Raw genomic sequence first — 115343 nt, 5'->3', positions numbered from 1 at the left:
ATTGTTACTCCTGGTCTATTGATCTGTTTGGCTTTAGGTGTTTCTAAAGAAGATACAAACATGATCCTCTCCATGTCATTGGTGATTTCAGGTATTGCGACATTCTTACAAAGTAAAAAGGTTGGTCCTTTCGGTGCAGGCTTACTGATTGTTCAAGGTACAAGTTTTAACTTTATCGGTCCTATTATTGGGATTGGCTCAGCAATGGTTGCCGCAGGAACTCCAGTTGAAACTGTTATGGGTTCAATTTTTGGTGTCGTGATTGCAGGCTCATTCATTGAAATGGGCGTTTCACGCATATTACCATGGGTGAAAAAACTCATTACTCCACTTGTGACTGGTATTGTTGTACTTCTCATTGGCTTAACCTTGATTAAAGAAGGTTTAATCTCAATGGGTGGTGGTTACCAAGCGATGGGGAATAATACTTTTGCCAATACAGACAATCTCATTATGTCTTGTACTGTTTTGGCATTAATCATTCTCTTAAACCGCTTAAATGTTACATGGGTCAAGAGTAGTGCGATATTAATTGCACTGATCGTAGGTTATGCGTTAGCAGGCTTCATGGGCCATTTAGATTTTTCTGGCTTAGAAAATGCACCTTTGGTTCAAATCCCTACACCAATGCACTTTGGCTTAGACTTCTCTTGGAGTTTATTTATACCAATGGCATTTATTTATCTGGTTACTTCATTAGAGGCGATTGGTGATATCACCGCGACCTCTAAGTTGTCTAATCAGCCTGTTGATGGTCCGAAATGGATGGAGCGCATTAAAGGTGGTGTACTCGTCAACGGTGCAAACTCCTTACTCGCAGGCTTATTTAATACTTTCCCGAGTTCTGTTTTTGCTCAAAACAACGGAGTAATCCAATTAACTGGTGTCGCTAGTCGCCACGTGGGTATATGGATCGCTGCTCTATTAGTTATTTTGGGTTTACTACCAGCAGTGGCTGCCATCATCCAAGCTGTTCCTCAAGCTGTACTGGGGGGCGCTGTCATGGTGATGTTTGGGGCTGTTGCAGCATCAGGGATTAATATCCTTTCTGGTATTCAGCTTGACCGCCGTGCATTGCTTATTATTGCAATTTCACTTGCTCTTGGTTTAGGTGTTGCTCAAGTTCCACAGATTCTTGAACATATGCCTGAACTCATTCGTAATATATTTAGCTCTGGTGTAGCAACTGGCGGCATTGCAGCCTTGATCTTGAACTTCGTTCTACCTGAAGCAAAGAAATAATTTAGATTGAATCAAAGACTGCCCAGCATTGTCTGGGCTCTTTTATTCTGTGGAGAAATATATGGTTCCTCAAAGTGAAGTTGTTATTCGTCAACATAACTTTCTGAAAGGTCGAATATTATTAGTCAATGCACCAACTGATGACTTAAGCACTCAGCTCGATAAAAATATTCAGGCTTCAGTATGGACATGGAATTATAACGACTTTCTATTTTTCCAAAATCAAAATATTCCTGTTCATTTTGGGACGGATATGCCTGAAGCAGAATATGATCAAGTTATTGTTTTTGTGCCTAAAGCCAAAGAGCTTTTGAATTACTTACTACACAGTGTGGTATTAAAACTCGGTCTTGGTGCATCAATTTTTCTTGTCGGTGAAAAGAAAGGTGGCGTTGAACGAGCAGCAAAACAACTCGTTCCATTTGGCAAATGTGTCAAACTTGATAGCGCTCGTCATTGTCAAATGTGGCAATTAATTATCGATCAGACTCCTACGCCTCGAACTTTAGAAAATTGGGCTCAACAATATACAATTCCAACACCGAATGGCGAATTACAGATTTATGCTTTACCTGGTGTATTTAGTCAAAATAAACTTGATATTGGTACAGCTGTATTTCTCCCCTACCTCAATCGAGTGAGTTCAGGTAAAATCGCTGACTTCGGTTGTGGTGCTGGCATTATCAGTGCATATTTAGCCAAATTGAATCCCAAAAATCGTATTTTTGCGCTTGATGTGGATGCTTTTGCGCTCGCCTCCACCCGCCTAACATTTGAAAAAAATAATTTGTCACCAGAACAGCTCGAAATCAAAGCTGTGACTGGCATTGAAGATGCGCCACTATTTTTACATGCCATCGTCAGTAACCCTCCTTTCCATCAGGGTATATACACTGATTACAATGCGAGTGAGAATCTTTGTAAGACATCACGTCGCCATCTAAAATCTGGTGGTGAACTTTGGATCGTGGCAAATCGTTTTTTAAACTACCCAACTCTCATTGAGCAAAATTTTGGTCAATGTGAAACTTTGACTGATCAACAAGGCTTTAAAGTACTGTTTGCAAGTACTCAAAAGAAATCATAAGGAACTTTCGATGAGCGAAACCGGTCAACTTAAGCGAAAGCTTGGAGCACGCCATCTTAATATGATCGCCATTGGTGGTTCTATCGGTACAGGACTATTCCTAGCTTCGGGTGCAACAATTGCCAATGCTGGCCCTGGTGGTGCATTACTTGCCTATTGTTTAATTGGCGTAATGATTTACTTCCTCATGACCAGCTTAGGCGAACTCGCAACACATAATCCAACATCAGGTGCTTTCTTCACCTATGGCACCAAATATGTCGAAGGTGGATTTGGATTCGCACTAGGCTGGAACTATTGGTACAACTGGGCGATAACCGTCGCATTTGAACTTGTTGCAGTTCAATTCATCATGAAATTTTGGTTTCCTGATATCCCAGGTTTCTATTGGAGTGCCATTTTCCTTGCTATCGTTTTTGGTATTAATGCCTTAACAGTCAAAGGTTTTGGTGAGTCTGAGTTCTTTTTCTCACTCATTAAAGTTCTTGCCATCATTGCATTTATCATCATTGGAATTTTCATGATTGCCAAAATCATGATGACACCCAATGTTACAACTTTCGCAAATTGGTCAAAGGGAGAAGCGCCATTTGTAGGTGGTTTGTCGGCATTAATTGGTGTTGCGATGATCGCAGGATTCTCATTTCAAGGTACTGAAATGGTTGGTGTTGCCGCTGGTGAGTCGAAAGATCCGAAGAAAACCATTCCTATTGCGATTAAACAGATCTTCTGGCGTATTCTCTTATTCTATATCGTATGTATTTTTATTATCGGTACATTGATTGCGTATGATGATCCTCGTCTAATGCAAGCTGCTTCAGATGAGAATATTGCATTATCACCTTTTACTTTACTCTATGAACAAGCAGGCTTTGCTTTCGCTGCAAGTGTCATGAATGCGGTCATTCTTACGGCTATCCTTTCTGCCGGAAATTCAGGAATGTACTCTTCCACACGAATGCTGTTTGATATGGCAAAAAATGGAAGTGCACCCAAAGTTTTCTCCAAACTTGATGGTCGCGGTGTACCAATGAATGCACTTTATGCTACGACAGCAATCGCAGCACTATGCTTCTTGACGACATTTATTGGTGAAGAGGAAGTATTTAATTGGCTTCTGAATATGTCTGGTATGTGTGGCTTTATCGTATGGCTCGGTATCGCAATCTCTCATTACCGATTCAGGAAAGGCTATTTGGCTCAAGGATATAAGTTAGAAGATTTAGCATATCGTGCAAAATTTTTCCCTTTTGCACCGTGGTTCGCTTTTATTTTGTGTGCAATCGTTGTGTTAGGTCAAAATTATCAAGCCGTACTTGATGGGGAGTGGATCGCAGTAGTCTCCACATATATTGGGATCTTCTTATTCTTAGCAATATGGCTAGTTTATAAGTTCAAGTACAAAACCAAGTTGATTCAATATCAAGATATGGATGTAAAACCAATTCAAGTCGATCAAGACTAATAAAATAAAAAAACAGCTCAAATTGAGCTGTTTTTTTATTGTTAGATTATGATCTTATTGTATTTTTAAGGTTAAATTCACTCGACGATTCAATGCTCGACCCTCTTCTGTCGTGTTATCCGCAATTGGCTGATTTGGGCCATAGCCTTGTGTCGAAATCTGTTTAGGATCAACATTATATTGCATCACCAATTCATTACGCACAGCATTTGCTCGCTCAAGAGATACTTTTTGATTCGCTGATACTGACCCTCGATTATCTGTATGTCCATCCACTTGAAGTATAAAACTTTTATTCTGCGCCAATACTTTTGAAGCTACTGTTAAATAAGGTTGATATCGAACATCAATTTGACGGGAATTGTGATTAAAGTAGAGCGGTAAACCTTGTTTTAATTCATTTAATATCTTTTGATCCAAGTCTTGTACACCAGTAGTTGATTGCATCTTTGTCGTTGTGCAAGCCGTCAAAGTTAAAGCAATGCATAAGCTTGCTATTAAACTATATTTCATCTTTATTCTCATTGTGTTGTTCATTATATTTTGTGAAATATATCACATTATTTAAAAAAGAGTTAAAAAAAACAGCTCCGAAGAGCTGTTCTTAATAATCAATTAAAGATTATTGTGCTGCTTGAGGTTGAGCAACTACTGTACGGCTACCAGAAATCGTAGCGAATACACGACGGTTCATCGCACGACCTTCTTTAGTTGCGTTGTCAGCAATTGGTTGATCCCAAGCGAAACCTTGAGTCGCTAAACGAGAAGCGTCAATGTTGTATTCGCTTACAAGAGCAGATTTCACAGAGTTAGCACGAGCTAAAGATAAACGTTCGTTCAACGCACGTGGACCAGTATTATCAGTGTGACCTTCAATACGAGCAGTTGCATTTGGATATTCGTTTAATTTTTCAGCTACTTTAGCAATTTCAGGCTTGTACTGATCTTTGATGTTAGACTTGTTCGTATCGAAGAATACGCGAAGTTCCATGTTAAGATCTTCAGTCAACTCTTGTGGAGCTGGTTGAACTGGAGCTGGAGCTGGTTGAACTGGAGCAACTTCTACTACTTCAGCAGCAGGCTTCAAGTGACCGCCTAAAACTACGTTAAGACCAGCAAGTGCTGTGTAGTTCCAGAAATCTTCGTCGATGTTATAAGTTGCACGAGCTTCTGTACGAAGAGATAGAGCATCATTTAAGCGCCAGAAAGCACCTACACCTGCATTACCTAAAGTACCTTCGTCATCTTTAAGATTTACACCATCGTATTCATATTTGTAGTGACCAGCACCCAAAAGAACGTATGGCTTAATTTTGCTGTCATAGTTCTTAGTGATTAAATCAGAAGTAACATAGAAGTTACCATTGATTTGAGTTTGCTTGTACTCGCCAACATCATTACCAGTAATTGTGCCTTCGATATCACCTTTTACTTGGTTATATTCAGCTTCAAAACCCAACCATGGAGTAAGTTCAATACCTAACGCAGCACCAACGAATAAATCGTCTTGTAATTCGATAATGCTGTCAGATAAGTGATCAGCAGCACCGTTGTTGTGTTGAGTGTCTTGGAATGTGTAACCCACTAATAGTGGAGTAACAGTTACACCAGCATTAGCAGCAGCGAATGGAGCAGCAACAAGCATAGCAAGTGCGATACGACTCAATTTCATGGATATCCTCCAGAGATAACAATTGTTTTTCAAGCTCAGCCTAAAATAATTATGGCTTCCTGAGATAGGCTTTTTTATACCCCAGTATTTTTTTTAAGCTACTCATGTTGAATCATACAAACACTTAAAGTGAATTCCAAGTGTTTGATTACTTTAATCAAGTAAATTATTGACAAAATTACTTACAATTTCCGTTGTAATTCGGTAATTTTTTACTCAATTTATCCGCATGAATAACTTATCTTTTCATTTTTGGTATATTAACAGCATTCAAAGGTGATAGTAATCATTTTTTAGCACTTCAGCTTATAATATAACTTCACCAAGATTATCTATAAATTCAAATAATTAACAAATACTAGAAGCTTTAAAATGTATTCCTATTGTAAATCTCTTGCTTTTACCCTTTTAGAACTCATTTTCACGATCGTCATTATTAGTATTCTTGTGATGATAGCACTCCCTCATTATCATGAATTTCGTGAAAATCAAGAAAGGGCGCAAATTCTTAGCACGGTACGGCAAGCCATCAGCCAAGCTAAAGCCAATGCTGTAAGTTACCGAAGCCCTGTGATTATCTGTGCTTCTCAAGATTTAAAATCGTGTAAGAACAGTCAATGGCATAAAGGGTTTATCATCTTTCTAGATCAGAATCACAATCAACAATTCGATCCTCACGAAAAGCTTATTCAAGCAACTTCGACAGATTACCAATATGGTGATTTCAGTTGGAAAGGTGGTGTTACCAGCAAGAATACGATCACCTTCCAACCAGACTCTGGTTTACCACGTGGATCAATGGGACATTTTAAATACTGTGCACATTCAAATAAATCAAATCTAATCGTTAGACTTTCAATGATGGGACAGACTCGTCTTGAAGAAACTAAGACATGTGAATGACAACTTATCAGTCACATTTTACACACTATAGCCAATATTAATTGGCCTGATATTACATATACTCAAGCTGTAAAACAAAGCTAAATAAATTGGAGAGAATAATGACTGATATCGTCATCCTTAATGGTGCACGTACGGCAATGGGCGGCTTTCAGGGAAGTTTATCAAGTGTGACTGCACCAGAACTGGGTGCAGTGACCATTAAAGAGGCTATCTCACGCTCGGGTTTGCAGCCAGCAGACATTGAAGAAGTCATTATGGGTTGTGTTTTGCCTGCAGGTTTAAAACAAGGCCCTGCTCGCCAAGCCATGCGCAAAGCTGGACTACCTGACTCGACAGGTGCAGTGACAATCAATAAATTATGTGGGTCAGGCATGAAAGCTGTGATGCAAGCAGCTGATATGATTAAAGCTGGTTCAGCAAATTTTGTGGTTGCAGGCGGTATGGAGTCTATGACCAACGCTCCTTACGTCTTACCTAAAGCACGTGGTGGTTACCGCATGGGTCATGGTGAAATCAAAGATCATATGTTCTTCGATGGTTTAGAAGATGCTGAAACTGGTCGTTTGATGGGCTCATTTGCTCAAGATATGGCCAACACTAAAGGCTATACCCGTGAGCAAATGGATGACTTTGCAATACGTTCATTAAAGCGTGCTCAAACTGCGATTACTGAAGGCTACTTCAACGATGAAATCGTCCCTGTTACTGTGTCAACTCGTAAAGGAGATGTCGTTGTAGATAAAGATGAGCAACCTTTTAACGCAAACATCGATAAAATACCAACACTTCGCCCAGCTTTTGCTAAAGATGGTACGATCACTGCTGCCAATGCCAGCTCGATCTCTGATGGTGCTTCAGCCTTGGTTATCAGTTCATCTGAACAAGCACATACAAAGGGTTTAAATCCTTTAGCCAAAATTGTGGCATATGCCTCTAATTCACAACATCCCTCTGAGTTTACGATTGCACCAGTCGGTGCAATCCAAAAGGTTCTCGATAAAACAGGTTGGAATGTCGCAGAAGTCGACCTTTGGGAAATCAACGAAGCTTTTGCAATGGTCACAATGTGTCCTATTGATGAGTTCAAACTCGACCCTGAAAAAGTAAATATCAACGGCGGAGCATGTGCTTTAGGACATCCAGTAGGATCTACAGGTTCACGGATTATTTTAACGTTAATCCATGCACTTAAACGCACAGGTGGTCAACGTGGTATTGCTGCGCTTTGTATCGGTGGTGGCGAAGCAACTGCAGTGGCGATTGAGTTAATCTAAAGCATCTAAAGCCCCTATTTTTCAAAGAGGGGCTTGAGGGAGATTTAAATGATCAATCCTCCCCTAAACCCTTCTTGACTAAAGGAGGGGAAATAAAAAAGCCTCTACTTAGCTAGAGGCTTTTTTATAATCTCAATTCAAAGCATAGCTTTGAATTATTAGACTTAAAGAATTTCTTTACGTAGTTGCTCTGGAGATTTCATTGACAATAAGCCTGGTGCAACGTCAAATGCAGTTTTCGCGCCATATTGACCCATTTGATTCATGCGGTAGCATGCACGTGCATAAGCCACAAGTACACTTGCAGTAAACTCAGGATTGCTATCTAATTTCAACGAAAACTCCATTACTTGAGTCTGCTCTGCACTACTATTACCACTGCGAATGACAAATCCACCGTGGGGCATACGATTATGCTCGTTACGAAGCGTTTCTTCATCAATGAAGTTCACAGTCGTGTTGTACTCTGCAAAATAGTCTGGCATGGTCACAATCGCCTGCTTTACAGCTTCAGCGTCAGCACCATTTTCAAGCACAACATAACATTCACGAGTATGTTTTTCTTTAGTGGTTAATATAGGACGTGAACCACTACGAACTTTATCAATCGCATCTTGTGATGGAATAGTATATTGAATACCTGCTTTAACACCCGCCACACGGCGAATCGCATCTGAGTGACCTTGACTCAAACCCTTACCCCAGAAAGTATAGGTTTCACCATCTGGTAATAATGCCTCACCAAATAAACGATTAATTGAGAACATGCCTGGATCCCATCCAATCGAAATCATTGCCGTTTTTTTGTTAGCAAGTGCAGGCTCATTCACTGCTTCAAAAAACTCAGGAATACGTGCATGCGTATCAAAACTATCTACTGTGTTGAATTTACTTGCCAATTCTGGTGTTTGTTTTGGAAGATCATCTTTAGATCCACCACATAAGATCAACACATCAATTTTGTCTTGAAGGTCATTTAAGTCATCCATATGAAAAACTTTCGTGTCACTAAAGCAAGGAGACACTGATTCAGGTGCACGGCGTGTAAAAATTCCCACAAGCTCTAAATCTGGGTTCTTTTGAATTGACGTTTCAACGCCACGACCGAGGTTGCCATAACCGACAATACCAATACGAATCAAATTTTGCATAACAACTGCTTCACTATTTAAATGATGGCAAGATCACTAGACTGAGTACTAAACATATACCGCAAAACAGTCTGATTGAATGGAGAAAAACCCGCACCAAAAATGATCAAATGAATACTAACATACTACAATAAACTGCACTTTTTTGGAGCAAATTTATCATTTAAATCAGTGTTAATCGATCAATTGAATCATATAAAAAACCGCTGCACTAAAGGCTTTGTCGCTATATATTTCTGAATGAATTAAAAAAATCTGCTCTAAATAGACATATGATTAAACTTTGACCTTCTATGTGTCATTTTGAATAGCGCTTAGGCTGAACTATGAATACCTAAATCTTGTTTCCATTAAATAAAAAAGCTGAACCTAAGTTCAGCTTTTTTATCACTTAATAAAATTAAGCACCCGTTTGATAATTTGGTTTTGGTACAGCAGTCGACGCTTGATAAGGTTGAGTAAAGTCGTTTAAACCTGCCGCTGCTTCTGCAATGTCTTTACCTTCTTTAATCACGAAAGTATCGAAACCAGCACGCTTCATGTAGTTCAACACGTCTTTGAATACATCACCTGTTGCACGAAGTTCGCCTTGGAAGCCTTGGCGACGTAACAATGCGGCAAATGAATACCCACGACCATCATTAAAACCTGCAAACTCAATAAAAATTGCATCAAGCTGATCAAGTGGGAATTCATTGTTTTCAGGTGAGGCATCTACGGTTAGGTAAAGTGCTTTTTTACCTGAAACATTGGCAAGCTGGTCTAACTGCTCCACCGTTAAAACCACATCACCTTGTGGCAATACGCCATCTTCACCAATCAGTTGATAAGTATTGTCTGCAATCGTGCCATCCTTAGAGAGCACTTGTAGTGCGGTATTAAGCATATGCACGCTCCTTAAATGGTTGAATTCCTACACGACGGTAAGTATCAATGAACTCTTCACCTTCTTGACGTAAATCAAGATAAGTGTTCAAAATTTCTTCCACCACATCTGGTACTTTTTCAGCAGCAAATGATGGTCCTAAGATGTCACCGATTGAGGCATCATGGTCTGCATTACCACCCAATGTAATTTGGTAGAATTCTGCGCCTTTCTTGTCGACACCTAAAATACCAATATTACCCACATGGTGATGACCACAGGCATTCATACAACCTGAGATGTTCAAGTCCAATTTACCTAAGTTGTAAATTGTATCTAGATCATCAAAACGGCGTGAAATAGCTTCAGAAATCGGAATAGATTTCGCATTTGCCAACGAACAGAAATCACCACCTGGACAGCAGATAATGTCAGTTAAGAAACCAATGTGCGCGCGAGCCAAGTTATTCTTTTCAAGAATCGTCCAAAGCTCAAATAAGTCTTTTTGCGGTACATCAACAAGGGCAATATTTTGCTCATGCGTGGTACGCAATTCACCAAAAGTGTACTTATCTGCAAGATCAGCAATCAAGTTCATTTCTTCAGTGGTCACGTCACCCGGTGCAACGCCTGCACGTTTCAATGAAATTGTTACGATGCGGTAACCTTTCACTTTGTGTGCATTGGTATTGATGTTAAACCATTGTTTGAATTTCGGATGTGTAGCAAACAGTTCTGAGAAGTCTTCATCTGCATAATCTTGGTACGCAAATGGTGTAAAGTTCTGGTCCATTTTCGCCAGAGTATCTACATCAACTTTTAAAGTTTTAATTGTATGCGCAAATTCAGCTTCAACTTTTTCAGCAAAAACTTCAGGTGTTAAAGCTTTTACCAAGATTTTGATACGAGCTTTATATTTGTTATCACGACGACCATGTAAGTTATACACACGAAGTACTGCTTCTAAGTAAGCAATAAGGTCTTCACGTGGTAACCACTCTTTGATCACAGCACCAATGATCGGTGTACGACCTAAACCACCGCCAACCATGATTTTATAGCCCATTTCACCCGCTTCATTGCGAACGATATACACTCCGATATCATGAAATGCTGTTGCAGCACGGTCGATTTCAGCAAGTGCAGAAACTGCGATCTTGAACTTACGTGGCAAGAATGCAAATTCTGGATGGAAAGTTGACCACTGACGAATCAATTCGCATGTCGGTCTTGGATCTTCAATTTCACCAGCAACGACACCTGCATATTGGTCTGTTGTTGTATTACGAATACAGTTACCAGATGTTTGAATCGCATGCATTTGAACTGATGCCAACTCTTGCAACATGTCTGGCACATTTTCTAATGCTGGCCAGTTAAATTGAAAGTTTTGACGAGTAGAAACGTGTGCATAACCACGGTCATACGCTTTAGCGAGTTCAGCAATTTTACGAAGCTGTTTAGAGTTCATCAAACCATAAGGTACAGCGACGCGAAGCATCGGCGCATAACGCTGAACATATAATCCATTTTGTAAACGTAATGGACGATATTCATCTTCAGTAAGCTTTCCAGCTAAATAACGTTCCGTTTGATCACGGAATTGTGCAACACGTTCATTGATCAGTTGCTGATCGAAATCAGTATATAAATACATGGCGTACAGCTAGTAGTTTAATTTTAACGAAGCACAGCATAGCTTTTATTCATCTATCAATAAAATGCGTTTTTTACATATTTAATAGCGGTTTTATTGATATGTAATCACTCGAATCACTGATATATAGACAAACTCTGGATTCCAGTACTTATTCCACATAAAGATTTTATTTAACTATTCTTAGCACATAAATTCATATAGATTGTAAATTTGTTCTTTATTAAAAATTATCCGATCGTGATGTATGTATTTTCCCAGTACCCTTCTTTAAATTGACCATCAATCAATTGCACATAACGACCATGAACTTGATCAATGGCAATACAATCATCTACATCCAAAACCCGATCTGTATGCTGTTTTTGCCAATCTTTTCCAAAGAATAATTTACCACGTTCTTTAGCCGATGCACTATTTAAAGCGGGTACTAATACATAACGATGTAGCTCTCCGAACTCTTTAACGTGGTACCCACCTAAATTAATCAGCCAGAGTTTCATTTCGTTTTCATTCGGAGCTGCATCTGTAAAATGGATTTGGAATTGCTGCTCATTATATTCCACTCCATTCACCTTCGCCCAAGCATCAATATGTAAGCCTTTCTGCTCACCAAACCAAGCATTTTTGAGTTGAGGATAGACTTCTTCTAGTGAATCCCCAACAGCCAAAACCACATCATGCACTTCAGTATTGGCACGTGCATGACGACCACCGAGCATTACAAGAAATAGGCTTGGCATGGTTGATTTCCTTTGGCTTTGACAAGACCATTAATCATACCTGAATTTGGATTTGCCACTACTGAAAAGAATGGATTGGCTGTGTTACTGATTTTTATACAGGGTTTAAAGATTAACCTGACCAATTCAACGATAATAGATACGTGGTGGCGACATGGATGTCCCCCGTTGAGCAGTATTACAAGAATGTAATATCTGCTCAACAGAAAGCCTTCGGTTACTTTGGGCTTTTCCAAAGTAACGTAAAAGTAAGTCCATGAAATAGCTCTTCAAATCTGAATCTCAAATAGATTCACACTCCAAACTGCCTTACTTTTTTTCGGTAAAAGTAACAAAATCATTTTGTATTTCTGATGATACTTGCCTGTATCACAGAAATACAGACGACATCCATGTCGCCGATCCAAAAATCAAATTTTAGGAAAATATTTTAGCTTTTCTAGAGCGCATAAAAAAATCGCATCCAATGGCTTAAATGCGATTTTCTAAATAGCACCTCTCCCCTTACGAAGCAGTGCTTCCCATTCCAAAGGGAGAGGCTTAAAGGGTGAATTACATCTCTACCATTTCCACGCCATCAATGCGTGCAACTGTCATTAAGTCTTTATCACCACGACCTGAAACCGTCGCAATAATAATTTGATCTTTAGACATCGTTGGAGCCAACTTAGTCACATATGCCATCGCATGCGAACTTTCAAGTGCAGGAATAATACCTTCAATCTTAGTTAAGTCACGGAAGCCTTGTAATGCTTCATTGTCATTAATTGGAACATACTCAACACGCTTCATATCTTTTAAGAAGCTATGCTCTGGGCCTACACCAGGATAATCCAAACCTGCTGAAATTGAGTGTGTTTCAATAATCTGACCTTGCGCATCTGACATCAGATAAGTACGGTTACCATGCAGCACACCAACATGACCAGCATTTAATGGAGCAGAGTGTTTGCCAGTTTCAATACCGTAACCAGCAGCTTCAACACCGTACATTTTCACCTCTTGATCATTCAGGAATGGATAGAACAAGCCCATCGCATTTGAACCACCGCCGACACAAGCAACCAATGCATCTGGTAGACGACCTGCTTGCTCTTGAATTTGACGGCGTGCTTCACGACCAATGATCGATTGGAAATCACGTACCAATTGAGGATATGGATGTGGACCTGCAACTGTACCAATCACGTAATAGGTAGAATCGACATTTGTTACCCAATCACGCATGGCTTCATTCATGGCATCTTTTAATGTTTTAGAACCACTTTCGACAGGAACAACAGTCGCGCCCAATAAACGCATACGATATACATTCATCGCTTGGCGTTTCACATCATCTGCACCCATGTATACAACACATTCAAGCCCTAAACGCGCTGCGATGGTCGCTGTTGCCACACCATGTTGACCTGCACCAGTCTCAGCAATAATACGTTTTTTGCCTGATAACTTTGCCAGCAAAGCCTGACCAATCGTGTTATTTACTTTATGGGAGCCAGTATGGTTCAAGTCTTCTCGTTTTAGATAGATTTGTGCACCACCCAACTCCTTTGACCATCGCTCAGCATAATAAAGCGGACTTGGACGACCTACATAAAAAGCGAGGTCACGGTCGAATTCTGCCAAAAACTGTTCGTCATTTTTCATTCGGAAATACAGTTGCTCTAGATCTTCTAGTGCAGCCATTAGAGTTTCTGACACAAAACGTCCGCCATGGATACCGAAATGCCCTTTTGCATCAGGGTATTGGGTATAGTCAATCACTTGATCTTGTTGATTAACGGTTTGCTGATCCACGATGGACTCCTTGCATAAAGCGTTCTACGAGTTGTTGGTCTTTTATACCTTTTGCGGACTCTACACCGCCGCTCACATCCACAGCATATGCTTGTGTTGTAAGAATTGCTTGCTCGATATTGTCAGGGTTTAGTCCTCCTGCCAAGATCAATGGAATATTTAATTTTGGAAATGTTGTCCAATCAAAGCTGTGGCCTGTTCCGCCCTTTAAATCTGGATGCCATGCATCCAACAACACAGCACTCGCACCAAACTTTTGATATTTATTGATTTCTTCAACGATATCTAGTTCTGGTTTTACTTGAATTGCTTTATACCAGCGGCGACCCACTGCCTGAGCAATTTGTTTGCACTGTTCTGGACTTTCATCGCCATGAAACTGCAAAATATCTAAAGGGACTTTTTTAAGTATGTTTTGGATCTCTTCGGCTGAACTATTAACAAATAACCCAACTGATTGCACATAAGCAGGAATCGCTTGAACCAACAGTGATGCTTGCTCAACATCTACGTGTCTTGGACTTGGTGGAAAAAACACAAATCCTATGGCATCCGCACCAGCTTGCACAACAGCTTGGACATCTTCTAATCGGGTAATCCCACATATTTTTGCACGAGTTCGCATCTATTCTAGCTCTAATCCACCCTCATCATAGCCGATCTATCATTTTTGGGCGCTTCATTGTAAAGCAATTTTTTCATCTTGCGTAAAGTTCACTCAGAATATTCGGTGTGAAGATTGTTTAAATGAGAAGCGCTCTTTATACTGCGCTCAAATTGCAACAAGTCAAAGCAATCGCTTTAGGGAAGTTGGTGAAAATCCAACACTGCCCCCGCAACGGTAAAAAATGAAAAGCATTTCTCAATAGATTTCTGATTTTTAGAGATTTACACCACTGCATGTCATATGTGGGAAGGTGGAAATGTAAGTAATCCAGTTACTACATTTGAGTCCGGATACCTGCTTGTTGTGTTCTTCCACTCAATCATTCACGGGGAAGTGAATGTATGGAGCACGTTATGTCTATTCAATGTCAACCAACAGCTTTGGTTGGTGCAATCGCTATTGCGATGGGTTTTTCAACGTCTGTAACAGCAACGACTGAAGCTCAAACTTCTGCAAAATCTTCTTTAAGCACGATTGTGGTTACAGCTTCTCGTAGTGAACAAAATATTGAAAATGTGCCTGCGCGGATTTCAATTATTGAGCCTAAAGTTTTAGATCAATCCCCTATTGTATCTTTACCTCACTTATTAATTAATGATGCATCAATCAATATGGTTCAGACTGGCGGATATGGACAGCAAGCTTCTATTTTTTTACGTGGAACTGAGTCTGACCATACTTTAGTCATGCGTGATGGTGTTCGTTTAAATACACCCTCTCAGGGTTCAGCATCAATTCAATTTATTGACACAACAGACCTGAAGCAAATTGAAGTTCTTAAAGGACCGGCATCTGTACTTTATGGTACTGATGCTATTGGTGGTGTCATACAACTTGTATCTAAAACACCGGTAAAAACAGGTGCATTTGTTACAGGCGAAATTGGTGAAAACAAAACTTATAAATCAATTGTAGGTGCCGACTTTGCTGAAAATGGTTTGTATGCACAAATTCGCGGTCAACGTTTAGAATCTGATGGCACTGAAGTATTAAGCAACAGTAATCAAAAATATGCATATGATCAAAAAGGATACAGCGCAAAATTTGGTGTCGACAAAGAAGCTTTTTCTGCATCTTTAGATTACACCCAAAATGAAGGAAATGGTGCTTACAACTTAAACGGCAATTTAGTTTCCCAAGATTTTCAAAATGAAATTGTGAACTTAAAGGGTAAGGTTAAAATCACATCAGATCTTGAATTAAATGCCCGTTTATCACAGTTTAAAGATGATTTAGACCAAATGGACAAGCCTGACTTTGTTCACAATACCTCTAAAGAAGCTGAAGTTTATGGAAAATGGCAATTCACACCTTCTCAAAATATTCTAATGGGGGTAACTCATAAAAATATTGAAGCAGATATTTTATCTAAAAGTGATTGGGATCCTATGTACGATGTTGAATATAGTCGTAAAAACAACAGCACAGGCTATTTTGCTCAACATCAATACCAAGCAAATAATATCGATGCGCAATTTGGCATTCGCTTAGAAGATGATGAACGTTTCGGCTCACATACCGTTGGTCAAGGGGCTGTAAGATATCACTTTAGCCCATCTATAAGTATCTATACCAATATTGGTAGCTCATTTAGAGCACCAAGTATGAATGATTTATATGCAAAAAATTGGGGTGGCAACCCAAACCTAAAACCTGAAGAAGGCTTTTCATATGAAGTTGGTTTAGATCATAAAGTTACAGAAAACTCCTTAATTTCTTTATCTGTATATCGTAATGAAGTAGACAATCTGATTACTTCAAAAAATAGCACCCTCATAAATGTAAATAAGTCTAAATTTACAGGTGGTGAAGTTTCTTATAAATGGAATACAGATGATTTATTCTTAAATGCTTCATACGCTTATGTGCAAGCAAAAAATGTAGAAACAGATGAAGATTTGCAAAAGCGCCCTCGTAAAAAAGCAACACTATCAGCAGGCTTACAAAATGAGGTTTACGGAATTAGCACTTCTATAGTTGGTAGCTCTAAGTCTAAAAGTTACAGCACTCAATACAATAATCCTGGTTATGCAACCATCGATGTAAATGCTTACTGGAATATAAACCCCAATATTAAACTATTCACTAATATTGAAAACATTGGTGATGTTCAATATGAAACTGAATACTCTAGTGGGAATGGTATTTATTACATCAATGGTGGTCGCCAAGCTTCCGTTGGTGTTACGTTCAAGTACTAATTTCATCAACCTATAGCTAAATACTTTTTGAGGATAATGTCACAGCTGTGGCATTATCCTTTTTAAATTGCGATATCTGAATATTAAGGAAATAACATGGGTCACCGTTTAAGTAAAATTTATACCCGCACGGGAGATACGGGCACTACCGGACTAGGCGATGGTTCACGTGTACCTAAAGATGATTTACGTATTGATGCTTTGGGAGATGTCGATGAGCTCAATGCAGTGATCGGCGTCCTTCGCTCGCATATAGCGATCAGTACCATTACAGATAAATCCGTTTGGGACAATACGCTTGGCCTGATACAACACTGGTTATTCGATTTAGGCGGTGAAGTATGTATCCCGGGCTTTAACTTGGTTCAACCAGTATCAATTGAGTTCTTAGAAAAAGATATTGATCGCATGAATGAAGTATTACCTATGCTCAAGGATTTTATCCTTCCTGCAGGAACTTTGGTCTGTAGCTTTGCACATCAAGCACGTGCTGTCTGCCGTAGAGCTGAACGTAGCGTGATGTCTGTCCATCAACGTGATCAAAATATCCAAGCCACATCATTACAACTTTTGAACCGCTTATCTGATTGGTTATTCGTCGCATCTCGTACCTTACAACGTGCTGAAGGTGGCTCAGAAGTGCTTTGGCAAAAGAATATCAATGAGACAATTGAGCCCTGACCTTAAAAGTGTAAAAAAGGTCTTCATGTTGATTGACCCATCCACTTAAAATGCTTTTTTGATCAAAATTTTAATTTAAAATCGTCATATTTCATTCATGATTTAGCACTAAAATCACCCTGAAATTTCAGGGTGTTTTATGAAAATAATTGGTCATCGTGGTGCGCGTGGGGAAGCACCTGAAAACACCCTCGGTGGATTTCAATATATTCAAGATATTGGTATCCGCGCTGTAGAATTTGACGTTCGTCAACTCAAAGATAATGCTCTGATCGTGATGCATGATGATGACTTTATTCGTACTACGGGCCAAGCTAAACATTTATACGAATGTGATGAGCAAGATTTAGCGCAGTATAATCATGCCGTAACGTGGTCTGAATGGAATAAAGTCGAAACTACACCGCTACTCGACCAAACCCTCAAAATTATTCATAATTTTAATCATATTGAAGTTGAGGTCAAAGCTGTTGAATCGATAAAGGCCGCAGAAAAAATTGTCGATGCCTTAGATCAACAATTAATTGGCTTTGAAGATTCAGCCATTATCACCAGTTTCGATCCTAAAATTCATCAAGCCCTTCAAAAGCAAAAATCAAGGTTTAAGCGTGGATTACTGGTTGAAACCGATATAAAGCATGCAGCCATTGATCAAGCTTTGAAATTTGAATGTTGTCAAATTGGTTGGATGAACGAACTTGCTACAAATGAGATCATTGCATCCACACTTTCCGCAAATTTAAATATTAGTATTTGGACAGTCAATCATATAGATCGTGCGAAACAGCTTAAGGATTTAGGAGTCCAAGGCTTAATTACTGATTATCCCAAGTTAATGATGTCTCACCTATAATATATTTAAATTCATAGCTTTAAGTGATTATTTTTCTCTAATTTATTTTTTGAAATTCGTCCAAAGTCGAATTTATACAATTATGTATTCTGTTACGGTTTAAACAATACAACTGTACAATAATGCTAGTGAACACATGTTCGCCCATGTTAGTATTAACGAGTCTAACCTCACAAATTTGTGAGTGGATTTAGTTTTAACCTATTAAAGGTTCTAGGAGTGCTGTTGGAGATGAATGCTCCCCTACCCAAAGCCCCAATCAACTGGATTGCAGTATTTGCATTGGTGTTTTTACCTATTGTCGCCGTTATTGCGATTCCACTTTATGCTTATCATCATGATTTCTCGCTTGCTGCGTGGATCAGCATGTTTGCGCTGTTGGGTCTGAGCAGTCTTGGCATTACCGCAGGTTATCACCGCTTATGGGCACATCGTGCTTATGAAGCGACTGTACCACTCAAAATCATTTTAATGATTATGGGAACCTTTGCTGTACAAAACAGCATTTTGTATTGGGCCTCAGGTCACCGTACCCATCATCGTCATGTTGATGATGTAGAAAAAGATCCCTACTCAATTAACAATGGCTTCTGGTACGCGCACATCGGTTGGATGCTACGCAACTATCCAGCAGCTGAAGCAAATTACAAAAACGCCCCTGATTTATTGGCTGACAAAATTGTCATGTTCCAAGATAAATATTACATCCCTCTCGTGATTGTCGTTCATGCCGCTATTCTTCTTCCTATTGGATGGGCAGTTGGTGATGTCTGGGGAGTGTTATTGTTGGGTGGTTTAATGCGCTTAATTTTAAGCCATCATGTGACTTTCTTTATCAACTCGCTATGCCATATGTGGGGCAAACGTCCGTACACAGATGAAAATACTGCACGTGACAACTTTGTTCTTGCTATTGCGACTTGGGGTGAGGGTTATCATAACTACCATCATATCTTCCAATACGACTATCGCAATGGCGTAAAATGGTGGCAATACGACCCAACTAAATGGTTGATCTGGACGTGTTCAAAACTAGGGCTAGCAAAAAACTTACGACGTATTCCAAGCTTTAATATTAAAAAAGCTGAGCTTGCAATGAAGTTTAAATATGCGCAACAAGATCTCGCTGTTTACGGCCATAACGTGAATGATGATATCGTGACAGTTAAAACAAAAATTGCTCAAGAATATGAAGCATTTACGCAAACTTTAAATGATTGGGCGAAGCTTAAAGAGCAAGAAATTAATGCCAAAAAAGCAGCTGTTGCTGAAAAAATTCACTTAATGGATAGCAAACTGAAAGTTGAATTCCAATTGGTTGAACAACGTTTATCTCATCATAGAGAGACATTGAACTTATTGGTTCGTAATTTAAAGAAATCACCAGTATCTGAATAACTCATTCAAGAGACTCTTCAGTTACTCCAAAGCTCCGTTGATCGGGGCTTTTTTTATTTTTTCGATACCATTTGCAATGTAGCAGTCACAGTTTTATGTATCGAATTTTGCTATAGTCAAAGTTGTTCATCACATTTTGAAAAATTATATGCAGTTCAATTCTCGCTATAACACACTACCTGCTCGACTGTATCATCATCAACAACCTCTTCCTCTAAAAGGGGCTAAACCTGGTCATTTTAATGAAGCACTTGCAGATGAGTTACTGTGGACTCAAGAAGATAAGATGAACTGGGTAGAAATCTGTAGCGGGCAAAAAACTTTTGCTGAGTTTGAACCTTTGGCGATGGTATACGCGGGTCACCAATTTGGACAATGGGCTGGACAGCTTGGTGACGGTCGCGGTTTACTCATTGCTCAAATCCTGGATCAAAATAACAACACGGTCGATTTACATCTTAAAGGTGCTGGCTCTACCCCCTATTCTCGGAGAGGCGATGGTCGTGCAGTGTTACGTTCCGTTATTCGTGAATATTTGGCTGGACACGCCCTCAATGCCCTAGGTGTTCAATCCAGTAATGCGATTGGTTTTGTATCATCAGATCAAGGTGTACAACGAGAAAAACTTGAACGTGGCGCGATGATGTTGCGTACGTGTGATACACATATTCGCTTAGGTCACTTTGAGTGGATTAATCAATTTCAGCCAGATCTACTGCAAGAATTTACACAAAAGTGCATTGAATGGCACTACCCTGAATGTTTGGAGACAGAACAACCTGTTCTTTCTTTTGCAACTCAAGTCATTCAACGTACTGCGATCATGATCGCCAAGTGGCAACTGATTGGTTTTGCGCACGGGGTCATGAATACTGACAACCTGAATATTACCGGCTCAACTTTAGATTTCGGACCTTATGGTTTTATGGAGCGTTTCCGTCCTAATTGGATCAACAATCATTCTGATTACCAAGGACGCTATACGTATCAGAACCAACCGAGTATCGGGCACTGGAATTTATGGACTTGGTTAAATAGTCTCATTCATCTTTGTCCAGAAAATTATGATCGAGAGCAATGGAAACAAGACTTGTCTTACTGTTTAGAGCACTATGAACCAACGTTCCTGGAACACTATAAACTTGGTTTAAGTCAAAAAATGGGATTACCAAGTTTTCATAAAGATAGCTTTGATTGTGGTATGGCTTTTCTACATATTTTACAAACAGAACAACTTGATTACACCCAAAGTTTTATTCGTTTACAGAATAAAGCGTATGAACAAATCAAAGATGATTGCCTTGATCGTATCGCATTTGAGCGGTTTCTTCACCAATATCTCTCAATACGGGAAAATCAAGACACTGACGATCTCGATCAAGCGATGTTAACAGCCAATCCACACTACGTTCTACGAAACCATATGGCACAGAAAGCAATTGAACTTGCTGAACGTGATGATTTCTCTGAAGTTGATCGCTTGTTCAAACTTCTTCAAACACCATACACCAAACAAGAACATCTTGAACAACCAGAAGACTTAGGCCCTTTAGCTAGCGACGTCCCTGAAATTCAAGTCAGTTGTTCATCATAAGTTATTCACAAACCTCTCTCATTCTGTGGATAATTTAATCATTATCCACAATACCCATTCGTTTTTACTATGCATTTACATCAATTGGCAGCATCACAAGCTTTAAAACTTCCTGAAGTCACTGTCAGTCAACCGTTTGGTGAGGGATGTGATGTTTATAAAATTATGGATAAAGTCTTTTTGCTCGCATTTCATTTACAAGGCAAAGCTGCGATTAATTTAAAAGTCGAACCAGATCGTGGACATATGTTAAAAGATATTTATCCTTATATTCGATCTGGATGGCACATGAATAAACGACACTGGGTTTCAATCTATGATGAATCTGAATTGGATGAAGAGCTTATCAAAGATTTGATCTCCAACTCCTATAATCTTGTGGTATCGAACCTTAAAAAAGCCGAACAAAAGCATATCGCTTTACTCAGAGTCATTTGAATAAAGTTAAAAATTGCTTTTCTATAACAATAATTACGCTAAATTAATAAATAGTAGTAATACGAAAAACTTATTCTATATTTGGGTTATATCATTACAACTCTATGAGTACGATATTCATTATGGATATAGAACAACTTTTTGGATTATCAACTCAGATGATCTTAGAGCTAAAACAAGAAATTATTAATAGTGACATTATCGATTGTGGGCCGCGTTTGGACTTAGTTAAACAATGTATTTACATCTCATTTGAGCATGGGCTTGGAGTAAGTGGTTTATTATCTTCAAATCTACCAACACAAGCTATGATTCTACTTAGATCACAATTTGAAGCTGTAGTCAGAGCATATTGGTTATTATTTCTTGCAAGTAATCATCAAATATCAATATTGCAATTTAGTTACACATTTGAAGAGCAATTTGAATTCGACACATGTCCAATGATTTCTGAAATGCTTGATAAGCTTGGTGCTGCAAACTTACCTGCTCAGCCAATAATTCAGACCCTTTGTGATTTCAAAAAATATCATTTGAAGCAACTTAACTCCATAGTACATACTGGAAAACAGTCATTTACTAGAGATGTTATGGGATATGAAGATGAGATGCTGATCACCTTGATGCGCCAATCAAATAACTTAATAACCGTAGCTGCACAGATAATGTTAAAGCACACAGTTCCTGATAAACAAAAATATATTAGTGTTTTGATCGAAAAATATAGATATTGCTTTTATATGGTTGATGATGTTGATCCTATAGTAAAAGCTAGAGTCGAAGCTTACTTTCAATAAAAATACGATAGCCACCTCTAATAAGCTCATATCCTAACAAAGTTACATGAAAGTTGCATATGAAATGGCCAATTGTAGAGACCCTAACCAAAACCAACGCACCAAAAAAAAGCGAACTTCTAGATTCGCTTTTTTTTATCACAAAGAATCAATCTTCAGGATATTCGAAACGATATCCCACCCCATAAACAGCTTGAACCCATTCATGGCGATTACCTGTTTCCGCGGCATCCGAGATTTTACGGCGCAAGTTTTTGATATGGCTATCAATCACACGATCTGCCACTTCAAAACTGTCTGGGTTGATATGATCCAATAATTGCGCACGAGAGTACACCTGACCTACGTGTTCTAAAAATAATTCAAGAAGTCGAAATTCTGTAGGTGTCAAATTTAAAGATTTGTTTTGATACCAAATTCGTTGTTGACCTTTGTCCATACGGAATAAATTATTTTCTTCAGGTTCTGCTTTACGATCTAAACGTCGCAACACTGCTTGAACACGAGCAACTAACTCTTTAGGGCTAAATGGTTTACAAACATAATCATCCGCCCCCATATTCAAACCAAGTACACGATCAATCTCTTCCGTTCGTGCTGTCACCATGATAATAGGCAAATCAGACTGCTCACGGACTTTACGGGTGATCGTGAGACCATCCATACGAGGTACCATCAAATCTAAAACCATTAGACTTGGTTTACGTTGTAAAAAGCTATCATAAGCCTCTTGACCATCGTGAAACATACTGACTTCAAAGCCAGCTGCTTCAAGATAATCTCGCACCAATTGAGCAAGTTCTACTTCATCTTCAACCAGCATCACATGTTTCATATGTCACCCTTCTTCAATTTAAAACGATTTCTTTGGAAATGTGAGGATGCAGCGCAATCCACCCAATGGTGAGTGGTCAAACTTCAAGGAGCCCTTCATGCCTTGTGCAATTTTGCACGATAATGCTAGACCTAATCCAGTTCCGCCAGTACTACGTGTTCTAGAATCATCCGCTCGATAGAAACGCTCACCTAAATGAGCCAATTGCTCATCAGTAAGACCTAATGGGCTATCGTCAACAATCACCGACCAAGTCTTATCGTTTTCGATCGTATGCACATGAATTCTTCCACCGGCTTCCGTATAGCGAATAGTATTACCGAGTAAGTTGACCATAATTTGTTTAAAACGATCTACATCTAATTGTAATTTCGTTCCATGTCCCTCTGCGCTAATCGTGAGATCGGCTTGTTCAAATTTAGGTTTGAAATTTTCAATCTCATTTAACACGACACTCCAAGGGTCAATTTCATTGAAATCAAAATTGAGTTGTTGTGCTTCAGCTTGTGCTAACGCAGCCAAATCTTGTGTTAATTTTTTCAGACTCGAAACTTGTGCCAACATTGAAGCAAAATGTTCAGGCGTTGGTTTACGTATTCCATCTTGCATTGCTTCAATTTGTGCTTGCAAAACAGCCAGCGGCGTTTTTAACTCATGCGAAGTGTCTGCAACCCACTGCTTTCTAGAGTTTTCATGCTGATCTAGAATCACAGCTAACTGATTAATTTCAGTCGAAAGATCGCCAAGCTCATCGTTACGATTTACTTTCACCTGATGCTGAAAATTTCCTTTGGTTAATTCTCGTGTTGCATTTAATAAGCGTTGAATTGGCTTTCTAAAATAAGTTGCTAATAATAAGGCAGCAACCAAACTCGAAATAAATGTCAGAATATATATTAAAAATAAATAACGCTTTTGATTGCTAAAGAAATTAATACTTAAAGCATCATCTTGATCTAAAACAGGTCTTAGCCCGAGATACCCCACAATATTGCCATCAACTGTGATCGGTCGATACGACACCATATTCTCTGATGGTTCCCCCAAGATAAACTGTTGTTTTGCATCATATAAGGAAAGTCTAGAACTTAAACCCAAGTGATCAGACATAGATATAAATAGTTTCTTGCCCTGCTGGTATTCAGAAGTTCTCAAACTAGAAAGCTTATTTTCATGTGATTTATCAGAACTGTTCGTGGTTCTTGTCTGATTCTGATTTGAACTTAATGGGAAACGCAATCCTTCAAATGGCTGAAATGCAGAAGGTAAATTTTCTTCTAAGACTTTCAGCTCTTCAGGGCTAATAGTTTGCGTTCTTTGTGACTCAATTTCACTAATTAATGTATGCTCTTTGAAATAACGCTGTTGCAATGCAATATCATATTGGCGACGTAACCACCAACGTGATAGTCGATCATAATCATCGGGTGCAGCTTCACCTTCAATTTGTAAAATCTGAGCTTGAACGGCATTTCCCCAATCCTGATAAACAGAGAATACGCCCGCTAAATTATCGATCAGATGATCAAGCTTTTGCATTTCTACATCAGCTACATATTTGGTGAAGTTTTTTTGCATCGTCCAATGCAGCACACTTAAGCTAACCGTCGTAATGAGCAATGTCGTTAACAGTACTGTAAAAAATAAGCGTAGTGCGATTGGTACGCGACGTATATTCAAATTTAACTCACATTATTTCTTCGTTTTTCAGTATTGTATCTAACACTGATTCAAAAAACTCTCCATTGTTTCTTCATCTTTATTATTTAATCTTTACCTATACCGAATCCAAACAACTTTGGGGATAAACATAATGAAAGCGATGAACAAAATTGTATTGGTGACCACTGGTTTAATCAGTATGGGCGCACTTACTGCATGTCAAACAACAACTCAAGCACCTCAAGAAGTTAAAAAGGGTCACTTTGATAAAAAACATCATCATAAAGAACGTTTAACACCTGAACAACGCGAGCAATTCAAACAAGCGCGTGCTGACCGTAAAGCGATGATGCAGCAAATTCGTCAAGCATGCGACGGCAAAGTTGTAGGTCAAACTGTTCAAATCAAAACTGATAAACAAAATATTGATGGTACTTGTCATATCCGTTTCATAGCGGATCGTGCTGATATGAAAAAAATGCATGAGCAAGCACGTGCCCAATTTAAAGCTGAAAAGCCAACTTCGGCCCAAGCTAACCGTTCACAAAAAGGTGAACCGCTCACAGATGCCAAACGTGCTGAGCTTGTTCAAAAATTTGATCAACGTTTGATGCAACAGCAAGTTAGTCAAAATGCAAAACTTCAAGCATGCAATGGACAAACTGACGGTAAAAAAGTTCAAATCAAAGTGGGTAAACAGACTATCAACGGTGTATGTAAAGTTTATTTCAAACCAAATCAACCACTCGTTAAACCAGACTTAAAAAAATCCGCATAATTCAATTCAACTCACTACTAAGTGATTGAATATTAAAAAGGCGCATGTTGCGCCTTTTTTTATGTCATAACTTATTACGTTTTTGACTATTCTGTTCACATATAATTCACGAAAAAACTTTATACTCTAAACACTTAGCCAAAATTAATATTTTTTCTTTGACTTTACAGTCACACAGAATATGGCTATAAAACTTGTACCAAGCAATAACTTATTGCACGATGTAATAGAACAAAATAGGTGTCGTAGATGACACGACATTTTTTATTAGGATTATAAATCTGGTTTAACCAGTATTGAGGAACCCGATATGCCACAATACAAAGCGCCCTTACGTGATATGCAATTCGTTTTGCATGAATTATTAAATGCTGAAGAACACTTTTCAAAACTCCCTGCATTCCAAGAAAACGTAAGCCGTGAGTTGGTTGATCAATATTTAGAAGCTGCTGCAGATTTCTGTGAAAACGAATTATCTCCACTCAACCAAGTAGGTGACCGCGAAGGTTGTACTTGGAATGATGGTGTAGTTACTACTCCAACAGGCTTCAAAGAAGCATATAAAAAATATGTAGAATTAGGATTCCCATCTTTAGCTGCTGAAGAACAATATGGTGGTCAAGGTTTACCAAACTCTTTAGGCATTATCATTTCTGAAATGATCGGCTCTTCGAACTGGGCATGGGGTATGTACCCAGGTCTATCTCATGGTGCAGTTCGTACAATTGAGCACCATGGTACGGAAGAGCAAAAAAATACTTACTTACCAAAACTGATTTCAGGTGAGTGGACAGGTACCATGTGTTTAACAGAATCTCATGCGGGTTCTGACCTTGGTATTATCCGCACAAAAGCTGAACCTAATGCAGATGGTAGTTTTGCGATTTCAGGTGAGAAAATCTTTATTTCCGCTGGTGAGCATGACATGGCGGACAACATTGTTCACATCGTTCTTGCGCGTTTACCAGGTGCTCCTAAGGGAACAAAAGGGATCTCATTATTCATCGTACCTAAGTTTAACTTAACTGCTGATGGTGAAGTTGGCGAGCGCAACGCTGTTCGTTGTGGTTCGATTGAACATAAAATGGGTATCCATGGTAACGCAACATGTGTGATCAATTTTGATCGTGCAACAGGTTACTTGATTGGCCCTGAAAACCGCGGTCTGAATGCAATGTTCACCTTCATGAACACTGCACGTATTGGTACAGCTGTACAAGGTTTGTCTGCTGCTGAATCATCTTTCCAAGGTGCTTTGGCATATGCGAAAGATCGTTTAGCAATGCGTTCACTTTCTGGTCCTAAAGCACCTGAAAAAGAAGCAGATCCAATTATTGTGCATCCAGCAGTTCGCAACTTAATCTTAACGCAAAAAGCATTTGCTGAAGGTGGTCGAGCTCTAGTGTACTACCTTGCTCACTATGCTGATATCGTTGAGAAAGGCGCGACTGAAGAAGAACGTAAATTTGCAGATAATATTCTGTCATTATTAACGCCAATTGCTAAAGCATTCTTAACTGAAGTTGGTTATGAAGCTGCAAACAAAGGCGTACAAGTATTTGGTGGTCACGGCTTCATTTCAGAGCATGGTATGGAGCAAATTGTTCGTGATACACGTATTGCTTGCTTATATGAAGGTACCACTGAAATTCAGGCACTTGATTTGTTAGGTCGTAAAGTACTGCAAACTCAAGGTGCGATGTTGAAAGATTTCACCAAAATCATTCACAAATTCGCTGAAGCAAACAAAGATAATGCAGACTTGAAAGAGTTTGTTGAACCTTTGGCTGCACTCAACAAAGAATGGGGCGATTTAACTATGCAGATCGGTATGCGCGCGATGCAAAACCCTGATGAAGTCGGTGCTGCTGCAGTAGATTACCTATACTTCTCTGGTTATGTAACGCTAGCATTCTTATGGGCTCGCATGGCTCAAGTTGCTCAACAACAACTTGCAGCAGGTTCAACTGAAGTTGACTTCTACAATGCGAAAATCACAACAGCTCGCTTCTACTTCAAGAAGATCCTTCCACGCGTTCGCTCACATGTTGACGTAATTGCAGGTGGATTAGAACCATTAATGACTTTAGATGCTGAACATTTTGCATTCTAATGATCCATATTAAATATGTGTAAAAGAAAAAGGACAGTCATAGATTTGGCCGTCCTTTTTCTTTATAAATAAATTCGAGATATTAACCTTTAGTCGTCTAACAAGTCCTAATATGCTTCGATAGACTGCTAAGAACTAAAGATATTTAAACAAAAAAAAGGTGAACGAAAATGCCAATCTATAATGCGCCTCTTACAGATATGAAGTTCATTTTGAATGATGTATTTCAAGCTGAACAATTTTGGCAATCAAATGAGAATTTAGCTCATATTGATGCTGCGACAGCTGAAGCTATTTTAGAAGAGATGGCTAAATTCGCTCAAAACGTAACCCTTCCCCTAAATCGCACAGGTGATGAAGAAGGCGCAACTTATAATAATGGATCTGTTACCACACCAGCGGGCTTTAAAGAAGCGTTCCAACAATATGCAGAAGGTGGTTGGATTGGCTTAGGTGCTGACGAAGAATGGGGCGGTCAAGGCATGCCAAAAATGCTGACTGTGCTTGCAGATGAAATGCTTTTTGCAACCAACCCATCATTTATGCTTTACCCACTTCTTTCTGTGGGTGCGGGTATGGCATTAAATAGCTATGCTTCTCAAGAACAAAAAGAAACCTATCTTCCTAAAATCTATTCAGGTGAATGGTCAGGTACGATGTGTCTCACAGAGCCTCACGCAGGTACTGATTTAGGCATTATTAAAACTAAGGCTGAACGTAATGAAGATGGTACTTACAACATCACGGGTACGAAAATCTTTATTACTGGTGGTGACCATGACTTAGCTGAAAATATTATTCACCTTGTATTAGCAAAAACGCCTGATGCTCCTGCTGGTTCACGCGGTATTTCTCTGTTCATTGTACCTAAATTCTTAGTGAATGAAGATGGTACCTTGGGTGATCGTAACCCTGTAGGCCCTGGTTCTATTGAACACAAAATGGGGATCAAAGCCTCTGCAACATGTGTGATGAACTTTGACGGTGCAAAAGGCTATTTAGTCGGTAAAGAAAACGAAGGTCTTGCTGCAATGTTCGTGATGATGAACTATGAACGTTTGTCCATGGGTATCCAAGGTTTAGGCGCTTCTGAATTTGCTTATCAAAATGCTGCTCAATATGCCACTGATCGTTTACAAGGTCGTAGTGCAACAGGTGTGAAATCTCCGAATAAACCTGCTGATAGTATTCTTGTACACGGTGATGTACGTCGTATGCTCTTAAATGCTCGTGCGAACAATGAAGCTTCACGTGCATTTGCAGTATATGTAGGTCAACAACTTGACATTACAAAGTTCTCGACAGATCCAGAAGCAGTTGCAAAAGCAAATAATCGTGTTGCTTTGCTCACACCAATCGCAAAAGCATATTTAACAGACACTGCTTTCAATGCGACACTAGATGCCCAAATGGTCTTTGGTGGTCACGGCTATATTCGTGAATGGGGTATGGAACAATGTATCCGTGATCTTCGTATCTCACAAATTTATGAAGGAACGAACGGCGTTCAATCACAAGATCTAATTGGACGTAAAACGATTAAATGTAATGGACAATTCATCGCAGAATATATCGAAGAAATTCGTGACTTTGCAAATGCATTAGATGCGGACTTAAATTACATCAAAGATGCCACTCTTGATGCTGCAACTGAACTTGAATCGATTACTCAAGTTGTTCTTGAACGTGCTGCGGAAAATCCTGATTATGCGAATGCTGCTGCGGTTGATTATTTACATGCGGTAGGCTTACTCAGCTTTACCTATATGTTTGCTAAAATTGCTAAAGCTGCGAGTGAAAAATCAGGTGAGTTCTATGAGAACAAATTATCTTTGGTGAACTACTACACCCAACGCGTTTTACCTGAATTAAATACACGTTTAGCTCGCATCAAAGCTAGCTCTGAAATCGTGATGGGATTTAGCGAAGATTACTTCACAAATCAATCATAAGTTTTATCTTAAAAAAGCCTGATTCTTCAGGCTTTTTTTTACCTGAAATTTGCTTATTTTCAAAGCAACTCATAATAGTCTTCCCTGCTTAGACATAAGATGAGCATGAATTTTGCATCACTCCAATGAAACCATCAGGTTTTTTCAAAGGAGGAGATGTCATGATTAAAAAAGATATTAGCGTAGAAAAAATCGAATCCTTATTAGATCGTTTTGGAAATCTAGCAGTTGAGAGCTTCCACTATATTGCGCTCTTTATTATTGGCTGCATGGTAATTTGGTCTGCAGGACATACCGTGATTGATATTCTTACGGTAAAACAATATGCAACGATTGATGACATTCTGTTGTTATTTATCTATTTAGAGCTAGGTGCGATGGTAGGTATTTATTTTAAAACCAATCATATGCCCGTCAGATTTCTGATCTATATCGCCATCACTGCCCTGACACGTCTGTTAATTTCAGATATTCAACATGACCATAAAGCTGATATTGATTTAGTCATTATTACAGGATCAATTTTAATCCTAGCATTCGCTATATTGGTCGTGCGTTTTGCTTCTTGGAATTTTCCATCAGTGATCCGAGATAAACACCAAGATAAACCTTTACCACTTGGAAAAACACCACGCCCTGAAGATGATGAGTTGGCTTAGATAAAGATGGCTTAGACAAATTGGATTAAGCATCTAACGATCATTTGGCATCTGGATATATCGACCATTTTGGTATATCCAATGCATTCCAACTTGTGGTGCAGGAAGACCATAACGACGCCAATCTGAAATCAGCATATACTGACTCATTTCAATAGTACCACCCTGCCCATTTACGAAACTTGACTGCTTGCTAGAATATGTCGTCGTGGTCGGTAAAGACTGTTGATAGATCACTGTAATCCCATTCTGCTGCGGATACGCTGGATAAGGAGGATATGGTCGCTGTAATTGAGGTCTATTCTGAGCAAAACGTGGTTGTTGCAATGGGACTGGCTTACTTAGACGATCTGCATTACCAGTATATATTGGAGTCTGTGTTGGTTTTACAGGTCGAACCTTAGAACCTTGGTAATTAGCCCAACTATCTGCAAAAGTATGACTCGTTATTAAAAGAATCACTGAACCGAATAGAGTCTTAACCAATAATGTATTGTTCATCTCTATTACCTCATTCCAAATGTAAGATTACTTTTGTTTTCAACACTCATTCTAAAACTTAAATATAGATCAATCATGTAGAAATCTTGAACATTATTTAAAATTTTAAATTTAATACTTTAGACCTTTTATTTATCTGCATGAGTCTGTTTGTAAATCTGCTAGACTAACCATTTTTAACTTTGCGAGATTATCCACCGTGCCTGAAATGAGTTTTGATCGCCTGCACCAATTTTTTTGTAAAGTTCCGAGTGTCCAAGAAAACTATATCGATTCTTATGGCACTGATGGTGAACATGCATGGTGGTTTAAATTTCAAATCAATATCGACCATGCCTTAGCTTGGCAAACGGTTCAAGAACTTGGTCATGTATTAAATTACATTTCTAAAAATGAACGCCTACCCACTCAGTTTTTACCAGTGTCTCCTCCACCCTATATGAATGGTGAGGCGAAACAATTCTTATCTTGGGTGATTCAGTGCAATCATCCTGATTTTACGCCAGATGTGGTTTGTGATTGGTTAGAAGCACGTTTACCTCAACCTGTTGAGGATGAGTCTAAGTGGAAAATCAAAACCGATATTAAAGAACTCGATCAAATTGATGATAAGGAACTCGATAAATTAGTTCCGCCGAATCCATAAATGAAAAAATCCCTCTTCTGAGGGATTTTTTTTAGAAGGTTGAAAGACCACTCCATTCCATAAATCGATAAATGGCATATTTCATTTTTGAATCTTCTGCATATTCTGAGTAATCAACACTCATTTGCTTACCCTCTAAATTCATCCAAGCAGTATCAAAATACTGTACTGCATCTTTAAAAACTTGCTGATTTGAAGAGCCAATAACACGTAAATCGGTTTCTAAATTATAATTTTTCAAATTACGAGCAGTAAAATTAGCCGACCCCAAAATCAGTTCAACCTGATTTGAACTACGCTTAATAATCATTTTTGAATGGCACTGCTCACCTTGTGTATTACACCAGCGTACGTCTATTCCAGCTTTATAGAGCTCTGTCGCGACAGGACGATTTGGAATACCATTTTTAGTACGTCCAAATGCATCTTTGTTCGGGTCTAGTAAAACACGAACTTCAACACCGCGTTGGTGAGCTTCAATTAAGGCTTCAATAATTTTTCGCTCTGATAAATAGAACATTGCCAAATCTATTTTTGCATCAGCACCTTGAGCAGATTCAATCAGTTTCAGCAGTTCATCATATATTGCCTTTTCTGTCAGTACTTGCACTTGGGGCAACAGTTTATCTTCTGGTACATCTCCCACAATAACCATTGGAATATTTGCTTTAGAAAATAAAGCCACTGATTGTTCAGTTTTTAAAATATCGACAGCTGTATGCCCTTCGACCACAAGTGCTACATTGGAATGGCGTGAGCTTCCATCATGTGGGTTCATCGAAGTCACTAGTGTTTTCCATCCCTCGGATGTATCCACTACGATGGTTTTACGATGGTTCGCTTTAAAATTAAAAAGATTTAAATAACTTCGGATAGTAATTTTTTCTTCCCCGAAAGGATTATTTAACCAACCTTTCTCAGCATTATTTCCTAAACTCTGACAACAAAAATACCAAATGCCCGACCACAGTGGATTTGATGCGCGTAATGGTGATAAATCTGTTTCTATGACATCAATTCCTGCTTGCCTGAGTTGTCGATAGTGCTCTGGGATTATTCCACCATAAACTGAATTTATAGGATCAGTGATTAATTTAATTTCAATATTCGGTGTTAGACGCTTTTTTTGAATGAGTGCTTGGGTCAGTTCTTGTGTTAAGGCGCGATGTCGATTTTGAGACTGACCAGTTTCAGGATTGAACAGAAACATATCTAACACAATTGTAGTTTGCGCTTGCTCAATAAGATTGAGAATTTCATCAAAAATCTGATGCTGCTGTCGCTGACCCTCCGTATCTATATAAGTTTGGTCTGCTAGGAATTTCACATTTGCATGCCGTAATTTACCGGAATAATTAAGCCCTTCTGGTAATGGTTTATAAATATGATATAGCGCTGAGGCTAAATAGCCGATGGTCAGCATACCGAGAATCAGACCAACATAACGTCGGTTTGACCAATTTAATTTTTGGTGAATTCGTTTAAATAGACGCATAACAAAAAACCTAGTCCGATACTTTCAGACTAGGTTTTAATTTACGTTTTTTCAAGCATTAAACTGTTTTTAACACGTTGAATTAAATTAGAACCCGTATTCAACGCCGACGGTAAAATTACGTCCAATTTGTGGAATATTCGATAAAAATGAATTGTGCGAATAAACCTGATCATCCAACAAGTTATTTGCTTTTAAATAAACCCGATAATCGTTGCGATTGTTTAACTGCCCAGCATAAGACACACCAACATTGACCATGTTATAACCTTGGGTTTCTTTTTCAAAGTCAGCAAATTTATCTTGCGTGAATACATGATAATACTCAGCTAAACCAGACCAACCATCAGCAAAATTGGTTTCCACCTTTGTACCAAGTCGTCCAGCAGGAACACGTGGAGCATTTTCCCCCTCTATCTTGCCTCTTACATAATCACCAAACACACTCACCTTGTAAGTATCATTAATTTGATAGCCTAGCTGAGCCTCAGTTCCATAAAAACGTGCCTTATCCTGCGTATATTTAAGTCCACGTAAATTGCCTTGTTGAGCTACAGTTGCACCATAAATATAGTCTTCAAACCAATTGTGATAAACATGAACATGATAATCGAGCTGATCACCTTCATAATGGAGACCCAACTCTAGATTATTTGATGTTTCCTTATCAATATCTGGATTACCTAGCTCATATGTGTTTGTTGCAAAATGAAGACCATCTGCATATAACTCTTGAGCTAGCGGTAAACGTTGTTGATGAGACCCCACTAGAGACAACTTATAATTTGGCGCGAACTCCCAATTAGCTGCAGCTGATCCTGAAACAGCAGTCCCTGAGTAGTTCTTTTGATTGGAATCGACATCAATTTTTTGATGGTCTACACGAGCGCCCAATTCGACATGCACAGGACCAATCTGTTTATGTTCTAGTGCAAATAAACTGTACTTATTGGTTTTTGTATCCGCCATCAGAACATCATGACTATGACCATGATGTTCATGATCGTGATCACTATGATCATGGTCACCATGATCAACTTCATCATGGTCATGTCCCTCAGGCGCATTAAGTTTTATTTTTTGCTGAGATGCTTGTACACCTACAACACCCTCCCAACCTAACAACGGTATATGAACCAACTCTAAACGACCATCATAACCCTTACTTTTAAAGTTACTAATAACTTCATTTTCTTCTAGTTCATCATGCTCGTAATCGGTAAAACTTAAATGAGCTCGCAGCTTTTCAAATCCTTTTAATGGATCATTTAATTCAGTTCGCAAATCATAGCGTTCAGATTTTAAGTCAACCCATGGACCTGCAGCATTTTCGTGTTCATGGTCGTGCGCTGAATTAGGTGGTGGACAATGGAAATGATCTCCATGCAATTCACATCCATGATATTCATGACTATGACCAGGTAATCCATATTTATCTTGTCGATTACTATATGACAGCCCCACAAAACCTCGATCATGGATCCATGAGCCGCCGACATTAACTGTTTGACCTTCTGAGAAGGTATTTTCTACACGTTTAGCACTTTCACGATGAGGCTCTGTCTCACCCTCATGATGATGTTCAGTGAAGTAACCTTTGAAAGGGATATAATCATTGGCTTTATGCTTCGTGCCTTCAACACGAAGTGCAAAATTTTCACCTATAGCGGCCGTTACACCTGCACTTGCAAGTTTTTCATCACTCCCAGAGTTATAGCGGACGCCTACTTGCCCCTCTAGACCATTAGCTGGCATTTGTGTCGGTATTTTTTGATCAGTCACATTGACTAAACCACCCACAGTACCAGCTGAGTAAAGCAATGTTGAAGGTCCTCGGATAACTTCCACTTGCTTCGCCAAAATAGGATCAACCGTTACGGCATGGTCAGGAGAAAGTGTTGATACATCTGCAGTTTCAGAAGCATGCTGTAAAACTTTTACACGCGGTCCATCTTGGCCACGAATCACAGGACGACTTGCACCTGTTCCATACTGATTAGAATAAACACCCAACTCATCGGCTAACGCATCACCTATGGTTGTTGGTCTTTCAGATAATTTTTTTTGATCAATCACATGATCTGCTACAGCGAAGTCAGCAGCTGTTTGAACCAATGGATGTGCGGTAGAAGAAATTGTATCTAATTGAACATTTTTTTGTTTTTGATCAGCATGTGCTGCGGATGCTATCACTGCCAAGACGGAGGCAGTAATGATATTTTTATGAAAGTTCATACGACAAGCTCAAAATTCGAGAATTTACAATTGTTGTTATAATATAACATTTCAACCAAACTTCAATCATATTTCATTCATTTACTCCAAATTAATTACCTTCATATAATTAAACCAATGGGTTACATATCAATGTTAATCTATAAAATTCGGATAGCATTTTTTTGATATATTTCTACAATGCCCTTTACAATTTCACATGCTGTACTCGCACCAATTTTGCATAAAGCATCGAAAGGAACACTTCCTATTTCTGCTCTAGCAATTGGTTGCATGGTCCCTGACTTATTTCGTCTTTTTACAGACGAACATATCCAAATCTCACATCAATGGAGCGCATTGCTATATCCCAATTTATTGGTGGGAATGGCATTCTGTCTATTGTGGTATGCACTATTACGACCTACTTTTTTTAGATGGATTGGTATTTACAATCCCTTAAAACTCTCGAACTTTAGATCTGTCTTTCAATTCTTGGTGCTGATCAATATTTCATTAATCTTGGGTATCAGCAGTCATATCCTTTGGGATGGTTTAACTCATGTTGATTACAGAACCTTTGCTTTTCATGATCTATTAGCTAAGCAAATCAATCTTTTCGGACAACACTACCCCCTCCATCGAATTTTACAGGTCGGTACCTCTATTATTGTTTTGCCCTTTATTTTATGGTTTGCAAAACAGTATTTTTGTACTTACCGTCAACCATTCAGAGTAACTCGTTCTATCACTATTTTTGCTGTGGTATCCGTGCTAATTTCAATATTAGGTGGATTATTTGGATTTATTCATTTCAACTCTAATTACAATACAGCCATTTTAAATGACCTATATGGTTACATTGGCTTCTCAATTAATTATTTCTTTAGAGGCTTTCTATTGACGTTTGCGATTTGTGCGCTTGTTTTTCAAATCCTAGATCAATTGGAATTATTCGAAGGATCGTCTTAATTTTAAATTTGCATTAAATAATTGGGCTTTCATAATCTTCTCCTTGTGACTGTAGTCTCAAAGAGGCATAATTCACCCTTTGTATAAAGGCGTTACGCTGTTTACGTATACGCTTTCATTAACCCATATAGTTGGATTTTTAACGCTATGATGCGAACTCATTACTGCGGTTCATTAACCGAAGCTCAAATTGATCAAACCGTTACACTTTGCGGATGGGTACACCGTCGCCGTGACCACGGTGGTGTAATTTTCCTTGATATGCGTGACCGTGATGGTCTAGTTCAAGTGGTTATTGATCCTGATACACCAGAAGCTTTCGAAACAGCTGATAAAGCTCGTTCTGAATTTGTTTTAAAAATTACTGGTCGCGTTCGCCGTCGTTATGCTGGTACTGAAAATGCCAACATGGTGAGTGGTCAAATCGAAGTATTAGGTAAAGAAATTGAAGTTCTAGCAGCGTCTGAAACTCCACCATTTCCATTAAATGATGATAATACTAATATTTCAGAAGAAATTCGTTTGAAGTATCGTTTCTTGGACATTCGTCGTCCAGAAATGTTAGAGCGTTTACGTTTCCGCTCTAAATTAACAAACCTTATTCGTAACTATTTCGAAGAAAATGGATTTTTAGACGTTGAAACACCTATTTTGACACGTGCGACTCCTGAGGGTGCGCGTGACTATTTAGTTCCAAGCCGTGTATCAAATGGTAGTTTCTACGCTCTTCCGCAATCACCACAGTTGTTTAAACAATTGTTAATGGTGGGTGGTATTGATCGTTATTACCAAATTGCTAAATGTTTCCGTGACGAAGACTTACGTGCTGACCGTCAGCCTGAATTCACACAAATCGACGTTGAAACATCGTTCATGAGTGACGATGACATTATGGATTTAATGGAACGTTTAACAGTTAAGATGTTTAAAGAACTTCTTAATGTTCAATTTGATAGGTTCCCACGTATGACCTATGCAGATGCAATGCGTGACTATGCATCTGACAAGCCTGACTTACGTATTCCACTTAAACTCGTTGACGTTGCAGATTTAATGCAAGATGTAGAGTTCAAAGTATTCGCAGGTCCTGCTAAAGATCCTAAAGGTCGTATTGTTGCGCTTCGCGTACCGGGTGCAGGCTCTCTTCCACGTAGCCAAATCGACGAGTACACTAAGTTTGTAGGTATCTACGGTGCAAAAGGTTTAGCTTATATTAAAGTCAATGAGCTGGAAAAAGGCATTGAAGGCTTACAATCTCCTATCGTGAAATTCATCGAGCCAATCGTTCTTGATCTATTAAAACGTGTGGGTGCTGAAAATGGCGATATCGTATTCTTCGGTGCAGATAAAGCGAAAGTTGTAAACGATGCAATGGGTGCTTTACGTATCAAAGTCGGTCATGACATGAAGATGGCAACTTGCGAGTGGGCACCACTTTGGGTTGTTGATTTCCCAATGTTTGAAGAAACTGATGATGGCAAATGGACCTCTGTTCACCACCCATTCACGCTGCCTAAATCTAGCGTAGAAGAAGTGAAGAACAACCCAGGTGCAGCATTATCTGTAGCTTACGATATGGTGCTTAACGGTACTGAAATCGGTGGTGGTTCACTTCGTATTCACAACCTAGAAATGCAAAAAGCAATTTTTGAAGCTTTAGGTATTGGTGAAGAAGAAGCAGAAGAAAAATTCAGCTTCTTATTGAACGCTTTACGTTATGGTGCACCTCCACACGGTGGTTTAGCATTCGGTTTAGACCGTCTTGTGATGTTAATGACAGGTGGTTCTTCTATTCGTGATGTGATTGCATTCCCGAAAACGAAAACCGCGGAATGTCCTTTAACACAAGCTCCTGCACCAGTTGAATCAACTCAACTTCGTGATCTTGGTATTCGCTTACGTGAAAAACCAAAAGCTGAATCACAAGAATAACGTTTTGTTGATCTAAATAAAAACCCTGCAAGTGCAGGGTTTTTATTTCATTGAGATAAACGCTCAAAAATGGCATAATCTCAGAAAATATTTAAGAGTTCATTCATATGGCTATGCGTCCTGATGTTCGTCGTCATACAATCATTATTATTGTATTTTGCATCGTGCAATGGGCATTTATGCGTTATATCTTGAATGAACAATTATTTAACCTCACCACTTATCAGCGTATCGTGTTCTTTAGTACGAGTAGTTTTATTGCCGCATTTGGTTCAATCGCCGCACTTATTTATATGGTGATTAAAGGAAATGCAGATAAGTAATTAAACTTTCTGGCTAGTTAATCGACAAACTTAAATCACAGCATACTCACCTATCTATGTTTTTGAAATCATCTAATTCCAAAATTTGCTGAGCGAATGTTTGCCAAGATGTTGGTTTATAATTTTGTTTTATTAGTTCTTCTTTTTGCATTATGTACTCTGGCGTTTCAATTAAAAAATTAAATTTGCTGACCCACTCATTTAATTCATAGGGACTCAAATAATCAATATAATCTCCTCCAGCTTCTGGCAACGAACCTGCGCTTGAACAAAGACAATATTTTCCAAATGAAAGGCTTTCCGCTACAGGTAAACCATAACCTTCTATGAATGAAGGATATAGTGTAAACCAACAGTTTTTATATAAATTTATTAAATCACTATCAGAAATACCTTCAAGAATTATTATTTTATTTTTCACTCTCGAGTCTAGATCAAATTTATTTAAAAAGCTTTCAACTTTCCACCCCCGACGACCTACGAAGTAGACTTTTGGTAGATTTTTAACACCATTATTAATCAATTCTAAATACATATTATAAATTAGTTCATGATTTTTTCTTACTTCAATTGTTGAAACAAATAATAAATATTTTTCACTAAAAATATTATTAACTAATGAGCCAGGTTCAAGAAAATTTTCTTTACTAAATAAATCACAACCCAGTGTTACAGTTTTCATTGGTCTAATATCATAATTATTTTTTTTATAAAAACTAATAAGTTCATTCTTCGTATATTCTGAATTACAATAAAATTTATCAACCGAATTTGTAACTTGCTTCATATATTTAGTAAATAATTTTACGTTTTGATCTGGAAAAAATTGAGGGAAATTAATGGGAATCAGGTCATGGCAAAGCAACTTTAATTCTAATTTTATTTTTGATTTTATATGAGAAAAAGCTAGCATTTCACCAGAAATCATATCCTGACCGACAATAATTACAATATCATTGTTACTATATGGATAAGTGACCGATTTAAAAAAAAGTTTACATTGAATTAATCTTTTTAAAAAACTTCTTTTTAGCTTAGGATAGAAAGAAAGTTTTGAATTTAAATTAACATGATTATTTTTCAAATCATATATAATTTTTTCGATAACAATATCATTTACTTCAACAAATCCAATTGTTGGATCGTATGTACTAAATCTAATTTCCAATCCTAATTTTTTTAATTTATATGCATAGACTGTTAGTTCATACTCAGTACGTGCAATTCCACTAAATTTAGAAACCTTTAAAATATTCGACAAGTTAATCCAAATCATTTAATGCTCACTCAACAACTGTATACCAAAATTTAAAATATAATTTATATTTTGAAATTTTTGAGAATTCTCAACACTGATATATAAAAAGAAAATATAAAGTTCAATATAACACCTTTCCTAACAATTGGTTCTTTAAAATTAGCGTAATGTTTAGATAGAACTTTTGTATGAGATTTATTATTTAGAGCATTGTAAATAAAACCTAAATTTTTATCATATCGTTCAAATCTATGTGGAAAATCTTCAATTACCTCTTGAATAGCTTTAGTGTATGCTACAGGACCTGTTACAAACAAAACTCCTTTTTTACCATAACTATTTAACTTATAGTTCCAAGGTTTATAATTATCAATATTATTTACAACATGACTTATTACTTGTTTCAAAAAAGGAGACTTAGGCTCAGAAATAATAAACCACTGCTGATATTCACCATTATCCACACCTAAGTCATTTATTAAATAATCAAATAAACCAGCACCTTCATTAATCTGACCTTTTTCATTTTGCCATTGAGTAATAATGAATTGATCATCATCATGAATAACTGTATTTAAAGGATATATGCAAGTGCTCTTAATATCTAGATACACTCCACCTTCCCTATATAGGAGTAGATATCTAAAAAAATCTGCTTTAGCCGCACCATATATAGGATTAATTGCCAAGTAAGAATTTAGTATTCTTGGTTCATAATTCAACTTAATATAATTTAAAATATCATCATCTGTATAAAAGCGATACTCCCAGTCTGGATTCAATTGTTTTAAATCTGAAATGATCTTTTCAATATCAGAAGGTAGTACTTTTGTACGATAAGTTTGATGAATAATTTTAGGAATAGCCACTATCTAATTTCGTCCATATAGATCATCAAAACGCACAATATCATCTTCCCCCAAATAACTTCCTGATTGTACTTCTATCAATTCCAATGGTACTTTACCTGGATTTTCTAAAGAATGCTTTTCACCTAATGGAACATATATAGATTGATTTTCACTTAGCAGGAATGTTTCACCATTTTTATATACTTTAGCTGTACCTTTCACGACAATCCAGTGCTCTGAACGATGATAGTGTAACTGCATAGATAGTTTGTGGCCTGGCTCTACAGTAATACGCTTTACTTTATATCTATCTGATTGATCTATACAGTCATATACTCCCCAAGGTCTATGCACCACTCTATGATTTTCAACCTCATTTCTATTATTTTCCTTCAAGTAACCTACAATTTTCTTTATTTCTTGAACATTATTTTTATTTGCTATCAATAAAGCATCCTTAGTATTTACGACAATTAAATTATCTACGCCTAATAGTGAAACTAATTGAGTTTCACTATAACAATAATTATTATTACTACTGTCTATTAAAATATCTCCAACACATACATTATTATTTTTATCTTTCGGAGATATTTCCCATAATGCTGACCAAGAGCCCACATCACTCCAGCCTACATCTAAAGAGACAACAACAGCATTGTTCGTATTTTCCATAACTGCATAATCAATAGATTCAGATCGGCACTTTTCAAATATTTTTTTGTCAATCCGAATAAAATCGTCACCAAATTTAATAGCTTTAATAGATTCTAAACAAACATTATATATGTCAGACGAAAATTCGTGCAATTCCTTTAAAAATTGATCATTTGAAAAAACAAACATGCCACTATTCCATAGGTGTTTCTTATTTTTAAAGAAACCTTTAGCAACTTCTAATGTTGGTTTTTCAATAAAATTATCTACATTGTATCCACTTAGGTATTTATGACCTATTTCTATATATCCATAACCTGTTTCTGGATGTGTTGGCACAATACCAAAGGTTACTAGTTTATTTTGTACTGCTAAATCAATAGCATTGTTAATTTTGATGTGGAACTCAGCCACTTTTTCAATGATATGATCTGCCGCCAAAACCAACATAACACTTTTTTCTTTTATTTTATTTAGATACATTGCTGCAAGTGTAATTGCTGGTGCAGTATTTCTAGCTGCAGGCTCCAATATTATAATGGGCTTAATCCCAATTTCTCTCATTTGTTCAGCGACTAAAAAACGGTGCTCTTCATTACAAACGATGATTGGTTCTTCGAAATTGAGCCCCTCTAATCTTAGTATTGTACTTTGCAATAATGAAAATTTATTCTGACCAAGTTTTAAAAACTGCTTAGGAAATTGATTTCTTGAAAGTGGCCACAATCTAGTTCCACTCCCTCCAGCCATAATAATTGGTCTAACTTTACTCATTTATAATCCTCTCAAGCCCGTAATAAAAAAAACTTTTAGAAATCAATTAGTGTATTTTTTAAATATTTTTTTCTAATCAGATAATCATTTAAAATAACACGCTCTTTACCTGCCAGTTTTATCACTTTAGGCTTCTCATTAGGTGCAAAATTAATTGCTAGGTCAATTAAAATTTTTTCTTTAATCCATTGATTTGTTACTTGGTATATAAGAGCATTTTTATCACAATTAATCAGTACCATACTTACAGGATATAATCTCATTATTCTTTGGCATGCCACATATGCTACGAGATATTCTAAACGCCCAATTTCTTGAAAAATATCCCGACTATTTTCCATTTTACGAATTTGCTGGATATAATTTTTTGGCCCAATTTCAATAGCAAAATACAATTCATTAAACCAGTGTTGAAAAAATTCATTTTTAGCAGTACTAGCTATTAACCAATTTTCAAGTACTGGAAATTCAATTTGTATAGTATTTTTAGCACGATAATAAGAAAATCCTTCGACTCTCTGTTGTTGAACTAATTCATTAATCCAATCTAATTTTTCGTATGTAATAATACTTGCATCCAACCAAATACCGCCGTACTGATAAATTAAGTTAAAGCGAATTAAATCTGCACGTTGTTGAGCAGTTGCCTTTTTTACAACATCATTATTTAAATCGAATGAACAATATTCTCCGATATTATCAGGACCTAGAATATTTACTTCATAATCTAAGTGCAATTTTTGTATTTGTGCAATACACTTCTCTACTAAAGGTGGTGTTACACCTTCCCAATACAACCAAATAATCTTAGGTATTGTTTTATTAATTAGCTGAGGATTAGGGTTTAAAACTATAAGATCTGCATAATTTTCAATGTCAGATTGATAATTTTGTTTTTTTTGATGAAATTTTAATAAAAACAAATATTTATAAAATAGTTTTTTGAATATTTTCATATCAATTCCAGCAAAAATTTCCGTTAAATCTATTTTTAGTTTAAGTATTTGTGTTTTAAGGCATAATAACGATCACGCCACATGCGTTTTTGTTTTTTAAACCCATATGATGCAGATCTATTTTCTTTTTCTTTACGTAAAATTCCTTGGCTCTGGACAGTTCCTAGAATATCACTATCGATGCCAGCTGGTTTAACTAGGGGTGGCCAAACACCTAATCCCTTTCCATTTTTACTCAACCATGTCTGAAAGAAAATATCCACAGGCATATTAATAATTTGACCTGCTTGCAAAAATGCTTTTGCTCCTTCACGTGACCAAATTAAACCCAAACCACGAATTGGAAAATAATAGGCATGCCATAAACTCACTGAGTTCAAACTGATAATATCTTTTGCGAACTTTTTCTTTTTTGCAGCAATATTTACTAAATACCAATCTAAATTTTCGTGCGTATCTAAATAATGCAATATAGCTTGTAATTGCTGATGAAAATTAGCATTTATTTTCATGTCATCTTCGAGTACAACCAAGTAGTCAGCATCGGTTGTTAAGAATTTTTGTGCACAGCCATAATGACTTAAATAGCACCCTAACTCTGAACTCATCAAGCGACGCCCTAAAAGATCTTGTGCACCAAGGTCATCATATTGACTGAATTCTGTCAAAGCTTTACCACGTCCATCAAATGCAGAAAATTTTTCAAATGGCCAATTCACTGAATTTAACTGTTTTGATGCCTGTTCTAGACGTTGATCACTACCATCTAGATTAATTAAATAAGTTACAACTTTCATAATTTACTCTTGGTCTAGAAGAGACTGTGGTAAGTAGTTCTTAAATTTGGCATTTAGGGCATCAATTACTTGCTGTCTTTGATCAGCTGTAAATTGATCTAAACTCTGAACGCACCCATAAGGAATATCTGTTTGCTGTAGTGCTTGATTAAAATTATCAATACCATCTGCATTTTTCAGATACGCAATATCAACATCTGGTAATAAAATTGCTTTATGATTTTGAATACATAGATGATTACTGAGTCCTACTGGCAGTAACTGATAAAAACTTCGGAATCTTGGCGAAATCTGTTCAATTAAAAGTTGTGGATGTGCTTTAAAAAATGCAGCAAGTCGTGATTGTACTAATACATGTGGGCGATGGTGAATCTCAAAATAACGATTGAGACCTACTACATCAGCACTCAGCATTTGTGCCATTGTATATTTAGCTTTAGGTGTTTTATTTAACATCTTATTGAGCCAATCGCGCCATTTAAACTTTATTTTTAAAGCTGTGCTTGAACTCCAATGACCATATATTTTTATTTGATCATTTACAATGAAATCTTCTAAAGCAGAAGGTGAGTTAAAGAAAAAATCATCATTCAAATACAAAAAATACGGTGAAATATCAGGAATATTCCATAGCATCATTTCAATGGATAGGGAGTTAAATGTTGGTAAATAATCCTGATAACCTGCAAACAAAACTTGATGATCAATGATTCTAATCTGATCTTTTATAACTAAACCTTGTTGCTCAAACTCATCTATCCACTGAGGTTTCTGCTGATCTGTAACAATGTAAATATGCCTAGCATAAGGTACATACTTTAAAATCGAGGCAATATTATAATAAATTTCATTATTACTAGCATAGCGAGTATTCTCAATTTTAACATCGGTATCCCGAAGATAAGATTGACGTTTTTGCTGAAGCTTAACATCCTGACCATCAACCCATGCAATGACAATATCTAAGCTTTGCTGCATATTTAAATCAGTACTCATCAACAATGTTACTGCCAAGCATCCTTAATCCATTGACTTGGCAACACATAGCGGTACCATTTACCACCGCCACCATTCACAGCATCAGGTGGATTAATCTCACCATGGAAAATAATAATTTTAGCACCTTCAGGTTTTACTGGTGGCTTAAAAAACGCCATTGGGATTTTTTGTAAACAGTGATATTTATAACTTTTACACCAGCTATCTGGCCAATAGGTTTGCTTCGCATGTTTATCTACATACCATGACAAATAGGCTTGTTCATTACGGAATTTTTTTCGGATCTCATCAAAGTTCTCACGAAAATATGGTAATAATCCAGGGAAAGCGCCCAATTTAAAACGATATACTGAGCTATTACCTGTGATTCGCCATGGTCGTTTCCAGTCGTGAATAATTAAAAAATCACCTGGATAAGTGAAAAAATCATCCATGTTATCAACGATAACAACATCCAAATCTAAAAATAGCGCGTTTCCCTTTAAGCCATATAAGTCAGGCTCAAAAGTTGAAAGTTTGTTCCAACCACGCTCAGGCGCGCCTTCAGGCAATGCTAACGGTGGAATAGGAAAGCATTTAACATTTGGATCAATTCCTTCTGTACGGTCAGTGAGACAAACCATCTGGAAATCAACAGTCGTGTGTCGTTTCACCATATTGTAAAGACGATTCACATACTCAGAACCATATTTGGTTCCCCACTTCATACACAAAACAATGTTCTGTTCTTGTGCAATCTCTTCTTCTAATAAGACATTATTTTCATGTATTGACATGCCGTTTTATTCCACCTAATCAATAGCTGCATCATACCACAGAGTTAAAATATTCTTGAACGATAAGAATTCAAACTCGTCAAAATTGAAATCAAATCTTCATTAAATTGTCACGTCTTAGAAACCCTATTTTGTCAAATTAAATTTAATCTGGCTTGAACTAAAATAATGAAAATTACTATTGTCGGCACTGGGTACGTCGGTCTCTCAAATGCGATGATTTTAGCGCAACATCATGAAGTCACCGCCTTAGACATTGATCAAAATAAAGTAAATTTATTGAACAAGAAAATCTCACCTATACAAGACACAGAAATCTCTGATTTTATAAGTAATAAACTATTAAACTTTAAAGCAACAACTAATGCTGTGGATGCATATTTTCAGGCAGACTATATTCTTATTGCGACACCAACTGATTATGACCCTACAACCAATTATTTTGACACTTCAAGTGTTGAATCTGTGATCACTGAGATTTTAAGTATCAACCCATTAGCGACGATCATTATCAAATCGACAGTTCCTGTAGGTTACACCCAACAACTAAAAAGTAAATTTGAAACACAGAATATTATATTTTCACCTGAGTTTCTCAGAGAAGGAAAAGCATTGCTGGATAACTTATATCCTTCAAGAATTATAATGGGTGAAAATTCTGAACGAGCACATCAATTTGCAAACATGCTCATAGAGGGTGCTTATAAAAAAGATTGTCCAGTCTTGTTCACTGACTCCACCGAGGCAGAAGCAATCAAACTTTTTGCAAACACCTATTTAGCTATGCGTGTTGCATTCTTCAATGAACTAGATACTTACGCTCAAATATACCGATTGGACACTCGCCAAATGATCGAGGGTGTTTGTTTAGATCCTCGAATTGGTAAATTTTATAACAATCCATCATTCGGTTACGGCGGATATTGTCTTCCTAAAGATACTAAACAATTACTCGCCAACTACGACCAAGTTCCAAGCAATTTAATTCAAGCCATTGTAGATGCGAATAGTACTCGCAAAGATTTTATTGCACAGTCTATTTTGGAAAGATGCCCTAGCGTTGTTGGGATATATCGTTTGGTCATGAAAAGTGGTTCAGACAATTTTCGATCGTCAGCAATACAAGGTGTTATGCGTCGTCTCAAAGCGCAAGGAATCAAGATCATTATTTACGAACCAACGCTTTCAGAGAAAAAATTTCAAAACTCAAAAATCATCAAAACACTGGAAGAATTTAAAAAAAGAGCAGATTTAATTATTAGTAATCGTCATTGCGATGAACTGAATGATGTTGCAGATAAAGTGTATACCAGAGATATTTTTGGTAAAGATGATTAAAAAAGGACTCAATTGAGTCCTTTTTCAAAACCTTAATTATTTCACATATGTTAACCAGTGAGCATATTTAGGGTCTTTACCTTGTACGGCATCGAAGTATGCTTTTTGGATTTGTGTTGTGATTGGACCACGAACACCTTCACCGATTTGACGATCATCATATTCACGGATTGGCGTTACTTCTGCCGCTGTACCTGTAAAAAATGCCTCATCAGCGATATAGAATTCATCACGTGTGATACGGCGCTCTACAACGTCATATCCAAGGTCTTTCGCAATCGTAATAATGGTTTGACGAGTAATACCATCAAGAGCACCACCAGCGATATCAGGGGTATGAATCACACCATCACGCACTAAGAATACATTTTCACCAGAGCCTTGGCATACATAACCTTGTGGATCAAGTAACATTGCTTCGTCATAACCTGAGTGCGCAACTTCTTGGTGTGCCAAAATAGACAGCGTATAGTTTCCTGATGCTTTCGCCTTACACATCGTCACGTTAGGGTGATGATGTGTAAAAGAAGAAGTTTTTACACGAATACCCTTCGCCATTGCTTCTTCACCAAGGTAAGCACCCCAGCTCCACGCAGCAACCACTGCATGAATTGTATTATCCGTCGCTGCAATACCTAGCTTTTCCGAACCAATAAAGATAATTGGACGTAAATAGCAAGAAGCCAATTTATTTTCACGCACCACATCAATTTGAGCTTGTTCTAACGCCGCCTGATCAAACGGAACTTTCATCTGATAAATTTTGGCAGAGTTTAAAAGACGTTTGGTGTGTTCTTTTAAACGGAAAATTGCCGTTCCATTCGGAGTTTCGTAGGCACGGACACCCTCAAACACACCCATACTGTAGTGTAAAGTGTGTGTTAAGACGTGAGTTTTTGCTTCACGCCAATCAACTAATTGTCCATCTTGCCAAATAAAACCATCACGATCAGCCAAATTCATGACCTAAACTCCAAATTTTTATACACAGTCATTTCTATCCAACTACTGATGCAGTTGGATCTATTAATCTTTGCCATAGCTTGCAAACGACCTTACGGGTATCGAGCCAATTCGCAGCACTCACTTGCATGGATTGATTTGCAAGGGCTAAACGATGACTCTCGGCACGTTCACGGAGATAAGCTTGAATCAATGCTGTCGCATCGGCGCTGGATAAGCAGCCAGTTTTTGCGGCATCCTCAAGGATTCGTACATTGTCGGAGTAATGGGCGAGATCAGGATTCGTCCCACTCCATGCTAATACTGCATACTGTGCCATAAATTCGATATCAACGATACCACCTGCATCCTGTTTTAAATGAAAAATTCCATCTTTTTTTTGCTCATTTGATGAGCCTAAATGGTCTTTCATTTTTTGACGCATTTTTAGCACTTCTGCTCTTACCGTTTCTTCATTTCGAGGCAAAGTTAAAATACGACAGCGTAATTCCTCAAACTTTTCTCTTAAGCTTTGCTCACCCGCTATACTACGCGCACGAACAATCGCTTGATGCTCCCAAAGCCATGCATTTTTAAGTTGGTATTGCTCAAAAGCCTTAAGGCTTGTAACGAGAAGCCCTGCTTCTCCTGAAGGACGCAATCGTGTATCAATCTCATACACTCGACCATCTAAAGTTTGGGTTGTCATCAGCGACATAAGCTTTTGCCCAACACGCATCGCAAATTCAAAACCACTAATTGGTTTCAAGCCATCTGTATCTGCCTGCTCATCCATATAGTGGATAAAGACTAAATCAAGGTCTGAACCATACCCAAGTTCAATACCGCCTAATTTCCCATACCCAATGACACTGAATGCCATATGATTTTTTGAACAACGTTGACCATCTGCATCTACTGGGTAACCATGTTTATTGGCTGTAATTTGATATGCTAAATTCAAAGTTGCTTGAACCGAAACCTCCGCAATATCGGTGAGCGCATCAGACACACGCATCAATGGACTTTCAGCCAATACATCACTTGCTGCTACAGTCAAAACATTCGATTTTTTGAATAAGCGCAATACGCGCATTTGATCTTCCACTTGATCAATTTCAATACGCAGCAGCTGCTGTCTGAGTGAATCCTCCAAATCTTGGCGTTTAGGTAACTCAAAATCCATCGATAAAAACTCATCGAGTAAAACTGGATAATGAGTTAACTCTTCACAAATCCATGGGCTTACAGTCGCCATTTTAACGAGTCGCTGTAATGCTCCTTTGCTTTCAATTAACATCACTAGATAGACTGTTCGCCGCATCACAGATTCAACCAGTGGCATCAGCCTTACCAAAGCGACTTGTGGATTATCCGATTCAAGAACAGCTTGAATCAGATGAGGCCAAAACTCTTTTAAACGATTAACTGCTTTAGCGGGTAATTTTTTGATGGCATGTCCATACCAAAATTCACGAACCAAATTTTTAGCAGACTCATCTAAAACTTCATTCAATTGCTGCTCTATTTGGCTAAAGCTTTCAACCAATGGATCTACTTCTTTTTCTTTAATTAAATGCTCAAACTGATAAGTTACTATAGCGCGCTTATCATTGAGAACATTTAAGAACGTATCCCAACTCTCAAATCCAAGTGTCTCTACGATGCGATTTCTTTGGTCAGGTTCTGTAGGCAGTGATTGAGTTTGTTGGTCGTTCAACGCTTGAATGGCATGTTCCACACGACGCAAGAATAAATAAGCATTTTCAAGCTCATCCACCACTTCAGGTTCAAGTAATCCAACAACCCCCAAATGATGTAGACTCACTAAACATTGACGGTCTTGTAGCTCAAGTTTTGAACCACCATAAATCAACTGGAAAACTTGAACGATAAACTCGACTTCACGAATACCACCTGCACCAAGTTTAATATCATCTTCAATATTTCTACGTTGAACTTCACGCTCAATCATCGCTTTCATTTCACGCATCGCTGCAAAAGCAGTGTAGTCCACATAACGGCGGAATACAAAAGGTCGAGTCATTTCCAGAAGCTCATCCCCTTCCTTTCCTCCTGTAACAATACGCGCCTTTATCCATGCATAACGCTCCCACTCACGCCCATGTTGACTGAGATACTTTTCGAGTGCCGCATGACTGATTGCAAGTGCTGAACCATCACCCCATGGTCGTAATCGCATATCCACTCGGAATACAAATCCATCTGCGGTGATATGTTCCAACAAATAAATAATTTTTTGCCCCCAAAGGATGCAAAATTGCTGAACATCAATACATTTACGACCATTGGTTTCACCTTGCTCATCGAAGGCAAATATAAGATCAATATCACTGGATAAATTAAGTTCCTGAGCCCCCAATTTACCCATTGCAATCACGATAAGGTCTTGAAGCTTACCGTTATAGCCGATCGGCTCTCCATGTTTGGCTTGCAATGGACGATAAGCGAAGCTTTTGGCTGCATCAATACTGGCATCGGCAAAGTCTGAAAGCTCACGAGTCAATGTAATAACTGAAATGAGGCGGTTCGCATCCTGCCAAATCCACCGAAACATTAAACGTGCTCGCAAAATTCGAATTTTTTGCATCCATTCTTTTTCATCCTGAATGTCAGCAAGTTCTTTTTGTACAATGTGATAGATTTGTTCAGTACTTAAAAATTTATTAAATTGATCAGATGAATAATCTTGTTCTAATAATGTTTGATGTAAATTATAAACTTGTTCCGCGTATTGACTGGCTCTAAGAGTTTTTTGCAACTGATCAGCATTCATTTGAAAAAAGCCTGAATAAATCTAAAACTCTTTTATATCAGTCCTTACGCATTTTGTGGACTATTTAGTTCACTTTTTCCAAAGATGTTTGATTACTCGTATTTGGGGTGGCAGGTAACGCTGCATGAGTGTCTGCTTCAGGTAATATGACTTTAAAAGTCGTACCTTGACCTTGTTGAGAACTGACACAAATTTCACCATGATTCAAATCAACAAATCTTTTACATAACACCAAACCTAAACCAGCACCTTTTTCACCAGATGTACCACGAATAGATACCTTCAAATCCGGTTGAAAAAGCTTCTCAATTTGCTGTGATGTCATACCTAAACCTGTATCGCGAATGGCAATTTCGACACCTTGATCGCATTTTGATGCTTCGATATAAACTTTTCCAGTTCCATCCACATGAGTAAACTTCAAAGCATTGGATACCAAGTTTTGAATCACTGATGTGATCATATTAATGTCGGCAAAGACTTTTAACTCTTGCGGCACACTTTCAATTAATTGAATATTTTTTTTCACAGCCAACGTGTTTAAAACATCAAAAACGATTTTTGTCACCTGTTTAAGCTCAAACTGAATAGGGTGATAGACAAATCTCCCGCCTTCAGCCATTGCCCAATTTAATAGGCTTTCCAATAAGTTATAAGTCGATTGAGCGGTATCATGTAGATACTCAGCGATATTCTGTACACTGTCCTCATCCAAACTTTCACGTTCATTGGCCAATACATCAGAAAAACCTAATAAGCCATGAAATGGTGCGCGTAAATCGTGTGCAATGATTTGAAAGAATTTTGTTTTACTGAAATTAAGCGCCGATTGTTGTTCATATAATTCTTTGAGTTCCGCATAATCCGAATGAAGCTCTAATATACGAATTAAGCTCATTGAAAAATCATAAACCAGTTCTAAATTTTGATCATCAAAAGGTTGGTGCTGATTATCAAATAAAATCACTTGACCAATTGAAAAATCATCATTCACTTTTAAATCAATGGCTATAATTCGCTCGTGATCAACTCCGAGTTGATGAATATGTGCTGAAAAAGATGAATAATTAGGATGATCACGACTGATCGAAGTTTGACCCGCGAAATATGGTAATAATTTTGCTTTTTTATTGGCATTAAAAGCTTTAAATCCATTTGGAGAAGAATGCCACACATATGGTTCATCATGAAAAGCTAAGATTGCTGACTCCGCATTTAAAATGCCACGCGCAAATCTTAAAAAACTCTCAAGTTGATTTTTTGGCGTTGATACACCGAGTAAAAGAGACATTTTGCAGGCACTGAGCTGATCAGCTTGATCGACATCTATAAATTCTATTTTCATGTCTACATCCTGCCATGGAGTAAAGGGGAATAATGATCGATTACATTTTATTTTTTCATTTCACAGTAAAGAAATGAAACCTTATTTCATCAAGACTAATACATTCTCAAATATTAAGAAAGTGCATTTTTGAGGACTGAATATCTAGCTAAAGCATGAGTCGTACTTTATAAAACGTAAGCGTCTAGTGAAGATCGATTGAATAAACCATAACTATTTATTATTAAAATAAAATTTATTCAATCCTTATCTTATATTATTCATCAAATCTTCATTTGAAATTTTAAAATTCCTTTATTTATTTAAAACAAATAAAAAGGCCCTCAAGTCTGAATATGCTTGAAGGCCTTTAAGTATTTGGTCCCGAGGGTCGGACTCGAACCGACACGTCATCTCTTTGATTTCATTAGCACTTTTTTATAATAACACATTCCAGGTACTCATTCAGGTACTTATTCGCCGAAATGAACTACATAAAATCAAGTGCTTACCCCCCAATTTTCTAGGCCCCATTTGCCAGCTCTTCTGCCAATTGCTCTGCCTGCTCCAAGACAGTCTCAGTCGCAAGTAAAGCCATATCAGGTGGATAGCCATACTTCTTGAGTAATCTTTTCACAATAACTCTCAGTTTCGCTCTTGCAGATTCCTTAACAGTCCAATCCAAAGTCACGTTTTTACGAATCGAATCTGTAAGCACAACTGCGAGTTCTCTTAGAATTTCCTTTTCCATTAACTCACGAGCACTATCGTTCATTGCGACTGCTGAGTAGAAAGCATATTCGTATTCAGTAAGATTGAGTTCTTCTGCAAGTTTGTCGGACTCTTGAATCGCCTTAGCTAGCTTGATGAGTTCATCAATCACTTGTGCTGCAGTGAGCACCTTATTCTGGTAACCCTTGATTGCAGAACTCAGCATGTCCATGAGCTTCTTGCCTTGGGTCACACTGCGCTGCTCTCTCACCTTGATTTCATCTCCTAGGAGCTTCTTCAATGTCTCAAGTGCAATGTTTTTATGCTTATAGCCCTTCATCTCTTGCATGAACTCATCAGAGAGAATGGAGATGTCTGGCTTCTGGATTCCTGCTGCATCAAAGATGTCTACAACTTGTTCTGTGACAAGTGCTTGGTCAATGGTTTGTTTCACCTTGGCTTCAAGCTCAGCATTACTCATACCTGAGATTTTGCCTGAACCATCGCTAAACTTGGCAAGACGTGCTTTCACTGCTTGGAAGAATGCAACCACAGGTGCTGCTTCCATCGCATGTGGGTGAGGCACAGCAAGTGCAAATGCTTGGGACATTGCTGCTACTGCTGTAAGGAATCGAGTTTTACCTTCCCCTTGGTCTACACCAAGGATATGTTCTTCTGCTTCGAGGATAATGTTGAGCTTACGAGATGTATTCGCTGTGAAGTATTCTTGATAAGTGAAGCCATGCATGATGCCATCAATGACTTCGAGCTTTTCTTGAAGAATGGTTGCAGCTTCGTCCTGTAACAATGCAGGATCACCCTTCCCACCTGCCTCAGAATAGAACGACAGAGCTTCTTTAAGGTCAGACGCAATACCAAGATAATCAACAACCAAGCCACCTATCTTGTCTTTATAGACACGGTTCACTCGTGCAATTGCTTGCATGAGGTTATGACCTTTCATTGGTTTGTCGATGTAAAGCGTGTGCATACTTGGTGCATCGAAACCAGTCAGCCACATATCACGAACAATAACGAGCTTGAGCTTATCATCATTGTCCTTCATACGATTGGCTAGAATTTGGCGTTGTTGCTTCGTTGTATGATGATCTGCAATTTTTCCACCCTCAGAGGCACTAGCAGTCATCACTACCTTAATGACTCCATCATTTAAGTCTTTGCTATGCCATTCAGGTTTAATTGCTATGATTTCATCGTAAAGATCAACAGCAATACGACGAGACATCGCTACGATCATGCCTTTACCTTGGTTAGCGTTAGCTACTAGACGTTGCTCAAAGTGCTCTACGATATCTTTAGCAATGGCTTTGATACGTTCTTTACTGCCAATCAGCCCTTCTACTCGTGCCCATTTAGCACGCTCTTTTTGAGTTTGGTTTAAGTCATCCTCACTAAACTGATCATCAAAGTCTTCGATCAGCTCTTTGCCTTCCTCACTAATGGCAATCTTGGCCAACCGGCTCTCATAGAAGATTCGAACCGTTGCACCATCTTCAACGGCCTGTGAGATGTCATAGATATCAACGTAGTTACCAAAGACAGCAGGTGTATTCACATCTGTCTTTTCAATCGGAGTTCCGGTAAAACCAAGATAAGTGGCATTTGGTAAGGCATCACGCATGTACTTAGCAAAACCATAGACGGTACGTTTACCGACGACCTTACCGTCATCATCTTTGACATCAACTTCTTTTGCATTGAAACCATACTGCGAACGATGTGCTTCGTCTGCAATCACAACAATGTTGGTTCGGTCTGAGAGCTGTTCATAGATGCTACCACCATCTTCAGGTTGGAACTTCTGAATGGTTGTGAAGATCACACCGCCTGATCCCACCTTGAGAAGCTCTTTGAGTTCTTCTCGATTATTGGCTTGTTTCGGTGTTTGTCGAAACAATTGGCTTGACGCAGCAAAAGTTCCAAACAGTTGATCATCTAGATCATTACGATCTGTGATTACAACGACTGTTGGATTATCCAAAGCCAAAACAATCTTGCCTGTGTAGAAGACCATAGACAGAGATTTACCCGAACCTTGGGTATGCCAAACCACACCTGCTTTCTTGTCACCTACAGCTTGTTGCTGAACCAATTCGAGCTTGCTTCTGCCTTGGTGTTGCATGGCAAGCTCTGCTGATTTCGAGTCCGAGTTCACTGCAGACGCACGAATAGTTGAGAGGACTGCGGCATTCACTGCATAGTACTGATGGTATGCAGCCATCTTCTTGATGGTTTTGATGGTGATCAAGCCATTGGCATCTTCTTGTTTGTTAGATTCAAACACAATGAAGTGCCTGATCATGTCTAGTAATGTCACTGGATTGAGTAAACCATTAATCAAGACCTCAAGCTGTGCCTGTGTCTTCTTGGCCTTGGTTTGACCGTTAGATGTCTTCCAAGCCATGTAGCGGCTAAAGTCAGCTGAGACCGTACCTGCTTTCGCTTCTAAGCCATCAGAGATAACATTAAATACATTGTAGGTAAACAGACTAGGGATTTGGCTTTGATAAGTCTGTATCTGCTTATATGCGCCTTCTACAGTGGCGTTCTCATCAGTGGCATTCTTAAGCTCAATAACCACTAAAGGTAAACCATTCACATAGAGGATGATGTCAGGTCGTCTTTCCCAACGGTCTTCTCGTATGGTGACTTGGTTTACAACAAGGAATTCATTGTTGCTTGGATTGTTGAAGTCAATCAGCCAAGCATATTCACCTTGGGTATTCCCATCTTTACTGACTTCGATGTTTACACCTTCAGTCAACAAGCGATGAAATGCTTGGTTGTTAGTCAGTAAATCAGGGGATGCGAGATTGGTGATTTGTTTGAGTGCTTCAATACATTTGTCTTCATTCAAGTGAGGATTGAGACGCTGTAATGCTTCTAGCACCTTAGCTTTTAAGATAACCTGCTTATAGCTTCGCAGAGGGTTGCTTCCCTTGGATTCAATATCGGGCCCATACACATAGGTATAGTCCATCCCCTCTAGTTGCTCTATCGCCATCAACTCTATGTCTGATTCGGTCATCTTAGTCACGTTGTTCCCCCCTCAAATTTTTTTCTTTTTTACTTCTAGCTATCTAGTACTTACTACATATCCCTGAGTAACACATTCCGCCAAATGATTCCCCATCACTATTTGTTCCATTATAGCTATAGGAATTATCCCCATAGTAATTGGTCGTTTGATTCCAAGAATTACCATCCTTGTCATAGCCGTTAGTCGTTGACATATTTCCATAGGAGGTAGTGGTTTGACTCCAATTTGAACCTGTATTGGCATTACTCCCATTTACATAGGTTGTATTTCCGAGTTTGCTAACCTGGTAACTATTCCCACTTTGTGTATCATAACAACTGTAAAGTGAACTCCCTCCTACACAGTTGCTAAGACCGCCATAGGATGGCTTGGATGTAGTGGATGAATTGCTATAAGATGTATACGAGCTATTATTTTCCATTTGATTAGCATAAGAGGAAGAATAGCTACTGCTATCGTCCGAACTATAATCCCTATAACTAGTGTCATAGTTACTACTCCTAGCTTGAGAGTAACCACCAAGCTCAGCAACATAGGAATATTCTGTTGAATACTCATCAGCACCTGAAGAATCCTCTGTAGTCCCATACCACTCACTAGAATCATTAACTACATATTCATCATCTTGAATCACTACCTCTTCCGTGATTACATCTTCTATCGAGACATCTTCAATTTCTATTGAGGTTTCTTCAACTTTTTTAGCACAACCAGACATTACCAAAGTTGAAAATCCTACTAATAAGGTCATTGGATACTTCATGACTCTCCTTTGAATGTAAAAAAGGTGAAGCCAACAAATGACTTCACCTTAAATGTTATGCAACGTCTTCTGTTTGGTATTGAACTCTCACTTGACCACTCATGAGTTTAGGGAGTAGGGTATCTCTGAGGTTTTCGAGTGTTTGTATTTGCTCGACATTAGATATGAGTTTGTCATTTAATGGTTTAGCTACTCGTTCAAATCCAACAACAGCTTCATCACTTGGAATGATTACTTCAAGCTTCTCAAAATCACTCTTACTAATTGAACCGAACACTGTTCCTTCATCATTAAATTGTTTGATTTGAATCATTAAATGATTAAGTTTGTAGTAGGTATATGTATACCATTCAGGATTATCCGCATGCCTAAATGCAGCAACACCACGACCAATACAGCATTCGACTTTAGCCATGTTTTGAGCTCCAACGGGTGCTCTAACGCTAATAAGAGTATCTAAAGGGTAGGCAAATCTAGCTGGTTCCGTTGTATACACACGTTCTTTAGGGAATCTAAAACCAAAGTCTGCATTACCTTGGAACATCGGAGTTCCTACGCCATCTTCATTAAATGAAGAGCCACTTGGGGATTGCCCCATAGTAAAACTAAACTCATCCTTTAAGGTTGCTTGTTCCCAATCCTCTTTCGCTTCCTCAATAAACCATTGACGATACAGTGTTTCAGCCATGGCTTCTAAGGTCTTGTTCTGACGATGCAGTAAGTCAATCTTGTCATCTAATGATGAGAGGACTGAAGCTATGGCTTTTTGTTCAGGCAAGTTAGGGAAAGGAAATTCAATATCCTCAAATGTACCTAAGTTGATATTATCTTGTACTGAACCTTCACCAATATGCTTAAGCTGTTTTTGGAAGTGGGTCAGTGTGTAGTAGACAAAGTCTAAATCACTTTTTGAAGTATCTGGAATGAAGCCCAACACACTGTCAGGGAAACATGCATCAAAACCAAGAATCCCTAGTTCTGCAATATTAGCTGCAATGGTGATACACAATGTACCTTTTGGCCAGAGCTTACTCTGAGCTAAACCTGCTTCACTATAGGTGTTCTCAAATGTAGAGATGTATTTTCGTGCTTCTCTCACTTCACCCGTCTGTATAAATGGGTAAGGACCATTGAATAAATGGAATGCATAACGTGGACGATGACGTGATCTTCCTCGCTGCAATGTGCCTACTTCTCTTAACTTGTATGTTGACCACTCACTCATACAATCACCATTGCCAACAAGTTCTCATCTTTTTCACCATTCACAAAGTAGGTAAACTCAGGTTCATGGTTTGCAAAGTTGATGAAGCAACCTAATTTATACTGATAATTGTGGTGGTCACTTGTCATGGCTTGAAGCTTGCTGAAATCATTGAAGTCTGTACTTGAACCACGTTTACACTCGATCACAAGCAAGTTGTGGGTCGACGTTTTACGCTGATGCAAAATGATGTCAGGGCGTATGCCATGTTCATCAGCTTCTTCTTCACTAATTCTTTTATAAGTTAAAAGCTTTTTGTTTAATTCAACTTTGTTGTATTCGGTATCAAGTACAACGCCTTTAGGTAGATAATCTTTCACAAGTTCGTTGAAGTAAATTGCAAAACGGAATGCAACAGATTGTTCATTACCTTCTAAACTCATTAGATCACGATCTTGTATGTAGACCAGTTGTGCAGCTTTTTGAATGAAGGATGGTAATTCTCGAATTAGGTCCATTACACAATCACCTTAGCCAAGTTCTCAGCAATGGCTTGATTTAGCTTGGCTTCTTCCGCAAGCTGTGCCTCAAACTCTGCCTTAAGGCTAGTAAATCGTTCCTTAAAGTCGAACTCGTCTTCGTCATCAGCTAAACCAACATAACGACCTGGGGTGAGTACATAATCAAGCTCAGCCACTTTATCCAAAGTCACAGATGCACAGAAGCCAGCGACATCTTCGTACTCACCGTCGTTGTTACGCCAATTGTGGTAAGTGTCAGTGATCAGCTTAATGTCTTCATCAGACAACACCTTGGTTCTGCGGTTAATCAGGTGGCCAAGGTTACGAGCATCAATGAACAGAATCTCATTGCTACGATCTTTGTATTTGGTCGAACCAACACGATCACGTCTCATAAACCATAAGGCAGCAGGAATTTGAGTATTTAGGAACAGCTTAGCAGGCAGGTTCACAATACAGTCAATCACATTGGCTTCGGAAACCAAGGCTTTACGAATCTCACCTTCACCGCTTGTCTTAGAGGTTAAAGCACCTTTAGCAAGGACAACACCTGCCTGACCTTTAGGACTCATGTGATACAAGAAGTGTTGCATCCATGCGAAGTTGGCATTACCTGTAGGTGGTACTCCCAATGACCAACGAGCATCTTCCTTCAGTAAGTCACCACTCCAATCAGAGACGTTGAATGGTGGGTTGGCAATGATGTAATCTGCCTTAAGGTCTTTATGTGCATCGTTGAGGAATGAACCCTCAGAGTTCCATTTCACATGCTCTGAGTTAATGCCACGAATGGCTAAGTTCATCTTAGCGAGTCGCCAAGTCGTTTGGTTACTCTCTTGCCCATAGATTGAGATGTCATCGACTAAGCCCTGATGAGCCGATACGAACTTCTCAGACTGTACAAACATACCACCTGAACCACAGCAAGGATCAAACACACGTCCTTTGTATGGCTCAAGCATATTGACCAATAGACTCACAATGGATTTAGGCGTGTAGAACTGCCCACCCTGTTTGCCTTCAGCTAAAGCGAACTCACCAAGGAAGTACTCGAATACGTGCCCTAGAACGTCAGCAGAGCGAGATTTCGCATCACCTAGTGCAATGTTACCAATGAGGTCAATTAGCTCACCCAAGCTCGTAGGATCGAGATTCTGACGTGCATAAACCTTAGGAAGTACACCCTTCAATTGAGGGTTGTCATTCTCAATGGCTTCCATTGCATCATCGACAATCTTACCAATGGTCGGTTGTTTCGCTTGGTTAAGCAGGAATGACCAACGCGCATTCTCAGGAACGAAGAAGACGTTGTATGCAGTGTATTCATCACGGTCTTCTGGATCAGCTCCTGCGAATTCACCTTCGCCTTCTACAAGCAAATTGTAGTGAGCTTCAAAGGTATCGCTGATGTACTTTAAGAAGATCAAACCAAGGACGACATGCTTGTACTCTGCAGCATCAATGTTCTTACGAAGCTTATCTGCTGTTTTCCACAATACAACCTCTAATGGTTCTTGTTTGGTTTGCTTTGGAGCACGAGCCATAAATTCAACCTGTAATGAATAGCTTATCTAGTTTTAGTTAAGCCAATACTATCCAATTATGCGTGCGTGTGTAAGTACGTGCGTGACATGAATTGACGCTCTCTTTAATCTTGTTGTTAAGCATTACACAGGACTGCTTAAGTTGATTCACCATCCTCCGGCGTATTTCGCACTGCGTGCTGCATACTTGGAGGTGGCTACCAACTTAAGCAACGTGCTCTTATCTCAATGGATATAGGTAGGGTTAAGTTGTAGTTAAAACCATGTTATGGCTTTAACTACAACTTAACCAAGAACTAGGCAAGAGCTAGGAGAATTACATCCTTTAATGCGTCCCCATAACAAGGAGGAAACACGCAGTGTTTACGACGCTGTTAATGGGGTAAGCATTAAAGGTCATGATATGGGTAAGCTATAGTGGAATTACCATAAAAACAGATGTCATCCTATAGAACCTCCTTGTTGGAATTAAGCTATAGCACTAAGGATGAACTGTTAGCTCATAGGCTAAATATAGGTCAAACGATTTGCACTCTAGTACATAGAGTATGCAAGTGTGCGAGCTCCGCTCCCTGTGGCGGTGTCAAAGGTACTTTTGTGCCCTATATACTTATTTATGTCTTGTACCTATCTAATATTATCAAACAGATAGGTTGTTATTTTTTACTTCTAGAGCACTTTACTCTAGAGGTTAAGTGCGTTATTTGCACTTATCTCCTAAGGTTGAGATCCCCATGGTCAATTTAGCAAACACATTAATCGAAACTGTTTCATCAGAGCTAGTAGAGCTAAATGAAGGTGACTTATTTCAAGTAACACGCATCAAAGATCGTAAGTATAAAACCGCTCCATATTTTTGCATCGGCAAAAATGGTAGTGCAGCTTACTTAGATCCACTTACCAGACGTAAGATCTACACTGAAGGTTTAGATGTCACAGGAATCTTCCTGCAACTCTCCTCAACCGCTTTATCGCTGTTTTGGAAATTGGTATCGATCAGAGAAACCAAAACCAATGTAGTAAATCTTACACATTTTGCCTTGACTAACAGCGACAAAAATCGTTTAAAAAAACTTTTGAATGAACTATTGGATCATCAATTAGTTTGTCGAATCAAACGTGGGTATCTTTTGATTAATCCAAAAGCTATCATTCCTGAGTATAAATTCTATGAGGCTGTAGAATGCCGTTGGATTCAACTTGAGAAGGAACGTAATACCCAACCTTCAACTACTTCTTCACTATCAATTGATAGTTCATCGGAAGAGCTGACCCTCAGCTTATCGTCTGTAGGCGTCATGGATTCTCCGATTGAATTCGATAATGAATCGATTGAGGACAAAGAGTCTACAAACCAGTCCATCGAAAAATTAACCTTAACGCTCTAGAACAAGTATTCAAAATTGTATCGTTGCATATTAAATTAGGTAAGAATCCTTATCCTGATCACCCCCCGGGGGGGTACTTCCCCCTATGGGGTATAAAGTGTAAGTTACCTCCCCTCGTACTAAAATGAGCAATTTTCTCAAAACTTTTTACCCGCACTTAAATCCAATGGGCTCTGCAGATAAACTCTGTCATCTTTAACAAGAGACACAGTTATGGATCTCGGCAGAATACCTATGATGTCAATTCGATTAGACGTGTGAATACCTGATTCATTAAGGTACATCATGATTGCATCGTGAATTTCATTTTGGCTCAAACTGACATGAGTTGGAGTAATGTACATTGAAATTTTCTGTTAATTGAATTGTGGATTATCCCGATCCACCGCGCGGAGGGCGGCAGTTCAATTACTCACGTTTTGAGTACTAAGTTGACGAACTCGCGCTTTGATCACACAAGCATCACTTAACGACCTTCTTAAACCATTTATCGTAATTTCATTGCTTTACATAAACTCTCTCTCATAACATTTGATTGTGTTACATTTTCAATTTTAGGGGAGCATAAATTTATGGTGGGTCAATGGGGTGGAAATAGAGAAGGTGCTGGAAGAAAGCCTTTGTATGATGAACCAACTAAGGTTGTTCGAGTACCTGCATCTAGGGTGATTGAAATTAAGAATTACCTGGCTGGTTCAACCAAGACTAGATTTAATGATGTGGCTTCAATCACATTAGTTGAGCCAAGCTCTGTGATGAGTATTCCTTTGGCTTCAGAAAAGGTAGCTGCTGGCTTTCCCTCCCCCGCTCAGGACTATGTAGATAAGACCCTCGATATGAATGAACACCTCATCAAAAATGAGGCAGCAACATTCATTGTAAAAGTAGCTTCTCTTTCTATGAGAGATGCAGGTATCGACATAGATGATGAACTTGTAGTGGACCGCAGTATTGAAGCCAAACATGAAGACATTGTCATCGCTCTCATCGACAATGAGTTCACAGTAAAACGTCTTATGCTTGAAGACGATAAGCGTTGGCTTAAAGCAGAGAATCCTGAGTACTCAGACATCCATCTTAAAGACGGTCAAGAAATGATTATTTGGGGTGTAGTCACATATGTTTTGAAGCCATTCAGAAAGCGTAAGTAATTCAATAATTCTACATCTTGGTTTCATACATGGATTGTAAAAGTAAAGTCTATGCTCTTGTAGACATAAACAACTGCTATGTCAGTTGTGAAAGGATCTTTAACCCTAGCCTGAACAATAAGCCTGTCATTGTACTATCCAACAATGATGGCTGTGCTGTGGCTCGCTCCCAAGAAGCCAAAGACTTAGGGATTAAGATGGGAGTCCCACTCTTTCAGATCAAAGACATTGTAGAGAAGCATCATGTGCAAGTTCTCTCAAGTAACTATGCTCTGTATGCAGAGATGTCTAGAAGGTTTATGAAGCTCTTATCTGATTATGTTGCTCCTCAAGAACAAGAGATTTACTCAATTGATGAATGCTTTCTAGATCTTACCGCTCATACGGGGAACTACAATCTCACCGAATATGCTCAACAAATCAGAGAGCGTGTTTTCTCTTGGCTTGGTTTACCTGTATGTATTGGTATTGGCAGATCAAAGACTGAAGCCAAACTTGCAAACCATATCGCCAAGAAGAATGCTTACTTCAATAGTGTATGCAACTTGGTTTCAATGGACCCATGCTCAACTGAACTACTGTACCAATGTATAGAAGTGAATGAGATTTGGGGTGTTGGGCGTAGACATACTAAGAAGCTCAACAGCATGGGAATCCATTCTGTAATGGATTTTGTCTTGGCTTCGCCTCAATTGATCAAAGACCAATTTTCAATTGTCATGCAACGTACACTGATGGAGTTACATGGTACAGCATGTATTGAGCTTGAATACTCTCCACCTGCCAAGAAACAGATTGTAGCCAGCCGTTCATTTGGTCAAAGAATTTATGAGGCCGATGATCTTAAAGAAGCTATCACAAAGTATGTTATGGATGCTGTCAGTAGATTAAGAAACGAGAAATTACTATGTGGTTGTTTGATTGGTTTCGTCCAATCGAACCCTTTTGATACCTCTAAACCTTTCTACAACAAGTCACTATCCTTTGCCCTACCTGAACCCTCAGATGATCTGTTAGTACTCTCTAAGATCGCTACAGCAATGATTGATGAGCTCTATGCTAAAGATATTGCTTTCAAGAAATGTGGGGTAATTCTGACTTGCTTAGAGCCGAAAGCACATCATATCTACGACATGTTCACTGATATGAAACGAATTGAATTGAGTAATTGCTTATTGGATTCTCTTGAAGAAATTCATCAAAGGTATGGAAAATCTAAGCTTGGCTTAGGAGCCAGTCAAATGGCTAATCGTAACTGGAACATGTCTAGAGATAGATTGACTCAAAACTACTTTAAGTGGGATGAGCTACTCACTGTCAAATGACTAAGATTAATGGAGTGCTATGACAAAGCTGTCATTTAACTATTGGTTTGAGGTCTAATGATAGTGACAGTTCAAGTTAGTGTATGCTCTCAATCAACTATAGTTTTACGAAAGTCTCAGCACCTTGATATACCTCTCAAAATTAGGGTGAAGTTTTGAAATTACACTTTTTCAGATTTTAAGAAATTGATTTATTTGAAAAAAAATTGCTCTTTTGGCTAATTTCATTGGCAGCATCAAAAAATCTTGTAAACCAATCAACGATCAGCATAATCAGGCTCATAGCTACCTGACACATGTAGAGTCAATGAAACTTGGTTCTTCACCTTTCCAAGATTGTAGTAATTGATAAGAGTGCAATGTGTCCAATGATATTAACTTTTAATAATAAATGGCGTGAATCAAATGGCATTTTCTCCAAACGACCTGCAAGAACATTTAACCAACTATTATGGCTTTAAGCTTAAGCTCAAACCATCTGGTGAACCAAGTAATAAAAAGGTTCACAGATTACAACATCCTACCCTAGACTTCACTTTACACATACAGGATAAAGACTACACACAAGCTAATTTCGCTCTACCATTCATCCCAAAATATACTACTAAAATCAATGAATGCTTATCGATTAAAGGAGTATCCGGTGGTTATGATTCAAATCGATCATGCTTCCAAGGTTATCCAGATAAAGAACCACTCAAGCCAACCACTCAAAAACAGGCTCTTTGCTTCACAATACATGATAGAGATGCTCTACCTCAGTTCATGAAGCTGATGTTTGCTTTAGAGCCCACTAAAGACATACAAGCAAGTATTGATGATCTTCCTCTAACTCAAACTGAAAAAGAAGCGTTAGTTAAACTTCGCCTGGGACAAGGTAAATTCCGCGAGAAGTTACTTGAATACTGGGATGGTAGTTGTGCCGTTACAGGCTGCACATTAAAAGCTCTACTAGTATCTTCTCACATTAAGCCTTGGAGTATAGATAAGGATGCTCGATTAGATCCTTTTAATGGGTTGCTACTTTCTCCCACGTTAGATCGAGCCTTCGATCAAAGATTAATTAGCTTTAATGATGATAGGTCTATCATATTAAGCCCTGTATTAACGAATATTGATCTTGAGTTATTACATTTGAGCTCCGACCTAAAACTACGAAAGCTAGATAAAAGACACCTACCTTATCTAGCATGGCATAGAGCCAACTTAGTAAAAGAGTAACAGACCTGGAATCAAATCATAATTAAGACCTTACCAATCAAATCTGAAAACTTATTTAACTCCCACCTCAAATAAGTAACCAGACTGATTGGTAAAGTCAGTGGTTTTAACAAAGGAACTCTCTATTATTCTTATAATCAAGAGACTCGCTCAAGGCACCGGAGGTGCCTACTAGTTTCACAAGATGTAATAGACATTGCTTACATAAGTACCCATTCTCTTCTTTCCCTGTTTAATGCTCTTATTAAAAATCAACATCTCTAACCGATCTCTTATAATGGCAGGACTAAGCTCGCTACTTAGGCTTAGATAGTCGTAAAGCTCTTTAGTAGTAACACCACCTAACCCTTTTGATGCAATAAATGATTTAATATGTTCTAACTCTTTAACAATTTGATATAGCGGATGACGGTATTTTTCAAAAATTGATAAGTCGTGTCCATCCTGCTTTGGCTCAATAATGGCTAACTCCTTGAGAAGTTGTAGCAGTAGCTGAATTGTCTTTTGGGGATCTGTTTTCATCCCCTTTTCAAGCAATTCTTTGATAATTTGTAGAATAGTTTGCTGTGACATGTTGAGCTCCACTCATTTTGAATGGACTCGAAATTACACTTAAGAAACAGGTCATGTCAAACCATTTTATAATTAAAAAACAATAAGTTAGTCAGCGCTGACTGATCTATTTCTTCAAATAAGTACGTACTTACGTACGTATATGAAATTTGGTACAAACCCTTTATAGCCTTTAAAATATACGTATCTTTTAACAGACAAGGAAAGTCGATATGCAACCAATATCTGAAGATACTGTCATACTTAACACCATAGCTAACTGTGTGGATAAGGCTAGTTCTATAGGGCCTTTTCGCACTGAGGATGCAAAATCCACGTTCTATGTTGAACCAAAGATGCATCGCAAATTAGAGGTAATTTGTGAATACACAGGTCTTACAAAGCAAGAGATCTACTCTAAAGCTTTAGGCAATTACCTTCGTGTTGGCTATCTTAACGATATAGACATAAGTCAATTTAAAAACGACTTAATCTAATGAAAAAGCTCCCAAGGATGGGAGCTTTTTTCATTTAAGCATTCTCATTTAGTGACTGCGTATAAGCATAATCATAAGGTGATACATATCCCTTGGCTTCAATATCCACTAGGTATTGACTCCACCACTGCATCATTCGCTTGCGCTCATAGAGATACTCTGCAACATGGGTATAAGCACCTACCACATCATTGCGCTCCTGATGGCTCATCTGCTTCTCAATCGCATCTCTTTGGAACAAGCCACACTCACCCAAGGCTGACCGTGCCATCGCCCTAAAACCATGAAAACAGATGTCCTTTTTGGTGTCATATCCCATACGTCGTAAAGCAACATTAAAGGTATTCTCACTCAAGAAGACGGTGCTGCTAAAAGGACTTGGAAAAACCAATTCAGAGTTTCCTCCTAGCTTCGTTACCTGATTCAACAAAGCAATAGCTTGATCAGATAAAGGCACAATATGTGGTTCTTTCATCTTAGCTCCACGGTCAGAATGTTTAATCCCATTTACTTGGTTTCGCTTTGCAGGCAATACCCATTGTTGTTTATTGAAATCAATCTCATTCCAACGAGCAAATCGTAATTCAGATGAGCGAATGAAAATATGTAAGCCAAGCTCCATACATAGCTTTGTCAATTCATCCCCTGAATCAGCTCTGATGCGCCGTATCAGCTCAGGTAATCGGTGTAGTGGTAATGCAGGTCTATGATTCTTAGGAGCTGAGAGATCAAGACTCTCCATCTCTCTTGCATGGTTTACTTCAATTAAACCGTATTGCACTGCATAGCTAAAGATGAGAATGAGGTCCGCTCTAATTCGTTGAGCATTATCAGCACTCTTTTCATAGATATGGTTTAGCACTTTACGAAGATGCTTGGGACGAAGATCATCAATTGGGTAATGGCCTAACATTGGGAATAGATGATTTTCTAGTTTACGAATGCGCTTATGCTTTGTATGTTCTTCTAATGGTTTGCGCTTGGCATATTGTTCAAGCCATTCTCTTGCAACAGATTCAAGAGAGTACTTTACCTTATCAACCTTGTATTCACCTCTCCCAAGAACCTCATCAACCTCTTTACCTAAAGCGATTGATCGTCTGTATTCAGCACCCTTCTCTCGAGCTCGAGCCAATGGTACTTCAGGAAATGTTCCTAACTTGATCTTGTGAGTTTTACCAAAATCATCTCGCAGACGAAGAATCCAAGTTCTTGTACCAGAAGGACGTACTACAAGATAAAGACCATCTCCATCAAAGAGACTGTATTCTTTGTCTGTTGGTTTAGCTCGTTCAACTTGTCTTGCCGTTAAAGGTTTTGTAATTTTAGCCATCTGATTTCCACCATGAAAAACAAGGGAAAATCAGGTACTCATTTAGGGACTTATTTGCCAGAATGACCACCTGAAATCAGGCTAATGAAGTCATTAAGTTTTGAACGAATGGTTAACGCAGATTATTGATTTTAGACAATAAAAAAAGGCTCTAAGTCTTAATGTGCTTAGAGCCTTTTTAGGTAACTGGTCCCGAGGGTCGGACTCGAACCGACACGTCATCTCTGACAGCGGATTTTGAGTCCGCCGCGTCTACCAATTTCACCACCTCGGGAAAGGTTGTGTTCGGTATAATATCGTTTTTCTTTTCTTTGTCAATGCAAAACCTGACTCAAGCGCCTATTTTTAAATCAATAGCATGCATTATGCTTTTTTAACCACCAAACTCAACTCGAACTAGGCAAAAAAAGCATATACTAATGCCAAAATTTTTGCTGATTCCATTTTTATATTCTTATGCAACTTTCTGATTTTAACTTTGAACTCCCTGACGAACTTATTGCCCGTTACCCTCTTGAAGAGCGAAGCGCTTCTCGCTTACTTCATCTTAAAGCCGATGGTCAATATGACGATCACCAATTTACCGATATTTTAGACCTGTTTAATGAAGGTGATTTATTAGTTCTCAATGATACTAAGGTAATGAAAGCTCGCTTGAAAGGTAAGCGTGCTTCGGGTGGTGCGATTGAGGTTCTGGTTGAAAGAATGCTTGATCAATTTATTGCTCATTGCCATATCAAAGCAAGTAACTCACCAAAACCAGGTGCTGAGCTTTTTGTCGGATCAGATGAGGTTAAAGTTACGGTTCAAGGGCGCCATGAAAATCTCTATGTGGTGGAATTTTCCAAACCAATCTTAGATGTATTGGATCAGTATGGTGCATTGCCTATTCCACCTTACTTCAACCGAGAAGCAGAAGATATTGATACTGTTCGTTATCAAACCGTATTTAATGATCCTACAAAAATTGCTAGCGTTGCTGCTCCAACGGCGTCTCTACATTTTGATGAACAACTATTAAAAAAACTTGAAGATAAAGGTGTAAACAAGACATTTGTCACCTTACATGTGGGTGCAGGTACCTTCTTACCAGTACGCACCACTGATATCGAAAATCACATCATGCACAGTGAATGGTGCCAAGTCAGCGATGAAGCTATGGCGTTGATTAAGGCGACTAAAGATCGAGGCAATAAAGTGATTGCCGTCGGAACGACTGCAACACGGGCAACTGAAAGTGCGGCTCAAGCCAATGATGGCCAACTGAAGGGCTGGACTGGTGATACTCAGATTTTTATTTATCCTGGTTATGAATTTAAAGTAGTAGATCGCTTAATTACTAACTTCCACCTTCCAGAATCAACATTATTAATGCTTGTCTCAGCCCTGTCCAATCGTGATTATATTTTGAATGCGTATCAACATGCTGTAAAAGAACGCTATCGTTTCTTTAGTTATGGTGACGCAATGTTGATTGACCAAGCAAAAGATTAGGATCTGATCTATGCCGATTGATTCTGTTCAGCAACTGCTTCACCTTCGCACCCGAAAGAACAAGCAAATTATGGCCAGTGTTGATCGGCTTTGGGCTCTTGGACGTTCTGCTCAACATTCTGATGACATCCTGCAAGGATTACATCCATGGGGATCGAATACCCAACTCTTTTTTCACAATGGCATACCTAAATTTTTAGTTACGCTTGCCATCATATTCAGTGTTTTTTCGCTCTTTCCTATTTTTGACACATTAAAATGGATGGCATATAGCGCATCGGCGATACTTATCCTGATTGCATATATAATTTATGAACCGAATAAACCTATTCATGAAGTGATTTCATTTCTTGAAGAACGAATGATTGGTTTTAAATTCGGTATAGAAGCTTATTCAACGCCATCACACCTTGGAACAAATAGACATAACACCTTGATCATAAGTCAGCTAAGGCAAAAATTTCCTTTGTTTAACCAAGGTAACCATGCCAATGATATTTTAAAGTTTGCCTCCACCACGTGGAAAAACGCGCAAAATCAAGATTTTCCTGTTATGCTTTTTCATTACCGATTTATTGATGAAATCAATCTGCCTGAGCAAAACAAAACACCACAAAAATTAAAAAAAATTGAACGTCATCATTGGGGCGTATTTGTATTTGATATATCACCACTAGGATTAGCGACAACCAGTAGAAAGAAAGAGTTCACAGCACCATATACAGAGCACTGGGAGAGCAGCGATTTAGAGCTACGTAAAAAAGTTCAGATTTACGGTACAGACCGCTTACAACTCGCAAAGATCATGACGCCATCAACCACACTCAAACTAATTGAATTTTATCGACTTCACCAGGGCGACTTAATTTTCCACCCTCATGACCAAATCATGTGCTATTTGGGAGAGCGCGATTTATTTGAAGTCACGCACAAGCTTGAAATCAAAGACATTAAAAATATATCCGCTTTGCGCGGTTACTTAAGAACATTAACCATGCCAAATTATCAACAACTCAAACAGAGCATGCTAAACTTAGTTGCATAATAACGATCATATTAGGTAATGCGTGTGGGCTTATTCATTTTTCTTTCCATCTTTGTTTTGATTATTGTTTGGGGAATATGGGTTCGAAATAATATCGTTAGATATTTGAATGCTTCTCAGCGTGCTTGGTCAGATGTCGCAAATTTTGAACGTCAGAAAATTAAAACATTAGAGCATCTTGAGCAAAATTTATCTCAATACACTGAGTTTGAAAAATCAACATTAGAAAATATCACAGCCTTACGCCAACAAATCCTAAATCTCAATACACAATCAACTGATGTAGCTCAGCTTCAGCATATTGAAGCGCTAAGTCAGTCGTTAATGAAAAGTTTAAATGTGGTTGTTGAGAATTATCCAGATCTCAAAGCTGATCAGCTTTACAACCAAATGATGCATGACATTCAAGAGCAAAATGAAAATGTCAGTGCTGCAATTTCAATATTCAATCGAAATGTCGAAGAGTTTAATAACTTGATTCAAATTTTTCCAAATAACTTAATCAACAGTATCAGCCTCGCAAAGAAACCTATTCGCCCATTTACAGATCATCAAGCTCAACAAAATTTTGATTATCGCCCTAATTTCAAATAAGGATTCCACCTTAAAAAGTGGCAATATCTTAGAGAATCACGTTGTTTATCCATTACGATTTATTCATATTAAGATATGCTAAAAACTGTATAGCTGGGCGAAAAATAAGCAGATATCTTCATTGTTTAGCAAGATCATGAATCTCTTGTAATTTTTCATAAACAAAAATCCAAGTCGTTAAGAATAATGTAATTTTTCTAGCATAAACTGCGCGAATCTAGGAAAATAGAGCGCTTTATCGCTATCAATCAGCGAACTGTTTTTTCGCCTCGATTTGGACAATTTATGAAGTTTGAAAAATTAGGTCAGTCTGGTCGCGCTCGACGCGGACGCTTAACCTTGGAACATGGTGTCGTTGAAACACCGATGTTTATGCCTGTCGGAACTTACGGTACTGTTAAAGGCATGCTCCCACGTGATATTGAAGAAATTAAATCACAGGTCATTTTAGGAAATACCTTTCATTTATATCTACGCCCTGGTCTAGATGTCATTCGTGAGCACGGTGGTCTACATGGTTTTATGAAATGGAATAAACCAATTTTGACTGACTCTGGTGGCTTCCAAGTATTTAGCTTAGGCGCAATGCGTAGTATCAAAGAAGACGGCGTAACATTCCGCTCTCCAATTGATGGCTCTAAAGTCTTTCTTTCTCCTGAAATTTCGATGGATATTCAACATACATTGAATTCAGATATCGTGATGATTTTTGATGAATGTACACCCTATCCAGCGACTCACGAAGAAGCTCAGAAATCTCTACAACTTTCATTGCGTTGGGCAAAGCGTTGTAAGACTCAACATCATGATGTGTTAAAAAACCGCAATGCTCTGTTTGGTATTATTCAAGGCGGCATGTATGAAGACCTCCGCCAAGAATCACTAAATGGATTAAAAGAAATCGGTTTTGATGGTTATGCGATTGGCGGTCTTTCTGTAGGCGAGCCAAAAGAAGAGATGATCAAGGTCCTTGATTATCTTCCAGAGCAAATGCCTGCGGATAAACCACGTTATTTAATGGGTGTTGGCAAACCAGAAGACATCGTTGAAGCTGTTCGTCGTGGTGTAGACATGTTTGATTGTGTAATGCCAACTCGTAACGCACGTAATGGACATTATTTTGTTACGGACGGTTTAGTGCGTATACGAAATGCGAAATACCGCCATGATCAAAGCCCACTTGATCCGCATTGCGATTGTTACACCTGTACCAACTTTACCCGTTCGTATCTATACCATTTAGAAAAATGTGGTGAGATGCTTGCATCAATGCTTGGCACAATCCATAACCTTCGTTATTACTTGCGTTTAGCAGAAATGATGCGTGATGCATTAGATAACGGAACATTTGATGATTTTGTTCACGATTTTTATGCACGCCGTGGGCTTGAAGTACCTCCTTGTCCGCAAGATTAATACATCAGTATTTGCGCTGAGCAAAAAGACAATGTAAATTGCTGAACAAGCCGATTTTTTATCATCTTTTTTGATATTTTTAGTTTAGGAAAATGAAATGAGCCTTTTTATTTCGACTGCACACGCAGCTGGTGAAGCTGCACAACAACCAAGCTTAGTTGCTAACTTATTGATGATTGCAGTATTCATTGCAATTTTCTACTTCTTAATTTGGCGCCCTCAAGCAAAACGTGCGAAAGAACATCGCACTTTGGTTGAGAGCTTAGGCGTTGGCAGCGAAATCGTTTTTGCAGGCGGTTTAATGGGCCGTATTACTAAACTCGAAGGTGATTTCGCTGTGGTTGAATTAAACCGTGGCAACGAAGTTAAAATTCAGCGTGCAAGTGTGATTTCAGTATTACCTGAAGGCACTCTAAATAACCTTTAATTATAAAATAGTCGTGCAGCTGCACGACTTTTTTCATTTTAAGAAGAAAGCGAATGCGTTACCCAGCATGGAAATATTTACTCATTCTAGTTGTACTAGTCGTGAGTACATTATATGCCCTGCCAAGTTTGTATCCTGATGAACCAGCTGTCCAAATTTCTGGTGCAAAAGCTGGTTCTGTCATTGATGACACAGTGATTCAAAAAGCAGAGCAACTATTAAAAAGCAACAATATCCAATCCCACAATAACAGCTTTACTCAAAATGCTGCCCTTCTACGTTTAGACAGTTCTGAAGCCCAATTAAAAGCAAAAGATATCCTACGTGAAGGTCTGGGTGAAAACTATGTTGTTGCATTAAACCTCGCGCCAACAACACCTGAATGGTTACAGAAAATCGGTGCACGACCAATGAAACTTGGTCTTGATTTGCGTGGTGGTGTCCACTTCCTCCTTGAGGTGGATATGGACAAAGCGATTGCGCAGCGCATGGAAACATCGGCTGCTGATTTGCGACGCGAATTCCGTGAGAACAAGATCAAATTCAATAGTCTTTCATTGAATAACAATGCGATCACTGTTCAATTTGCTAACAATGAAGATCGTGCAGCAGCGATGGATCAACTTCGTCGTAACGGCAATAAATATACTCAACAAGCACTTGCAACTGAAAATGGTGCCAGTCTTCGTTTAACCTATACAGATACCACAAAGCAAGAAATTCAGTCGTATGCGTTAGATCAAAACTTAACAACACTTCGTAATCGTATTAATGAACTTGGTGTTGCAGAAGCATTGGTTCAAACCCAAGGTAGCAACCGTATTGTGGTTGAATTACCAGGTGTCCAAGACACAGCTGAAGCAAAACGTATCTTAGGTCGTACAGCAAACTTAGAATTCCGTTTGGTGTCTGATCTAAATGATCAATATATTGATCCTTATTCAGGGAAATATAATGGTCAACCCTTACCTCCAGGGACAGAAGTATTCGCCTATGAATCTTTAGACAGTGGTCGTGAACTTTTACTTAACCGTAATCGTATTCTGACGGGTGAGCGTGTACAAAATGCTTCTTCAGGCTTTGGACAAGATAGTGGTACAGCAGAAGTTAACATTACCCTTGATAATGCAGGTGGTAAGTTAATGTCAGATGCGACTCGTAGCGCTGTTGGTAAGCGTATGGCGGTACTGTTCATTGAGAATAAACAACGTATCAGTTACGTTGAAGATCCTGAAACAGGTGCACAAACTGAAGTACGCACACCATATACTGAATCTTTCGTCATTAATGCAGCAAATATTCAAGCAGTACTGGGTTCACAGTTCCGTATTACTGGTTTAGATTCACCCCAAGAAGCAGCTGAGCTAGCTTTAATGCTTCGTGCAGGTGCGCTCGCTGCGCCAATGTACTTTGTTGAAGAGCGTGTTATCGGTCCAAGCTTAGGTCAAGAAAACATCGATAAGGGTGTACTATCCACTCAAATTGGATTCATCTTGGTCGCAATTTGGATGGTGGTATTCTTCCGCTTATTCGGTGTTATTGCGAACTTCGCTCTAGTATTCAACTTAGCAATGATCTTGACGGTTATGTCTTGGATCGGTGCTTCATTAACGCTGCCAGGTATTGCAGGTATCGTTATTACCATCGGTATGGCGGTGGATGCAAACGTTCTAATTTGCGAGCGAATACGCGAGGAAATCAAATGGGGAGCATCGCCTAAACAGGCGATTGTTGCAGGTTATGATCGAGCTTATAACACCATCTTTGACTCGAACTTAACCACATTCCTTGTTGCATTTATCCTCTTTGCCATTGGTACTGGTCCGATCAAAGGATTTGCCGTGACACTCATGATTGGTATTGTTTGCTCGATGTTTACTGCGATTACAGTAACCCGTGCAATTGTACAGATCATTTACGGTAAAAAACGTAACTTGAAAAAGTTGAGCATTTAGGAGATCTATCATGACTGAAAATACTCAACTCGAATCAAAACAATACGGCCGTCCAGACAACGAACGCGTAATTCCTTTCATGAAGATTGCAAAGCCAGCAGCTTGGCTTTCAATCATCCTGACTATTGCAAGTATCTTCTTTATCGCGACTAAAGGTCTGAATTTAGGATTAGACTTTACTGGCGGTGTTGCAGCTGAACTGAATTATGCCAATCCTGTAAAACCCTCTGAAGTGACGCAAGCATTAAGTGATGCGGGTTTTAATGATGCTGTTGTTCAAACCTTAGGTTCTGAACGAGATTTAATGGTTCGTATGCCCGTACAAGAAGATATTGAAGCGGAAGATCTAACCAAATCAATTACCACCGCAGTTCAATTAGACAATAATACCGTGACTGTACCTAAGGTAGATGTTGTTGGTGGTCAAGTCGGAAACGAACTTTACATTAAATCAGCAGGTGCTGTGGCTTTGGCTCTGATTATCATGCTGATTTATGTGACGATTCGCTTCGAATTCAAGTTGGCAATGGGTGCAGTTCTATCGCTATTTCACGATATTATCGTGACTCTTGGTATTTTTGCATTGATGCAGTGGCCATTTGACCTAACCGTTTTAGCTGCTCTTCTAGCGATTATTGGTTTCTCATTAAACGATAATATTGTTGTCTCGGATCGTATTCGTGAGAACTTCCGTAAAATTCGTGGGGCAGAACCTCTTGAGATCATCAATATTGCATTGACTGAAACCTTACGTCGTACCATCCACACTTCGATGACGCTATTGCTTGTGGTCGTTGCTATGATGATCATGGGCGGCGATGGTTTGAAATGGTTCTCGATTGCAATGTTTGTCGGTGTTTTTGTCGGAACATATTCTTCGATTTATATCGGTACTGCATTTGCATTGTGGCGTGGTCTGAACCGCCAAGACTTTATTGTTCAAGTAAAACCTGAATTTGAAGAGGAAGAAGAAATTCCTCAATAAACATTCAATACAAAAAGCCCATCAAATGATGGGCTTTTTTAATGTTGAGTGATTTGAATTTGAGGAATTGCAAAACCACGGCAAGAGTATTCACTTCGCCATGCGACTGTCAGCATACAATCCATGATTTCAAAATTCTGATAAGCAAATACCCCTAAGACTGGATGCTCACAAACCCCACCCATGTGTGTGGTATGGGCATTGGTATTCAACTCATTTAAGCTCATACGGATTCCCATCCCATGTGCCTTCAAAATTGCTTCCTTAATGGTCCAGACTTTAAACCAATAGCGAGAATCAAAATCCAATTCTGCCCATATCGCATATTCCAGTGGATGAAATGCATGTTTGGCTAAAGCTTCGAATCGAATTGATCGATTCAGCTCCTCAATATCCACACCCAAATCTCGAATATGATGTGATGTAACTAAAGCATAATAATGTTGACTATGACTATGGTTAAACTCAAAGTTTGAGATTTTTTTCAAAAAAGGTTTTCCATCTTTCGTTTGGTCAATATCCTCATTTTTTATTGTTCTGTTTAATTTACTTCCTAGTAAGCTGTTGCGATATTGGTAAATCATTTTTTTTCTAAGACTAATTTCTTCTGTGCGTGTGAGATTTTCAGGAACTTGAAAAAAAGAAGAAATTTTTGAAATATCAATTTGAATATGACGGGTCATAATAACGTTCTCAGTGATTCCATTTATCTTAATTTATTCGCATGATAAAAAAAGCCCAAACTTCACATTTGGGCTTTCTGGACTAAATTTACAATTGATTAACCGCGTTTGAACTTCTTCTCGGCTTTCTTAAACTTCTGTACATAACGACGTTTACGTGCCGCAGTACGCTCGTCAATTTGAGATTTACGACCTTCAAATGGGTTTTCTGAAGTTTTGAATTCAATTTTTACAGGTGTACCTTCTAGTTTATACACTTTACGGAACACGTTTTCTAAGTAACGACGATAGTCAGCTGGGGTTTTATCAACTTTATTACCGTGAATCACAATCGTAGGCGGGTTTTGACCACCGATATGCGCATAACGCATTTTAATTGCACGGCCTTGAACTTTAGGTGGATGATGCGCGTCTGTTGCATCTTTTAAGATCTCAGTGATTTTCGCTGGAGATACTTTCAAACGTGAAGATTCATATGCACGGTGGATTGAAGGATAAAGCTCACCCACACCTGTACCATGCAAAGCAGAAATTAAATGGATTTTTGCCCATGGAATAAAGTCAAAACGACGCTCAACATCCAATTTACATTGTTTGCGATCATATTCTGACATATTGTCCCATTTATTGATCGCAATCACCATCGCACGACCAGCTTCAATCGCATATCCAATCAAATGCAAGTCTTGCTCAACAATACCTTCACGCGCATCAACAACAACAACGACAACGTTGGCATCTTTCATTGCTTGTAAAGTCTTTACGATTGAGAATTTCTCAATCATTTCATCCACTTTACCTTTACGACGAACACCGGCAGTGTCAATGAGCGTATATTTTCGACCATCACGCTCAAATGGGATGTAAATTGAGTCACGTGTAGTACCAGGCTGGTCAAAAGCAACGACACGTTCTTCACCTAACAGGCGATTAACTAATGTTGACTTACCTACGTTCGGACGACCGATAATCGCTAGACGAAGCCCAGTATCTTCATCACGCTGTTCACTTAGGTCATCTTCTGGCACATCTTCAAGCACTTCTTCGAGCATTTGTTGAACACCACGCCCATGGCTTGCAGCCACTTGCATCGGTTCACCCATACCCAACTTAAAAAACTCAACCAATGCTGCCTCTGCATGGACACCATCGACTTTGTTGGCAACTAAAAATACTTTTTTACCGAGTGTACGTAACTCACGCGCAATCTGTTCATCAGAAGCTAGAAGACCTGCACGCGCATCGACAACAAAGATAATCATATCTGCTTCATGAATCGCAGTTTTAGACTGCTCTGCCATGTAAGAGTCGATCCCACCTTCGTTTTCACCGATACCGCCAGTATCCACAACGATAAATGATTTATTTTGATAAACTGCATCACCATATTTACGGTCACGAGTAAGACCGGCAAAGTCTGCAACAAGCGCGTCACGACTTTTGGTAATCTGGTTAAACAGCGTTGATTTTCCGACGTTCGGACGACCAATGAGCGCAATAACGGGTTTCATAGATTAACCTTTAACAAGATCAGCCAACTCAATTGGCCTGAACATCAGAAACTGTGGAAGAAGTTAGACGAATCATCTACTTAAAAATAAAAATGTCGGGGTCTGAAAATTCAACACCCCGAACTTAAAATATGTATTCAGCGACTAGTTTACCATAAGCAGAGAAAAAATTAACGATTCTGCCAAATTGTAAGTGCGCCTGTACGTGTCACTGAGTAAAGCTGATTGTTTACTACACGTAACGAACGTACTTCACCACGCGTTTTTTCACGACCAACAAGTTGACCATTTTTAGGATCTACAAGGTGGAGTACCCCCTCATAATCACCTACCACTAAATACTGACCTAACATTACGGGGTTGCTTAATTGACGGTTAAGCAATTGATCATTAGTCCATAACGGCTGACCCGTCACCAGATCAAACGATACAATTTTACCATCTGTTTGCGTGACGAAGACTTGGCGACCTGCAACTTCAGCACGATTAATACTGCTTGCATCTTCACTCCAAATCACACGTTGCGAAACTAGATCTAGTACAGTGACTTGGCCTTGATAGCTAGTGGTTACAACCAATTGTCCTGCAACGATTGGATCTGCATCCACATCAACTAAACGCTGTATATCAGAACGACCATCGCTGACTGCCACACGTCTTTGCATACGCAAAGTTCCAGTGAGACTATCAATTGCGTACACGTATGCATTTGACGAGGCCACTAACACTGTTCGTGGGTCTAAGCGCACAGGTGAAGCTTGACCGCGTAAGCTCAATTGTTCGTTTGGCATACGATAGGTCCACACTTGTTGACCTGTTTTTTCATCCAGACCAAACACCGTACCGTCATTTGCAACAACGATCACTCGACCAGTCTGAATAAGGGCCGCACTCAAAATTGCACCACTTAATTGCGCAGTCCAACGGATATCACCCGTTTTTTGATCGAGAGCAAACAGTTGACCTTTCTTGTTGCCGACGATCACTAACCCATTGGCCGCTTCAACACCTGAACTTAAACCAAGCTTGGTAACTTGTTTTTCCCAGACACGCTGCTTACCTTGATATGCAGAAACCAGTCCCTTAGGATCTAAAAAGTATAAAACACCTTGATCATTCGCCATTCTCAAACGCAATGGATCAGCAGCATCCGTCGCTGAAACATTATGTGAAAAAATAGGTGCTAAGCTCACCGATTGCTGAATTTTAGGCAACGGATTAGGTTTCACCTTTTCTTCTTTCACCGTATTGCTTGTACACGCCATTAGTGCACACGACAATGTCGCTAGAACAAAAGAAATTTTATACTTTCTATCCATTAAGACTCATCCGTTTGTATATCTAAAATTGGGCGCTCAATTTCAGGATCTTCTACTAATATGCCAACACTTTCGAGTTTAATTTGTAAGATTTGGCGTTCTTGTTTAGTTGCAATTAAGTTATCCCACGCGCTCTGATAAGCTTTTTTCGCATTTTCAATATCATTCTTAGCAATATAAATATCGCCACGTGCTTCATCTACAGTTGTTTTGAAAGCGGGCAAAGTCAAACCAGACAATGTTTTTAAAGCCTCATCATATTTTTTTTGTGCCAGTTGAGCATCTGCTAAACGAAGCTTAATGATGTGTTGTAAACCTTCATCTTTGATTTGAGCATTTTCAATTTTTTTCAATTCACGTTCAGCTTTGGCATAATTCTCTTGATCATAAGCCAATTTTGCCATTACAAATTGCGTTTGAACCGCATGAATCGAATCAGGATTTTCTTTTACAATTTTTTCTGCAGTTCCATCCAAAGCAGTCGCTACTTTAGGATCAGTTGTTGCAGCTTTCGCTTCATCAACTAAGAGCTGTACTTTAGCAGTCTGTATTTGATCTTCTGCTACGTTTTTCTTCTTCCAATATTCCCATCCGAAAAAGGCGATCAGGGCAAGAAGAATCAGCGTAATCAACGCCGATCCATATTTCTTAAAAAACGACTTAGCTGTATGCAGTTGTTCTTCGTCAGTCATTGCGCTCATATGATCGCCCTTTCCTTATGTTCTTAAATTTATTTTGAAGATAGTTTATCAATGATGAACGGCACAATGTCATTGACCGCTACTTGTGTCTGCTCTGCTGTAGCCAACTCTTTGACTGAAAGTTGTTGAGCCTCAGCTTCACGCTCACCAAAGATTAAGGCATAAATTGCACCGGACTGATCCGCTTTTTTCATTTGACTTTTCATCGAACCTTGAGAGCCAACTTTCAGACGCACTGAACTACTTGCAGCTTCAAGTTGATCTCGAATTTGCTCAGCCAAAACTAAAGCTTTACCTTGCGTCGCAGGATCTGCAAGTAAAAATACTTCACAATCACGTACTGGTATATTGTCTTCTACTTGTTCTAAAAGAAGCAATAAACGCTCAATACCCATTGCAAAACCAACCGCAGGAACCGATTGATCTGGTTTACCTTTTAACTGACCCACTAAACCATCATAACGACCACCAGCACAAACCGTACCCTGTGAACCCAGATGTGTCGTCGTCCATTCAAATACAGTTTTATTATAGTAATCCAAGCCACGAACCAACTTTTGATTAATGACAAATGAAATACCTGCATCGGTTAGATATTGCTGTAATTGTTGGAAATGTGCCAGCGTCTCTTCACCCATAAAGTCATGAAGTTTAGGCGCATTTTCTAAAATGCTTTGAGTTTTTGCATCTTTAGAGTCCAAAATACGCAGTGGATTCGTCGTTAAACGACGCTGCGAATCTTCATCTAAATCTGACTTATGTGATTCTAAAAACTCAACCAAGGCTGCGCGATAAGCTGCACGCTCATCTGACTCACCTAAAGTATTGAGCTCTAATTGAACTTTGTCCGCAACACCCATCCGTTTCCACAGACGCGCAGTCATCAAAATCAGTTCAGCATCTTGATCAGGAGTTGCAACACCAAACGTTTCCACACCAAATTGATGGAATTGACGGTAACGACCTTTTTGCGGTTTTTCATAACGGAACATCGGTCCAATATACCAAACACGCGGTGTCGCACCACGAAGCAAATTATGTTCGAGCATAGCACGTACACAACCCGCAGTACCTTCAGGACGTAAGGTCAAAGACTCAGGAGGATTACCTTTATCTAAGAACGTATACATCTCTTTTTCAACGATATCCGTTGCATCACCAATAGAACGCTTGAACAAGTTTGTCTGTTCAACCATCGGCAAACGAATTTGTTGATAGCCATAGGCATCCATCAAACCAGACAGATGCTGTTCAAGACGTCTCCAAGCTGGGGTTTGCGTTGGGAGAATGTCATTAAAACCTTTGATTGCGACGATTGAACTCATGATCTACTCAGAAAAACCTGTGCGAATAATCTCTTTTGATTTAGCTTTTTCAAGCTCGTTAACACGTTGACGAACCATATTTTCGATTTCATCAACCAATTGATTTGTGTCAATTAAATGACTCTTTTCACCATTACGATACACCAGTGAACGTGGACTTGCACCCACTACACCAATATCAGCTTCTTTAGCTTCACCAGGACCGTTGACTTTACACCCGATGACAGAAACATCCATTGGAGTACGCACATCTTCCAAACGCTCTTCAAGCATTTGCATCACTTTGATGACATTGAATTCTTGACGTGAACAACTTGGGCAAGCAATAAAGTTAATACCATTTGAACGCAAGCCCAAAGATTTAAGAATATCAAAACCAATTTTGATTTCTTCCTCAGGTTCCGCTGCTAATGAAATTCGCATGGTGTCGCCAATGCCTTCCATTAACAATCCGCCCAGTGCAATTGCCGACTTCACCGAACCAGTACGGTAAATTCCAGCTTCAGTCACTCCTAAATGTAACGGGTTGTCAATTTGTTGTGACAACAAGCGATAAGCATCCATCGTCAAAAAGACATTCGATGCTTTCACTGACACTTTAAACTCTTGGAAATCCAAACGATCTAAAATATCAATATGACGCATTGCTGACTCAAGCAAAGCTTGACCTGTTGGCTCACCATATTTCTTTTGAATATCTTTTTCGAGAGAGCCTGCATTGACACCAATTCGCATTGAAATATCGTTGTGACGAGCCGCAGCAACCACTTCGCGAATTTTTGCTTCTGAACCGATATTCCCTGGGTTGATACGCAGACAATCTGCACCCAAATCTGCAACAGCCAAAGCAATTTTATAGTCAAAATGGATATCGGCAACGAGTGGAACTTGCACTTGTTTACGGATTTCTCCAAAAGCAGCAGCGGCTTCCATACTCGGTACAGACACACGCATAATATCTGCGCCAGCATCCACACAACGTTGAATTTGTGCAACTGTTGCAGCTACATCACAAGTTTCAGTATTGGTCATGCTTTGAATACTGATTGGCGCATCGCCACCCACATACACAGAACCTACGCGAATTTTACGTGTTGGTTTGCGTCGAATCGGATTCTCGATCATCGTTTTACCTTTAACCCATTAACGTGATAAACGGAATTCAGCTTTTCCGTTTACGGTATATGGTGACAATGAAATATTTTCATTATTTAAACTTAATGAAACGGCTTGAGCATCATCTAATCGAATTTGGAATGGAGACTGTCCATTCAAACTAATCGCAGTTGATTGGCGTCCAGTTGCTAAAACTTTACCCGTACTGTCAACAATGTGTACTGATGTAGGGCGGCTAAAACTGAGATTCATCGTATCGCCTGATACTGCTTCAGTTGTGCCTGTACCATTGTTTAAGGTCAGAATTTGGACATTATTGGACTGATTCGTATCAGTATTTGACGAATCGCCTTTAGCCGCCCATTTTTGGATTGCGGAGATTAATAGCCAAGCCACGCCCAAAATAATTAACGCAATCACGATGCGTTTAATCCACTTGCGGTTACGTACACTTTTCGAGCCAGGAAGTTTCCCCATAATTTTAATTGGAGAATTGTTCAAAGCATGATTTGGCAGTAAACCTGTATCATTTTGATAGATTTCATCAAAACGTTGAATTAAAGCAGAGGCATCAACTTTGAGATACTTCGCATACGAACGATAATATCCCTTAATGAAAGTCGCTTCTGGCAAAGATTTGTATTCGTCTTGCTCTAACGCTTCAAGCGTTTTTACTGGCATTTTTAAATCACCAGCAACTTTGACCAGATCACGTTGTTGAGAAATACGGATTTGACGCAAATACTCGCCAGGGCGTTGAATATTTCCTAAAGCATTAGGTGCTACGTTTGAACCAGTAGGTTGCTGTGAATTAGGATTTACTTCCATACGGCCTCAGTATTGAACTGTAATTGCAAATAACGTTGAAATTCTTGACTATTTGGAAATAAAGTACGCAACTGATTCACCAGCACATACATTCCCGTTCTATCACCATTGGCACGTGCGATACGTAAACCAATCCAGAGTGCTCTCGCACCTTGATTTTGCTGGCCAACTTTGAGTACAAATTGCTCATATAGCTGACGCGCGGCAATATTATTCTTTTGCAGATAAAATATCTCTGCTAACTCTATCATTGAAACAGTCGAGTCACGATTGACTTGCAGTGCTTGTTTGAACGTTTTTTCAGCATTCGGTATATCCCCTAGAATGAGATAAATCCGTCCAAGGTTTTCTAATGCACGATGACGTTGGTCATATCCAAGCGTTGCGCCTGCAATTGAAAGCTGTTTAACAGCATCATTATATCGTTTCACTTGATACAAATACGTACCATAGTTGTTACGTGCTTGCGCATTTTTAGGATCAATTGAAATAGCACGAGAAAAATAATGATCTGCACGTTGCATGTTGATGTCACTTCCTTCTTGCTGAAGCAACACCCCCATCATCATATTTGCAGTTGAATCGCGCGAATTAACCTCTAATGCCTGATCAAGCACACGTTTGGCAGCATCTAAATTCCCATTCCGAATATATTCAGCCGCCATTTGGGTACGAACTTTCACTGATTTCTCAGGATCCTTTTTGCTCGCATCGCCACTGGTAGTTTGGCATCCAAAGAAAAGCAATCCAGATAAAGCGACTGTCATCGTCATGACTATTTTTTTATACATCGGCTTGCTCAAATGATGCCTCCCTCTTTTTAATCATTCACATCTAAATGATACAACTAGCCTTGTGAACGCATAATTTCATTACGTTCTAGCACTTTTTTCTTCCATTGTTCTGCACGACGAGTACGGTCAGCCACTTGACCAACCAATTGACCACAAGCTGCGTCAATATCATCCCCACGTGTCTGACGAATCGTACACACAAAACCAGCATCAGACAAAGTTTTTTGGAAAGAAATGATGCGATTTCGGCTCGAACGCCCGTATGGTGCATGTGGGAATGGATTAAATGGAATCAAGTTAATTTTACTTGGTAAATTTTTCAACAACTTAATCATCTGCTGTGCATGTTCAGGATGATCGTTGACCCCGTCTAACATGACATATTCAATCGTGACATGCTTACGTGCACTTTCATTACCATCTTTAGTGATATAACGCTGACACGCTGCAATGAGTTGTTCTAACGGATATTTTTTATTAATCGGCACTAATTCGTTACGTAACTCATCATTGGTTGCATGCAATGAAATTGCAAGCGCAACATCAATGTCTTGAGCCAATTGATCTATCTTCGGCACAACCCCTGACGTTGACAATGTGACACGGCGTTTAGACATTCCATAGGCGAAATCATCAAGCATGATACGCATTGAGTTAAGCACAGCATCATAGTTCAATAATGGTTCGCCCATACCCATCATTACCACGTTGGTCACAGAGCGCTCACGTTCAGCAACAGGCACATCTTCCATATAGGAATAGTTCGCCATCCACAACTGACCAATAATTTCAGCCTGAGTTAAATCGCGTTGGAAACCTTGTTTTCCGGTTGAACAGAACGAACAGTCCAAAGCACAACCGACTTGTGATGAAATACATAAGGTTTTACGCGAACCCGTTTTATCCTCAGCAGGAATCAGTACTGTTTCAACCAAAGAACCCGCACCATCACCTACACGGAATACCCACTTACGTGTTCCATCTTTAGAATAGTTTTTATGCACGACTTCTGGTGCTTTAATTTCACAAATCTTTTCAAGTTTTTCACGTAATTTCCCTGAAATATTAGTCATTTCAGCAAAATCAGTAACGAAGAACTGATGAATCCATTTCATCACCTGACCCGCACGGAACTTTTTCTCCCCCATATCCTCAAAGAATTTTTCCATTTGCGGACGTGACAGGCCAAGTAAATTCACTTTCTGTACAGTATCAGCCTGCTGTACTTGAACAGTAGTGGGCTGTTGTTCATCTAAATTGACGGATGAAGCGACAACTTCAGAATTCATGAGTATTACCTAAACCATAATGTGGGATAAAAGAACATGCTCAATTTTCAAGCAATAAAATCTTTCAGAAATAAAAAAACCAGATAAGCAGTATAGCACTTATCTGGTTTGAATACTGCGATTTAACGAGTACGTGGAGCGATCTCAGTTTGAGCGAAGAAGTAGTTAACTTCACGATCAGCAGATGCTACAGAGTCAGAACCGTGAGCAGCATTTTCGTCGATGCTTACAGCGAAGTCAGCGCGAATTGTACCTGGAGCAGCTTCTTTAGGGTTAGTAGCGCCAAGGATGTCACGGTGAGCAAGAACTGCGTTTTCACCTTCAAGAACTGATACAACAACTGGACCAGAAGTCATGAACGCAACGAGGTCAGCAAAGAAACCACGTTCTTTGTGCTCAGCATAGAAGCCTTCAGCTTCAGCTTGAGTTAAATGTTTCATTTTAGTCGCAACGATTTTAAGACCAGCTTTTTCGAAACGAGCAAAAATGTCACCGATGTGGTTTTTAGCAACTGCATCTGGTTTAACGATAGATAAAGTACGTTCAATAGCCATGATTGGCTCCTTTAGTCAAATTGACATGAAAATTTTGGCGCATTATACCGAATAATGCGCGATTATCTGCTTTTCGCGTGTAAAAAAATGGTTTTTTTCGATCGATGAATTATCGAGCTTCGTCAATCCAAGCCATTTGAATTGCTTCTAACAATCCTTCTGTTGATTTGTTTGGATCATCTTCGAACTCTGGAAGCGCACAAACCCATGCATGAAGATCAGTAAAACGGATCCATTGTGGATCTACATCTGGATGGGCTTCATACAGTTCAATTGCGATATCAAGGGTGTCTGTCCAACGTAAACCCATACTTATTCCTAAATCATCTTTGGTGAATGCATGGCTTAATTTTAGCAAAAAGCAAATCAAGACGTACAATTATATTGCTTTTGTACGCCTTATCATGCAATCAACCTCCCTCACAATATGATATTCAATGCTGGAGCAGCCAAGATAATACCACTAGCAACCGTCGCCCCAATCAAGGCACCGACTAAAACATCAGTTGGATAATGCAATCCCAATACCATGCGCGACAACGCAACCAAAATGGTAAATGGCATCATCATCACCAGCAAGACAGGCTCTACATAACCCAATACGATTGTTGCCATTACTGCATGCAATGTATGACCAGAAGGAAAACTAAAATGATCTAGTGGTCTTTCGCCAATATGAATAACTTGGTGAACTTGGTATGGTCGTGGACGTACTGTTTTTGTTTTTAAAATTTTATAAATCAGCGTACCTAACGAAGCAGCTACAACAATATATAAAATTTGAATAGTGTATTGCGGTCCTTGCAGTAGCCACACCAACGCCACCATCATGTACCAAAAAACTCCATCTCCGAGCCGACTAATAATTTTAAATATGAGCGCAATACTTTGTGTATGCGATAGATTATTGAAATAGAGACATCCTCTTAGATCAAGATCGAGTATTTTTATTTTGGTATTTTTAAAATTCATTTCACTCTACTCCTATCGTTCAGGCCGTGAGCGTTTTCTGCTGCACGACACGATAAAATGCATGTTCGAGTTGTTGAACTGGATGTTGCCATCCGACTTGTTGTACTTTTTTCATTGCTTGCATCCCCATTGCATGCAAGCGTTTGTTCTGGGGCAGATTAACAATATATTGAACCAAGGTTGCAGGCTCACCCAAAGGTGCTAACCATGCTGTTTCCGCATCTAAATACTGCTTAGCACAAGCATAATCATAAGCAACGACAGGCAATGCACTCGCCATCGCTTCCAGCACGACATTGCCAAAAGTCTCTACTTGACTGGCAAAAACAAATACATCTGCGCTTGCAAATGATTCAGCAAGATTTGTACCACTTAAGCTTCCAGTAAAGATGATATCGGTATGCTTGCTTTGACGAACCAAACGCGAATAATCGGGCCCATCCCCCACGATGACCAACTTAAATCTGCGCGTTGTTTGTGTTTTAAGTTTTAAATAGGCATCAATTAACACCTGAATCTCTTTTTCAGGTGAAACACGACCAACATAAAGCAGCACAGTTGTATTCTCACAAGCATCCCATTGTCGTCTGAGTTGCACACTTCGAAAAGTAGGTGAAAACTTTTCAACATCCACCCCAGTCTTAATCACTTCAACTTGACATGTAACACCAAAGTTACGTATCGCATCAGCCGAGTCCTGACTTGGTACACAGGTCAATTGCGTATTGTTATGAAACCATTTGAGATAGTGCTGAATCGGCTTGACCATAAAAGCAAGATCATAAAAACGACTAAAGTCATGAAAAGCAGAATGAAAACCACTACTCACAGGAATCTTTTTGTTTTTTGAGAGCTGAAGTACCGCTAAACCTAATGGTCCTTCCGTCACGATATGCACCAAATCTGGTTGAAATTCATCAAATGCTTTAGCCACTTTGCCATACTGTGGCCAACCAAATTGCATATGGGCATATTTCGGAATGGTTTGACCATTCACCAAACACTCACGGTTCGGTGAAAATTCCGAACATATTTGTTTTTGTGAAGGTCGTACCAATAGAATTTTGTGACCAAGCTTCTGTAGACCTTTGCAAATCTGTAGTAAAGACAATGAAACACCATTCAGTTCTGGCGGCCATGTCTCCGTAACGACAGCTATTTTTAATCTAGATCGCCCCAATTGCTCAAGCACCGATACACCCCGATCGGAGTTTTGATTTTTAAATTTTAGCCTCTGGTGATCATATTGCGTTGTCGATCTAGGCAATACAGTGTCCATGATTCCCATCATCACACCTCTTTTGTATTTTTTTTCATACTTTTACTTTAGAGATGGATCATTTCATTATGATGATGATTTCATTAAATACTTGTCATAATTAGAATAGATGACTGATTCACCGACCACCCTCAAACACGCGACAAGAAACTACGAATTCAGAATAATTTAGTGAAATAAAGTACGATGCGCAGCAAAAAATAATGCTTGCTCAAAATCAATAACAGGTTTCAACCATCCTGTTGCAGCAACTGCAAGATGCGCTTTCTCACCCATTATTTTTAAATCGGGTTGATTCAATGTTGCTGTCATTGCTCGTTCGAACATATCTAGATCACCGAGAGGGATCAGCCATCCCGTTTCATTGTGCACAACATGCAGTTTGGCACATGCATAATCATAAGCCACCACAGGCAAGCCACTTGCCAATGCTTCAAGCGCGACATTTCCAAAGGTTTCAACTTGACTTGGAAAAATAAACACATCTGCACTGGCATATGCACATGCCAAATCATCACCAGTCAAACTTCCCATAAAAATAATATCAGGGTGATGATTCGCAAGGTCTTCAAGCCTTACTCGATCTGGCCCATCTCCGATAATTACCAATTTAGTATAATGATCAACTTCACCTTTCTTTTTCAAAAAAGTCCGAATAATCTGGTCTACTTCTTTTTCAGGTGACAACCGACCAACGGAAATCAGAACTCGTGTATGCTCATTTGCATTCCATTGCTCTCTGAGCAACTCCGATCTTTTATTCGGATTAAATAATTGGGTATCAACACCTCTCCCCACCACCCTTAACTCACCGCTTACTCCCATTTGTTTTAAAGCATGCTGTGTATCTAAACTTGGCACACAAGTCACGTCTGTCTTATTGTGAAACCATGTTAAATATTTTGAGATAGGTTTAACGAGAAAAGGAAACTCAAAGTATCGACTAAACTCTTGAAAGGCAGAGTGAAAACCACTTGAAACAGGAATATTCTGAGATTTAGCTACCATTAGACTCGCAAATCCCAATGGTCCCTCTGTCACAATATGCACAACATCTGGCTTAAATACCTCAACCGCTTTTGAGATTTTAGAAAACTGTGGCCAACCGAACTGTAAGGTGGGATATTTCGGAATCGCTTGAGCATGCACCCAACACTCTGCATCAGGTTTAAACCGTTTAGATTTCACTTTGGGTTGGGGACGTATCAACAAAATTTGATGACCTCGCTTCTGCAAACCCAGACATAAATTCATCAGTGAGTTTGCAACACCATTAATCTCTGGTGACCATGTCTCAGTCACAATGGCAATTTTTAATTGAGGATGTCGTTTATGCTGATCAGCATCAGGAAGAAGAATAAAATCCTCAAATGACGTATTTTTTTTGATATCCAATAATTCAAAGAGTTTTTTTTGTTTTATGACTTGCATGTTTAGGAGTGCCATCATCACACCTTTTATTAATGTTATCCCTAAAATTTAAAAGAACATAATTTCAATATGATGATGGTTTCATGACAGCCTTGTCATAAGGCTCATTCAGATTTTCACATTTTTAAGGCTCTTGCTCTTGCACACGATCTACATCGCTGCCTAGCTCATTCTCTTGCTCTTGACCAAAGTTAACTGGTGGTTCTTCAATCCGTTTTTCCAAGTTTTCTCCTTGAAGTGCTACAGAGGATTCTAATGATGTCCGATCTGCTAATTGTTTAGTTTCTTGTTCAGCATTTACTGAAACTGGTTTCAAAATGACTTCAACAATTGTATAAACCTGTCCATTAGAAAAATCGATGTGCTGTTTATCACCATGTAATAGTGGAAATCCAACGATTTGCTCATAATGCTCTGCACGGTTAAATTTTTGTTGAACAGAATCATAAATCCAGTAAATAAAACGACGATCTTGAAGCGTTTTATCCTCTGACAGATCAGAGAGCACTACATCATAGTAACCATCAAAATTCACACCCATATAACCAATACTATTGGGAAACGCTTGAAAGCCTTCAAGTATTTGCAATCTTTTTTGATTGACTTTGTCAAACACCTCGATACGTGTCATTAATCGTTTGAAAGGATGGTCAGCTTTAGATATGCCATAGAAATTAAAACTCACATCAGACGTATTTTTTACTTTAAAAGCAGGCTCGAATTTCTTTGTTCGAATCACACCTGCATGATTGACCAATGTAGATTTAAATACATTCGTTTTATAGTTAAGCTGTCCTTTCAACTCTTGAATTGCATTTGAATCATCACTCGGTTGTTCTGCTTTAAAAAAACTTGATCGCCTTTTTGCTCCCCTTTAAATTGGATAGTGACGTTGTCTTTGAGGGAAGTAAGCGTTGCATTGATATGCGAACATTATCTAAGACAAGCTCAGCATCACTATTTGGCGTTTTTTGCTCAATATCAGTTGTTTGTTGCGCCCATCCACAGATTGGCAAGATCGCCAATAAGTAACATACAAACGTTAATTTCATTCCCAACCTCAATCCTTGAGTTATTAAGTGTTCTTGTTAGATACTGATTATTCTGTTTAGCTAAGCCTCTGTCGACTGCAACTTAATCTACCTGTCATTGAGTTACTTTTTAATGACTATTTTTATCATGCCTGTCGTCTTTTTTTTCAATGCATTACGAAAAGGCAAGTCTCAGAATTCAAAGTTTCTAAAATAGTGGTAACCTATTATCAATAATCCAAGGTATGAACGAGTACAAAACACTGTTTTTTTTACGAAGTGCAAGGAAGCAGTGCCATACTTTGAATAAAATACAAGAAATGAAAAACACTGCCTTACCTTGAGGCACACAATTTTAATTAATAATCTGATCCATTTTTTAAGACAAAAAAAGCCCACTCATTTTGAGTGGGCTTTCGCATTCAAATCAGATGATTCGAGAACTTAGTTCTTTTCTTTATCAACGATTTTGTTTGCTTGAATCCAAGGCATCATCGCACGCAATTTAGCACCAGTTACTTCGATACCGTGAGCAGCATTTTGACGACGACGAGCAGTCATAGATGGGTAGTTTAACGCACCTTCTTGGATGAACATCTTCGCATATTCACCAGATTGAATACGTTTAAGCGCATTGCGCATCGCTTCACGAGACTGTTCGTTGATTACTTCAACACCAGTAACGTATTCACCGTACTCAGCATTGTTAGATACAGAGTAGTTCATGTCCGCGATACCGCCTTCGAACATTAAGTCAACGATCAATTTAAGTTCGTGTAGACATTCGAAGTAAGCCATTTCTGGTGCGTAACCCGCTTCAACAAGAGTTTCGAAGCCCATTTTAACCAATTCAACAGCACCACCACAAAGAACTGCTTGCTCACCGAAAAGGTCAGTTTCAGTTTCTTCACGGAATGAAGTTTCGATAATACCTGTACGACCGCCACCAACACCTGAAGCGTAAGAAAGCGCAAGATTACGTGCATTACCAGAAGCATCTTGGTGAATCGCGATAAGATCAGGAACACCTGAACCACGTTGATATTCAGAACGTACAGTGTGACCAGGTGCTTTTGGAGCAACCATGATTACGTCTAAGTCAGCACGTGGAACAACTTGGTTATAAAGAACAGAGAAACCATGAGCAAATGCAAGAGTAGCACCTTGCTTGATGTTTGGCTCAATTACATCACGGTAAAGTTGAGCTTGGAATTCATCTGGAGTCAAGATCATTACTACGTCAGCTTGAGCTACAGCAGCAGGAACTTCAGCAACTTTAAGACCAGAATTTTCAGCTTTTTTCCAAGAAGCAGAACCAGCACGTAAACCAACAGTTACGTCAACGCCAGAATCTTTAAGGTTAAGCGCGTGAGCGTGACCTTGTGAACCGTAACCAATGATTGCTACTTTCTTAGATTGGATGATAGATAAGTCGCAGTCTTTATCATAAAAAATTTGCATTGCTGTCTCCGCTAAAATGCTTTGGCTTCCGTTTGATTAGCGAATGTTAATGTGGTTCGCCAACCCCCTCCTCTCGGAGGAGGGAAGAATTTGTTAATAAAAAATTAGATTGTTAAAACTTTTTCGCCACGTGCGATACCAGACACACCTGAACGTACAACTTCAAGAATGGTATTCTCTGCCAAAGCATCAATAAAACCATCAATTTTCTCAGTTGTACCCGCGATTTGAATCGTGTAAGTCGTTGGTGTTACATCCACGATTTGTCCGCGGAAGATATCTGCTGTGCGTTTAATTTCAGCACGCGCAGAACCCAAAGCTTTTACTTTGATTAACATCAATTCACGTTCAATGTGTGAACCTTCAGAAAGGTCAACCACTTTAACCACTTCAACAAGTTTGTTGAGTTGTTTTGTGATTTGCTCAATCTTGTGATCATCACCATAAGTCGTCAATGTCAAACGAGACATTGTTGGGTCTTCTGTTGGCGCAACGTTCAAAGTTTCAATGTTATAACCACGTTGTGAGAACAAACCCACTAAACGTGAAAGCGCGCCAGATTCGTTCTCAATGAGAACAGAGATGATATGTCTCATGCTGTGCGCTCCCCTTTAGATAACCACATATCTGTCATAGATTGACCCGCGATTAACATCGGATAAACATGCTCAGTACGGTCAACCATCACGTTGATGAATACACATTTATCATTAATCGCCATTGCTTCTGCAAGCTTCGATTCAAGCTCATCCGCATGATCAATTTGAATACCTACATGTCCGTAAGCTTCCATCAACTTCGCAAAGTCAGGCAATGACTCAACATATGAACTTGAGTGACGACCTTCATAATTCATATCTTGCCATTGCTTCACCATACCTAAAGCACGGTTGTTTAAGCACAAGATTTTAACATTTAGGTCATATTGCTTACATGTTGAGAGCTCTTGGATACACATCTGAATGGATGCTTCACCTGTAATACAAACAACTTGTTGGTCAGGGAATGCAAGCTTAGCCGCCATCGCATATGGAAGACCAACACCCATCGTGCCTAAGCCACCTGAGTTAATCCATTGACGTGGACGTGTGTATTTGTAATACAACGCACCAAACATCTGATGTTGACCAACGTCAGAAGTGATGATTGCTTGGCTGTTCGTTACTTTATCTAAAGCTTGAACAACTTGTTGAGGTTTCATCGTACCGTCAGTTGGTTTTTCATATTTCAAACCATGAACCTGACGCCACTCATTGATTTGTTTCCACCAATCCGCAATAGCTTCAGGGTTCGGCTTAGAAATATTCAGCTGTTTTAATTGCGCTAACATTTCTTGAAGAACTGGCTCTACCGCACCCACGATTGGGATATGCGCCATGATTGTTTTTGAAATCGTAGCAGGATCGATATCAATGTGAATCACTTTCGCATTTGGACAGAATTTTGCAGGATTATTGGTTACACGGTCATCGAAACGTGCGCCAACACATAGAATCACATCAGCGTGACCCATGGTCATGTTCGCTTCATATGTCCCATGCATACCCAACATACCAATAAATTGAGGATCATTACCAGGGAATGCACCTAGCCCCATCAATGTATTGGTTACTGGATAACCCAATAGATGTGCTAATTCAGTCAATAAATGTGATGCATTGCCTTGAACAACACCACCGCCCGTATAAATAATAGGACGTTTAGCATTGATCAATTCATCAATAGCTTTGCGGATCTGACCAGTATGACCACGATGTGGCGGCTGGTAAGAGCGCATTTTTACTTTTTCAGGGTATTCGTATGCAAATTTTTCAGCAGGGTTTGTTGCATCTTTTGGAATATCAACAACCACAGGACCTGGACGACCTGATGACGCGATATAGAAAGCTTTTTTAATAACCGCTGGAATTTCACTCGCATGACGCACTTGGAAACTGTGTTTCACGATTGGACGAGAAATACCAACCATATCCGTTTCTTGGAATGCATCTTCACCAATCAAATGGCTTGCAACCTGACCAGACAAAATCACCATTGGGATTGAGTCCATGTAAGCTGTCGCAATTGGTGTCACAGTGTTAGTCGCACCTGGACCCGAAGTCACCAGTACAACACCTGTCTTACCTGTTACGCGCGAGTATGCATCTGCCATATGACCAGCAGCTTGCTCATGACGCACGAGGTAATGATTAATTTTGTCTTGTTTGAATAGCGCGTCGTAAATGTGTAAAACTGCGCCGCCTGGATATCCAAAAACATGTTCAACGCCTTCGTCCGCCAATGCGCGAACAAGCATTTCACCACCAGATAAAAGTTCCAACGTATTCACCCTAATCTTATTTCCACGACGGTTATGGGAGACATAAGTCGTGTTTCATTCATTCGTTTGTATGCACTGTTATAGCACACATATTTCATCGTTTTTGCTGCAATAATAAAATTTTTCGATCACAACCGTTTGAGTTGCGACTGCATATTCAACATGTTGGGATAAACATATTTCTGCTATTTCATTGTCTCGGCTTAGAGACAACGTTATTGCAAGCTATGATATTTATTCGAAGGGTGATCGAACAAAACATATAAAACTAGAGCAGCATTTTTAGTTTTTTCACGACCAAAGTCAAGGTTTGCCGAAACCTTTTTATTGTTTATTTACCAACCGATTATTTTTCAAACGATAACTTTTGGTTGGATGATTTATAAAAAAAATTTCAAACACTTATTTTTAATATTTATATAAAACAATTTATACGCAAAATGATTTTTTTGATTAAAATAAAACCAATTAATCTTCATCAGTATCCTGCAAAATGCTGCGATATAAACGTGTAAAAGAACTCACTCCCCTCATATTTCTTTATAGGTGAAGTCATGAATTCACTAGCATCATCTTTAAAACTTTCTTGTTTAGCATCAACGGTTGTTTTCGTTTCTATTTATTCATCTATGGTGCAGGCAAAAGAATATTACAAATGGGTCGATCAAAATGGTTCAACCCACTACACCACTACCCCGCCACCAAAATCAGCAAAAAAGAAAGGTAAAGTTGAAACATATGGTTGGAAAGCACCAACAACCTCAGTCAATACCAATACGAACCCGAGCGAAGCTCCTCAAACCTCACAGACTCAAACGATACCAACGCAACAGCAAACAAACGGTGCTTCAAATACTGAGTCACAAAACACAAATGCTGCTCCATTAAGCGAAACTCAAGTTTCAAATGAGTGAAATTGTCTTTTTGATCTTAATTTAAGTTTTGCATCCATTTTCAGTCTGTAAAATTCACTTTTAGGTGCGTTTTGCGCTATGCTGTGCGCTAAATTTTTTAACCGTTCTCTTGTATTACGTATATGACTACTCACATTGACTCTGAATACCAAGCCAGTGCGATTGAGCCCCAAGTTCAACAGGACTGGGAATCTCGCAAAGCCTTTAAAGTTGCCGACACTGTAGAAGGTCCACGTCGATATATCCTCTCGATGTTCCCTTACCCAAGTGGCAAACTGCATATGGGTCATGTACGTAACTACACGATTGGTGATGTGATCAGCCGCTTCCACCGTTTAAAAGGTGAAACTGTATTACAACCTATGGGTTGGGATGCGTTTGGTTTACCTGCTGAAAATGCTGCGATTGCACACCAAGTTGCACCTGCAAAATGGACCTTTGAAAATATCGATTACATGCGTAATCAGCTTAAAAAATTAGGTCTTGCGGTTGATTGGGATCGTGAATTTGCAACGTGTACACCAGAATATTATCGCTGGGAACAATGGTTATTCGTTCAGCTTTATAAAAAAGGCTTAATCTACCGTAAGCTTTCAACGGTAAATTGGGACCCTGTAGACCAAACTGTACTTGCAAATGAACAAGTAGAAAATGGTCGTGGTTGGCGTTCAGGTGCCTTGGTTGAAAAACGTGATATTCCAATGTACTACTTCCGCATCACTGACTATGCGCAAGAATTACTTGACGATTTAGACACACTCAAAGACGGTTGGCCACAACAAGTCCTTACGATGCAACGTAACTGGATTGGTCGCTCACAGGGTATGGAAATTACCTTCCCTTCAGCAAATCCTGAAATTTATGCAGATGGCTTAACAGTCTTTACCACGCGTGCCGATACCTTAATGGGCGTGACGTATGTTGCTGTTGCAGCAGAACACCCTATGGCGCTTAAAGCTGCTGAAACTAACCCTGAATTGGCTGCATTTATTGAAGAATGCCGTATGGGTTCTGTGGCAGAAGCAGATCTTGCCACTGCTGAGAAGAAAGGCATGGCGACAGGTCTTTCTGTGAAGCACCCTGTCACAGGTGAAGAAGTTCCTGTTTGGATCGCAAACTATGTATTGATGTCTTACGGTTCAGGTGCGGTGATGGCAGTGCCTTCACACGATGAACGTGACTTCGAATTTGCCAATAAATATAGCTTAAAAATCAAGCAAGTCATTGATGCGAAAGGCGCTGATGATAATGATTTTGATGCGAAAGAGTGGCAAGAATGGTACGGTTCAAAAGAAGGTAAATTGGTCAATTCAGGCGAATTTGACGGTTTAGACTTCCAAGGTGCATTTGATGCTTTCCTTGCAAAATTAGAACCACAAGGTCTCGCGAATGTAAAAGTTCAATTCCGTTTACGTGACTGGGGTGTATCTCGTCAGCGTTATTGGGGTTGTCCGATTCCAATGATTAACTGCCCAACCTGTGGTCAAGTGCCAGTTCCTGAAGATCAACTTCCTGTTGTACTTCCAACTGACGTTGTACCTGATGGTTCAGGTAACCCTCTCAACAAGATGCCTGAGTTCTATGAAACGAAATGTCCAAGCTGTAACGGTGATGCACGTCGTGAAACAGATACGCTGGATACATTTGTAGAATCATCTTGGTACTATGCACGTTATGCATCTCCAGACTTTACTGGTGGTATGGTTAAACCTGAAGCGGGACAAACTTGGCTTCCTGTAAACCAATACATCGGTGGTGTTGAACACGCGATTCTGCATTTGTTATATGCACGTTTCTTCCACAAATTGATGCGTGATGAAGGTGTAGTACAAGGTAACGAACCATTCACCAACTTGTTAACGCAAGGTATGGTACTTGCTGATACCTATTACCGCGAATCTGAATCAGGTAAAAAAACGTGGTTCAACCCTGCTGACATCGAACTTGAGCGTGATGAAAAAGGTCGTATCACATCTGCAAAATACAAAGGTGATGGTCAAGACGTTATCGTTGGTGGTCAAGAAAAAATGTCGAAATCGAAAAATAACGGTATCGACCCACAATCTATTATTGACCAATACGGCGCAGATACGGCACGTGTATTTATGATGTTCGCTGCACCACCTGATCAATCACTTGAATGGTCAGATGCAGGTGTGGAAGGTGCAAACCGCTTCTTAAAACGTGTATGGCGCTTGGCAACTGGTTTCCTTGAACAAGGTAATACTGCATCAGCGATTGATAAAGCTGCGCTTTCAACTGCGGCTCAAGACTTACGTCGTAAGACTCACGAAACCATCCAAAAAGTGGGTGATGACATCGAACGTCGTCATGCATTTAACACTGCGATTGCAGCGATGATGGAACTTCTGAATGCAAACAATAAGTTTGAAGCGAAAGATGACAACGATGTTGCTGTTGCACGTGAATCTATTACAACGCTTTTAACTTTGCTTGCACCATTTGCACCGCATTTAAGTGAAACATTATTGGCGCAGTTTGGTATCGAGTTAAATGCAACATTATTCCCAATCGTGGATGAATCTGCATTAACACGTAATTCGCAAACAATCGTGGTTCAGGTGAATGGTAAACTTCGTGGTAAGTTAGAAGTGTCTGTAGATGCATCTAAAGATGATATCTTGGCAATGGCAAAAGCATTACCTGAAGTTCAACAGTTCTTAACTGGCCCAACTAAGAAAGAAATTGTGGTACCAAATAAATTAGTAAACTTGGTGGTTTAAGGCCTTTAAGCCTCCCTGAGTAAGATATAAAGCACAGCTTTAGATCAAAGCGCAAGAAAAGGACTTGCGTAGCGATGCTACTCAGGAGGGATTTAATTTCCCTTGCGAAGCATTGCTTCTCACCTCTTTTAAATAAGAGGGGAATATAAGGATTTCACAATTCCCAAACAAAGCCCGTTGCCAGTCAACGGGCTTTGCACATACAATCAGAATATTCAAAATTTATCCTGAGTCTCAGGAAATACACAGAGGATCTACAATGCATTTGAGCAAACGTTTAGCTATTGCTGTTCTAACTTTAGGCTTAAGCGCAACTATGGTCGGCTGTGGATTTCATCTAAAAGGGACCAATCCAACTTCAACGCCACTGGCTTATACAAAGCTTGAATTAGCACTCCCTGCCAATACTTCTGATTTAGAGCGTAAACTCAGTGTTTATCTCACTGCTGCAGGTGTGCAACTGAGTAATTCCAACGATGCATATGTATTACGTATCATCGACTATAAGCCAATTCGCCATGAGCTCAACGGCAAACTCATTGAAGTTCTACTCAGACTTTCTGTGACTTTCCAAATCGAAGATCGTCAAGGTAACTTGGTGACAAAACCTCGAACTTTAACTGCGACACGTACATATCAATATAATGTTGCAACCGTGAACACAGATGATCAACAAAATAAATATCTCAGTGAAATCTTAATTGACGATGTCGCTCAACAGATCTCTCGTCAAATTGCTGCAAACCGTCTGCCAAAAGCAGAAGCAAATGTACTGTTACCTGTGCAACAAACTTTTGAACCTACTGCCTCTGAAAATCCGTAACTCAGAATGAAGTTAGATTATCTACAAGCATTAAAACGTGCAAACGAAGCACGTGGTGCATGGGTATTACATGGTCAAGAACCTTTACTTGAGCAAAATCTTTTAGATGCTTTCCGTCAAAGTTGGATCATCAATCACGTGGAAAGAGAACGCTATGACATCCAAAGCGTTGCTGATTGGAAAAATGTATTTAATGCACTCAACAGCCTTTCTCTTTTTTCACAAAATCTCGCAGTAGAGGTCCATGGCAACATTAAGCCAGATGCCAATGCGTTAAAGTTACTCAAGCATTATATCCAGCATAATGAACACAACTTGTTGTTGATCATTATGCCTAAGCAAGATAGCAGTAGCTTAAAGTCGGCGTTTTTTCAAACGATTGAAGCCAATGGCGTCTTGGTTCCTCTTACAGCAACTTATGCGCAAGATCGTCAGCGTATACTCAGCATAGAAGCTGATAAAATTGGGATTCAACTGAGCCAAGATGCATGGCAATGGCTCGAAGTCCACCACGAACATAATTTATTGGCTGCTAAAAACAGCTTAATGCGTCTGGCAGACACGTTCCCCGATGTACAGCATCTTGAAATGCAACATTTGCTCGAATGCTTACAAGATCAATCACGCTATACCACTTTTGACTTAAGCGATGCATTAATTTCAGGCAACCTAAGCCAAGCGATCAAAATATACCAATATTTAGTCGAAGCTGGCGAACCACATAGTTTGGTCTTATGGACGGTAAGCAAAGAAATGCGCTTACTGATGCAACTTTTTGAGCAACCACAAAATGCATTACAACTCGGCATCTGGAAAACCAAAGTCAGTCTTTATCAACAAGCCTTGAGACGTCTTAATCCCAAGCAATTTCTCACATGGCCACAATTGCTATTAAGAATCGATGCTGCCATCAAAGGCAAAAATAATGAAAATCCAGAACACCTCATACAACAAGCCATTGCTGAATTATGTGGAAAAACCTTGTTTGCTTAGTTAACGAGCAAGGTCTATTTATAACTATAAAAATGATTATTGATTTTATTTAAGAAAAATACACTTTTTATCCTTATTTCATCATTATAATTCTCTCAATTTCCGTCATTTTTCAATATCGCCATGCAAAAAATAAAACCAACGAAATTGATTATCATCGCGATCATTACGATTGCAGCTATCGCTTTAGCTTGGTATTTCTTTAAACCTAAAGATGAGCAACCTCAGTTTATTACCGCTGAAGTGACACGTGGTGATATTGAAAACTCTGTCCTTGCAACAGGTGTATTAGAAGCGACCAAAATGGTTAGCGTTGGTGCACAGGTTTCAGGTCAGGTAAAAAAAATGTATGTACAACTGGGTGATCAAGTCAAACAAGGTCAACTGATTGCTCAAATCGATTCCGTTCGTCAGGAAAATGATCTAAAAACAGCTGAAGCCAGCATTAAAAATCAGTTGGCTCAATTGGCAGTCAAACAAGCAAATCTGACTAAAGTTGAGGCGGAATATAATCGCCAAAAAGCCATGTATGCCCAAGATGCAACTTCTCGTGCCGAATATGAGTCCGCATTAGCAAGTTATAAAACTGCTCAAGCCGATATCGTCGCGATGAATGCTCAAATCGAGCAATCTCGTTTATCACTGGCTACGACTAAAGAAGATTTAGGCTATACCCGTATCGTTGCTCCGATGGATGGCACAATTGTGGCAATTGTGACTGAAGAAGGTCAAACAGTGAACGCGAATCAAAGCGCGCCAACCATCGTGAAATTAGCAAAACTTGACACCATGACGGTTAAGGCTGAAATTTCTGAAGCAGATGTTATGCGTGTTGAGGAAGGTCAAACTGTTTATTTCACTACTTTAGGTAATAGCGAGAAAAAGCATTACGCAACACTGCGTCAAGTTGAACCTGCACCTAACTCAATCAATACAGAAACCAACAACTCAAATTCATCTTCATCAAGTACAGCTGTGTATTACAACGCTCTATTCGATGTTCCTAATGAAGATGGAAAATTGCGTATTGATATGACTGCACAAGTTTATATCGTGTTAGATGAAGTAAAGAATGCACTGACTATTCCATCTTCTGCTGTTCAAAGCTCAAATCGTCCTGCTCGCCAGCGTGGTGCAAATGCGGGTTCAAATGCACAAGAACCTAATGAAAAAGCTCGTGGTGAAGGGCGTGCCGAACGTTCATCAGCTGATCGTCCTAAGCGTTTAGAATTAACCGCTGAGGAAAAGACATTAGTCGATCAAGGTAAAGCTTCCATGGCTATGGTACGCGTACTTCAAGCAGATGGCACAGTCAAACCGACCCCTGTTCTTATCGGTCTAAATAACCGTGCAACAGCACAAGTTTTACGCGGTTTAAAATTAGGCGATAAAGTTGTAATTGCTGATGGCTCTGATTCATCAAATGACTCAGCTAAACGTGGCGCACGTGGTGGCGCTGGCCCAATGAGAATGTAATTATGAGTCAGACGAGAATGCCTCTACTCGAGGTCAAAAACCTGACCCGTGAATTCCCTGCTGGTGAATCTACTGTGCAAATTCTAAAAGGGGTAAATCTTGAGATTTATCCTGGAGAATTGGTTGCCATTGTAGGTCAATCAGGCTCAGGAAAATCAACACTGATGAACATCTTAGGATGTTTAGATAAACCGACCAATGGTAGCTACAAGGTTAAGGGACGCGAAACACGTGAGCTAGAACCAGACGAACTTGCTCAATTACGCCGTGAATATTTCGGATTTATCTTCCAGCGCTACCATTTACTTGGTGACTTAAATGCAGCTGGTAATGTCGAAGTCCCTGCGATCTATGCCGGCGCTGATGCTTCTGAACGCCATGATCGTGCGGTTCAACTTTTGTCTGATTTAGGTCTAGGTGAAAAAACCCAAAACCGCCCAAGTCAACTTTCAGGTGGTCAGCAACAGCGTGTTTCGATTGCTCGCGCGTTGATGAATGGCGGTGATGTTATTCTCGCCGATGAGCCTACTGGGGCATTAGATAAAAACAGCGGTATTGAAGTGATGCGTATTTTACGCGAGCTGAATGCCAAAGGTCATACCATCATTCTCGTTACTCATGATCACAATGTTGCCAAAAATGCGACTCGTATTATTGAGATTTCAGACGGTAATATTATTTCAGATGAACCCAATGTTCCTGAGATTGATGATGGCTTTGAACGTGAAGAATTGATTCGTGCTGAGCAAAAGAAAACATCGTCTTGGCGTTCAGCTTTAGACCGTTTAGGTGAAGCTTTCCGCATGGCGCTTCTGGCCATGAATGCTCATCGAATGCGTACTTTTTTGACTATGCTCGGAATCATTATCGGGATCGCATCTGTCGTTTCGGTTGTCGCACTTGGTAATGGATCACAAAAACAAATTTTAGAAAATATTAGTAGTTTGGGGACCAATACCATTACGGTCTACCAAGGACGTGGTTTTGGTGATAACTCCCGATCTTCTCAGGCCAAGACCTTAATCCCTGCTGATGCTGATGCATTAGCGGAACAGCCTTATGTCGATGGAGTCAGTCCTTCAGTCAATAGTTCTGTCACAGGAAGATATAAAGATGTAGAGGCATCCACAACGGTCAATGGTGTCAGCGAAGACTTTTTCTATGTGCGTGGTTTAACGTTTAAATCAGGTCAACCATTTGACAAACATAGTGTTACTGAACAAGCCCAAGATGTTGTGATTGATACCAATACCCAAAAGACATTCTTTAGCGATGGTACGGATCCTATTGGTCAAGTAATTCTATTGGGCAGTGTACCTAGTCGTATTATTGGTATCGTAGATGCTCAACAAGGTGCAATGGGTAATTCAGATAGTCTCAATGTCTATCTCCCTTACTCAACTGTCATGAGTCGAATGCTTGGACAGTCGAATGTGAGAAGCATCATCGTTCGTGTAAAAGATGAATATTCAAGCACAGCTGCTGAAAATGCAATCTTGAATTTACTCGTTCAACGTCATGGGGCTCAAGATGTCTTCACACAAAATGCGGACAGTATTCGTGAAACCATCCAGCAAACTACCGCTACAATGACTTTACTTATTTCTGCGATTGCTGTGATTTCTTTAGTCGTTGGTGGTATCGGTGTCATGAACATTATGTTGGTGTCTGTCACTGAACGAACGCAAGAAATTGGTGTGCGAATGGCCGTGGGTGCTCGACAAAGCGATATTTTGCAACAATTCCTGATTGAAGCCGTATTGGTCTGTATTTTAGGCGGTATCCTTGGGGTGTTGTTATCACTAGGTATTGGTCAGCTGATTACACACTTTGCTGGTGGCACGTTCCAAATGGCGTATTCAACCACATCAATAATAGCCGCATTCGTTTGTTCAAGTTTAATCGGGATCGTATTCGGTTTTATCCCAGCACGAAATGCTGCTCGCTTAAATCCTGTCGATGCACTGTCAAGAGAATAATAGGGTACAACTATGCGTAATCAACTTCATAAACTGTTCATGACCTTAGCATTAACAGGCTCTTTAGTCGGTTGTGCGGCTGTAGTGAAAACGCCTTATCAAGCTCCTGCAGTCGATATTCCACAGGGCTTTCAAAACAGCCAACTACTCAGCCAAAATATCCACCAACAGGCTTTTCATGATCAATGGTGGACATTATTTGGTGATGCACAGCTCAACCAATTGGTTGAACAAGTGATTGCCCGTAATACTGATTTAGCTGTTGCTGGGATTAATTTGCAACAAGCACGCATTCAAGCCAAGCAATCTGAAAGTCAGCAAGGTGTGCGTATTGGTAATGCAGGTGCATCGGTCGGTCATCGCTTTAGTTTAGATGGTGATGGCGATTCTTCAAATGGTATTTCACTGAACTATCCTGGCTTAAGCTATGAGCTAGACTTGTTCGGTAAATTGGCCAATCAAACTGAAGCATCTCGATGGGAAGCGCTTGCGACTGAGCAAGATTTACAAGCCACTGCACAAAGCCTGATTGCGACAACTGCACAATTGTATTGGCAATTGGGATACTTGAATGAACGTCTGTCTGTGGCTCAGCAAAATTTGGCGAGTACGCAGAAGACTTATGAATTAGTACGAACACAGTACCGAGCTGGGGCAGTATCAGGTCTTGATTTGACCTCAGCCGAACAAGCGGTGCAGAGTCAAAAAGCCACATTAAGTCAGATTGAACAGCAGAAAGTTGAAACACGGACTGCTCTTGCAGTACTACTCAATCAACCAGTTCAACAGTTGAATATTGCGGAGCCACAGCGCTTACCACGTTCTGCCCTACCGCAGATTCAATCAGGCTTACCTGCTGAACTTTTATCCCGTCGTCCTGACCTGCAGGCAGCTGAGTTACGTTTACGTAAAGCATTGGCAAACAAAGATGCCAATAAGGCCAGCTATTATCCTTCGATTAATTTAACAGGCAGCATTTCCACAGGAGGCGCAAGCACGTCACTCAGCAACGTGCTGTCGAATCCTGCTGCGATATTGGGTGCGGGTCTTACGCTACCTTTCCTGCAATGGAATGACATGAAGCGTGATTTGCGTGTCAATGAACTTGAGTATGAAAAGTCGATTATCCAATACCGTCAGACGCTATATAAAGCATTTGCAGATGTTGAAAATGCGTTATCCGCACGTAATGAAATAGACAAACAAGTGGCACTACAAGAACGTAATGTGCAACTGGCTGAGAAAACAGAACAACTCACCCAAGTCCGTTATAAAAATGGTGCTGTGGCGCTGAAAAATTTGATCGATGCCCAGCGCACGACACGTGAAGCACGTTTAAGTTTGGTTCAAGCCAAACAGACGCAGTATAATGCTTATGTCACATTATTGCAGGCTTTGGGCGGTAGTCCGATTCAGCAATTGCCTTGATTTCAATTGAAAAAGCCCGAAAGGGCTTTTTTACTTATGTAAGTTATTTAATTGATTTCGGAAGAGTTAATTAATCCCAGTAAAAATATAGCCAAGTCCTACTTATCTCTGATCTAAATATCAATAAGACATTAATTCTTCAGATTTTCATAATCTTTCTTTAAATTAGCTACTTTAGCTGGATTATATTTCAAGCTCGCATCATCACTATAAATTTCAGAAAGCAATTGATAAGCACCTTCATCACCTTGTCTAAAAGCAACTTCTGCATATTTGATTGCTTTATCTAAATTTTGATTTACACCATTACCAATATAATATTTTAGTGCAACATTACAATTCGCAAATACTTGTCCATTATCCGCAGCTTTCTTAAACCAGATAAATGATTGTTTAGGATCTTTCTCTACCCCTTCACCATTTTCATAAGCTAAACCAACAATATTCTGGGAGTCTATATCACCCTGCTCTGCAGCTTTTAACGCCCATTCAAATGAAGTAGCTAAATCCTTGTTAACACCAACTCATTATATAATAAGCTAGAAACTAAGACCTGAGACTGTAACAAGCCTTTTTCCGCATATTGTAAAAAATAATGAAACGCTTTGTTTTTATCCGGCTCAACACCGAGCCCCTTATAGTAGGCTACTCCAACGTTGTGTAATCAGCTGCCTCACCTTTATCAGCTAGTTTCATAAACCATTGCGTAGAAGCTTTATCATTTCTTCATACAACTTCATTTCCCTCTCTAAGCAATAAACCCAATTGCAACATAGCATCTGTGGATCCTAGTTCTGCTGCCATGTTATAAAGTTCATAAGCTTTCTTTAAATTTTCCTTGCCACCATTAGATGCGTAGGTCGTTGCTAATTTAAAATCTCAGAAGAATTTTCTAATTTTATAAGCTTATTGACATCCTGACTCTCATTTTCTGCAGTTTTCTTTGCATTAGAGTCATTATTACAACCAATTATTAGAGTGCTTAAAATTAAAAATAAAAAAGATTTTTCATTTTTTCTCAAAATAGTCGTTTGGATATGGATTATTTTCCTTAAATGCATCTTGATACTCAATGACCCAAGACTTTGTCATATGTTCATTTTTATCAACAAAAGAATTTTTAGTTAAATTAATCTCATCTATATTATTTACACCCAATAATTCTAATATTTTTTCAGTAAGATACCCTTTTCCTTCTTCGGCTTTGTACATTGGTAAACTCACAAAAAAATATATAAGAGCAATACATATAACTATAGTAATTATATTATAAATAAACCCTTCACTTAAAAAAAATACTACAAAAAAAGTAACAATAAAAAAGCAAAGATTTATTAAACTATATTTTTTTTTCAATTGTTTAATAGTTTCACCCGTGCCAACAGGGATATACATTTTATTATCTTTTGGATCAATTAAAACTAAAGCGACATTATCCTGTACTAAACATATCAATTTAGCCCCTTCATTGAAGTAAATATCTTCAAAAACACCTTGATATTTTTCTCCATTCAACTCAAAACTACACTCTTTAACATCCCATTGACTATTTGCAACTAAAACAGCTTGTGAGGCTAATGTAGCACTTCCAACAGCCGCTCCAAGGGCAGCAGAAATAGTTGCTTGTTTACCACTATTTCTTATAAAGTCATATTTTGTTTTACTAACAAAAAGATTTTGAATCTGACCTTCAATTTTTTTCATTTTTATCAAAATAATTTTTAGGATAAGGATTATTTTGCTTAAATGCATTTTGATATTCGATTACCCAAGATTTTGTCATATGTTCATTTTTATCAACAAAAGCATTTTTTATTAAATTAATTTCACTAATATTTTTAACACCCAATAAGGTCAATATTTTTTCAGTTAATAAACTTTTTCCCACTTCAGATTTATATATTGATCTAGCAAAAAAAAGGAAAAAAGTATTGTTACACATATTGCCAATATTAAAAAACCTACATCTCCACCAATAAAAAATAAAATCATAACTCCTATAAAAAAAAACCCTAAAAACATATACAAACATTTCTTTTTTAATTGTTCTACATTGTCACCTGTCCCAATAGGAATATACATCTTATTATCTTTGGGATCGATCAATACTAAAACAATATTATCTTGAACTAAACATATCAGTTGAGCATTATTTGAAAAGTATATATCTTCGAATATCCCATCATATTTTTGTCCATTTAGTTCAAAACTACATTCTTTGACATCCCATTGGCTATTTGCTACCAAAACGGCTTGTGAGGCTAATGTAGAACTCCCGACTGCTGCTCCAAGGGCAGCTGAAATAGTTGCTTGTTTACCACTATTTTTTATAAAATCATATTTTGTTTTACTAACAAAAAGATTTTCAATCTGACCTTCAATTTTTTTCATTTTTATCAAAATAATTTTTAGGATAAGGATCATCTTGAATTACATTTCTGTATTCAAATACACTTTCAAGTAATAAAGAATGCTTTACACTTAGGAGTCGACTTGGCAATAAGAAAACCTCTTCAGGATTTTTAAACCCCAATACTTCAAAGGCTTGCTCGGACTTCTCTGACAAATGTAATAACGAACGAATTACCCCTTTCATGATAAAAATAATCACAAAATAAAATAGAAAGGTAACGGCTCCAGCTATAACTAATTTCTGTTGAGTGAATTCTACGCCAAATATGAAAACTAACGTTAATAGTATAACCATACCAGCATAAATCAACCGAGCACCTTTCATTGCTGAAGCTGTATAGGTTTTTTTAGATGCCCCCATACCTACTGGCATATGTAACAAACCCGATTTAGGGCTTAATACCGCATAAAGTTCATATAAATTGCCTTCTACTGGTCGAGCGGCACACACCACTTGTTCATTTTCTTCTAATAATGCACGGTGAAATTGACCTACACAGATTTTATCGTCTATTTTTACCACAATACATTGCACATGTAAACGGCTTTGTGAAGCAACAAAAAGGGTCTGTGCAGAAAGCGATAAGCTCTCAGTCGCTCCCCCCAAAAGTGCTGAAGACATAATTTGGCTATCACGACCGGACCCCATAGTACCCATCATTTCATTATGAATTTCTAAAGCCTCTATCCGACCTTCAATTTTGATTAGATTATGCATTTTCCTTATCTAGAATATAGGTTTTAGGATATGGATCATTACTTACAGATTTTCTATACTCATAAACTGATTCTAATAAAATAGAATTTTCATTATCTAAATAGCGGTTTTTTAAAAGACTAAGATTTTGGGGATTATTAAACCCATATAATTTAAAAATCTCCTCTGAGCTTTCAAGAAGAGACTCCAAAGAATCAGAAGCTTTTTTTATGATAAAGGAAAATATAAAATAAAATAGAATCCCTGAAATAAATAAAATAGTAATATTTTTTAGATTAATACTATCAAATGTGAAGATTACTATACCTGTAATTAGCATTGAAATGGCATACCAAACTATTTTTTCTTTCCGCACTCCAGCTTTATGTTTTGCAAGCGATTCTCCCATACCCACTTGCATATGTAATAAACCAGTTTTCGGGCTGAGTACTGAACACAACTCATATACATTCGGTTCAATTTGTCGAGCAATACAAATGATATATTCACCTGTTTCAAATAGGGTACGGTGAAACTGACCTACGCAAACTTTACCCTCTATATTCATCACCACAGTTTGGATATGTAAACGGCTTTGCGTGGCTAAAAAAACCGTTTGTGCACCCAAGGAAACACTACCAGCCACTGTACTTAAAATCGCTGAAGACTTAATTAAGTTATCTCCTGCGTCTCCTAAAGTATTTAGTACTCCGTTATGTATTTCTAATTCTTGAATACGACCTTCAAATTTTATCAAATCATATAAATACATCAATTTTTCATTTCTTTTTCTTTAATGTAACTTTCAGGGTAAGGATCATATTCAACAGCTCTCCGGTATTCATAAACCGATTCTAATATTAGTTTTGCATTATCATCTTGGTGTCGAGCTGTCAGCAAATAAATCTCTTCTGGATTTTTAAACCCATACATCTTAAAAACTTGTTCTGATTTTTCATTCATATGGCGTAATGAGTTAAATGCATTTTTAACAATAAACATAAAAATAAAATAAAATATAAATAAACAGCCTCCCCAAAGCAATAAATTGTCAATTGAATAATCATTAGGCACAATAATCCAAACAATAACTATTACTACAAAGCCAATTGCATACCAAACTCTCCCACCTTTCATCATTGACTTGTATGCAGGTTTATCAGCTGCACCCATTCCTACTTGCATATGCAATAAACCTGTTTTTGGACTAAGCACTGAACATAACTCATATACATTCGGTTCAATTTGTCGAGCAATACAAATGACATATTCACCTGCTTCAAATAGAGCACGGTGAAACTGACCTACGCAAACTTTACCCTCTATATTCATCACCACAGTTTGGATATGTAAACGGCTTTGCGTGGCCAAAAAAACGGTTTGCGCACCCAAGGAAACACTACCAGCAACTGTACTTAAAATCGCTGAAGACTTAATTAAGTTATCTCCTGCGTCCCCTAAAGTATTTAGTACTCCGTTATGAATTTCTAACTCTTGAATACGACCTTCAAACCTCACTAAATCATACATATTTAAACACTCACTACCGCTTTTACAAATTCTTGATACTCTTCATCTTCATTTTTAAATTGCTTTTTCGTTGCTACTAGACTTACGAAAAGATGATTTTTGACAATAATCTTTTATGCAATAATATTAATATTTAGAAATTAAGATAGATAACCTTCTCACATCCTCCAATTAAACGCTTAAACACCAAAGTTATAAGTCATTTAAAGCCAATTGCCGCTGTTGAAAGATGCTTTCTCAACACGTCATGAAATAGATCAACAAGTCGCACTGCAAGAACGTAATGTTCAGCTTGCTGAGAAAACAGAACAACTGACTCAAGTCCACTATAAAAATGGTGCTGTGGCACTCAAGAATCTGATCAATGCCCAACGTACTACACGTGAAGCACGTTTAAGTTTCGTTCAGGCTAAACAGACCCAGTACAATGATTATGTGACGTTATTGCAGGCTTTGGGTGGTAGTCCGATTCAGCAATTGCCTTAAACAAAAAAGCCCGAAAGGGCTTTTTTATTATAGAAAATTCCAAAATTTCAAATAATTATCAAACCCACGACCTCGTGTTTGCATAATAAATTCAATAAACGAAGAAAAGCACAATAGCCCTATATAAGCGCATAGAATACATATTAAATAGTGAGTGAATCCAAATTTAGTTGAATTTAAGCTAACACCTTCAACCTTACCAGTATCATTTTCATCTTCAAAAGAATAATTTCTATTAAACACATGAATAAATAGATTACCTAATAATGAAATAAGATAATAAAAGAAAAAGAAAGATCGAGCATAGTTAATAATTTTGTTTCGTTTTAAACTTCCAGCCTCATCAACCACATATTCATATTTCGAATTAATATTATTTTCTTTAAAAACATAATCATTGTCAAAGAATGTATACCAAGATTTTTTAAATATACCAAACACTTTTGAATAATAATTTTTTTTCTTAATATGTTTATATTCCTCACCTTCCATGTAATTCACTACAAATTGCCAACAAGATGAAAACTTCAATAGATCTTTTTCATCACTGACTTTTCTAACCAAATAAAAAGGTTGCTCAATATCTTCCTTAAACTTAAATTTAATTTCATGATATTCGATATCTGACTTTATATTTATTTTCTCTACAGTCACATTTAAATCATCCCAATCAACAACAAACTCTTTATCATCAATTTTAGGGAAATATACTTTTTTTAAAGTTCGATTGAATCTAATGGGAAATTGACGAAATGAAATAAAATTTTTCACTCCAATCAACCATATTATGAATATAAATCCTCCAATAAGTATAAACACTGATAATACTATAAAAATATACTGATCTTGTAAAAATTTAGTGAATAAAGCAGGTATTAAATAAGTTAGTGGCATTAAAATAAAAAATAGGCCGATTAAGCCTAATCCTACAATTCCGCCTCTTCCATAAAAACTTTTATCATAAAATTCAATACAATCATTGGTTAATTCTCGAATATAACCATAATCAACAGGCTCTACCTTAGGTAAGTCTTCAATTAAATACGACTGTAAGTGATCTATATTCTGAGCTTTCGGATATTTGGTAGTAACACCATATAGCTTATGATAGAGCATAATATTCCTATTGAGCGATTGCTTTTAGTGAAATGTCAAATTGGGATTTCAATTGATCTAAAGTTTTGTATCTATCATTTTTTAGAGTCCCGAACGAGCTCCTTTCGACCCAATCTTGTAGTGCATTATCTTTATATTTAGCTATCATAATTGACAATCCTATCATCACACCTGCGATAATTAATCCATAAACTCCCAAAATGCTTAATCCTTTGAATAATGCATAACTGAAACCTAAGCCAAGAATTCCATTTATAAATTGTAAAGTCATTAATTTGTAATTACCTTCTACACGAGAATCGGTAGCGTCTAATAAATCCATGACTCCAACAGCAAGAGCAGCTCCCCCACCTAGCAATCTAGCACTTAGGTTAAGTGAAGTTTTCATAAATCCAGCTTGTTTTGTAAGAACATCACCAAACTGTGCAAACGAAGCAATTGCTGCCATCGCACCTGCATAAGCTCTATAACTATTATTCCGGGCATCATGCGCCATCACTTCATCACCATAGGCATCATCCCATAACTTTACAAAAACCCAAGTTTGGAATGCACCAATAATTAAAGAACTACCAGCTAAAAACATCTTAGTTACATTGGGGGCAGATCTATTTAGAGTTTCTTGAACTGACGTTTTTACTCTATCACGCCATTGCAGATCAAAATCACTTGAAACCGCATTTTTAAGATCTATATTATCTACTGTCACCGCTTTTAAAGCTTGTTCAAAACTATCAACATTCTTAAAAACCCCTTTTACAATTACAAGGTTTCTTTTCACCACATGTTTTTTCAAATTTGTTTTTGTTGCTAAATCCAAAATATGTTGATCAATCATGAATTTTAAATTTCTTGGATCTGTTTTAATACTCTGCGCTAAAGCAGGATTTTCTCTGGCTGCTGCTAGAATCATCTCTTTTCTTAACACTGAAGCCAATTTACTTGTTCTGATGTTATTTGTAATAAATGGTTCGAATTTCACTCTGTACAATCCAGCATAACTGATTGCGGCTAAACCTGTATTTAATCCATTTAATATACCTTGAGCTAACAGTATATATAAGGAACCAAAAACGACTGCAAAACCACTACCTAATTTATCAACATGACCCTCAACAGTATTTTGAAATGCACCTGCGAAACTTCCCCAAAGCCCATCCCAGGGTATATCTCTAAACTTATTTTCAACATCTGGTTTTAGTTTTTTAAGGCTTTGTTGCAGAAAGCTATTCTTAAGGGCTTCTTCAGCCATATAATTTTCAAATGAAGAAGCCTACACACAAAATCTACCGCACAACCAATTGGCCCGCATATAACCGAGCACTCATTAATCGCGGAAATATTGCCATTTGGTTTGATCCTACTACGCAATGGTATGCTCTATCAAAAGGCAAACAAGGACGAAATAAAACCTACTCCGACGCAGCCATCCAATGCTGCTTAATGATTAAATCCTTATTTCGTCTGTCTTTACGTATGGTCACTGGCTTTGTGCAAAGTCTGATTAAACTTTGCGGATTAAATTGGACAGCACCAGATTACAGTACGCTTTGTAGAAGACAAAAGCATATTGATATTGCAATCAGCTACCAAAAAAGTAGCGATGGGCTGCATCTACTCATGGACTATACAGGCTTGAAGTTTCTAGGTGAGGGTGAATGGAAACGCAAGAAACATGGACCTAGATATCGTCGCCAATGGCGTAAGCTACATATTGCTATAGATGCCAAAACCCTACAAATACGCGCTATTCAGCTCACAACCAATAATGTCAGTGATTCACAGGTGCTTGGTGATTTACTTAATCAGATTCCACAAGATGAGCAGATTGACTCTGTTTATACCGATGGAGCTTATGACACAAAGCGGTGTCGCCAGTTGATCACAGATCGAAATGCCCATGCGATTATTCCACCCAGAAAAAATGCGAAGCCTTGGAAAGATACAAAAGTTCATTCGCTAGAGCGAAATGAATTACTTCGCACTGTTAAACGTTTAGGCAGGACACTATGGAAAAAATGGTCGGGCTACCATCAGCGAAGTCTGGTAGAAACCAAGATGCACTGCATCAAATTATTAGGCGATAAGCTCAGTGCTCGGAATTTTGATAGCCAAGTCAACGAGATTCATGCACGTGTGGCCATCTTAAATAAGTTTACGGAGCTCGGCCGACCTCACACCCAAGTTGTCACTTAAATTTAAACAACTTAGGAAAGCTCTATCTTTAAAATCTTTATGCAACAAAGCCATTTAAAATATATTAAAAACCTAAATATATTAGAAAATCAGCAATAGACTCATAGAAAAAAAATGCGATTCCAAAAATAAAAACAAACAAAGATAATATCTCAATTATAATAATTTGTTTTTTAAATTTTTCACATAAATAAATAACATTATCCTGATACAGATTTGGATACAAGCTAGGACTCTTTTCTCCACGTTTTGCAAAATACGGCATCTTTTCATAACGTCTGTATGTTATAAAATATGAAAACCACATCATAGAGAATATAAAATTAAGTTGTAGTACCTTTTCAAAAGAGATTCCCACCTCATCTAAATACTCTTCAATGCCATATATTTTTTCAGAAAGTTCTTTACTATTTTTTTTTATAAATAACAGGTTATATATATATGTATATAAAAGTAGCATTAAGCCAATAACAAGTAAGCTAATTAAAACGCTACCATAAAAATCAACTAATTGACCTTCCATTAACATACCCCTGTCCTTTTTTTGAGTTCATCCTCAGCAAAATCTGCACCATATTTACCACCACCAATCACACCTGCACCAATAACAACAGCTGTAATAGTCAAGGAAACAGGTAGGGAAATTGTATATCCAGCTGCTCCTGCCACAGCACCAATAATATAAATTATCCCCCTTGCGGCCACTTTTCCTCCAAAGTTACCAGCAGCTCCTCCCATAATACCACCAGCAATCTTACTGCCTTCAATCATAGCCACTTTCTTTGTAAGCTCCATATCACCCGTGTTATAGGCATCCATTGTATTTTTAAAGAAAATCGCAGCACCTAAACCGACAACCAATTGCTTACCCATTCTTAAACCGATACTGATTTTCCCTAAATCGACGATCATTTTATCGTAATGCTTCAAACCACCTCTTACAGCATCTGAGCGTATAAGAGAGTCCGTTTTCATATACTTTCTCATTAAAGGGATTTGAGTCTGAGGCTCTACAATATGCATATCTTTGAGTGCTGTACCCAACTGGCTATAAAGTGAGGCATATTTTTTCTTAAAATCTGAAAAATGCTTTGGGTTCGCATATTTAGATTTCATTAGCTGTTCACTTTGATAAACAGCCATAATCGCATCATTGCTTTTTATCACTTTTTCTAGTGATGTTTCTTTCATGACTAGAAGCTCATTCTTTTTAAGCTTCCTATCTCGCTCGCTTTTTTGTTCAGCGCTATCTACAATTTGCCCCGTTCTTTCTTCAACTTGATCTAATAGATCATCATCACCTTGACAGTATTCCTTCCTAAACTCATCAACTGTAACGACTTTCTTTTGGTCACTTACATTGGCTAATGCCATTTCAGTAGCATGTGACCAATAATCGTACAAAAGTTCATAATTTGCAGCAAAAAATGCTGCATCAAAATTTGAGGACTTGCTCAATAGCTTCAATTTTTCTTCGACGCTGCTCGCTAACCGCTTATATTCACTCAGCTTAAGATCATTACCATATTTATTTGATAAAATGACCACCTGACACGGCTTAAGCACAGTCATTGGTCCATTGGTTGATAACCCTGGCAAATGGGCATTATTATTTTTAAAAATAGAAAATTCTTTTGCCGTAGGAGGGTATGCATAGATACGTTTTAACAATGCATCGACAGTCTCATCTTCTCGAATCAACAACCAACCAACTTCCATACCTTCTTTTATATAAACTTTTTGGATTTTATTTTCTTCTATCGGGGAACTTTGCGCTTGATGGTATTTAAACTTGATCTCTGTAAACTTTCCGCTTTCAGATTGTGCTAAATGTGGAAGGATTGCGCCTTGATACCATTTATCGTCTAAGAAAATATCAACTTGAACTACTGCAGTATCATAATTCACCTCAATTTTATGGGTTTTCATAAACTTATTAAAAGGTGTCAGTTTAGATACATAGGTAGATTTAGCTTCAGATGTTTTTGCTGTAATCACATATTTCAAACGTGGCAAAGCAATATGTTTTGGCACATTCTTTAATACAGCTTGTGCAAGCTTAGGTTGAGGATACTTTGCCATCTTAGTTATCCAATTTCTTTATTTTGTCATTGATTGCATGTAGATAGTAATTCTCTTGCTTATCAGTGACAAATGCCTGAGTTAAACTATTCGCATCTGTTTTTCCATAGCTTACATGCCCTTGATCATTCATTAACATGTAAGAAGTGAAAGGCAACAACGCTTGTGTTTCAGTATCTCGCAATTCAAATTGTATTTTGTGTAATCCCAATTTAGGCATTAAAGGAATGGTTGCATGAACATTTTCACCACTCTTAAACAAATGCTGCCCCGCCTTTACCTCGAATTTTCCGCCTGTGGTCGGAAAAATCCCCGAGCCATTAATCTTGATTTGTGAACCACCGGCGGTCAGATTAATTTCGGTTGGACTGGTAATATAAACCGCATCTTCCGTCGAAATAATCTGCACACCCTTTCTTGCAATCAGGTCAGCACCATCCCCTTGGGCTTGAATCTCGATCTTGCCTTTGCCTGCATACAGTCGTGCCCCTTCTTGCGCTGCAAATAAACTGATCTTTTTGCTGGCATGGCTAATAATGCTGTCTTGCGTGCTGGTGTTGATGCTTCCTTGTGCAATCTGGTTGATCTGCCCATCTGCACTGAGGTGGATGTCTTCGTTACTTTCTA

General features: G+C 38.7%; 102 protein-coding genes, 1 tRNA gene, 3 pseudogenes and 1 riboswitch (1 of these 107 running past the window's edge). Of the genes and pseudogenes, 42 read left to right on the top strand and 64 right to left on the bottom strand.

Going from position 1 to position 115343, the window contains the following annotated elements:
• The 3 genes from AC1M9M_RS07725 to AC1M9M_RS07715 all read left to right on the top strand — a co-directional run.
• On the top strand, positions 1–1242 hold the 3' portion of the coding sequence (locus tag AC1M9M_RS07725; protein ID WP_035270592.1) for a uracil-xanthine permease family protein. Its footprint begins 123 nt before the window's first position; the window shows 1242 of its 1365 coding nt (coding positions 124–1365); its start codon lies off the left edge, out of view; the stop codon is at positions 1240–1242.
• 61 nt (positions 1243–1303) lie between these two features.
• Positions 1304–2329 carry a methyltransferase gene (locus AC1M9M_RS07720; protein WP_481596052.1) on the top strand — a complete coding sequence of 342 codons (1026 nt, stop codon included), beginning with the start codon at positions 1304–1306 and terminating at the stop codon, positions 2327–2329.
• Positions 2330–2339: 10 nt separating this feature from the next.
• Entirely contained in the window at positions 2340–3794 is a 1455-nt protein-coding gene (locus AC1M9M_RS07715; protein WP_481596051.1) for an amino acid permease, read from the top strand.
• A gap of 54 nt (positions 3795–3848) precedes the next feature.
• Here AC1M9M_RS07715 and AC1M9M_RS07710 read toward each other — a convergent pair whose 3' ends face one another.
• Positions 3849–4307 carry an OmpA family protein gene (locus tag AC1M9M_RS07710; RefSeq protein ID WP_481593554.1) on the bottom strand — a complete coding sequence of 153 codons (459 nt, stop codon included), beginning with the start codon at positions 4305–4307 and terminating at the stop codon, positions 3849–3851.
• Positions 4308–4416: 109 nt separating this feature from the next.
• Positions 4417–5466: an outer membrane protein Omp38 gene (omp38, locus tag AC1M9M_RS07705; RefSeq protein WP_481596050.1), complete on the bottom strand. Its 1050-nt coding sequence runs from the start codon at positions 5464–5466 to the stop codon at positions 4417–4419.
• 372 nt (positions 5467–5838) lie between these two features.
• Between omp38 and AC1M9M_RS07700 the strand changes: the two genes are divergently transcribed.
• A complete protein-coding gene (locus AC1M9M_RS07700; RefSeq protein WP_481596049.1) occupies positions 5839–6369 on the top strand; it encodes a GspH/FimT family pseudopilin in 531 nt (176 codons plus the stop codon).
• Between the two features lie 101 nt (positions 6370–6470).
• Positions 6471–7646, top strand: coding sequence for a thiolase family protein (locus AC1M9M_RS07695; protein ID WP_481596048.1), 1176 nt, complete (start codon positions 6471–6473; stop codon positions 7644–7646).
• Positions 7647–7810: 164 nt separating this feature from the next.
• Here the strand turns inward: AC1M9M_RS07695 and AC1M9M_RS07690 are convergent, their stop codons facing one another.
• The 6 genes from AC1M9M_RS07690 to AC1M9M_RS07665 all read right to left on the bottom strand — a co-directional run bounded on the left by AC1M9M_RS07690 (position 7811) and on the right by AC1M9M_RS07665 (position 14484).
• Positions 7811–8797: a diaminopimelate dehydrogenase gene (locus AC1M9M_RS07690; RefSeq protein WP_481596047.1), complete on the bottom strand. Its 987-nt coding sequence runs from the start codon at positions 8795–8797 to the stop codon at positions 7811–7813.
• A 400-nt stretch (positions 8798–9197) separates the two neighbouring features.
• Positions 9198–9683, bottom strand: a complete 486-nt coding sequence (locus tag AC1M9M_RS07685; RefSeq protein ID WP_481587188.1) for a DUF934 domain-containing protein — start codon at positions 9681–9683, stop codon at positions 9198–9200.
• The gene (locus AC1M9M_RS07680; protein WP_035265542.1) at positions 9676–11319 is read right to left on the bottom strand and encodes a nitrite/sulfite reductase; all 1644 of its coding nucleotides are present in this window, start codon (positions 11317–11319) and stop codon (positions 9676–9678) included. Before AC1M9M_RS07680 ends, AC1M9M_RS07685 begins: the two co-directional genes overlap by 8 nt.
• Positions 11320–11549: 230 nt before the next feature.
• Positions 11550–12062, bottom strand: a complete 513-nt coding sequence (locus AC1M9M_RS07675; RefSeq protein WP_481596046.1) for a DUF1543 domain-containing protein — start codon at positions 12060–12062, stop codon at positions 11550–11552.
• A gap of 552 nt (positions 12063–12614) precedes the next feature.
• Positions 12615–13859, bottom strand: a complete 1245-nt coding sequence (gene trpB, locus AC1M9M_RS07670) for a tryptophan synthase subunit beta (RefSeq protein ID WP_092767544.1) — start codon at positions 13857–13859, stop codon at positions 12615–12617.
• Positions 13840–14484, bottom strand: a complete 645-nt coding sequence (locus AC1M9M_RS07665) for a phosphoribosylanthranilate isomerase (RefSeq protein ID WP_035265546.1) — start codon at positions 14482–14484, stop codon at positions 13840–13842. Before AC1M9M_RS07665 ends, trpB begins: the two co-directional genes overlap by 20 nt.
• A gap of 142 nt (positions 14485–14626) precedes the next feature.
• Positions 14627–14842: riboswitch (cobalamin riboswitch) on the top strand.
• A 37-nt stretch (positions 14843–14879) separates the two neighbouring features.
• On the opposite strand from AC1M9M_RS07665, the gene AC1M9M_RS07660 reads away from it, so the two are divergent.
• The 7 genes from AC1M9M_RS07660 to AC1M9M_RS07630 all read left to right on the top strand — a co-directional run bounded on the left by AC1M9M_RS07660 (position 14880) and on the right by AC1M9M_RS07630 (position 22488).
• On the top strand, positions 14880–16727 hold the full coding sequence (locus AC1M9M_RS07660; RefSeq protein ID WP_481596045.1) for a TonB-dependent receptor plug domain-containing protein: 1848 nt from the start codon (positions 14880–14882) through the stop codon (positions 16725–16727).
• 96 nt (positions 16728–16823) lie between these two features.
• Positions 16824–17408 carry a cob(I)yrinic acid a,c-diamide adenosyltransferase gene (locus AC1M9M_RS07655; protein ID WP_092767551.1) on the top strand — a complete coding sequence of 195 codons (585 nt, stop codon included), beginning with the start codon at positions 16824–16826 and terminating at the stop codon, positions 17406–17408.
• A gap of 139 nt (positions 17409–17547) precedes the next feature.
• Positions 17548–18261, top strand: coding sequence for a glycerophosphodiester phosphodiesterase (locus tag AC1M9M_RS07650; protein ID WP_481596044.1), 714 nt, complete (start codon positions 17548–17550; stop codon positions 18259–18261).
• Between the two features lie 231 nt (positions 18262–18492).
• A complete protein-coding gene (locus AC1M9M_RS07645; protein ID WP_035265557.1) occupies positions 18493–19659 on the top strand; it encodes an acyl-CoA desaturase in 1167 nt (388 codons plus the stop codon).
• 148 nt (positions 19660–19807) lie between these two features.
• A complete protein-coding gene (locus AC1M9M_RS07640) occupies positions 19808–21253 on the top strand; it encodes a protein adenylyltransferase SelO (protein WP_481591708.1) in 1446 nt (481 codons plus the stop codon).
• Between the two features lie 69 nt (positions 21254–21322).
• Complete coding sequence (locus AC1M9M_RS07635; protein WP_481591707.1) at positions 21323–21691, top strand: MmcQ/YjbR family DNA-binding protein; 369 nt, start codon at positions 21323–21325, stop codon at positions 21689–21691.
• A gap of 122 nt (positions 21692–21813) precedes the next feature.
• Positions 21814–22488, top strand: a complete 675-nt coding sequence (locus AC1M9M_RS07630; protein WP_481596043.1) for a DUF6988 family protein — start codon at positions 21814–21816, stop codon at positions 22486–22488.
• Between the two features lie 148 nt (positions 22489–22636).
• Here AC1M9M_RS07630 and AC1M9M_RS07625 read toward each other — a convergent pair whose 3' ends face one another.
• Both AC1M9M_RS07625 and baeS read right to left on the bottom strand, forming a co-directional pair.
• The gene (locus AC1M9M_RS07625) at positions 22637–23323 is read right to left on the bottom strand and encodes a response regulator (RefSeq protein ID WP_092767563.1); all 687 of its coding nucleotides are present in this window, start codon (positions 23321–23323) and stop codon (positions 22637–22639) included.
• A gap of 18 nt (positions 23324–23341) precedes the next feature.
• Positions 23342–25003, bottom strand: a complete 1662-nt coding sequence (gene baeS / locus AC1M9M_RS07620; protein WP_035265564.1) for a sensor histidine kinase efflux regulator BaeS — start codon at positions 25001–25003, stop codon at positions 23342–23344.
• 133 nt (positions 25004–25136) lie between these two features.
• On the opposite strand from baeS, the gene AC1M9M_RS07615 reads away from it, so the two are divergent.
• The 4 genes from AC1M9M_RS07615 (at position 25137) to AC1M9M_RS07600 (ending at position 30487) form a co-directional block, all read left to right on the top strand.
• Positions 25137–25763 carry a hypothetical protein gene (locus tag AC1M9M_RS07615; RefSeq protein ID WP_481596042.1) on the top strand — a complete coding sequence of 209 codons (627 nt, stop codon included), beginning with the start codon at positions 25137–25139 and terminating at the stop codon, positions 25761–25763.
• Positions 25764–26073: 310 nt separating this feature from the next.
• Positions 26074–27876 (top strand): acyl-CoA dehydrogenase C-terminal domain-containing protein, encoded by a 1803-nt coding sequence (locus AC1M9M_RS07610; RefSeq protein ID WP_180028280.1) that lies wholly within the window; start codon positions 26074–26076, stop codon positions 27874–27876.
• Positions 27877–28046: 170 nt separating this feature from the next.
• The gene (locus AC1M9M_RS07605; RefSeq protein WP_481596041.1) at positions 28047–29828 is read left to right on the top strand and encodes an acyl-CoA dehydrogenase C-terminal domain-containing protein; all 1782 of its coding nucleotides are present in this window, start codon (positions 28047–28049) and stop codon (positions 29826–29828) included.
• A 161-nt stretch (positions 29829–29989) separates the two neighbouring features.
• Entirely contained in the window at positions 29990–30487 is a 498-nt protein-coding gene (locus AC1M9M_RS07600; protein ID WP_481591704.1) for a phosphate-starvation-inducible protein PsiE, read from the top strand.
• 33 nt (positions 30488–30520) lie between these two features.
• Here AC1M9M_RS07600 and AC1M9M_RS07595 read toward each other — a convergent pair whose 3' ends face one another.
• Entirely contained in the window at positions 30521–30988 is a 468-nt protein-coding gene (locus AC1M9M_RS07595) for an RcnB family protein (protein WP_481590554.1), read from the bottom strand.
• 199 nt (positions 30989–31187) lie between these two features.
• Here AC1M9M_RS07595 and AC1M9M_RS07590 point away from each other — a divergent pair, with 199 nt between their 5' ends.
• The gene (locus AC1M9M_RS07590; protein WP_092767573.1) at positions 31188–31634 is read left to right on the top strand and encodes a hypothetical protein; all 447 of its coding nucleotides are present in this window, start codon (positions 31188–31190) and stop codon (positions 31632–31634) included.
• Between the two features lie 31 nt (positions 31635–31665).
• Here the strand turns inward: AC1M9M_RS07590 and AC1M9M_RS07585 are convergent, their stop codons facing one another.
• Both AC1M9M_RS07585 and znuD read right to left on the bottom strand, forming a co-directional pair.
• Positions 31666–33129, bottom strand: coding sequence for a phospholipase D family protein (locus AC1M9M_RS07585; RefSeq protein WP_481596040.1), 1464 nt, complete (start codon positions 33127–33129; stop codon positions 31666–31668).
• Between the two features lie 87 nt (positions 33130–33216).
• A complete protein-coding gene (znuD, locus tag AC1M9M_RS07580; protein ID WP_481596039.1) occupies positions 33217–35364 on the bottom strand; it encodes a zinc piracy TonB-dependent receptor ZnuD in 2148 nt (715 codons plus the stop codon).
• A 180-nt stretch (positions 35365–35544) separates the two neighbouring features.
• Between znuD and AC1M9M_RS07575 the strand changes: the two genes are divergently transcribed.
• The 3 genes from AC1M9M_RS07575 (at position 35545) to AC1M9M_RS07565 (ending at position 38570) form a co-directional block, all read left to right on the top strand.
• The gene (locus tag AC1M9M_RS07575) at positions 35545–36315 is read left to right on the top strand and encodes a DUF4184 family protein (RefSeq protein WP_481596038.1); all 771 of its coding nucleotides are present in this window, start codon (positions 35545–35547) and stop codon (positions 36313–36315) included.
• A 147-nt stretch (positions 36316–36462) separates the two neighbouring features.
• Positions 36463–38247 (top strand): aspartate--tRNA ligase, encoded by a 1785-nt coding sequence (gene aspS / locus AC1M9M_RS07570; protein ID WP_180028273.1) that lies wholly within the window; start codon positions 36463–36465, stop codon positions 38245–38247.
• A 107-nt stretch (positions 38248–38354) separates the two neighbouring features.
• Complete coding sequence (locus AC1M9M_RS07565; protein WP_035265580.1) at positions 38355–38570, top strand: hypothetical protein; 216 nt, start codon at positions 38355–38357, stop codon at positions 38568–38570.
• A 46-nt stretch (positions 38571–38616) separates the two neighbouring features.
• On the opposite strand, the gene AC1M9M_RS07560 is transcribed toward AC1M9M_RS07565, so the two are convergent.
• The 7 genes from AC1M9M_RS07560 to AC1M9M_RS07530 are packed head-to-tail and all read right to left on the bottom strand — an operon-like array spanning position 38617 to position 45638.
• Complete coding sequence (locus AC1M9M_RS07560; RefSeq protein WP_481596037.1) at positions 38617–39846, bottom strand: glycosyltransferase; 1230 nt, start codon at positions 39844–39846, stop codon at positions 38617–38619.
• A 44-nt stretch (positions 39847–39890) separates the two neighbouring features.
• Positions 39891–40697: a glycosyltransferase family 32 protein gene (locus AC1M9M_RS07555; protein WP_481596036.1), complete on the bottom strand. Its 807-nt coding sequence runs from the start codon at positions 40695–40697 to the stop codon at positions 39891–39893.
• A gap of 3 nt (positions 40698–40700) precedes the next feature.
• The gene (locus tag AC1M9M_RS07550; protein ID WP_481596035.1) at positions 40701–42110 is read right to left on the bottom strand and encodes a mannose-1-phosphate guanylyltransferase/mannose-6-phosphate isomerase; all 1410 of its coding nucleotides are present in this window, start codon (positions 42108–42110) and stop codon (positions 40701–40703) included.
• A gap of 35 nt (positions 42111–42145) precedes the next feature.
• Positions 42146–43066, bottom strand: a complete 921-nt coding sequence (locus AC1M9M_RS07545) for a glycosyltransferase family 32 protein (RefSeq protein ID WP_481596034.1) — start codon at positions 43064–43066, stop codon at positions 42146–42148.
• 35 nt (positions 43067–43101) lie between these two features.
• Positions 43102–43863 (bottom strand): glycosyltransferase family 25 protein, encoded by a 762-nt coding sequence (locus AC1M9M_RS07540; protein WP_035265586.1) that lies wholly within the window; start codon positions 43861–43863, stop codon positions 43102–43104.
• 3 nt (positions 43864–43866) lie between these two features.
• Entirely contained in the window at positions 43867–44841 is a 975-nt protein-coding gene (locus AC1M9M_RS07535; RefSeq protein WP_481596078.1) for a capsular polysaccharide biosynthesis protein, read from the bottom strand.
• Positions 44842–44867: 26 nt separating this feature from the next.
• On the bottom strand, positions 44868–45638 hold the full coding sequence (locus AC1M9M_RS07530; RefSeq protein WP_035265587.1) for a hypothetical protein: 771 nt from the start codon (positions 45636–45638) through the stop codon (positions 44868–44870).
• A 168-nt stretch (positions 45639–45806) separates the two neighbouring features.
• On the opposite strand from AC1M9M_RS07530, the gene AC1M9M_RS07525 reads away from it, so the two are divergent.
• Positions 45807–46976 carry a nucleotide sugar dehydrogenase gene (locus AC1M9M_RS07525; protein WP_481596033.1) on the top strand — a complete coding sequence of 390 codons (1170 nt, stop codon included), beginning with the start codon at positions 45807–45809 and terminating at the stop codon, positions 46974–46976.
• A 36-nt stretch (positions 46977–47012) separates the two neighbouring features.
• Here AC1M9M_RS07525 and AC1M9M_RS07520 read toward each other — a convergent pair whose 3' ends face one another.
• The 8 genes from AC1M9M_RS07520 to AC1M9M_RS07485 all read right to left on the bottom strand — a co-directional run bounded on the left by AC1M9M_RS07520 (position 47013) and on the right by AC1M9M_RS07485 (position 59843).
• Positions 47013–47939: a branched-chain amino acid transaminase gene (locus tag AC1M9M_RS07520; protein WP_035265589.1), complete on the bottom strand. Its 927-nt coding sequence runs from the start codon at positions 47937–47939 to the stop codon at positions 47013–47015.
• A gap of 34 nt (positions 47940–47973) precedes the next feature.
• A complete protein-coding gene (glnE, locus tag AC1M9M_RS07515) occupies positions 47974–50715 on the bottom strand; it encodes a bifunctional [glutamate--ammonia ligase]-adenylyl-L-tyrosine phosphorylase/[glutamate--ammonia-ligase] adenylyltransferase (protein WP_481596032.1) in 2742 nt (913 codons plus the stop codon).
• A gap of 64 nt (positions 50716–50779) precedes the next feature.
• A complete protein-coding gene (locus AC1M9M_RS07510; protein WP_180028869.1) occupies positions 50780–52060 on the bottom strand; it encodes a sensor histidine kinase in 1281 nt (426 codons plus the stop codon).
• A gap of 502 nt (positions 52061–52562) precedes the next feature.
• Complete coding sequence (locus tag AC1M9M_RS07505) at positions 52563–55799, bottom strand: type I restriction endonuclease subunit R (protein WP_481596077.1); 3237 nt, start codon at positions 55797–55799, stop codon at positions 52563–52565.
• 52 nt (positions 55800–55851) lie between these two features.
• Positions 55852–56574, bottom strand: a complete 723-nt coding sequence (locus tag AC1M9M_RS07500; RefSeq protein ID WP_481596031.1) for a hypothetical protein — start codon at positions 56572–56574, stop codon at positions 55852–55854.
• 55 nt (positions 56575–56629) lie between these two features.
• On the bottom strand, positions 56630–57799 hold the full coding sequence (locus tag AC1M9M_RS07495; protein ID WP_481596030.1) for a restriction endonuclease subunit S: 1170 nt from the start codon (positions 57797–57799) through the stop codon (positions 56630–56632).
• On the bottom strand, positions 57796–58296 hold the full coding sequence (locus AC1M9M_RS07490) for a hypothetical protein (protein WP_481596029.1): 501 nt from the start codon (positions 58294–58296) through the stop codon (positions 57796–57798). Before AC1M9M_RS07490 ends, AC1M9M_RS07495 begins: the two co-directional genes overlap by 4 nt.
• A complete protein-coding gene (locus AC1M9M_RS07485; protein ID WP_481596028.1) occupies positions 58296–59843 on the bottom strand; it encodes a type I restriction-modification system subunit M in 1548 nt (515 codons plus the stop codon). The genes AC1M9M_RS07490 and AC1M9M_RS07485 overlap by 1 nt, the downstream gene beginning before the upstream one ends.
• Before the next feature lie 695 nt (positions 59844–60538).
• Between AC1M9M_RS07485 and AC1M9M_RS07480 the strand changes: the two genes are divergently transcribed.
• The 4 genes from AC1M9M_RS07480 (at position 60539) to AC1M9M_RS07465 (ending at position 64928) form a co-directional block, all read left to right on the top strand.
• Complete coding sequence (locus tag AC1M9M_RS07480) at positions 60539–61231, top strand: hypothetical protein (RefSeq protein ID WP_481596027.1); 693 nt, start codon at positions 60539–60541, stop codon at positions 61229–61231.
• Positions 61232–61803: 572 nt separating this feature from the next.
• Positions 61804–62382, top strand: a complete 579-nt coding sequence (locus tag AC1M9M_RS07475; RefSeq protein ID WP_481596026.1) for a LexA family protein — start codon at positions 61804–61806, stop codon at positions 62380–62382.
• A 29-nt stretch (positions 62383–62411) separates the two neighbouring features.
• Positions 62412–63707: a Y-family DNA polymerase gene (locus AC1M9M_RS07470; protein ID WP_481596025.1), complete on the top strand. Its 1296-nt coding sequence runs from the start codon at positions 62412–62414 to the stop codon at positions 63705–63707.
• Positions 63708–64112: 405 nt separating this feature from the next.
• Complete coding sequence (locus AC1M9M_RS07465) at positions 64113–64928, top strand: HNH endonuclease (protein ID WP_481596024.1); 816 nt, start codon at positions 64113–64115, stop codon at positions 64926–64928.
• A gap of 177 nt (positions 64929–65105) precedes the next feature.
• On the opposite strand, the gene AC1M9M_RS07460 is transcribed toward AC1M9M_RS07465, so the two are convergent.
• Entirely contained in the window at positions 65106–65501 is a 396-nt protein-coding gene (locus tag AC1M9M_RS07460) for a hypothetical protein (protein ID WP_481596023.1), read from the bottom strand.
• A gap of 212 nt (positions 65502–65713) precedes the next feature.
• Between AC1M9M_RS07460 and AC1M9M_RS07455 the strand changes: the two genes are divergently transcribed.
• Positions 65714–65977, top strand: coding sequence for a hypothetical protein (locus AC1M9M_RS07455; protein WP_481596022.1), 264 nt, complete (start codon positions 65714–65716; stop codon positions 65975–65977).
• 34 nt (positions 65978–66011) lie between these two features.
• Here AC1M9M_RS07455 and AC1M9M_RS07450 read toward each other — a convergent pair whose 3' ends face one another.
• Together AC1M9M_RS07450 and AC1M9M_RS07445 are read right to left on the bottom strand one after the other, a co-directional pair.
• Entirely contained in the window at positions 66012–67310 is a 1299-nt protein-coding gene (locus AC1M9M_RS07450; RefSeq protein ID WP_481596021.1) for a tyrosine-type recombinase/integrase, read from the bottom strand.
• A 187-nt stretch (positions 67311–67497) separates the two neighbouring features.
• A tRNA-Leu gene (locus tag AC1M9M_RS07445) sits at positions 67498–67584 on the bottom strand.
• Positions 67585–67766: 182 nt separating this feature from the next.
• On the opposite strand from AC1M9M_RS07445, the gene queA reads away from it, so the two are divergent.
• From queA to secF, 7 genes are all read left to right on the top strand, one after another.
• The gene (gene queA, locus AC1M9M_RS07440; RefSeq protein WP_180028870.1) at positions 67767–68804 is read left to right on the top strand and encodes a tRNA preQ1(34) S-adenosylmethionine ribosyltransferase-isomerase QueA; all 1038 of its coding nucleotides are present in this window, start codon (positions 67767–67769) and stop codon (positions 68802–68804) included.
• Between the two features lie 10 nt (positions 68805–68814).
• Positions 68815–69849 (top strand): hypothetical protein, encoded by a 1035-nt coding sequence (locus tag AC1M9M_RS07435; protein WP_481596020.1) that lies wholly within the window; start codon positions 68815–68817, stop codon positions 69847–69849.
• 18 nt (positions 69850–69867) lie between these two features.
• The gene (locus AC1M9M_RS07430) at positions 69868–70443 is read left to right on the top strand and encodes a LemA family protein (RefSeq protein WP_481591688.1); all 576 of its coding nucleotides are present in this window, start codon (positions 69868–69870) and stop codon (positions 70441–70443) included.
• A gap of 285 nt (positions 70444–70728) precedes the next feature.
• On the top strand, positions 70729–71859 hold the full coding sequence (gene tgt / locus AC1M9M_RS07425; RefSeq protein ID WP_035265598.1) for a tRNA guanosine(34) transglycosylase Tgt: 1131 nt from the start codon (positions 70729–70731) through the stop codon (positions 71857–71859).
• Between the two features lie 97 nt (positions 71860–71956).
• Entirely contained in the window at positions 71957–72286 is a 330-nt protein-coding gene (gene yajC, locus AC1M9M_RS07420) for a preprotein translocase subunit YajC (protein WP_035265599.1), read from the top strand.
• 53 nt (positions 72287–72339) lie between these two features.
• Positions 72340–74241 carry a protein translocase subunit SecD gene (secD, locus tag AC1M9M_RS07415; protein ID WP_481596019.1) on the top strand — a complete coding sequence of 634 codons (1902 nt, stop codon included), beginning with the start codon at positions 72340–72342 and terminating at the stop codon, positions 74239–74241.
• A 7-nt stretch (positions 74242–74248) separates the two neighbouring features.
• The gene (gene secF / locus AC1M9M_RS07410; RefSeq protein WP_481596076.1) at positions 74249–75226 is read left to right on the top strand and encodes a protein translocase subunit SecF; all 978 of its coding nucleotides are present in this window, start codon (positions 74249–74251) and stop codon (positions 75224–75226) included.
• Positions 75227–75264: 38 nt separating this feature from the next.
• Here the strand turns inward: secF and AC1M9M_RS07405 are convergent, their stop codons facing one another.
• From AC1M9M_RS07405 to AC1M9M_RS07315, 19 genes are all read right to left on the bottom strand, one after another.
• Positions 75265–75909 (bottom strand): 4'-phosphopantetheinyl transferase family protein, encoded by a 645-nt coding sequence (locus AC1M9M_RS07405; protein ID WP_481596018.1) that lies wholly within the window; start codon positions 75907–75909, stop codon positions 75265–75267.
• Positions 75910–76007: 98 nt separating this feature from the next.
• The gene (gene der / locus AC1M9M_RS07400) at positions 76008–77420 is read right to left on the bottom strand and encodes a ribosome biogenesis GTPase Der (RefSeq protein WP_035265604.1); all 1413 of its coding nucleotides are present in this window, start codon (positions 77418–77420) and stop codon (positions 76008–76010) included.
• Between the two features lie 170 nt (positions 77421–77590).
• Positions 77591–78739: an outer membrane protein assembly factor BamB gene (gene bamB, locus AC1M9M_RS07395; protein ID WP_481596017.1), complete on the bottom strand. Its 1149-nt coding sequence runs from the start codon at positions 78737–78739 to the stop codon at positions 77591–77593.
• Positions 78739–79440: a YfgM family protein gene (locus AC1M9M_RS07390; protein ID WP_035265609.1), complete on the bottom strand. Its 702-nt coding sequence runs from the start codon at positions 79438–79440 to the stop codon at positions 78739–78741. The genes bamB and AC1M9M_RS07390 overlap by 1 nt, the downstream gene beginning before the upstream one ends.
• A gap of 29 nt (positions 79441–79469) precedes the next feature.
• A complete protein-coding gene (gene hisS / locus AC1M9M_RS07385; RefSeq protein ID WP_481596016.1) occupies positions 79470–80765 on the bottom strand; it encodes a histidine--tRNA ligase in 1296 nt (431 codons plus the stop codon).
• 3 nt (positions 80766–80768) lie between these two features.
• Complete coding sequence (gene ispG / locus AC1M9M_RS07380) at positions 80769–81890, bottom strand: flavodoxin-dependent (E)-4-hydroxy-3-methylbut-2-enyl-diphosphate synthase (protein ID WP_092767631.1); 1122 nt, start codon at positions 81888–81890, stop codon at positions 80769–80771.
• 18 nt (positions 81891–81908) lie between these two features.
• Positions 81909–82709: a helix-turn-helix domain-containing protein gene (locus AC1M9M_RS07375; protein WP_035265612.1), complete on the bottom strand. Its 801-nt coding sequence runs from the start codon at positions 82707–82709 to the stop codon at positions 81909–81911.
• Complete coding sequence (gene pilW / locus AC1M9M_RS07370) at positions 82700–83500, bottom strand: type IV pilus biogenesis/stability protein PilW (protein ID WP_092767635.1); 801 nt, start codon at positions 83498–83500, stop codon at positions 82700–82702. The genes AC1M9M_RS07375 and pilW overlap by 10 nt, the downstream gene beginning before the upstream one ends.
• A 56-nt stretch (positions 83501–83556) precedes the next feature.
• Entirely contained in the window at positions 83557–84792 is a 1236-nt protein-coding gene (gene rlmN, locus AC1M9M_RS07365; protein WP_035265621.1) for a dual-specificity RNA methyltransferase RlmN, read from the bottom strand.
• Positions 84793–84914: 122 nt separating this feature from the next.
• On the bottom strand, positions 84915–85346 hold the full coding sequence (ndk, locus tag AC1M9M_RS07360) for a nucleoside-diphosphate kinase (protein ID WP_035265623.1): 432 nt from the start codon (positions 85344–85346) through the stop codon (positions 84915–84917).
• Positions 85347–85455: 109 nt separating this feature from the next.
• Positions 85456–85656 carry a Fe-S cluster assembly protein IscX gene (iscX, locus tag AC1M9M_RS07355; RefSeq protein ID WP_035265625.1) on the bottom strand — a complete coding sequence of 67 codons (201 nt, stop codon included), beginning with the start codon at positions 85654–85656 and terminating at the stop codon, positions 85456–85458.
• A gap of 110 nt (positions 85657–85766) precedes the next feature.
• Positions 85767–86318 (bottom strand): phosphatase PAP2 family protein, encoded by a 552-nt coding sequence (locus tag AC1M9M_RS07350; RefSeq protein ID WP_035265627.1) that lies wholly within the window; start codon positions 86316–86318, stop codon positions 85767–85769.
• A 19-nt stretch (positions 86319–86337) separates the two neighbouring features.
• On the bottom strand, positions 86338–87609 hold the full coding sequence (locus tag AC1M9M_RS07345; RefSeq protein WP_481596015.1) for a glycosyltransferase family 4 protein: 1272 nt from the start codon (positions 87607–87609) through the stop codon (positions 86338–86340).
• A gap of 156 nt (positions 87610–87765) precedes the next feature.
• The gene (locus tag AC1M9M_RS07340) at positions 87766–89043 is read right to left on the bottom strand and encodes a glycosyltransferase family 4 protein (RefSeq protein ID WP_481596014.1); all 1278 of its coding nucleotides are present in this window, start codon (positions 89041–89043) and stop codon (positions 87766–87768) included.
• Positions 89044–89152: 109 nt separating this feature from the next.
• On the bottom strand, positions 89153–89830 hold the full coding sequence (locus tag AC1M9M_RS07335) for a hypothetical protein (protein WP_481596013.1): 678 nt from the start codon (positions 89828–89830) through the stop codon (positions 89153–89155).
• A 40-nt stretch (positions 89831–89870) separates the two neighbouring features.
• Positions 89871–90080 carry a hypothetical protein gene (locus AC1M9M_RS07330; RefSeq protein ID WP_481596012.1) on the bottom strand — a complete coding sequence of 70 codons (210 nt, stop codon included), beginning with the start codon at positions 90078–90080 and terminating at the stop codon, positions 89871–89873.
• Positions 90081–90503: 423 nt separating this feature from the next.
• Complete coding sequence (ilvC, locus tag AC1M9M_RS07325; RefSeq protein WP_035265630.1) at positions 90504–91520, bottom strand: ketol-acid reductoisomerase; 1017 nt, start codon at positions 91518–91520, stop codon at positions 90504–90506.
• A gap of 104 nt (positions 91521–91624) precedes the next feature.
• Positions 91625–92116: an acetolactate synthase small subunit gene (gene ilvN / locus AC1M9M_RS07320; protein WP_035265631.1), complete on the bottom strand. Its 492-nt coding sequence runs from the start codon at positions 92114–92116 to the stop codon at positions 91625–91627.
• Positions 92113–93840, bottom strand: coding sequence for an acetolactate synthase 3 large subunit (locus AC1M9M_RS07315; protein ID WP_481596075.1), 1728 nt, complete (start codon positions 93838–93840; stop codon positions 92113–92115). Before AC1M9M_RS07315 ends, ilvN begins: the two co-directional genes overlap by 4 nt.
• Positions 93841–94394: 554 nt before the next feature.
• Between AC1M9M_RS07315 and AC1M9M_RS07310 the strand changes: the two genes are divergently transcribed.
• From AC1M9M_RS07310 to AC1M9M_RS07280, 7 genes are all read left to right on the top strand, one after another.
• Entirely contained in the window at positions 94395–94754 is a 360-nt protein-coding gene (locus AC1M9M_RS07310; RefSeq protein WP_481587145.1) for a DUF4124 domain-containing protein, read from the top strand.
• A gap of 122 nt (positions 94755–94876) precedes the next feature.
• Positions 94877–97498, top strand: a complete 2622-nt coding sequence (leuS, locus tag AC1M9M_RS07305; protein ID WP_481596011.1) for a leucine--tRNA ligase — start codon at positions 94877–94879, stop codon at positions 97496–97498.
• 259 nt (positions 97499–97757) lie between these two features.
• Positions 97758–98321, top strand: coding sequence for an LPS-assembly lipoprotein LptE (locus tag AC1M9M_RS07300; protein WP_035270158.1), 564 nt, complete (start codon positions 97758–97760; stop codon positions 98319–98321).
• 6 nt (positions 98322–98327) lie between these two features.
• Positions 98328–99314, top strand: coding sequence for a DNA polymerase III subunit delta (gene holA / locus AC1M9M_RS07295; protein ID WP_481596010.1), 987 nt, complete (start codon positions 98328–98330; stop codon positions 99312–99314).
• Positions 99315–99437: 123 nt separating this feature from the next.
• Positions 99438–100790 (top strand): MacA family efflux pump subunit, encoded by a 1353-nt coding sequence (locus tag AC1M9M_RS07290; RefSeq protein WP_481596009.1) that lies wholly within the window; start codon positions 99438–99440, stop codon positions 100788–100790.
• Between the two features lie 2 nt (positions 100791–100792).
• Positions 100793–102769 (top strand): MacB family efflux pump subunit, encoded by a 1977-nt coding sequence (locus tag AC1M9M_RS07285; protein ID WP_481591671.1) that lies wholly within the window; start codon positions 100793–100795, stop codon positions 102767–102769.
• A 12-nt stretch (positions 102770–102781) separates the two neighbouring features.
• Positions 102782–104197 carry an efflux transporter outer membrane subunit gene (locus tag AC1M9M_RS07280; RefSeq protein ID WP_481596008.1) on the top strand — a complete coding sequence of 472 codons (1416 nt, stop codon included), beginning with the start codon at positions 102782–102784 and terminating at the stop codon, positions 104195–104197.
• Between the two features lie 131 nt (positions 104198–104328).
• Here the strand turns inward: AC1M9M_RS07280 and AC1M9M_RS07275 are convergent, their stop codons facing one another.
• The 9 genes and pseudogenes from AC1M9M_RS07275 to AC1M9M_RS07235 all read right to left on the bottom strand — a co-directional run bounded on the left by AC1M9M_RS07275 (position 104329) and on the right by AC1M9M_RS07235 (position 108836).
• Positions 104329–104580 (bottom strand): hypothetical protein, encoded by a 252-nt coding sequence (locus tag AC1M9M_RS07275; RefSeq protein WP_481596074.1) that lies wholly within the window; start codon positions 104578–104580, stop codon positions 104329–104331.
• An 18-nt stretch (positions 104581–104598) separates the two neighbouring features.
• A pseudogene (locus AC1M9M_RS07270) lies at positions 104599–104691 on the bottom strand (tetratricopeptide repeat protein); the annotation flags it as partial.
• Positions 104692–104699: 8 nt separating this feature from the next.
• Positions 104700–104846: pseudogene (locus tag AC1M9M_RS07265) on the bottom strand (hypothetical protein); the annotation flags it as partial.
• Positions 104847–105205: 359 nt separating this feature from the next.
• Positions 105206–105901 (bottom strand): hypothetical protein, encoded by a 696-nt coding sequence (locus tag AC1M9M_RS07260; RefSeq protein WP_481596007.1) that lies wholly within the window; start codon positions 105899–105901, stop codon positions 105206–105208.
• A complete protein-coding gene (locus AC1M9M_RS07255; RefSeq protein ID WP_481596006.1) occupies positions 105888–106085 on the bottom strand; it encodes a hypothetical protein in 198 nt (65 codons plus the stop codon). The genes AC1M9M_RS07260 and AC1M9M_RS07255 overlap by 14 nt, the downstream gene beginning before the upstream one ends.
• Positions 106067–106588 carry a hypothetical protein gene (locus tag AC1M9M_RS07250; protein ID WP_481596005.1) on the bottom strand — a complete coding sequence of 174 codons (522 nt, stop codon included), beginning with the start codon at positions 106586–106588 and terminating at the stop codon, positions 106067–106069. Before AC1M9M_RS07250 ends, AC1M9M_RS07255 begins: the two co-directional genes overlap by 19 nt.
• A complete protein-coding gene (locus AC1M9M_RS07245; protein ID WP_481596004.1) occupies positions 106575–107327 on the bottom strand; it encodes a putative type VI secretion system effector in 753 nt (250 codons plus the stop codon). Before AC1M9M_RS07245 ends, AC1M9M_RS07250 begins: the two co-directional genes overlap by 14 nt.
• Positions 107320–108078, bottom strand: a complete 759-nt coding sequence (locus AC1M9M_RS07240) for a putative type VI secretion system effector (RefSeq protein WP_481596003.1) — start codon at positions 108076–108078, stop codon at positions 107320–107322. The genes AC1M9M_RS07245 and AC1M9M_RS07240 overlap by 8 nt, the downstream gene beginning before the upstream one ends.
• The gene (locus AC1M9M_RS07235; RefSeq protein WP_481596002.1) at positions 108078–108836 is read right to left on the bottom strand and encodes a putative type VI secretion system effector; all 759 of its coding nucleotides are present in this window, start codon (positions 108834–108836) and stop codon (positions 108078–108080) included. Before AC1M9M_RS07235 ends, AC1M9M_RS07240 begins: the two co-directional genes overlap by 1 nt.
• A gap of 231 nt (positions 108837–109067) precedes the next feature.
• On the opposite strand from AC1M9M_RS07235, the pseudogene AC1M9M_RS07230 reads away from it, so the two are divergent.
• Positions 109068–109322, top strand: a pseudogene (locus tag AC1M9M_RS07230) (efflux transporter outer membrane subunit); the annotation flags it as partial.
• Positions 109323–109349: 27 nt separating this feature from the next.
• On the opposite strand, the gene AC1M9M_RS07225 reads toward AC1M9M_RS07230, so the two are convergent.
• Complete coding sequence (locus tag AC1M9M_RS07225) at positions 109350–110438, bottom strand: hypothetical protein (protein WP_481596001.1); 1089 nt, start codon at positions 110436–110438, stop codon at positions 109350–109352.
• 7 nt (positions 110439–110445) lie between these two features.
• A complete protein-coding gene (locus tag AC1M9M_RS07220; protein ID WP_481596000.1) occupies positions 110446–111690 on the bottom strand; it encodes a hypothetical protein in 1245 nt (414 codons plus the stop codon).
• Between the two features lie 11 nt (positions 111691–111701).
• Here AC1M9M_RS07220 and AC1M9M_RS07215 point away from each other — a divergent pair, with 11 nt between their 5' ends.
• Positions 111702–112634, top strand: coding sequence for an IS5 family transposase (locus AC1M9M_RS07215; protein WP_481595999.1), 933 nt, complete (start codon positions 111702–111704; stop codon positions 112632–112634).
• A 64-nt stretch (positions 112635–112698) separates the two neighbouring features.
• On the opposite strand, the gene AC1M9M_RS07210 is transcribed toward AC1M9M_RS07215, so the two are convergent.
• The 3 genes from AC1M9M_RS07210 to AC1M9M_RS07200 form a co-directional block, all read right to left on the bottom strand.
• Entirely contained in the window at positions 112699–113157 is a 459-nt protein-coding gene (locus AC1M9M_RS07210) for a hypothetical protein (RefSeq protein ID WP_104490782.1), read from the bottom strand.
• On the bottom strand, positions 113157–114668 hold the full coding sequence (locus tag AC1M9M_RS07205; RefSeq protein WP_481595998.1) for a hypothetical protein: 1512 nt from the start codon (positions 114666–114668) through the stop codon (positions 113157–113159). The genes AC1M9M_RS07210 and AC1M9M_RS07205 overlap by 1 nt, the downstream gene beginning before the upstream one ends.
• A gap of 49 nt (positions 114669–114717) precedes the next feature.
• On the bottom strand, positions 114718–115343 hold a 626-nt coding region (locus AC1M9M_RS07200; protein WP_481595997.1), incomplete at its 5' end, for a DUF2345 domain-containing protein.

This window comes from Acinetobacter sp. ANC_7503, from assembly GCF_056780035.1.
This window is presented reverse-complemented; position numbering and strand designations above follow the sequence as displayed.

Excerpts from the sequence above, each read along its gene's own strand:
- ispG (WP_092767631.1), bottom strand. The coding sequence starts at position 81,890 with ATGATCGAGAATCCGATTCGACGCAAACCAACACGTAAAATTCGCGTA.
- AC1M9M_RS07540 (WP_035265586.1), bottom strand. The coding sequence starts at position 43,863 with ATGAAAGTTGTAACTTATTTAATTAATCTAGATGGTAGTGATCAACGT.
- AC1M9M_RS07530 (WP_035265587.1), bottom strand. The coding sequence starts at position 45,638 with ATGTCAATACATGAAAATAATGTCTTATTAGAAGAAGAGATTGCACAA.
- AC1M9M_RS07545 (WP_481596034.1), bottom strand. The coding sequence starts at position 43,066 with ATGAAAATATTCAAAAAACTATTTTATAAATATTTGTTTTTATTAAAA.
- AC1M9M_RS07505 (WP_481596077.1), bottom strand. The coding sequence starts at position 55,799 with ATGACCGAATCAGACATAGAGTTGATGGCGATAGAGCAACTAGAGGGG.
- AC1M9M_RS07520 (WP_035265589.1), bottom strand. The coding sequence starts at position 47,939 with ATGAATTTGGCTGATCGTGATGGTTTTATTTGGCAAGATGGACAATTA.
- AC1M9M_RS07660 (WP_481596045.1), top strand. The coding sequence starts at position 14,880 with ATGTCTATTCAATGTCAACCAACAGCTTTGGTTGGTGCAATCGCTATT.
- AC1M9M_RS07535 (WP_481596078.1), bottom strand. The coding sequence starts at position 44,841 with ATGCAGCAAAGCTTAGATATTGTCATTGCATGGGTTGATGGTCAGGAT.
- AC1M9M_RS07470 (WP_481596025.1), top strand. The coding sequence starts at position 62,412 with ATGGATTGTAAAAGTAAAGTCTATGCTCTTGTAGACATAAACAACTGC.
- holA (WP_481596010.1), top strand. The coding sequence starts at position 98,328 with ATGAAGTTAGATTATCTACAAGCATTAAAACGTGCAAACGAAGCACGT.
- yajC (WP_035265599.1), top strand. The coding sequence starts at position 71,957 with ATGAGCCTTTTTATTTCGACTGCACACGCAGCTGGTGAAGCTGCACAA.
- AC1M9M_RS07260 (WP_481596007.1), bottom strand. The coding sequence starts at position 105,901 with ATGAAAAAAATTGAAGGTCAGATTCAAAATCTTTTTGTTAGTAAAACA.
- queA (WP_180028870.1), top strand. The coding sequence starts at position 67,767 with ATGCAACTTTCTGATTTTAACTTTGAACTCCCTGACGAACTTATTGCC.
- AC1M9M_RS07300 (WP_035270158.1), top strand. The coding sequence starts at position 97,758 with ATGCATTTGAGCAAACGTTTAGCTATTGCTGTTCTAACTTTAGGCTTA.
- AC1M9M_RS07435 (WP_481596020.1), top strand. The coding sequence starts at position 68,815 with ATGCCGATTGATTCTGTTCAGCAACTGCTTCACCTTCGCACCCGAAAG.
- AC1M9M_RS07215 (WP_481595999.1), top strand. The coding sequence starts at position 111,702 with ATGAAGAAGCCTACACACAAAATCTACCGCACAACCAATTGGCCCGCA.
- AC1M9M_RS07345 (WP_481596015.1), bottom strand. The coding sequence starts at position 87,609 with ATGATGGGAATCATGGACACTGTATTGCCTAGATCGACAACGCAATAT.
- AC1M9M_RS07615 (WP_481596042.1), top strand. The coding sequence starts at position 25,137 with ATGAAAGCGATGAACAAAATTGTATTGGTGACCACTGGTTTAATCAGT.
- der (WP_035265604.1), bottom strand. The coding sequence starts at position 77,420 with ATGAAACCCGTTATTGCGCTCATTGGTCGTCCGAACGTCGGAAAATCA.
- AC1M9M_RS07510 (WP_180028869.1), bottom strand. The coding sequence starts at position 52,060 with ATGAAAATAGAATTTATAGATGTCGATCAAGCTGATCAGCTCAGTGCC.
- znuD (WP_481596039.1), bottom strand. The coding sequence starts at position 35,364 with ATGAACTTTCATAAAAATATCATTACTGCCTCCGTCTTGGCAGTGATA.
- AC1M9M_RS07450 (WP_481596021.1), bottom strand. The coding sequence starts at position 67,310 with ATGGCTAAAATTACAAAACCTTTAACGGCAAGACAAGTTGAACGAGCT.
- AC1M9M_RS07340 (WP_481596014.1), bottom strand. The coding sequence starts at position 89,043 with ATGGCACTCCTAAACATGCAAGTCATAAAACAAAAAAAACTCTTTGAA.
- ilvC (WP_035265630.1), bottom strand. The coding sequence starts at position 91,520 with ATGCAAATTTTTTATGATAAAGACTGCGACTTATCTATCATCCAATCT.
- AC1M9M_RS07290 (WP_481596009.1), top strand. The coding sequence starts at position 99,438 with ATGCAAAAAATAAAACCAACGAAATTGATTATCATCGCGATCATTACG.
- AC1M9M_RS07560 (WP_481596037.1), bottom strand. The coding sequence starts at position 39,846 with ATGATTTGGATTAACTTGTCGAATATTTTAAAGGTTTCTAAATTTAGT.
- AC1M9M_RS07630 (WP_481596043.1), top strand. The coding sequence starts at position 21,814 with ATGGATATAGAACAACTTTTTGGATTATCAACTCAGATGATCTTAGAG.
- AC1M9M_RS07700 (WP_481596049.1), top strand. The coding sequence starts at position 5,839 with ATGTATTCCTATTGTAAATCTCTTGCTTTTACCCTTTTAGAACTCATT.
- tgt (WP_035265598.1), top strand. The coding sequence starts at position 70,729 with ATGAAGTTTGAAAAATTAGGTCAGTCTGGTCGCGCTCGACGCGGACGC.
- AC1M9M_RS07455 (WP_481596022.1), top strand. The coding sequence starts at position 65,714 with ATGCAACCAATATCTGAAGATACTGTCATACTTAACACCATAGCTAAC.
- glnE (WP_481596032.1), bottom strand. The coding sequence starts at position 50,715 with ATGAATGCTGATCAGTTGCAAAAAACTCTTAGAGCCAGTCAATACGCG.
- AC1M9M_RS07645 (WP_035265557.1), top strand. The coding sequence starts at position 18,493 with ATGAATGCTCCCCTACCCAAAGCCCCAATCAACTGGATTGCAGTATTT.
- AC1M9M_RS07710 (WP_481593554.1), bottom strand. The coding sequence starts at position 4,307 with ATGAAATATAGTTTAATAGCAAGCTTATGCATTGCTTTAACTTTGACG.
- AC1M9M_RS07640 (WP_481591708.1), top strand. The coding sequence starts at position 19,808 with ATGCAGTTCAATTCTCGCTATAACACACTACCTGCTCGACTGTATCAT.
- AC1M9M_RS07430 (WP_481591688.1), top strand. The coding sequence starts at position 69,868 with ATGCGTGTGGGCTTATTCATTTTTCTTTCCATCTTTGTTTTGATTATT.
- secD (WP_481596019.1), top strand. The coding sequence starts at position 72,340 with ATGCGTTACCCAGCATGGAAATATTTACTCATTCTAGTTGTACTAGTC.
- AC1M9M_RS07685 (WP_481587188.1), bottom strand. The coding sequence starts at position 9,683 with ATGCTTAATACCGCACTACAAGTGCTCTCTAAGGATGGCACGATTGCA.
- AC1M9M_RS07310 (WP_481587145.1), top strand. The coding sequence starts at position 94,395 with ATGAATTCACTAGCATCATCTTTAAAACTTTCTTGTTTAGCATCAACG.
- ilvN (WP_035265631.1), bottom strand. The coding sequence starts at position 92,116 with ATGAGACATATCATCTCTGTTCTCATTGAGAACGAATCTGGCGCGCTT.
- hisS (WP_481596016.1), bottom strand. The coding sequence starts at position 80,765 with ATGAGTTCAATCGTCGCAATCAAAGGTTTTAATGACATTCTCCCAACG.
- AC1M9M_RS07485 (WP_481596028.1), bottom strand. The coding sequence starts at position 59,843 with ATGGCTCGTGCTCCAAAGCAAACCAAACAAGAACCATTAGAGGTTGTA.
- AC1M9M_RS07680 (WP_035265542.1), bottom strand. The coding sequence starts at position 11,319 with ATGTATTTATATACTGATTTCGATCAGCAACTGATCAATGAACGTGTT.
- AC1M9M_RS07210 (WP_104490782.1), bottom strand. The coding sequence starts at position 113,157 with ATGGAAGGTCAATTAGTTGATTTTTATGGTAGCGTTTTAATTAGCTTA.
- AC1M9M_RS07220 (WP_481596000.1), bottom strand. The coding sequence starts at position 111,690 with ATGGCTGAAGAAGCCCTTAAGAATAGCTTTCTGCAACAAAGCCTTAAA.
- leuS (WP_481596011.1), top strand. The coding sequence starts at position 94,877 with ATGACTACTCACATTGACTCTGAATACCAAGCCAGTGCGATTGAGCCC.
- AC1M9M_RS07635 (WP_481591707.1), top strand. The coding sequence starts at position 21,323 with ATGCATTTACATCAATTGGCAGCATCACAAGCTTTAAAACTTCCTGAA.
- AC1M9M_RS07550 (WP_481596035.1), bottom strand. The coding sequence starts at position 42,110 with ATGAGTAAAGTTAGACCAATTATTATGGCTGGAGGGAGTGGAACTAGA.
- AC1M9M_RS07405 (WP_481596018.1), bottom strand. The coding sequence starts at position 75,909 with ATGACCCGTCATATTCAAATTGATATTTCAAAAATTTCTTCTTTTTTT.
- AC1M9M_RS07675 (WP_481596046.1), bottom strand. The coding sequence starts at position 12,062 with ATGCCAAGCCTATTTCTTGTAATGCTCGGTGGTCGTCATGCACGTGCC.
- AC1M9M_RS07285 (WP_481591671.1), top strand. The coding sequence starts at position 100,793 with ATGAGTCAGACGAGAATGCCTCTACTCGAGGTCAAAAACCTGACCCGT.
- AC1M9M_RS07655 (WP_092767551.1), top strand. The coding sequence starts at position 16,824 with ATGGGTCACCGTTTAAGTAAAATTTATACCCGCACGGGAGATACGGGC.
- AC1M9M_RS07720 (WP_481596052.1), top strand. The coding sequence starts at position 1,304 with ATGGTTCCTCAAAGTGAAGTTGTTATTCGTCAACATAACTTTCTGAAA.
- AC1M9M_RS07375 (WP_035265612.1), bottom strand. The coding sequence starts at position 82,709 with ATGGAAGTAAATCCTAATTCACAGCAACCTACTGGTTCAAACGTAGCA.
- AC1M9M_RS07525 (WP_481596033.1), top strand. The coding sequence starts at position 45,807 with ATGAAAATTACTATTGTCGGCACTGGGTACGTCGGTCTCTCAAATGCG.
- AC1M9M_RS07280 (WP_481596008.1), top strand. The coding sequence starts at position 102,782 with ATGCGTAATCAACTTCATAAACTGTTCATGACCTTAGCATTAACAGGC.
- AC1M9M_RS07250 (WP_481596005.1), bottom strand. The coding sequence starts at position 106,588 with ATGAAAAAAATTGAAGGTCAGATTGAAAATCTTTTTGTTAGTAAAACA.
- rlmN (WP_035265621.1), bottom strand. The coding sequence starts at position 84,792 with ATGAATTCTGAAGTTGTCGCTTCATCCGTCAATTTAGATGAACAACAG.
- AC1M9M_RS07390 (WP_035265609.1), bottom strand. The coding sequence starts at position 79,440 with ATGAGCGCAATGACTGACGAAGAACAACTGCATACAGCTAAGTCGTTT.
- AC1M9M_RS07565 (WP_035265580.1), top strand. The coding sequence starts at position 38,355 with ATGGCTATGCGTCCTGATGTTCGTCGTCATACAATCATTATTATTGTA.
- AC1M9M_RS07650 (WP_481596044.1), top strand. The coding sequence starts at position 17,548 with ATGAAAATAATTGGTCATCGTGGTGCGCGTGGGGAAGCACCTGAAAAC.
- AC1M9M_RS07585 (WP_481596040.1), bottom strand. The coding sequence starts at position 33,129 with ATGCGTCTATTTAAACGAATTCACCAAAAATTAAATTGGTCAAACCGA.
- AC1M9M_RS07330 (WP_481596012.1), bottom strand. The coding sequence starts at position 90,080 with ATGAAATTAACGTTTGTATGTTACTTATTGGCGATCTTGCCAATCTGT.
- iscX (WP_035265625.1), bottom strand. The coding sequence starts at position 85,656 with ATGGGTTTACGTTGGACAGACACCCTTGATATCGCAATTGAACTGTAT.
- ndk (WP_035265623.1), bottom strand. The coding sequence starts at position 85,346 with ATGGCTATTGAACGTACTTTATCTATCGTTAAACCAGATGCAGTTGCT.
- omp38 (WP_481596050.1), bottom strand. The coding sequence starts at position 5,466 with ATGAAATTGAGTCGTATCGCACTTGCTATGCTTGTTGCTGCTCCATTC.
- AC1M9M_RS07225 (WP_481596001.1), bottom strand. The coding sequence starts at position 110,438 with ATGCTCTATCATAAGCTATATGGTGTTACTACCAAATATCCGAAAGCT.
- AC1M9M_RS07490 (WP_481596029.1), bottom strand. The coding sequence starts at position 58,296 with ATGGACCTAATTCGAGAATTACCATCCTTCATTCAAAAAGCTGCACAA.
- AC1M9M_RS07695 (WP_481596048.1), top strand. The coding sequence starts at position 6,471 with ATGACTGATATCGTCATCCTTAATGGTGCACGTACGGCAATGGGCGGC.
- AC1M9M_RS07460 (WP_481596023.1), bottom strand. The coding sequence starts at position 65,501 with ATGTCACAGCAAACTATTCTACAAATTATCAAAGAATTGCTTGAAAAG.
- AC1M9M_RS07350 (WP_035265627.1), bottom strand. The coding sequence starts at position 86,318 with ATGAATTTTAAAAATACCAAAATAAAAATACTCGATCTTGATCTAAGA.
- aspS (WP_180028273.1), top strand. The coding sequence starts at position 36,463 with ATGATGCGAACTCATTACTGCGGTTCATTAACCGAAGCTCAAATTGAT.
- AC1M9M_RS07235 (WP_481596002.1), bottom strand. The coding sequence starts at position 108,836 with ATGTATGATTTAGTGAGGTTTGAAGGTCGTATTCAAGAGTTAGAAATT.
- AC1M9M_RS07605 (WP_481596041.1), top strand. The coding sequence starts at position 28,047 with ATGCCAATCTATAATGCGCCTCTTACAGATATGAAGTTCATTTTGAAT.
- AC1M9M_RS07245 (WP_481596004.1), bottom strand. The coding sequence starts at position 107,327 with ATGCATAATCTAATCAAAATTGAAGGTCGGATAGAGGCTTTAGAAATT.
- AC1M9M_RS07715 (WP_481596051.1), top strand. The coding sequence starts at position 2,340 with ATGAGCGAAACCGGTCAACTTAAGCGAAAGCTTGGAGCACGCCATCTT.
- AC1M9M_RS07665 (WP_035265546.1), bottom strand. The coding sequence starts at position 14,484 with ATGCGAACTCGTGCAAAAATATGTGGGATTACCCGATTAGAAGATGTC.
- AC1M9M_RS07595 (WP_481590554.1), bottom strand. The coding sequence starts at position 30,988 with ATGAACAATACATTATTGGTTAAGACTCTATTCGGTTCAGTGATTCTT.
- AC1M9M_RS07495 (WP_481596030.1), bottom strand. The coding sequence starts at position 57,799 with ATGAGTGAGTGGTCAACATACAAGTTAAGAGAAGTAGGCACATTGCAG.
- AC1M9M_RS07690 (WP_481596047.1), bottom strand. The coding sequence starts at position 8,797 with ATGCAAAATTTGATTCGTATTGGTATTGTCGGTTATGGCAACCTCGGT.
- AC1M9M_RS07610 (WP_180028280.1), top strand. The coding sequence starts at position 26,074 with ATGCCACAATACAAAGCGCCCTTACGTGATATGCAATTCGTTTTGCAT.
- AC1M9M_RS07240 (WP_481596003.1), bottom strand. The coding sequence starts at position 108,078 with ATGTATTTATATGATTTGATAAAATTTGAAGGTCGTATTCAAGAATTA.
- bamB (WP_481596017.1), bottom strand. The coding sequence starts at position 78,739 with ATGGATAGAAAGTATAAAATTTCTTTTGTTCTAGCGACATTGTCGTGT.
- AC1M9M_RS07575 (WP_481596038.1), top strand. The coding sequence starts at position 35,545 with ATGCCCTTTACAATTTCACATGCTGTACTCGCACCAATTTTGCATAAA.
- pilW (WP_092767635.1), bottom strand. The coding sequence starts at position 83,500 with ATGTATAAAAAAATAGTCATGACGATGACAGTCGCTTTATCTGGATTG.
- AC1M9M_RS07475 (WP_481596026.1), top strand. The coding sequence starts at position 61,804 with ATGGTGGGTCAATGGGGTGGAAATAGAGAAGGTGCTGGAAGAAAGCCT.
- AC1M9M_RS07600 (WP_481591704.1), top strand. The coding sequence starts at position 29,990 with ATGATTAAAAAAGATATTAGCGTAGAAAAAATCGAATCCTTATTAGAT.
- AC1M9M_RS07625 (WP_092767563.1), bottom strand. The coding sequence starts at position 23,323 with ATGAAACATGTGATGCTGGTTGAAGATGAAGTAGAACTTGCTCAATTG.
- AC1M9M_RS07465 (WP_481596024.1), top strand. The coding sequence starts at position 64,113 with ATGGCATTTTCTCCAAACGACCTGCAAGAACATTTAACCAACTATTAT.
- AC1M9M_RS07500 (WP_481596031.1), bottom strand. The coding sequence starts at position 56,574 with ATGAAGTATCCAATGACCTTATTAGTAGGATTTTCAACTTTGGTAATG.